This is a genomic window from Paludisphaera sp. (genome assembly GCF_037189885.1).
Lineage (GTDB): Bacteria > Planctomycetota > Planctomycetia > Isosphaerales > Isosphaeraceae > Paludisphaera.
In genome coordinates this window covers 56081-171169 of the sequence record NZ_JBBCIR010000071.1, presented here as the reverse complement: position 1 = coordinate 171169, position 115089 = coordinate 56081, and the positions used below count along the sequence as shown (strand labels likewise).

General features: G+C 71.6%; 94 protein-coding genes and 1 tRNA gene (2 of these 95 only partly in view). 55 read left to right on the top strand and 40 right to left on the bottom strand.

Annotated features, from left to right (window positions below; all coding sequences use genetic code 11):
* The 3 genes from WG209_RS19725 to tilS all read right to left on the bottom strand — a co-directional run.
* Positions 1-3135 carry the 5' portion of an AsmA-like C-terminal region-containing protein gene (locus tag WG209_RS19725; RefSeq protein ID WP_337176802.1) on the bottom strand. It extends 105 nt beyond the left edge of the window, so 3135 of the gene's 3240 nt are visible here — the first part of the coding sequence; it begins with the start codon at positions 3133-3135; its stop codon lies off the left edge, out of view.
* A 19-nt stretch (positions 3136-3154) separates the two neighbouring features.
* Positions 3155-4438 (bottom strand): glycosyltransferase family 39 protein, encoded by a 1284-nt coding sequence (locus WG209_RS19720; protein ID WP_337176801.1) that lies wholly within the window; start codon positions 4436-4438, stop codon positions 3155-3157.
* Positions 4439-4799: 361 nt separating this feature from the next.
* Entirely contained in the window at positions 4800-6251 is a 1452-nt protein-coding gene (tilS, locus tag WG209_RS19715; RefSeq protein WP_337176800.1) for a tRNA lysidine(34) synthetase TilS, read from the bottom strand.
* Positions 6252-6271: 20 nt separating this feature from the next.
* Between tilS and WG209_RS19710 the strand changes: the two genes are divergently transcribed.
* The 3 genes from WG209_RS19710 to WG209_RS19700 are packed head-to-tail and all read left to right on the top strand — an operon-like array spanning position 6272 to position 8057.
* Positions 6272-7225, top strand: a complete 954-nt coding sequence (locus WG209_RS19710; protein WP_337176799.1) for a methyltransferase domain-containing protein — start codon at positions 6272-6274, stop codon at positions 7223-7225.
* A 60-nt stretch (positions 7226-7285) separates the two neighbouring features.
* On the top strand, positions 7286-7774 hold the full coding sequence (locus tag WG209_RS19705) for a hypothetical protein (RefSeq protein WP_337176798.1): 489 nt from the start codon (positions 7286-7288) through the stop codon (positions 7772-7774).
* The gene (locus WG209_RS19700) at positions 7761-8057 is read left to right on the top strand and encodes a hypothetical protein (RefSeq protein WP_337176797.1); all 297 of its coding nucleotides are present in this window, start codon (positions 7761-7763) and stop codon (positions 8055-8057) included. Before WG209_RS19705 ends, WG209_RS19700 begins: the two co-directional genes overlap by 14 nt.
* A gap of 65 nt (positions 8058-8122) precedes the next feature.
* Here the strand turns inward: WG209_RS19700 and WG209_RS19695 are convergent, their stop codons facing one another.
* From WG209_RS19695 to WG209_RS19685, 3 genes are read right to left on the bottom strand one after another with little or no spacing between them, the layout of a single operon-like run.
* A complete protein-coding gene (locus tag WG209_RS19695; RefSeq protein ID WP_337176796.1) occupies positions 8123-8467 on the bottom strand; it encodes a hypothetical protein in 345 nt (114 codons plus the stop codon).
* A 24-nt stretch (positions 8468-8491) separates the two neighbouring features.
* Positions 8492-9412, bottom strand: a complete 921-nt coding sequence (locus WG209_RS19690) for an SMP-30/gluconolactonase/LRE family protein (protein ID WP_337176795.1) — start codon at positions 9410-9412, stop codon at positions 8492-8494.
* A gap of 42 nt (positions 9413-9454) precedes the next feature.
* The gene (locus WG209_RS19685) at positions 9455-10912 is read right to left on the bottom strand and encodes a DUF1501 domain-containing protein (protein WP_337176794.1); all 1458 of its coding nucleotides are present in this window, start codon (positions 10910-10912) and stop codon (positions 9455-9457) included.
* A 228-nt stretch (positions 10913-11140) separates the two neighbouring features.
* On the opposite strand from WG209_RS19685, the gene WG209_RS19680 reads away from it, so the two are divergent.
* Genes WG209_RS19680 through WG209_RS19670 form a run of 3 tightly spaced genes read left to right on the top strand, consistent with a single transcriptional unit; the run spans position 11141 to position 14995 of the window.
* Positions 11141-12247, top strand: a complete 1107-nt coding sequence (locus tag WG209_RS19680) for a glycosyltransferase family 4 protein (protein WP_337176793.1) — start codon at positions 11141-11143, stop codon at positions 12245-12247.
* A gap of 52 nt (positions 12248-12299) precedes the next feature.
* Entirely contained in the window at positions 12300-14027 is a 1728-nt protein-coding gene (locus WG209_RS19675) for a lipopolysaccharide kinase InaA family protein (RefSeq protein WP_337176792.1), read from the top strand.
* 23 nt (positions 14028-14050) lie between these two features.
* Positions 14051-14995, top strand: a complete 945-nt coding sequence (locus WG209_RS19670; protein WP_337176791.1) for a hypothetical protein — start codon at positions 14051-14053, stop codon at positions 14993-14995.
* Between the two features lie 179 nt (positions 14996-15174).
* Here the strand turns inward: WG209_RS19670 and WG209_RS19665 are convergent, their stop codons facing one another.
* The 4 genes from WG209_RS19665 to sulP all read right to left on the bottom strand — a co-directional run bounded on the left by WG209_RS19665 (position 15175) and on the right by sulP (position 19689).
* Positions 15175-15543, bottom strand: a complete 369-nt coding sequence (locus tag WG209_RS19665; protein WP_337176790.1) for a 4a-hydroxytetrahydrobiopterin dehydratase — start codon at positions 15541-15543, stop codon at positions 15175-15177.
* Between the two features lie 77 nt (positions 15544-15620).
* Entirely contained in the window at positions 15621-16421 is an 801-nt protein-coding gene (gene panB / locus WG209_RS19660; protein WP_337176789.1) for a 3-methyl-2-oxobutanoate hydroxymethyltransferase, read from the bottom strand.
* Positions 16411-17919, bottom strand: a complete 1509-nt coding sequence (locus WG209_RS19655) for a glycosyltransferase family 39 protein (protein WP_337176788.1) — start codon at positions 17917-17919, stop codon at positions 16411-16413. Before WG209_RS19655 ends, panB begins: the two co-directional genes overlap by 11 nt.
* A 93-nt stretch (positions 17920-18012) precedes the next feature.
* The gene (gene sulP, locus WG209_RS19650) at positions 18013-19689 is read right to left on the bottom strand and encodes a sulfate permease (protein ID WP_337176787.1); all 1677 of its coding nucleotides are present in this window, start codon (positions 19687-19689) and stop codon (positions 18013-18015) included.
* A 286-nt stretch (positions 19690-19975) separates the two neighbouring features.
* Between sulP and WG209_RS19645 the strand changes: the two genes are divergently transcribed.
* Positions 19976-20410: a CBS domain-containing protein gene (locus WG209_RS19645; protein ID WP_337176786.1), complete on the top strand. Its 435-nt coding sequence runs from the start codon at positions 19976-19978 to the stop codon at positions 20408-20410.
* Positions 20411-20421: 11 nt separating this feature from the next.
* Here the strand turns inward: WG209_RS19645 and malQ are convergent, their stop codons facing one another.
* Positions 20422-22059, bottom strand: a complete 1638-nt coding sequence (gene malQ, locus WG209_RS19640; protein ID WP_337176785.1) for a 4-alpha-glucanotransferase — start codon at positions 22057-22059, stop codon at positions 20422-20424.
* A 75-nt stretch (positions 22060-22134) separates the two neighbouring features.
* Positions 22135-22941 carry an alpha/beta hydrolase gene (locus tag WG209_RS19635; RefSeq protein WP_337176784.1) on the bottom strand — a complete coding sequence of 269 codons (807 nt, stop codon included), beginning with the start codon at positions 22939-22941 and terminating at the stop codon, positions 22135-22137.
* A 189-nt stretch (positions 22942-23130) separates the two neighbouring features.
* Between WG209_RS19635 and WG209_RS19630 the strand changes: the two genes are divergently transcribed.
* From WG209_RS19630 to WG209_RS19620, 3 genes are all read left to right on the top strand, one after another.
* Complete coding sequence (locus WG209_RS19630; protein ID WP_337176783.1) at positions 23131-23991, top strand: Uma2 family endonuclease; 861 nt, start codon at positions 23131-23133, stop codon at positions 23989-23991.
* 120 nt (positions 23992-24111) lie between these two features.
* Positions 24112-26304, top strand: a complete 2193-nt coding sequence (locus tag WG209_RS19625; protein ID WP_337176782.1) for an arylsulfatase — start codon at positions 24112-24114, stop codon at positions 26302-26304.
* A gap of 89 nt (positions 26305-26393) precedes the next feature.
* Entirely contained in the window at positions 26394-27119 is a 726-nt protein-coding gene (locus WG209_RS19620) for a hypothetical protein (protein WP_337176781.1), read from the top strand.
* A 235-nt stretch (positions 27120-27354) separates the two neighbouring features.
* Here WG209_RS19620 and WG209_RS19615 read toward each other — a convergent pair whose 3' ends face one another.
* The 4 genes from WG209_RS19615 to WG209_RS19600 form a co-directional block, all read right to left on the bottom strand.
* Positions 27355-28440 carry a TlpA disulfide reductase family protein gene (locus WG209_RS19615; protein WP_337176780.1) on the bottom strand — a complete coding sequence of 362 codons (1086 nt, stop codon included), beginning with the start codon at positions 28438-28440 and terminating at the stop codon, positions 27355-27357.
* The gene (locus tag WG209_RS19610) at positions 28437-28802 is read right to left on the bottom strand and encodes a hypothetical protein (RefSeq protein WP_337176779.1); all 366 of its coding nucleotides are present in this window, start codon (positions 28800-28802) and stop codon (positions 28437-28439) included. The genes WG209_RS19615 and WG209_RS19610 overlap by 4 nt, the downstream gene beginning before the upstream one ends.
* A 531-nt stretch (positions 28803-29333) precedes the next feature.
* Positions 29334-29726, bottom strand: a complete 393-nt coding sequence (locus WG209_RS19605; protein ID WP_337176778.1) for a hypothetical protein — start codon at positions 29724-29726, stop codon at positions 29334-29336.
* Positions 29727-29822: 96 nt separating this feature from the next.
* Positions 29823-30056: a hypothetical protein gene (locus WG209_RS19600; protein WP_337176777.1), complete on the bottom strand. Its 234-nt coding sequence runs from the start codon at positions 30054-30056 to the stop codon at positions 29823-29825.
* A 634-nt stretch (positions 30057-30690) separates the two neighbouring features.
* Between WG209_RS19600 and WG209_RS19595 the strand changes: the two genes are divergently transcribed.
* A complete protein-coding gene (locus WG209_RS19595) occupies positions 30691-31776 on the top strand; it encodes an HAF repeat-containing protein (protein WP_337176776.1) in 1086 nt (361 codons plus the stop codon).
* Here WG209_RS19595 and WG209_RS19590 read toward each other — a convergent pair.
* Positions 31763-32185 (bottom strand): secondary thiamine-phosphate synthase enzyme YjbQ, encoded by a 423-nt coding sequence (locus WG209_RS19590; protein WP_337176775.1) that lies wholly within the window; start codon positions 32183-32185, stop codon positions 31763-31765. The genes WG209_RS19595 and WG209_RS19590 overlap by 14 nt on opposite strands.
* 512 nt (positions 32186-32697) lie before the next feature.
* Between WG209_RS19590 and WG209_RS19585 the strand changes: the two genes are divergently transcribed.
* From WG209_RS19585 to WG209_RS19560, 6 genes are all read left to right on the top strand, one after another.
* Positions 32698-32770 (top strand) — tRNA-Glu (locus tag WG209_RS19585).
* A gap of 94 nt (positions 32771-32864) precedes the next feature.
* Positions 32865-34403, top strand: coding sequence for a hypothetical protein (locus tag WG209_RS19580; RefSeq protein WP_337176774.1), 1539 nt, complete (start codon positions 32865-32867; stop codon positions 34401-34403).
* Between the two features lie 83 nt (positions 34404-34486).
* On the top strand, positions 34487-36601 hold the full coding sequence (locus tag WG209_RS19575) for an alpha-L-rhamnosidase C-terminal domain-containing protein (protein ID WP_337176773.1): 2115 nt from the start codon (positions 34487-34489) through the stop codon (positions 36599-36601).
* Positions 36602-36698: 97 nt separating this feature from the next.
* Positions 36699-38117, top strand: a complete 1419-nt coding sequence (locus tag WG209_RS19570) for an ethanolamine ammonia-lyase subunit EutB (protein WP_337176772.1) — start codon at positions 36699-36701, stop codon at positions 38115-38117.
* The gene (eutC, locus tag WG209_RS19565) at positions 38114-38935 is read left to right on the top strand and encodes an ethanolamine ammonia-lyase subunit EutC (protein WP_337176771.1); all 822 of its coding nucleotides are present in this window, start codon (positions 38114-38116) and stop codon (positions 38933-38935) included. The genes WG209_RS19570 and eutC overlap by 4 nt, the downstream gene beginning before the upstream one ends.
* A gap of 104 nt (positions 38936-39039) precedes the next feature.
* Positions 39040-39564, top strand: coding sequence for a hypothetical protein (locus tag WG209_RS19560; RefSeq protein ID WP_337176770.1), 525 nt, complete (start codon positions 39040-39042; stop codon positions 39562-39564).
* A 102-nt stretch (positions 39565-39666) separates the two neighbouring features.
* Here WG209_RS19560 and WG209_RS19555 read toward each other — a convergent pair whose 3' ends face one another.
* Together WG209_RS19555 and WG209_RS19550 are read right to left on the bottom strand one after the other, a co-directional pair.
* Complete coding sequence (locus WG209_RS19555; protein WP_337176769.1) at positions 39667-40782, bottom strand: ATP-grasp domain-containing protein; 1116 nt, start codon at positions 40780-40782, stop codon at positions 39667-39669.
* A 77-nt stretch (positions 40783-40859) separates the two neighbouring features.
* Positions 40860-41213, bottom strand: coding sequence for a DUF6370 family protein (locus WG209_RS19550; RefSeq protein ID WP_337176768.1), 354 nt, complete (start codon positions 41211-41213; stop codon positions 40860-40862).
* A 240-nt stretch (positions 41214-41453) separates the two neighbouring features.
* Between WG209_RS19550 and fae the strand changes: the two genes are divergently transcribed.
* Together fae and WG209_RS19540 are read left to right on the top strand one after the other, a co-directional pair.
* Positions 41454-41960 (top strand): formaldehyde-activating enzyme, encoded by a 507-nt coding sequence (gene fae, locus WG209_RS19545; RefSeq protein WP_337176767.1) that lies wholly within the window; start codon positions 41454-41456, stop codon positions 41958-41960.
* Positions 41961-42069: 109 nt separating this feature from the next.
* Entirely contained in the window at positions 42070-42948 is an 879-nt protein-coding gene (locus WG209_RS19540) for a methylene-tetrahydromethanopterin dehydrogenase N-terminal domain-containing protein (protein WP_337176766.1), read from the top strand.
* Positions 42949-43485: 537 nt separating this feature from the next.
* Here WG209_RS19540 and WG209_RS19535 read toward each other — a convergent pair.
* The 5 genes from WG209_RS19535 to WG209_RS19515 all read right to left on the bottom strand — a co-directional run bounded on the left by WG209_RS19535 (position 43486) and on the right by WG209_RS19515 (position 50465).
* On the bottom strand, positions 43486-44946 hold the full coding sequence (locus WG209_RS19535; protein ID WP_337176765.1) for a DUF1501 domain-containing protein: 1461 nt from the start codon (positions 44944-44946) through the stop codon (positions 43486-43488).
* Positions 44947-44954: 8 nt separating this feature from the next.
* Positions 44955-47117 carry a DUF1553 domain-containing protein gene (locus WG209_RS19530; protein WP_337176764.1) on the bottom strand — a complete coding sequence of 721 codons (2163 nt, stop codon included), beginning with the start codon at positions 47115-47117 and terminating at the stop codon, positions 44955-44957.
* A 90-nt stretch (positions 47118-47207) separates the two neighbouring features.
* Positions 47208-48890, bottom strand: a complete 1683-nt coding sequence (locus WG209_RS19525; RefSeq protein ID WP_337176763.1) for an NnrS family protein — start codon at positions 48888-48890, stop codon at positions 47208-47210.
* Positions 48891-48952: 62 nt separating this feature from the next.
* Complete coding sequence (locus tag WG209_RS19520; protein ID WP_337176762.1) at positions 48953-49423, bottom strand: carboxymuconolactone decarboxylase family protein; 471 nt, start codon at positions 49421-49423, stop codon at positions 48953-48955.
* 103 nt (positions 49424-49526) lie between these two features.
* Positions 49527-50465: a TIM barrel protein gene (locus tag WG209_RS19515; protein WP_337176761.1), complete on the bottom strand. Its 939-nt coding sequence runs from the start codon at positions 50463-50465 to the stop codon at positions 49527-49529.
* A gap of 211 nt (positions 50466-50676) precedes the next feature.
* Between WG209_RS19515 and WG209_RS19510 the strand changes: the two genes are divergently transcribed.
* From WG209_RS19510 to WG209_RS19495, 4 genes are all read left to right on the top strand, one after another.
* On the top strand, positions 50677-51714 hold the full coding sequence (locus WG209_RS19510; protein ID WP_337176760.1) for a nucleoside hydrolase: 1038 nt from the start codon (positions 50677-50679) through the stop codon (positions 51712-51714).
* Positions 51711-52682, top strand: coding sequence for a sugar ABC transporter substrate-binding protein (locus WG209_RS19505; RefSeq protein ID WP_337176759.1), 972 nt, complete (start codon positions 51711-51713; stop codon positions 52680-52682). The genes WG209_RS19510 and WG209_RS19505 overlap by 4 nt, the downstream gene beginning before the upstream one ends.
* Before the next feature lie 216 nt (positions 52683-52898).
* The gene (locus WG209_RS19500; RefSeq protein WP_337176758.1) at positions 52899-54434 is read left to right on the top strand and encodes a sugar ABC transporter ATP-binding protein; all 1536 of its coding nucleotides are present in this window, start codon (positions 52899-52901) and stop codon (positions 54432-54434) included.
* A 1-nt stretch (position 54435) separates the two neighbouring features.
* Complete coding sequence (locus WG209_RS19495) at positions 54436-55446, top strand: ABC transporter permease (RefSeq protein ID WP_337176757.1); 1011 nt, start codon at positions 54436-54438, stop codon at positions 55444-55446.
* A 235-nt stretch (positions 55447-55681) separates the two neighbouring features.
* On the opposite strand, the gene WG209_RS19490 is transcribed toward WG209_RS19495, so the two are convergent.
* Positions 55682-56881: an MFS transporter gene (locus WG209_RS19490; RefSeq protein ID WP_337176756.1), complete on the bottom strand. Its 1200-nt coding sequence runs from the start codon at positions 56879-56881 to the stop codon at positions 55682-55684.
* Positions 56882-57001: 120 nt separating this feature from the next.
* Complete coding sequence (locus WG209_RS19485; RefSeq protein WP_337176755.1) at positions 57002-57193, bottom strand: hypothetical protein; 192 nt, start codon at positions 57191-57193, stop codon at positions 57002-57004.
* Between the two features lie 204 nt (positions 57194-57397).
* Here WG209_RS19485 and WG209_RS19480 point away from each other — a divergent pair, with 204 nt between their 5' ends.
* The 3 genes from WG209_RS19480 to WG209_RS19470 all read left to right on the top strand — a co-directional run bounded on the left by WG209_RS19480 (position 57398) and on the right by WG209_RS19470 (position 61175).
* Positions 57398-58528, top strand: coding sequence for a sialidase family protein (locus WG209_RS19480; RefSeq protein WP_337176754.1), 1131 nt, complete (start codon positions 57398-57400; stop codon positions 58526-58528).
* Between the two features lie 18 nt (positions 58529-58546).
* The gene (locus WG209_RS19475) at positions 58547-59290 is read left to right on the top strand and encodes a carbohydrate-binding family 9-like protein (RefSeq protein WP_337176753.1); all 744 of its coding nucleotides are present in this window, start codon (positions 58547-58549) and stop codon (positions 59288-59290) included.
* A gap of 163 nt (positions 59291-59453) precedes the next feature.
* Positions 59454-61175, top strand: coding sequence for a DEAD/DEAH box helicase (locus WG209_RS19470; RefSeq protein ID WP_337176752.1), 1722 nt, complete (start codon positions 59454-59456; stop codon positions 61173-61175).
* A gap of 18 nt (positions 61176-61193) precedes the next feature.
* Here the strand turns inward: WG209_RS19470 and WG209_RS19465 are convergent, their stop codons facing one another.
* The gene (locus WG209_RS19465; RefSeq protein WP_337176751.1) at positions 61194-61652 is read right to left on the bottom strand and encodes a hypothetical protein; all 459 of its coding nucleotides are present in this window, start codon (positions 61650-61652) and stop codon (positions 61194-61196) included.
* A gap of 303 nt (positions 61653-61955) precedes the next feature.
* Between WG209_RS19465 and WG209_RS19460 the strand changes: the two genes are divergently transcribed.
* Positions 61956-62861 carry a sugar phosphate isomerase/epimerase family protein gene (locus WG209_RS19460; RefSeq protein WP_337176750.1) on the top strand — a complete coding sequence of 302 codons (906 nt, stop codon included), beginning with the start codon at positions 61956-61958 and terminating at the stop codon, positions 62859-62861.
* Positions 62862-63180: 319 nt separating this feature from the next.
* Here the strand turns inward: WG209_RS19460 and WG209_RS19455 are convergent, their stop codons facing one another.
* The 5 genes from WG209_RS19455 to WG209_RS19435 all read right to left on the bottom strand — a co-directional run bounded on the left by WG209_RS19455 (position 63181) and on the right by WG209_RS19435 (position 69942).
* Positions 63181-64995: a cytochrome c peroxidase gene (locus WG209_RS19455; protein WP_337176749.1), complete on the bottom strand. Its 1815-nt coding sequence runs from the start codon at positions 64993-64995 to the stop codon at positions 63181-63183.
* Between the two features lie 247 nt (positions 64996-65242).
* On the bottom strand, positions 65243-66961 hold the full coding sequence (argS, locus tag WG209_RS19450; protein ID WP_337176748.1) for an arginine--tRNA ligase: 1719 nt from the start codon (positions 66959-66961) through the stop codon (positions 65243-65245).
* A gap of 50 nt (positions 66962-67011) precedes the next feature.
* Positions 67012-67599 carry a ribosome silencing factor gene (gene rsfS, locus WG209_RS19445; protein WP_337176747.1) on the bottom strand — a complete coding sequence of 196 codons (588 nt, stop codon included), beginning with the start codon at positions 67597-67599 and terminating at the stop codon, positions 67012-67014.
* 651 nt (positions 67600-68250) lie between these two features.
* Positions 68251-69300, bottom strand: a complete 1050-nt coding sequence (locus WG209_RS19440) for an SMP-30/gluconolactonase/LRE family protein (RefSeq protein WP_337176746.1) — start codon at positions 69298-69300, stop codon at positions 68251-68253.
* Positions 69301-69636: 336 nt separating this feature from the next.
* Positions 69637-69942, bottom strand: a complete 306-nt coding sequence (locus WG209_RS19435; protein ID WP_337176745.1) for a hypothetical protein — start codon at positions 69940-69942, stop codon at positions 69637-69639.
* A gap of 124 nt (positions 69943-70066) precedes the next feature.
* On the opposite strand from WG209_RS19435, the gene WG209_RS19430 reads away from it, so the two are divergent.
* The 4 genes from WG209_RS19430 to der all read left to right on the top strand — a co-directional run bounded on the left by WG209_RS19430 (position 70067) and on the right by der (position 75448).
* Positions 70067-70468 (top strand): GatB/YqeY domain-containing protein, encoded by a 402-nt coding sequence (locus WG209_RS19430; RefSeq protein ID WP_337176744.1) that lies wholly within the window; start codon positions 70067-70069, stop codon positions 70466-70468.
* A gap of 352 nt (positions 70469-70820) precedes the next feature.
* Positions 70821-72302: a DUF4912 domain-containing protein gene (locus WG209_RS19425; protein ID WP_337176743.1), complete on the top strand. Its 1482-nt coding sequence runs from the start codon at positions 70821-70823 to the stop codon at positions 72300-72302.
* A gap of 35 nt (positions 72303-72337) precedes the next feature.
* On the top strand, positions 72338-73693 hold the full coding sequence (locus tag WG209_RS19420; RefSeq protein ID WP_337176742.1) for a hypothetical protein: 1356 nt from the start codon (positions 72338-72340) through the stop codon (positions 73691-73693).
* 255 nt (positions 73694-73948) lie between these two features.
* Positions 73949-75448, top strand: a complete 1500-nt coding sequence (der, locus tag WG209_RS19415) for a ribosome biogenesis GTPase Der (RefSeq protein ID WP_337176741.1) — start codon at positions 73949-73951, stop codon at positions 75446-75448.
* 21 nt (positions 75449-75469) lie between these two features.
* On the opposite strand, the gene WG209_RS19410 is transcribed toward der, so the two are convergent.
* Positions 75470-76942, bottom strand: coding sequence for a DUF4832 domain-containing protein (locus WG209_RS19410; protein ID WP_337176740.1), 1473 nt, complete (start codon positions 76940-76942; stop codon positions 75470-75472).
* Between the two features lie 362 nt (positions 76943-77304).
* On the opposite strand from WG209_RS19410, the gene WG209_RS19405 reads away from it, so the two are divergent.
* Complete coding sequence (locus WG209_RS19405) at positions 77305-77700, top strand: hypothetical protein (protein WP_337176739.1); 396 nt, start codon at positions 77305-77307, stop codon at positions 77698-77700.
* Between the two features lie 156 nt (positions 77701-77856).
* The gene (locus tag WG209_RS19400; RefSeq protein ID WP_337176738.1) at positions 77857-78621 is read left to right on the top strand and encodes a DUF4058 family protein; all 765 of its coding nucleotides are present in this window, start codon (positions 77857-77859) and stop codon (positions 78619-78621) included.
* Between the two features lie 66 nt (positions 78622-78687).
* On the opposite strand, the gene WG209_RS19395 is transcribed toward WG209_RS19400, so the two are convergent.
* On the bottom strand, positions 78688-80157 hold the full coding sequence (locus WG209_RS19395) for a hypothetical protein (protein WP_337176737.1): 1470 nt from the start codon (positions 80155-80157) through the stop codon (positions 78688-78690).
* Between the two features lie 381 nt (positions 80158-80538).
* Here WG209_RS19395 and WG209_RS19390 point away from each other — a divergent pair, with 381 nt between their 5' ends.
* The 10 genes from WG209_RS19390 to WG209_RS19345 all read left to right on the top strand — a co-directional run bounded on the left by WG209_RS19390 (position 80539) and on the right by WG209_RS19345 (position 91041).
* Positions 80539-81177 carry a tyrosine protein phosphatase gene (locus WG209_RS19390; RefSeq protein WP_337176736.1) on the top strand — a complete coding sequence of 213 codons (639 nt, stop codon included), beginning with the start codon at positions 80539-80541 and terminating at the stop codon, positions 81175-81177.
* Positions 81178-81387: 210 nt separating this feature from the next.
* Complete coding sequence (locus WG209_RS19385) at positions 81388-81897, top strand: N-acetyltransferase (protein ID WP_337176735.1); 510 nt, start codon at positions 81388-81390, stop codon at positions 81895-81897.
* A gap of 255 nt (positions 81898-82152) precedes the next feature.
* On the top strand, positions 82153-83880 hold the full coding sequence (locus WG209_RS19380) for a glycosyltransferase family 39 protein (RefSeq protein ID WP_337176734.1): 1728 nt from the start codon (positions 82153-82155) through the stop codon (positions 83878-83880).
* A complete protein-coding gene (gene miaA, locus WG209_RS19375) occupies positions 83877-84821 on the top strand; it encodes a tRNA (adenosine(37)-N6)-dimethylallyltransferase MiaA (protein ID WP_337176733.1) in 945 nt (314 codons plus the stop codon). Before WG209_RS19380 ends, miaA begins: the two co-directional genes overlap by 4 nt.
* Before the next feature lie 172 nt (positions 84822-84993).
* On the top strand, positions 84994-86877 hold the full coding sequence (locus WG209_RS19370) for a hypothetical protein (RefSeq protein ID WP_337176732.1): 1884 nt from the start codon (positions 84994-84996) through the stop codon (positions 86875-86877).
* Between the two features lie 102 nt (positions 86878-86979).
* Entirely contained in the window at positions 86980-87894 is a 915-nt protein-coding gene (truB, locus tag WG209_RS19365; protein ID WP_337176731.1) for a tRNA pseudouridine(55) synthase TruB, read from the top strand.
* A gap of 354 nt (positions 87895-88248) precedes the next feature.
* Positions 88249-89313, top strand: coding sequence for a DUF1559 domain-containing protein (locus WG209_RS19360; protein WP_337176730.1), 1065 nt, complete (start codon positions 88249-88251; stop codon positions 89311-89313).
* Positions 89314-89362: 49 nt separating this feature from the next.
* Positions 89363-89602 (top strand): hypothetical protein, encoded by a 240-nt coding sequence (locus WG209_RS19355; RefSeq protein ID WP_337176729.1) that lies wholly within the window; start codon positions 89363-89365, stop codon positions 89600-89602.
* Positions 89603-89664: 62 nt separating this feature from the next.
* Positions 89665-90723 (top strand): DUF1559 domain-containing protein, encoded by a 1059-nt coding sequence (locus tag WG209_RS19350; RefSeq protein WP_337176728.1) that lies wholly within the window; start codon positions 89665-89667, stop codon positions 90721-90723.
* 87 nt (positions 90724-90810) lie between these two features.
* Positions 90811-91041: a hypothetical protein gene (locus tag WG209_RS19345; RefSeq protein WP_337176727.1), complete on the top strand. Its 231-nt coding sequence runs from the start codon at positions 90811-90813 to the stop codon at positions 91039-91041.
* A gap of 1099 nt (positions 91042-92140) precedes the next feature.
* Here WG209_RS19345 and WG209_RS19340 read toward each other — a convergent pair.
* Positions 92141-94015: a hypothetical protein gene (locus WG209_RS19340; RefSeq protein WP_337176726.1), complete on the bottom strand. Its 1875-nt coding sequence runs from the start codon at positions 94013-94015 to the stop codon at positions 92141-92143.
* A gap of 244 nt (positions 94016-94259) precedes the next feature.
* On the opposite strand from WG209_RS19340, the gene topA reads away from it, so the two are divergent.
* The 3 genes from topA (at position 94260) to WG209_RS19325 (ending at position 99116) form a co-directional block, all read left to right on the top strand.
* Positions 94260-96980 carry a type I DNA topoisomerase gene (gene topA, locus WG209_RS19335; protein WP_337176725.1) on the top strand — a complete coding sequence of 907 codons (2721 nt, stop codon included), beginning with the start codon at positions 94260-94262 and terminating at the stop codon, positions 96978-96980.
* A 198-nt stretch (positions 96981-97178) separates the two neighbouring features.
* Positions 97179-97922, top strand: a complete 744-nt coding sequence (locus WG209_RS19330; RefSeq protein ID WP_337176724.1) for a helix-turn-helix domain-containing protein — start codon at positions 97179-97181, stop codon at positions 97920-97922.
* A 378-nt stretch (positions 97923-98300) separates the two neighbouring features.
* Positions 98301-99116 (top strand): hypothetical protein, encoded by an 816-nt coding sequence (locus tag WG209_RS19325; RefSeq protein ID WP_337176723.1) that lies wholly within the window; start codon positions 98301-98303, stop codon positions 99114-99116.
* A gap of 64 nt (positions 99117-99180) precedes the next feature.
* Here the strand turns inward: WG209_RS19325 and acpS are convergent, their stop codons facing one another.
* Positions 99181-99609 carry a holo-ACP synthase gene (acpS, locus tag WG209_RS19320; RefSeq protein WP_337176722.1) on the bottom strand — a complete coding sequence of 143 codons (429 nt, stop codon included), beginning with the start codon at positions 99607-99609 and terminating at the stop codon, positions 99181-99183.
* Positions 99610-99783: 174 nt separating this feature from the next.
* Between acpS and WG209_RS19315 the strand changes: the two genes are divergently transcribed.
* The 9 genes from WG209_RS19315 (at position 99784) to WG209_RS19275 (ending at position 109726) form a co-directional block, all read left to right on the top strand.
* On the top strand, positions 99784-102093 hold the full coding sequence (locus tag WG209_RS19315; protein WP_337176721.1) for a UvrD-helicase domain-containing protein: 2310 nt from the start codon (positions 99784-99786) through the stop codon (positions 102091-102093).
* Between the two features lie 28 nt (positions 102094-102121).
* The gene (locus WG209_RS19310) at positions 102122-102883 is read left to right on the top strand and encodes a pyridoxine 5'-phosphate synthase (RefSeq protein WP_337176720.1); all 762 of its coding nucleotides are present in this window, start codon (positions 102122-102124) and stop codon (positions 102881-102883) included.
* Positions 102884-103079: 196 nt separating this feature from the next.
* On the top strand, positions 103080-103973 hold the full coding sequence (gene dapA / locus WG209_RS19305) for a 4-hydroxy-tetrahydrodipicolinate synthase (RefSeq protein WP_337176719.1): 894 nt from the start codon (positions 103080-103082) through the stop codon (positions 103971-103973).
* A gap of 325 nt (positions 103974-104298) precedes the next feature.
* Complete coding sequence (locus WG209_RS19300) at positions 104299-104721, top strand: metalloregulator ArsR/SmtB family transcription factor (RefSeq protein WP_337176718.1); 423 nt, start codon at positions 104299-104301, stop codon at positions 104719-104721.
* Between the two features lie 182 nt (positions 104722-104903).
* On the top strand, positions 104904-105656 hold the full coding sequence (locus tag WG209_RS19295) for an OmpH family outer membrane protein (RefSeq protein ID WP_337176717.1): 753 nt from the start codon (positions 104904-104906) through the stop codon (positions 105654-105656).
* Between the two features lie 194 nt (positions 105657-105850).
* On the top strand, positions 105851-107197 hold the full coding sequence (fabZ, locus tag WG209_RS19290) for a 3-hydroxyacyl-ACP dehydratase FabZ (protein ID WP_337176716.1): 1347 nt from the start codon (positions 105851-105853) through the stop codon (positions 107195-107197).
* A 65-nt stretch (positions 107198-107262) separates the two neighbouring features.
* A complete protein-coding gene (gene lpxA, locus WG209_RS19285) occupies positions 107263-108078 on the top strand; it encodes an acyl-ACP--UDP-N-acetylglucosamine O-acyltransferase (protein ID WP_337176715.1) in 816 nt (271 codons plus the stop codon).
* Positions 108079-108152: 74 nt separating this feature from the next.
* The gene (locus tag WG209_RS19280; protein ID WP_337176714.1) at positions 108153-109268 is read left to right on the top strand and encodes a Gfo/Idh/MocA family oxidoreductase; all 1116 of its coding nucleotides are present in this window, start codon (positions 108153-108155) and stop codon (positions 109266-109268) included.
* A 179-nt stretch (positions 109269-109447) separates the two neighbouring features.
* Complete coding sequence (locus WG209_RS19275) at positions 109448-109726, top strand: hypothetical protein (RefSeq protein ID WP_337176713.1); 279 nt, start codon at positions 109448-109450, stop codon at positions 109724-109726.
* A gap of 216 nt (positions 109727-109942) precedes the next feature.
* Here the strand turns inward: WG209_RS19275 and hflX are convergent, their stop codons facing one another.
* The 4 genes from hflX to WG209_RS19255 all read right to left on the bottom strand — a co-directional run.
* Positions 109943-111250 (bottom strand): GTPase HflX, encoded by a 1308-nt coding sequence (gene hflX / locus WG209_RS19270; RefSeq protein ID WP_337176712.1) that lies wholly within the window; start codon positions 111248-111250, stop codon positions 109943-109945.
* A gap of 463 nt (positions 111251-111713) precedes the next feature.
* Positions 111714-113003 carry a 6-phosphofructokinase gene (locus WG209_RS19265; protein ID WP_337176711.1) on the bottom strand — a complete coding sequence of 430 codons (1290 nt, stop codon included), beginning with the start codon at positions 113001-113003 and terminating at the stop codon, positions 111714-111716.
* 678 nt (positions 113004-113681) lie between these two features.
* Entirely contained in the window at positions 113682-114338 is a 657-nt protein-coding gene (locus WG209_RS19260; RefSeq protein WP_337176710.1) for a hypothetical protein, read from the bottom strand.
* Positions 114335-115089, bottom strand: the 3' portion of a protein-coding gene (locus WG209_RS19255) for an alpha-L-fucosidase (RefSeq protein ID WP_337176709.1). 640 nt of this gene lie beyond the right edge of the window; the window shows 755 of its 1395 coding nt (coding positions 641-1395); the start codon falls outside the window, past its right edge; it ends in the stop codon at positions 114335-114337. Before WG209_RS19255 ends, WG209_RS19260 begins: the two co-directional genes overlap by 4 nt.

Here is a 115089-nt window from a genome sequence, read left to right as displayed (position 1 = left end):
GCGCATCAGGGCGGAGATCACCGGCACCTTGCGCTCGTTGCGGCCGTAGGCGACGTCGAAGCTCAGGTCGATCTTGTCGAAGGGGTCGCGGGTGTTCTTGCGGCCCCTGTCGCTGAGGTTCAGGCTGACGGCGTCGCCGGTGAGCTTGAAGCGCTCGAAGAAGGTGGTGCCGTTGACGATCTTGAAGGCGACGTCGGCGGAGTCGAATAGGGCCTTGCCCCGGCCGCGGGTGACGTTGGGCGCCAGGATCTTGTTGAGGCCCTTGACCAGCGTGAGGACGAAGGGCAGCTCGCCGATGTCGCCGTCGACGACGCGGGCGGCGCCCGCGCCCTGGATCTGGCGGGCGTCATTCCCCTGGCCGTTGAACTCGATCCTGGCGTCGACCAGCCCCCGGAACGACTGGCGGCCCGGGAGCGTCGCGGCGTACTTCTGGAGGTCCGCCCCGGAGATCCTCGCCGACCCGGCGTAGCGGGGGGACTCGCTCAGGGTGATCCAGCCCTCGCCCCGCGCCTCCCCCCCCAGCACCTTCCCCGTCAGCCCCGGCAGCGCGGCCTGGCCGTCCTTGATGACCAGGGGGCCCTGGAGATCCGCCAGGGGGATGCCGGAGATCTTGACGCTGGCGACGTCCAGCGTGCCGTGGACCTCCAGCGACCGGCCGTCCGACCGGCCGTGGACGTCCTTGAACTTGCCGTTGACGTGCTCCAGCGGCACGCCCGCCATGAGCTTGTTGTCCAGGAAGAAGACCTGGGTCTTCTCCCAGGCGCACCAGGCGGGGGAGTTCGGGTCGCCGTCCCAGCCGATCTCCAGGTCCCCCCAGGCGGTGAACGGCTTGCCGTCGTCCAGCCGCAGGGCGAACTGGGCCATCAGCGGCGGCATCACCCGGCGCAGGCCGGCGTTGAGCAGGAGGTCGCGGATCCGCAGGTCGACGACCTTCAGCGCGAACTTGCCGCTGTCCTCGACGCGGACGGCGCCCTCGCGGAACTCGACCGGCGCGCCGTGGAACGTGAACTTCACGTCGCGCATGCCGACCGTGCCGTCGACGAACCGGAACGCCCCCAGCACGTCCTGCATGCGCAGCTCGGTCGTGGCGTCGGCCTCGACGCCCGGCCCCGGCGCGCGGGGGACCACCAGCCGCACCTGCGATCCGGGGAGCGGGGCGATGGCGACCACGACGTGGTCGGGCTTGTGGGCCTCGACCTCGATGGCGGCGTCGACGTCGCAAGAGCCGTCGGGGTTGATGACCTCCCAGGACTTCCGCCAGGCCGGCTGGAGGGCGTCGCGCAGCTCGGGGCTGAAGGGGAGGTTGCGGGCGGCGATGCCCAGGACGATCCTCAGCGGCGGGTCGCCGTTGGGGAGGTCGGGCCCGGCCAGCAGGTCGACCCTCCCCGACCCGGTGATGAGCGCCTGGCCGTTGCGTCCGACCATGTTCTTGAAGATCCAGTGGTCGGGGTGCAGCTCCAGCCGGCCGCCGAGGCGACGGATGGGGAACGGCATCCCCTCCCAGGTGATCTCGCAGCGCTCCGGGTCGAGGTCGGCCGTGGAGTGGACGGCCAGCAGGCCCTCGGGCTTGAGGTGGCCCGTCTTCCAGCCCGGCGGGGGGGGAGGCCCGGCCAGCGGCCGGCGGAGGATCCGGGCGTGGGCCTCGGCCGCTCCCGCCGGCTTGAACATGTCGACCCAGCGGCGGACGTCGTCCGGCAGGGCGTCGAGGAACGCGGCGTCGATCGGCAGCGACTCGGCGTCGGCCGTCAGGTCAACCACCGCGTCGTGCCCCGGCTCGTCGACCGTCCCGTGCAGCCGCGCCGGGCGGTCGCCGATCGGCCCCCGGACGTCGACCGTCATCCGGCTCCCCTCCAGCGTCAGCGTCCCGGTGAGGTTCTTCAGCGGGTACTTGAAGTGCCGATAGAGGGCCGACACGTCCTTGAGCCGGGCCGTCGCCGACGCCGCGATCGGCCCGCCGGCCTCGCGGGCGAGGTCGGCCTTCAGGTCGACGCGACCCTTCGGCCTGAAGACGTCCCACAGCTCCAGGAACTCCTCGGGCGTCCTGGCCTTCAGCCGGTCGTCCAGGTCGAGGTCGTCGGCCTCGACGTGGATCGCCAGCGGGGCCGAGGCCGGGTCCCCCGCCTCGACGCGCCCCGAGACGCGTATGCGGGTCGCGCCGTTGGAGCCCTCGGCCTGCTCGATCGTCAGCGTCCGGCCGTCGAAGCCGACGCGGGCGGACAGGTCGTCGAGCGGGAACGGGAGGAGCGTCGAGCGGCAGGAGCCGTCGCGGAGCTGCAACTTCAGGTCGTAGGCGAGCTGGGCCTCCGGAGGGGCGTTCGGGCGGAGGGCCAGCGACGCCAGCTCGACGTCGACGTCGCCCGACTTGAGCGCCAGGGCGTCGAACGCCTCGCCGGCCTCGCCGGGGAGCCGACGGCGGAGGGTGTCGGAGATCGTCAGGTCGACGAGCCTGCCGCGGAGGTCGACGTCGCCGGTGTCCGGGTCGACGCTCCCGCTCAGCTCGACGCGCCCGAACAGGTCGCCCCGCGCCGTCCCTTCGAAGCCCAGGCGGTTCCCCTCGGCCGGCCGGATCTTCAGCGAGACGTCCCGGAGGATGGCCGCGACGCCCGGCCCGACGGCCCCGGCGGCGGCGGGCGGGGGGGCGGCCTCGGGGTCGACGACCAGCTCGACCGTGCCGTTGACGATGTCCACCGGCGGCGGGTTCTCGATCGGCGTCCGGGGCCACGGGCTGGCCGGGAGGTCGACCAGGTTCCACGCGCCGTCCTTCTTGCGGACCAGCCGCAGCGTCGGCCGGCTGACCACCACCTCGCTGACCTCGCGCTTCCCCTCCAGGAGCTTCCACGGGTCGAAGCGCAGCCCCAGCCACGCGATCGAGATCGAGGGGAACGGCTCGCCGTCGACCGACTGCGTCGCGACGAGGTTCTTGAGCGTGGCGCGGCCCCGCAGCGGCTGGAAGTCGACCCGGCCGAACTCGAACTCGGCCCTCGGGAAGAACTCGCGCAGCTTGGCCTGGAGCATGCGCGCCACGGTGTCGCCGTCGGTGACGAACGAGTAGGCGAACCAGGCCGCGCCGGCGGCCAGGATCAGGCCGAACGTCGCGGACCAGAACAGGAATCTCGCCACCCGCCGCCACCGCATGCGACCGCCTCCTCGCCGTTCAGCCCGACCCCGGGGACGGGCGCCGGATCGCCCGCGATAGCCCGACCGCCGCCAGCGCCGTCGCCGGGACCTCGCCGGGGGTCCGATACCGCATCGAGCTGGCGAACGCCATGTGGAGCGCGCCGAAGTAGAGGATCGGGCCGGCCAGCAACGCCCACGCCCGGACGTCGCGCCGCAGCGCCCACAGGCCGATGGCCATCAGGACGAGCGGGGGCGTCATCGCCAGCGCCGCGGCGCCCGTCAGCCACGGCGACCGCGCGGCCTCGGCGTTCGGCCAGGGGCTCCAGTAGCGGCCGAGCTTCACCAGGGCCAGCCTCGCCGCGCGGCCCGGGTTCTCGCGGGCGAAGGCGAGCGCGCCGGCCTTCAGCCGCTCGTCCTGGTCGCGCTCGTCCAGCGGCCAGACGTCGGGGTCGGCCATGAACCGCATGTCGCTGGCACCGGTCGCGTCGGGGTTGAGGCCGTCGTAGAGGCTGGCGCCCGCCCACAGCGCCGTCGGCACGAAGTCCCCGTGGACCCGCGCGTTGCGGACCCACCAGGGGGCCATCACCGCCGAGAACGCCGCCGCCGTCGCCAGCGCCGCCACGACCACCGGCCGAGCCGCGCGGCGCGTCGCCAGCATGTAAACTCCCCACGCCGCGAGGGCCGCCGGGAAGTACATCACGCACGACGGCCGGACCAGCACCGCCGCCCCCGCCGCGGCCCCCGCCGCCAGCGCCGGCGCGAGCACTCCACGCGCGTCGTCGCGATCCCACAGGACGGCCGCCGCCCACAGGAAGGCCAGCAGCAGCGGGACGAACAGGGCCTCGGAGAGCAGGAGAGCCGACATCACGATGAAGTACGGATGGACCGCCGTGATCGCCGCGGCGACCAACGCCAGCCGCCGCCGATCCTCGCCGAGCGTCGCCAGGGCCAGCCGATAGACCAGCCAGACGCACGCCGCGCCGAGCGCCGCCTGGACCAGCCGGGCGCCCAGGGGGTTGTCCCCCAGTACCGCCCGACAGCCCGCCAGGAACAGCGGGTAGCCCGGCGTGCGGAGGGCGAAGTGGGGGATGTCGCCCCATTCGACGATCTGGAAGACCTCGCCGTCGCGGATCGTCTGGGCGAGCTTCCAATAGTATTCCGCGTCGGGCAGCAGGCAGACGCGGCCGTCGCCGGCGCGATCGACCCGCCACTGCACGAGGTCGGCGGCGATCACGCGGAGCAGGAAGCCCCCCTCCACGGCCAGGGCCAGCGGCCGTCGCCACGCCGGCCCGCGCGACAGGGCATACGGCGATCCCGGCATGTCCGGCCTCCCTGGCGACGTGGCCCGACCCCATCCCCCGGCGGGACCGGCCGACTGCGGCGCGAATCCTAGGCCAAACCGCGCCAGCCGTCAACTTCAGCCGGGCCCCCGGAGCGTCGAACCCAACGGCCTTCCCCCCTGGATGGGGAAGGTGGCCCGAAGGGCCGGATGAGGGGGGGACGAGCGACACGACCTCCGGACTTCAAAGGGGCCCTCCCCGGCCAATGACCTGGCCCAAGGTTCCGAATTCCGAAGCGCCTTGGGCAAGCCCCCCCTCATCTGACCGCTTCGCGGTCTGTCTTCCCCCTCCAGGGGGGAAGGCCGTGAAAGTCCAGGCCTTCCGAGAGGCCGTTACGTATCGCTAAGGCGGGTCGGGCCGCCAGCGCAGGCCCAGGCGACGCGTCGTGCCGGCCGTCGTCCTCGCGCGGTCGGCGATCCGGAGGCCGACCGCCCAGACGATCCCCTCGCGATCGGCCGCGACGAGGGCGAGGCCCCGGCGCTCGGGGGGGACGCCGCGGAGCCGGAGGAAGTCCACCACGCGCTGACGCCCGCCCCCCATCCCCAGCGGGTCGAACCGCTCGCCCGGCGTCGGCGTCCGCAACACCAACGGGAACGTCACGCGGTCGCGGTCGACCACCTCGTCGAACTCGGACGCCGAGGCGTCGGGATCCTCGACGGCCTCGAACGTCCCGCGCGCCCATGGGACGCGGACGGAGCCCGGGCCTGCCAGCGTCGTCGGCTCGATCGGCGTCCGTTGAACCGGCTCGACCGATCGCGCCCGCTCCAGAACGAGGGCGTCGGCCGTCGCGCGCAGCGTCGCCCCTTCGCCCAGGTGCCCGGCGTCCTCCCCCGCGATCAGCGCCGCCGCCAGCCTTCGCCATCGCCGCGAGGTCATCGGGCGCTCGGGCCAGCCCGCCTCGCGCCAGGCGCGACGGATGATCTCGACCACCACGTCCGGGCGCGAGGATGAGGCCGCGCGACGGTCCAGGATGATCCGATATGGCCCGATCGAGCGGACCGCCCCGGCCACAATCGGCGCGAGCAGCGTTTCGAGCAGCCGCCGCTCGGCCGCCGCCACTTCCCCCAGGCGGACGATCGCCGCGACGGCCTCCGGGTTGTAGTCGGCCTTCAGCCTGGGGATCAGGTCGTGACGGATGCGCGATCGGGTGTAGCGGAGGTCGCGATTGCTGGCGTCGTCGCGGAAGGCCCGCCCCGCCCTGGCCAGCTCGTCGACGATCTCCTCGCGGGAGACGTCCAGCAGCGGCCGGACCAGGTCCACGCCCGGCGCGAGCGGCCGGCGAGCGGGGATGCCGGCCAGCCCGCGCGGGCCGGTGCCGCGGACGATCCGATGGAGGATCGTCTCCGCCTGATCGTCGCGCGTGTGGCCGAGCGCCACGGCCGATGCCCCCCTCCCCTTCGCGACCTCCGCCAGCCACTCCAGCCGCGCCGCGCGGGCGTCGGCCTCGAAGTGGCCGGCGCGGGTCGGGCGCCATGAGCCCAGGTCGAACGGCAGGCCGAGCGCGTCGGCCAGCTCGGCGACGAACCGGGCGTCCTCGCGCGCGGCCTCGCCCCGGAGGTTGTGGTCCAGGTGGGCGACGCTCAGGCGCAGGCCGAAGTCCTCGCGTAGCGCGTGGAGCGCGTGGAGCAGCCCCACGCTGTCGCCGCCGCCGGAGACGGCGACGACCCAGCCGGGGCCGACGCCGTCGGCGAGCCAGCCGGCGACCCGGCGGCGGACGATTCCCAGCCACGCGGCGGGGCCGGTATGATCGGGTCTCGGATCGCTCCCCATCCCTCGCAGGATACCCGAACCCATCCCGCCTCGCCGAGACGACGATGTCCGAACCCGCCCCGAACCCCGAGTTGATCGCGCTGTTGCGGTCCCCCCGCTCGAAGTCGCCGCTGCGCGTCGATGGGGACGCGGTGGTGTCCGGCGACGGCGCCGAGCGGTACCCGATCGTCGGCGGCGTGCCGCGGCTGGCGGGCGAGGCCTACGTCGGCAGCTTCGGCCGCCAGTGGAACCGCTACGACGTCGCGAGGACCGAGGAGGACGAGGCGACCTTCGAGGCCAAGACGGGCGTCGCCCCCCGCGACCTCGCCGGCAAGCTCGTCCTCGACGCCGGCTGCGGCGGCGGCCGTTACGCCCGCGTCCTGGGCGACGCCGGCGCGAAGGTGCTGGGCGTCGACCTCAGCAGCGCCGTGGACAAGGCGTCCGAACTCTGCCGCGACCTACCCAACGTCCAGATCGTCCAGGGCGACCTGCTCGACCCTCCCGTCGCGGAGGGGGCCTTCGACATGGTCTTCTCGATCGGCGTGCTGCACCACTCGCCCGACCCACGGCGGGCCTTCGCGGAGATCGCGAAGCGGGTGAAGCCCGGCGGCCGGCTGGCGGTTTGGCTCTACCGCAGGAACACCGCGCCTCAGGAGTGGATCAACTCCGGCGCGAGGCTCATCACCACCCGACTCCCCGCCCGCGTGCTGGAGCCTATGTGCGTCGCGATGGGGGCGCTGGGGAGCGTCCCGGTGGTGAATCGCACATTCAACAAGGTGTTCAACTTCTCCGCCCACCCCGACTGGACCCTGCGCGTCTGCGACAACTTCGACTGGTGGGCGCCCGAGTACCAGTCGCACCACACCTTGCCGGAGCTCCTCCGCTGGTTCGACGAGGAGGGCTTCGGCGACCTCCGCGAACTCCGCCCCATGAAGTCCGGCCGCCTGTACGAATGGGCCTACGACCGCGACCTGATCATCGGCTCCGGCGTGAACGTCCAGGGCCGCAAGCGGGGCTGAGGCGGGACGACTTCCCCGCCGCGCCTGGGCAATATAGAATTCCGGTTGGGAGGGATGACCATGAACCAGGCGGGGCCGTTCATCAAATATGCCTTCGCGGAGCGGGACGCCGAGCGCCTCCGCGATGACGTGGCGACGTGGGCCGAGCCGCCGGCGGCGGCCTCAACCGACCGCTGGGCGCGGGAACGGCTCGTCGCGGACGCCTGCCGTCTTTTCGACCTCCTCCGCCAGATCGACGATGAGGCGCGCCGGGCCTCTCGCTACGGCGCGATGTCCGCCGGTGACTTCGCGAGGGCCGACGAAGCGGTGACGGCCCTGCTCACCGAATGGCTGACCACCTCCCGGAAGCTCGCGGCGATCCTTCCCGCCAACGGCCCTACCCTCGCCGACGCGGGTCGATTCATCGGTCACATTCGCGAGGCCTCATGGATGATCGGCGAGGCCGACCGCGTCCTCGACGATCCCCGGATGATCGACCTGCGCGACGAGGCCGTCGATGCCTCCCGACGGGGCGACGTCGAGCCGGTTTTCGAAGATGTCCGCCCGTAACCGCAACGTCCGGACGCGGGACTTCCGGGCGATGTACGAGCGCCTCCCACGGTCGATCCGGCGGGAGGCGGTCGAAGCTTATCGCCTCTTCCTACGCGACCCTTCGCATCCGTCGCTTCGGCTCCACCACCTGGACGACCGCGGTCGCGGGCGCCATCGAAGCGACTCGTACTCCGTCTCCGTCACACGATCTTACCGCGCGATTTACGTGGTCGACGGCGACGTCAACGTCTGGTACTGGATCGGCGGCCACGCGGATTACGACGCCTTCACCACGGGCTGACGACCGAGCCCTCGCGAGCGGCCACTCCTCTCGGGACACGAGGTCCAGTCGCGAGGCGGCGACCGTCACGACGGGAGGACGGCGGCCAGTCGGACAAGATAGGACAGGATCAGCATCGTGTTCGCGACCTGGATGAACGTCAACATATTGAGCATCATCGGCGAGTAGTGGAGTAATCGCAGGCGCCAGGCCAGGGCGATCGCCACGGCGGTCGAGGACACTTCAGGCACGAGCAACAGGAGCGCGAAATAGGCCAGGGGGTTCCGGGGAACGGGGAGCGTCCCCGGTTCTCCGCCATGGGCACCGGTCATGGCAATCGGCAGCCCGACCGCCAGCATCGTCAAGGCGGAAGCGATCGCGACGGCGGCCCAGCGGGCGGCTCGTCCCAGGGCTAAGATCACTTCCGCCATGCGAAGCCTCTCCGAGGCTGGCCGTCATTCCTCCGCGACACGATAACCGGTCATGTTGGTGTTGATGCGATACAGGCCCTTGCCGGCCATGATGTAGAGGAGCCGGGAGTCGTCGCCGCCGAACTCGACGTTGGCGGCGGGCTCGGGGGTGGGGATCAGGGCCAGGCGCTTGCCGTCGGGGGCGAAGACGACGACGCCCTTCGACGTGGCGGCGACGATCCGGCCGTCAATGGTCACGGTCATGCCGTCGATGCCCCCCTCCTTGCCGAGGTCGACGAGGACGCGAGGGTTGGAGGCGTTGCCGTCGTCGTCCAGGTCCACGGCCAGCAAGGCGCGCCGCTCGCGGCCGTTGTCGGCGACGTAAAGGGTCCGGCCGTCGGGGCTGACGACGAGGCCGTTGGGCTTCGTCGCCGTGGTCTCCAGGCGCGAGACGCGGCCGTCGGGGTCGACGCGGAAGACGCCCTCGAAGTCCAGCTCGCGAGGCTCGTCGCCGACGTAGCGGGGGTCGGAGAAATAGACGCGGCCCTTGCCGTCGACGGCCACGTCATTCGGGCTATTGAAGCGCTTCCCATCGAACCTGTCGGCCAGGGTGTGGAGCTTGCCGTCGTGGTCGGTGACGGAGATCCGCCGGCCGCCGCCGGTGTTCGCCCCCTCGGCGACGATCAGCCGCCCCTTGCCGTCGAAGATCATGCCGTTGGCCCGATGGCTGGGCTCGCGGAAGACGGTCGTCTCGCCGGTGCTCGGGTTGAACCGCATGACGCGGTCGCCGATGTCGGAGAAGAGGATCGAGCCGTCGGCCGCCGTCGCGCCCCCCTCGGTGAACGTCCCCTCGCCCCAGAGCTTCTCCACGGCCTCCAGCGGGTCGACGACCCGGCTCGGATCGTCCCCCCCACGCAAGCCCCCGAGGGAGGTCAGCAGGACGAGCAGCATCGCGGGCGCGGGCATGGGAGGGGGCTCCGCCTTGGGGTCGATTCGGGTCGGGTCGGGTCAGGCCAGGATCTCGCGGATGACGTGGCCGTGGACGTCGGTGAGCCGGCGCTGGGCGCCGTTGTTGTAGTACGTGAGGCGCTCGTGATCCAGGCCCATCAGGTGGAGGATGGTGGCGTGGAAGTCGTGGACGTCGGTCACGTCCTCGACCGCCTCGTAGCCGAACGGGTCGGTGGCGCCGTGGCTGTATCCCTTCTTGACTCCCGCGCCGGCGAGCCAGGCGGTGAACCCCTTGGGGTTGTGGTCGCGGCCCTCAGTCCCCTTCTGGAACGTCGGCATGCGGCCGAACTCGGTCGACCAGACGACCAGCGTGTCGTCGAGCAGGCCCCGGTCCTTCAGGTCGCGCAGCAGCGCCGCGGCGGGCTTGTCGAGGATCGGCCCGTGGCGGTCGTAGTCCGACTTGATCCGGCGGTGGCCGTCCCAGTTCAGCGCCCCCTCGCCCATGGCGAAGGCCCCGTTGAACAGCGTGACGAACCGCACCCCGCGCTCGACCAGACGCCGGGCCAGCAGGCAATTGCGGCCGAAGCCGGCGAGGATCGGGTTCGGGTCGTCCAGCCCGTAGAGGGCGCGTGTCGCCGGGCTCTCCCGCGAGAGGTCGCCCACCTCCGGCGCGGAGAGCTGCATCCGGGCGGCCAGCTCGTACGCGGCGATCCGGGCGGAAAGTTCCTCGTCGCCGGGGTTGCGCTCCAGGTGCTCGTCATTCAGGACGCGGATCAGGTCGCGCGCGGCGCGGTCGTCCTCGGCCGAGATCGAACCGGGCCGCGCGAGGTGGCGGATCGGCCGCTCGGCGTTGAACGCGGTCCCCTGGTAGACGGCCGGGAGGAAGCCGTTGGTCCAGTTCGCCGGCCCCTGCTGCGGGTCGCCGCGAGGGTCCGGGATGGCGACGTAGGCCGGCAGGTCCTGGTCCTCGGTCCCCAGCGCGTAGCTGGCCCACGCGCCGATGCTGGGGAAGCCCTCCAGCGTGAACCCGGTCGACATGAACATCTCGCCGGGGCCGTGGGTGTTCGTCTTCGAGGTCAGCGAGTGGACGAACGCCATGTCGTCGACCCGCTCGGCCAGGTGGGGGAGCAGGTCGGAGACGTACTTGCCGGTCTCGCCGCGAGGGCGGAACTCCCACGGGCTCTTCGCCAGCTCGCCGTTCTCCCCCTGGAACGTCAGCAGCTTCTCCGCGCCGGGCATGGGCTGGCCGTGGCGCTTGATCAGCTCGGGCTTGTAGTCCCACGTATCCAGGTGGCTGACGGCGCCCGTGCAATAGATGTGGATGACCCGCCTCGCCTTGGGCGCGAAGTGGGGCGGCTTCGGCGCCAGCGGTCCGGCCTTGGGCTCGGCGGCCAGAAGCCCTTTCTCGGCCAGGATCGAACTCAGCGCGATCCCCCCGACGCCCGTCGCCATGTGCGACAGGAAACCCCGGCGGTCGAGCAGGTGTCGTCCCAGCGGCGCGTCGTGTTGGTGGCTCATGGTTACTCATCTTGATCGAACCGTCGCGACCATGCCAGGGGGTTCACCGCGGGGCGCGGAAGCCGGCCGATCCTCGGCCCGGACCCGAGAATCGCCGCGCGACGGAAGACAACCTCGGTTCGGGCTTGGTTTCTTTCGCGGGACCGTCTAAGATCGCCCCGTTCCGGCGGCGGCCGTCAGGATGAGCCGCACCCCGGAAAGGCCGGCGCAACCGTCACGGAGGACGGGATGAGATTGCTCGCCCTGGTCGACTCCCCCGACCACGTCTGCTGCCGTTATCGCATCCGGGCGTTCGAGCCCGCGTTGCGCGAAGCCGGCTGGTCGCTGGCGTGCGAGCCCCTGGCGCGGGGGGCCCTGCCCCGGCTGCGCCAGCTTCGAGGCGCCTCGCGGTTCGACGCCGTGCTCCTCCAGCGCAAGCTCTTGCCGGGGTGGCAGTTCGCCATCCTGCGCCGCAACGCCCGCCGCCTGGCGTTCGACCTCGACGACGCCGTCTTCCTGCGCGACTCCTACTCCCCTCGCGGCGTGGCGTCGCGCCGACGCATGGGCCGGTTCGCCCGGACGGTCCGCGGGGCCGACGTCGTGCTGGCCGGCAACGACTTCCTCGCGGACGCCGCTCTCCGCGCGGGGGCCTCGCCGGAACGGACGCTGACCGTGCCGACGTGCGTCGACCCGTCCGGCTATCCGATCAGGGAGGCGTCGCGACGCGGGGGGCCGCCGGAACTGGTCTGGATCGGCTCGTCCAGCACGCTGCGGGGGATCGAGGCCCGCGGGCCGCTGTGGAAGCGGCTGGGCCGCGAGTTCCCCGGGCTCCGGCTCCGCGTGATCTGCGACCGCTTCCCCCGGTTCGAGGGGGTCGAGGTCGTCCCCGTCCCCTGGTCCGAGGCGACCGAGGCCGAGGATCTGGCGGAGGGGGACGTGGGGATCGGCATGATCCCCGACGACGACTGGAGCCGGGGCAAGTGCGGCCTGAAGATCCTCCAGTACCAGGCGGCCGGGCTGCCGACGATCGCCAACCCGGTCGGCTCTCACGTCGAGATGATCGAGCCCGGCGCGACGGGGTTCCTCCCGGACGACGACGACGGGTGGGCCGCCGCGATCCGGGGCCTGTCCGACCCCGACGCCCGCGCCCGGATGGGACGCGAGGCGCGCCGGCGGCTGGAATCGGGATATTCGACGACGGCATGGGCGGCGGCGTTCGTCGCGGCGGCGACCGGGATCGACGACCGTCGGCCGGCCGTCGCCCCCGCGCCCAACTTCACCAGGGAAAGGCCGCGGGCGTCCGCCGGCCACCGCGCGGCGATCGCGTCGCGGCGGGATCGACAGGGATCGGAATAGGCCCATGACCGTCATGACCCCCGGAGTTCGGGCGAGATCGGCGGAGGGCCGCATGTTTAAGCCCCCCGAATGGACCTTCGTCCAGGCCGGCGACGTCGGCTGGTGGCTGCAAGGCGGCTGGCGCGACGTCCTGGTCGACGCCGACGGCCTCCGCCTCGACCAGTGGCGCGCCGAGGGCCGCGTGGAGACGATCAAGTCGGGCCCGCACCGGGTCGTCTACCGGGTCCAGCTCCCGTCCGGGGCGATCTACGTCAAGCACTTCCTGATCCCGAACCTCCGCGCGAAGTATCGCCAGTGGTTCCGCCGCGGCAAGGGCCGCAACGAGGGGAAGCGGTCGCGCTCCCTGGCGTCGATCGGCGTGCCGACCATCACGCCGATCGCCCTGGGCGAGCGCCGGCGCCGCGGGTTCCTGTACGACAACTTCCTCGTCACCCGCGAGATCCCCGACGCGGTCCCGCTCGACGCCTTCATCGAGGAGGAGTTGCCGAGCCTCGACGGCCCCCGGCGGTCGCGGCTGCGCCGGCGGCTGGCCGAGCGGCTCGGCGAGCTGACGGCCCGGCTGCACAACGCGGGGCTCCAGCACATCGACTTCCACCCCGGCAACATCCTCGTCCGCTTCGGCCCCGACGACGAGCCGTCGCTGACGATGATCGACCTGGACGCCCTGCGCTCCGTCCGCCGGTTCACCTGGGCCAAGGCCCGCGACAACCTGGCGCTGCTGGACCATTACTTCTGGATCCGCACCGGCCGCGTCGACCGCCGCCGCTTCCTCAAGGCGTACCTGGCCGCCCGCGACGGCGCGCCCCCATCGGCGCGGGACTTCGCCCTGGGGGTCGAGGCGGCCACGCGCCGCTGGGCCGAACGCCTCTGGCGGCGATGGGGCCGGCGATGTCGGTCGACCAACAAGTATTTCCAGGTCTTCAAGTCGCCCAACGCCCTGTGCATCGCCTCGCGCGACCTGGACCCGGCCGAGGTCGCGCCGCTCCTGGTCGACCCCGACGCGGCCTTCAACGCCCCCGGCGTCCGCGTCATCAAGGACTCGCGCACGACCCGGCTGATCGAGACGACGATGGTCGTCGACGGCCGGCCGACCCCCGTGGTCTTCAAGCGGTTCAACCGCAAGAAGTGGATCGACCCGGTCCTGGCGATCTTCCGCCCGTCGCGCGCCTGGCGGTCGTGGCAGGCGGGCCAGCACCTCTCCGTCCGCGGGCTGCCGACGCCGAGGAATCTGGCCTTCATCGCCCGGCGGCATAAGCTCTGGTTCTCCCCATTCCCGGGCGTGCTCCCCTACGAGACGTACCTCGTCACCGTGAAGGAGGAGGGCGCCATCACGCTGTCCGAGTACGTCCTCCGGGAGCTGCCGAAGCTGGGCCCCGACGCGCTGCGGGCGGAGGTCGACCGGCTGACGACGGCGCTGGCGGGGCTCGTGCGGATGATGCACGACCGCTCGCTGTCGCACCGCGACGTCAAGGCGTCCAACATCCTCGTCCGGCGCGAGGCGGCCCCGGGCGAGCCGTTGCTGACGCTGATCGACCTGGTCGGCGTGCGGCTGAACCACCCCCTGCCGATGCACCGCCGCATCCAGAACCTGGCGCGGCTGAGCGTCAGCCTGGACGGCGCCCCCGGCCGCACCCGCACGGCCACGCTCCGCTTCCTCAGGGCCTACCTCCCCCATCGCCTCAATCGCAAGGACGAGTGGAAGGCCCTCTGGCGGGCGATCGACGCGGCCACCCACGTCAAGCGGGCCCGCAACGAGCGCATGGGACGGCCGCTTTCCTGAACGACACCGTGGAGGGACCGGAAGTGAACACCCCTCGCATCATCGCCCGAACGGTCCCGCGTTTGCTGGCCCTGGCCGCGCTCGCCGCGTCCCTCGGCTGCTCCACCCTGGCCCGCAGGGGCCCCGCGCTCCTGCCGACCGCCCACCAGGTCAGGACGGGCCCGTTCGTCGTCTACTCCAACGAGCCCATCAAGGCCGACGCCCCCCCCGTCAAGGCGCTGGAGCGGCTGCGGGGCGACCTCGCCACGCGGCTCGACCCGGCCGTCGACTCCGACCCCGGGCCCATCGAGGTCTACGTCCTGGACGATCGCGACGCCTTCGTCCACCTGCTGCGGTTCTACTTCCCCGAACTCCCCCCGCGCCGCGCCTTCTTCATGGCGCAGGACGACCAGCGGATCGTCTACACCTTCCACGGCCCGATGCTGGACGAGGACCTGCGGCACGAGGCGGCCCACGCCCTGCTCCGGGGCCGCTTCGGCGACATCCCGCTGTGGCTCGACGAGGGCCTGGCCGAGTACTTCGAGGCCGGCCCCGACGACCTCCAGGATCGCGACGACCGCCTCGCCCGCCTCGCCGCCGACGCCAAGTCCGGCTGGAAGCCCGACCTCAGACGCCTGGAGACCCTGGGGGAGATCCACCAGATGGCCCCGCGCGACTACCGCGAATCGTGGGCCTGGGTCGACCTGCTCCTGGCCGACCCCGCCCGCGGCAAGCCCCTGCTGCTGGACCACCTCCGCGCGCGCGACGCCCGCTCCGCGCTCACCACGACCCTGGCCGACCGTGGGACCGACGGCGACACGCTGCTCGCCCACCTCGGCGGGACTCCGGCGCGCGTGATCGCCCAGAAGCCGACGCCGGCCGACGCCCGCTCGGCCCGCGTGATCCGCCTGCAAGACCGCCCCGCCGCCGATCCCCTCCCCTCGCGCCCCGGCCTCCTCCGCCGCGTCGGCTCGTTCCTGGGGCTCTGAGCGGGACGCCATCCGCCGCCGTCGCCGGCGGCGTAATGACCCCTTCCCCCCTCGCGGGGGAAGGTGGCCCGAAGGGCCGGATGAGGGGGAAGACAAGCGAGACCGCCGTCGAGATTCGCGACGGGCGGGCGGGCCTTCGATCACTCCAACGGCCATCGCGCTTGTCGTCCCCCCGCGCCTCAGGCCTTCTTCTTCGTCTCGATCGGCAGGGCGTCGATCTTGGCGGCGAGGATGAAGTCGTTCTCGGTGAGGCCGCCGACGGCGTGGGTGAACAGCTCGACGGCGACGTGGCGGTAGCCGGTAAGGTGCAGGTCGGGGTGGTGCCCCTCGGACTCCGCGACCTCGCCCACCTTCTCGAAGAAGCGGAGCCCGGCCATGAAGTTCTTGACGGTCCACTCGCGGCGGATCCGCGCGCCGTCGCCGGAGAGCGACCACTCCGGCACGGCCTTCAGCATGTCGTCGATCTCCTCGCGCGACAGCGGCGGGATGCCCCCCTCGCACGGGACGCATTTCCTGGAGGTCAACTCGGCGGCGCTCGCGGTGCTCATGGTCTCGCTCCTGGCACGAGGATGGGGAAGCGACCGGGATCTCCTCGCATGCGAACCCCGCGCCGGCGGCGGGACGCTCAACGAAAGCTCTCGGATTCCGCGGGGAAGTCGCCGGAGCGGACGTCGGCGTTGAACCGGGCGGCGGCGTCGCGGACGGCGTCGCCCAGCTCGGCGTAGCGGCGGGCGAAGCGGGGGCGGAAGTCGTCCAGGAGGCCGAGCATGTCGTGCAGCACCAGCACCTGGCCGTCGCACCCCGCGCCGGCGCCGATGCCGATGGTCGGGATGGGGATCTCGGCGGTGATCGTCGCGGCGAGTTCGGCCGGCACGCACTCCAGCACCACCGCGAACGCCCCGGCCTCCGCGACCGCCCGCGCGTCGGCGCGGATGGCCTCGGCCTGGCGCTGGACCTTGAACCCGCCGAACCGGCGGACGGATTGCGGCGTCAGGCCGACGTGGGCCATCACCGGGATCTGGGCGTCCACCACGGCCCGGATGGTCGCGGCCATGCGGACGCCCCCCTCCACCTTCACGGCCTTGGAGCCGGTCTCCTTCAGGATCCGGCCGGCGCTGCGGATCGCCTGGGGACGCGACGCCTGGTACGAGAGGAACGGCAGGTCGCAGACGACGAACGCCCGCCGCGCCGCGCGGGCGACCATCTCGGCGTGGTAGATCATCTGGTCGAGCGTGACGCCGAGCGTCGTGTCGCGCCCCTGCACGGCCGTCCCGAGCGAGTCGCCGACGAGCAGGCAGTCGACCCCGGCGGCGTCGAGCGCGCGGGCGGTGGGGTAGTCGTAGGCGGTCAGGCTGGTGATCTTGCGGCCTTGCCCCTTCCAGGCTTCGAAGTCGAGGACGGAGACGGGTCGCGCGTCAGTGGGCATGGCCGGGCTCGCTGGGGTGCAGGTCGGCCAGCATGACGTCGGGCCGGTCGATCACGACTTTGTAACGCCTCCGGATCTGGTCGTGCAAGTCGACCCGGAGCCTGTCCTCGTGGCCGGCGCCGACGTCGGCGAACCACCGCGCGCCTTTCTCCTTGTAGAACCCGACGAGGTCGATCGGCGTCAGCAGGCCGGATTGGGGATCCCATTCCGACGCGGCCCGGGTCGCCGCGCCCACGGTCAATTCCAGCCGGCATCCCCGGCGGTCGGCCTGGTACAGCAGCGCCTCGGGCGCGACGACGAGGTCGCTCGGGTCGGTCTCCTCGGCGACGGCCCGGCCGGCCTCGGCCAGCCCGGACCACTCGTCGGGCGAACGCCAGGTGGAGTCGGAGAGCTGCAACGCCAGGGCGGCGAACGCCAGGGCCGACACGAAGGCCATCCTCGGCCGCCGGGCGTCCAGCCGGCCCCAGGCCGCGCCCAGGCCGGCCGCGGCGACGGGCGCCAGGCAGAGCCAGTAATACTCGTGGTGGAGCTTCGCCGCCATCGCGGCCATCGTCGCGGTCGCCAGCCCCGCCCAGATCCACCAGAGGCGGACGCCCGAGGCCGCCCCCCCCAGGCCCCAGATCGCCCCCAGGAATCCCAGCGGCGTGAACGCGCGGACGACCAGGAATCTGGCGATGTAGCCCCAGGTCTCGGCCGACCCCAACGCCCCCAGGCCCAGCAGCCCCAGCCAGATGTCGCGGTTCGCGGCCGGGGCGAGCGACGCCGACTCCCCCGTCAGCCGCGCCGACCAGGCGTACCACGCGCCGACCGGCAGCAGAGTGGAGGCGCACAGGGCGAACGCCTTCCAGTCGCGACGGGGCAGGATCGCCAGGAACGCGACCGCCAGGAGGTAGGCGGCGGTCACCTTGGCCGCCAGGCCGACCGCCAGCAACGCCCAGCCGGCCGCCAGCCAGCCCGGCGCCCTCCCCTTGGCCGCGGCGCGGTCCCAGCAGGCCAGGCCCGCCGCGCAGGCGCCGATCATCAGGGCGTCGGGCTGGAACGCCCGGCCGTACCGGATGACGATCGGCAGCATCGAGAACGCGACCGCCGACGCCAGCGCGGGCCCCTCCCCCCATCGCCGCCTCGCCATTATGTAGACGCCCCAGGCCCCGAGCGTCGCCGCCAGCGCCGAGGTCAGCCGCCCGCGCGCGTCCAGCGGCAGCCCCGTGGCCCGCGCCAGCCCGACCACGAGCGCCTGATAGACCGGCGGCTCGACCGGGAAGTAGTTCGGGAACGGCCCGACGTCGAGCTGGGGCCGCAGGAAGCCCGACCCTCGCTCCAGGTTCCGCGCCACCATCGCGGTGGGGACCTGCCGGCCGACGTAGTTCTCGGCGATCGGCTGGCCCGGGTGGAGGGACCGCAGCAGCAGTCCGGCCAGCAGCGCCAGCGCCAGTCGCGCCGCCTCGGCCGCGCGGCGGCCCCTCGGCGGGGCTTCGTCCAGGCTCGTCGGGTTCGTCATGGCGATGGCCGCGAGGCTCCTCGTGGGGACGGATACATGGCGGGCCGCGGGGAACGCCGCGAGGCCCGCCTGACTTTCGAGACGCCCGCCCTCTCAGGCTCCGGCTCCGCCGTCCGCCCGGCCGACGGCCGGCTTCTCGCGGACGGCCTCGGCCCGCTCCAGCGCCGCCGTGATGTTCGGGCAGATATTCTCACGCCCGATGTGACGCTCGAAATCGGCCTGTCGCATGAACCTGGCGGGCTGGGACCTCGCCCCGCACAGGATCAGGCGACGGCCCGTGGCAAGGAGCCTGTCGGCGAAGTCCTCCAGGGCGAGCAGGCCGGTGGCGTCGATGGCCGTCATGTTCCGCAGCCGCAGGATGACTACCGGCGCCAGGGCCTCGACGTTGTCGGTGACGGCCGCCAGCTTCTCCGTCGCGCCGAACAGGAACGGCCCGTGGATGCGGACGACGCTGACGTATTCGGGGATGGGCTTGTCCTGCAGGACGTGCGGCCGACCGGCCTCGACGTACTCCTTCGTCACCTCCTCGACGGTCGTGGTCTTCGCCACCTTGCGGATGAACAGCAGGGCGGCCAGCACCATGCCGACCTGCACGGCCACCGTCAGGTCGGCGAACACCGTCAGGGCGAAGGTGACCGACCAGACGGCGATGGTGGCCCCCGACATCTTAAGGAGCTTCGGGATTTCTCGCCACTCGCCCATGTTGTAGGCGACGACCATCAGGATCGCCGCCAGGACGGCGAGCGGGATGTGGGCGGCCAGCGGGGCGGCGAAGAGCAGCACGGCCAGCAGGGTCAGCGCGTGGATGATCCCCGCGACCGGCGTCCTCCCCCCGGACCGGATGTTCGTGGCCGTGCGGGCGATCGCCCCGGTCGCGGGGATGCCGCCGAGGAACGGGGCGGCGATGTTGGCCACGCCCTGGGCCACCAGCTCCATGTTCGGGTCGTGCCTGTCGCCCGTCATCCGATCGGCGACCACGGCCGACATCAACGACTCGATCGCCCCCAGCAGCGCGACCGTCAGCGCCGGGGAGAAAAGGGCCAGGATCATCTCCGGGCGGAATTCCGGCGCGACGACCGCCGGCGGGCCCGCGGGGATGCCGCCGAACCGCGAGCCGATGGTCTCCACCGGGACGCCGAAGGCCGCGACGACGGCCGTCCCCAGCACCATCGCGGCGATGGAACCGGGGACCTTCCTGAAGAACGTCATGCACGCGACCACCACCGCCAGCGCCCCGACCGACAGCAGGGTCGTCGTCGGGTCGACGGTGTGGACGTGGGCCGCGATGGCCCGCATCCGGCCCGCGAAGTCGCCCGGCATCTCCCCGATCCGCAGCCCGAGGAAGTCCTTGATCTGCGTGCTGGCGATCAGCACGGCGATGCCGTTGGTGAAGCCGACGATGACCGGGCGTGGGATGAACCGGACCGCGAGCCCCAGGCCGGTCGCCCCCAGGACGACGAGCATGACGCCCGCCATGATCGTGCAGACGTACAGGCCGTTCAGCCCGTGCTCGGCGACGATCCCGAAGATGATGACCACGAACGCCCCGGTCGGCCCGCCGATCTGCGTCCTGGATCCGCCGAGCGCCGAGATGAGGAACCCGGCGACGACCGCCGTGTAGATCCCCGCCTGCGGCGGCACGCCGGACGAGATGGCGAAGGCCATCGCCAGCGGCAGCGCGACGAGGCCCACCGTGATCCCGGCGATCAGGTCGCCCCGGAACGTCGCGAGATCGTAGCCCCGCGACGACTCGACCAGCTTCGGCCTCATTCTCCGCTTCACCTTCCGGCCCCCCGCCCGATCTCGCCGGCCATCCCCCGCCTCCGGGGTCGTCTCGCCGCCTCGGGCGGGCGGGAGGGCGCGGGAGCGGTCGCGCCTCCGTCGGCGCCCCCCCCCCCGCGGGGCTCGCGCCCCCGGATATATTATCGGCCGGATTTCGCTTGGCGTCGCACGCGTCGACGTGTCACGATGCGACGGATTTCACCTCGCGTCTCCGGCCCGGCCGGCGGATCGCACCCCCGCGCGGGCCCGTCTCTCCACACGTCAGGAGGTCGCCATGATGCTCGTGGGCGAAGTGCTCGACATGAAGGGCCGTCGGGTGGTGACGATCGAGTCGGGGGCCACCGTGGACGAGGCGGTGGCGAAGCTGGTGGGGAACAACGTGGGATCGCTGCCGGTGGTGGAGGAGGGCCGCCTGGTCGGCGTCATCTCCGAGCGCGACGTCCTCCGCCTGATGCACCACCGGGGCGAGGGCTTCGGCCGGCTCCGCGTCGCCGAAGTCATGACGTGCCACCCGGTCACCTGCCGCGCCGCCGACGCCGTCGACGACGTCATGGGGCTGATGACCGAGCGGCGGGTTGCCAAGGTCCCCGTCGTCGAGGGGGACGACCTGGTCGGCGTGGTCTCCGTCGGCGACGTGGTCAAGCTGCTGTACGAGAAGGTCTCCTCGGAGAACCGCCATCTGCTCTCCTACATCCAGGGGGGCGCCTGACTCGCGGCCGTTCACGCCCCCGCCCCCGCCCCCGGCTCCGGCTCCGCGTCGACGTCGCCCGACGCGGACTCGGGGGTCAGCTCCGGCGGCAGCGGGGGCCCTCCCGTCTTGCGGTGGAGGTCGTGCCCCTCGGGGAGTTCGCCGTTCCAGCGCCCGTACAGGGCGGTCAGGTCGGCGAGCCGGTCGGCCTCCGCGGGGGTGGGTCGGGCCGGGAGCATCCGCCAGCCCCAGTTCCCCTCGCCCCGGCCGGGGACGTTCATCCGCGCCTTGCTGTCCAGCCCCAGGACGTCCTGCATGGGGGCGATCGCGACCCCCGCCACCGACCCCCACGCCTGGCGGATCAGGTCCCAGCCGAACTCGCGGCCGTCGGTCCCCACGAACCGCAGGGCGAACCGCCGCTCCTCCTCGATCTCCTCCAGCGACTGCGTCGTCTCGACGTCCGGGTTGGAGATCCAGCCGTAGCTGGTGTCGTTGTCGTGCGTGCCGGTGTAGGCGATGGAGTTGACCACGTGCCGATACGGCAGGTGCTTCTCGGCCTCCGGGTCGGGCGAGAAGCCGAACTGGAGCACGCGCATCCCGGGCAGGTCGAACTCGTCCCGGAGCGCCTCCACGGGGGGGGTGATGACGCCCAGATCCTCGGCGATGAACGGCAGCTCGGGGAAGTGCTCCCGCAGCGCGTGGAAGAGCGCCGGGCCGGGGCCGGGCACCCAGCGGCCGTTGACGGCGGTCTCGGCCCCGCCGGGGACCTCCCAGTACGCCTCGAAGCCGCGGAAGTGGTCGATGCGGATCAGGTCCACCTGCTTCAGCAGGGCGCCGACCCGGCGGATCCACCAGGCGTAGCCCTCGGCGGCGTGCGCCTCCCAGTTGTAGAGCGGGTTCCCCCAGAGCTGGCCGGTCTCGCTGAAGTAGTCCGGCGGCACCCCGGCCACGAACGTCGGCCGGCCGTCGCCGCCGAGGAAGAACAGCTCCGGGTTCGCCCAGACGTCCGCGCTGTCGTGGGCGACGAAGATCGGGATGTCGCCGATGAGCTTCACGTCGCGCCGCGCGCAGGCCCTCCGCAGGGCCTCCCACTGCTGGTAAAAGACGTACTGGACGAACTCGTGAAACCGCGCCGCCTCGGCCGACTCCCGCGCGAAGTTCTCCAGCGCCTCGGGGCGTCGCGAGACCAGCTCGGGCTCCCACTGGAACCACGCGGAGCCGCCGCGAGACTCCTTGATCGCCATGAACAGCGCGTAGTCCTGGAGCCAGTGCTTCTCGCGGATCACGAAGCGGTGGAACTCGGCGTCCGCGGCCGAGAACCGCGCGAACGCCTTGGCCAGCAGGGCGTTCTTGACCCGGATCACCTCCATGAAGTCGACCTGGTCGGTCGCCGGGACGGGCTCGGGGAGATCGGCCTCGTCCAGCCATCCGCGCTCGACCATCGCCTCGGGGCTGATGAGCAGCGGGTTGCCCGCGAACGACGAATGCGACTGGTACGGCGAGTTGCCGGCGCCCGTCGGGCCCAGCGGCAGCGTCTGCCACCAGCGCTGGCCGGAATCGGCCAGGAACTCGACGAACTTGTGGGCCGAGGGCCCGATGTCGCCGACGCCGAACCGCCCCGGCAGCGAGGTCGGGTGCATGAGGATGCCGCTGGACCTGGGGTATCGCATTCTCGCCTCTCGAACCTTCGCCAACATTACCTTCTCGCCCGCCCGGACCGCCCGCGTCGCCGTCCCGCCGGGGGCTCAGCCGTGCGTCTGCAGGAACCGTTCCACCGCGTCTCGGAAATCGACCCGGCCCTCGATGTGCGGCATGTGCCCCACCCCCGGCAGGACCTCCAGCCGCGCGCCGGGGATCTCCTCGGCCAGCTCTCGGGCCGTCGCCGGCGGGTTGACCAGGTCGTCCTCCCCCACCAGCACCAGGCACGGCGCGGCGATCGCCCCCAGCCGGCCGCGCGCCTCGTGCCCCGCCGCGGCGCGGGCCTGGCGCGTGAACGCCGCCACGTCCTGCGGCCAGGCGTTGCGCTCGGCGAACCGGACCAGGCCCTGGACCTGCTCCGCGTGCTCATAATACGCCCGGCCGACCAGCATCGGCAGCGTCCCCTCGGCGAACCTCCCCGCGTCGTCGCCCGTCAGCTCGCGGAGCCGGATCCACGACTCGATCACGGCCTTGCGCCACGGGCTCGCCCCGGCGTGCGCCGAGGTCAGCACCAGCGACCGGACCGCCCCCGGATGCCGCAGCGCGACCTCCTGCGCCACCAGCCCCCCGAGCGAATGCCCGACGACATGGGCCCGGTCGATCCCCAGCGCCCGCAGCCAGGCGGCGACGTCGTCGGCCATCTCGGCCGTCGAGTACGCCGCGTCGGCCCGCCAGCTCCGGCCGGCGTCGCGCGCGTCGAACGCCAGCGTCCGGTACTCCCGCGCGAAGTGGCGCTGGGCCAGGCTGAACGCCCGGTGGTCCCCCCCCAGCCCGCTCAGGAAGACGAGGACGTCGGGGCCCTCGCCGAGCTCCTCGTAGTAGAATTCGCGATCGTCCAGGGCGATGGTCGGCATTCGGCGTCCCGCCTTTGCGTCGACGCCCCGCGGACCGTCCCGGGGGCTTTGCGGATAGGGTATGCCGGACCCGCCCTTAAAGGAAGCCGTCACGCCCGAGATCCCGGCGGAACCGGCTGGCGTCCCCCCGCCGATCGTGCTACAGAAGGTGAACGTCCGCACCCAAGCGACGCCGAAGGGAGCCCCCCAATGAGCACCGCGCGCCCCGGCCGCCGCGCCTCCACGAGGTACCTCGACCCCCACGAGCCGGAATACCCCTCCAGCGACGGCAGGCCGATGGCCGAGAGCACCACCCAGTTCCGCTGGATCGTGACGATCAAGGAAGGGCTCGACGCGCTGTTCGCCGACCGGCCCGACGTCTTCGTCGCCGGCGACCTCCTCTGGTACGCCACCAAGGGGGACAAGTCGGACGTGATGGCCCCCGACGCCATGGTCGTCTTCGGCCGCCCCAAGGGAGACCGGCGATCCTATCGCGAGTGGGTCGAGGACGGGGTCGTCCCTCAGGTCGTCTTCGAGGTCGCCTCGCATACGAACACGCCGAACGAGATGGCCGAGAAGCGGCGTCGCTACGACGCCCGCGGCGTCGAGGAATATTACTTCTACGACCCGGAGAGCGGGAAGCTGGAGGGCTGGCTTCGACGTCCCGACGGCCTGCGCGCGATCCGGGCCGACGGCTGGACCTCCCCACTCCTCGGCGTGACGTTCGACGCCCCACGTCGCAAGGAAGCCCTGGTCATCGTGCGCCCGGACGGCCGCCCATTCCGCACGTTCGGCGAGTTGGCGAAGGACGAGGAGACCGCGCGCCGGATCGCCCGCGCGGAACGCCGTCGCCGCCGCCGCGCCGAGCGCCTGGCGCTAACGGAGGGCGAGCGGGCCGAGTCGGAACGCCTCTCGCGCGAGCACGCCGAACGCCAGGTCGAGGCCGAGCGCCTCTCGCGCCAGGACGCCGAGCGCCGCGCCGAGGAGGCCGAGCGCCAGGCCCAGGCCGCGATCCGGCGGGTCGAACTCCTGGAGGAGCAACTGCGGGCGATGAGGGCCAAGCCCGAGTGATCCGCCACGCCCCCTTTTGCATTGCGAGCAATCTCGATAGGATTTGTCGACAACCTCCATGAGGTTGAATTGGTCGTGCCTCGTGGATCGAGCTTCGACGGACGTGGTGGGGAGGTCGGGATGCGAGCATGGGTCTGGGCGGCGGCGTTGCTGGCGACGGCGGGATGGACGGCCTTCGCGGACGCGGGGGAGGGCGAGGCGAAGGCGAAGCGGCCGAACATCGTGATCGTGCTGAGCGACGACATGGGGTTTTCGGACCTGGGCTGCTACGGCGGGGAGCTGACGACGCCCAACCTGGACGGCCTGGCGTCGGGGGGCGTGCGGTTCACGCAGTTCTACAACACGGCGCGTTGCTGCCCGACGCGGGCCTCGCTGCTGACGGGCCTCTACCCCCACCAGGCCGGCGTCGGCCACATGATGGCAGACCGCGGCCACGACGGCTATCGCGGCGTGCTCAATCGGGACTCGGCCACGATCGCGGAGGTCCTGCGGCCGGCCGGCTACCGGGCGTACATGGTCGGCAAGTGGCACGTCTCGCGGTTCGTCGGCCCCAACGGCGACCGCGCCACCTGGCCGCTGGGCCGGGGCTTCGAGAAGTTCTACGGCACCATCACCGGGGCCGGCAGCTACTTCGACCCCAGCAACCTCTGCCGCCAGGAAACCCTGATCACGCCCGAGAACGACCCCGAGTACAGGCCCGAGTCGTACTACTACACCGACGCGCTGGCCGATAACGCCGCGAAGTACATCCGCGAGCATCAGGCGGAATCCCCCGACCGGCCCTTCTTCCTCTACGTCGCCTTCACCGCCGCCCACTGGCCGATGCACGCCCCCGACGCCGACGTCGCCCGGTACGAGGGCAAGTACGACTCCGGCTACGCCCCGGTCCGAGAGGCCCGCGTCGCGAGGATGAAGGAGCTGGGCCTGATCCCGCCCGACGCCGAGGCCGCCCCCCCCTCCGACGACTGGGACGACGTCGAGGACAAGGCTCGCGAGGCCCGCGGCAAGGAAGTCTACGCGGCGATGGTCGAGAAGATGGACGCGGGCGTCGGCCGGATCGTGGCCCAGCTCAAGGACTCCGGCGCGCTGGACGACACCCTGATCCTCTACCTCCAAGACAACGGCGCCTGCGCCGAGGAGACGGGCCGCCAGGCCCCCCAGGACCCGGCCGAGGGCCTGGAGCCGATGGGCCCGGACGACCTGCAACTCCGCGGTTCCCCGCCGATGCAAACCCGCGACGGCCGCCAGGTGCGCACCGGTCCCGGCGTGATGCCCGGGCCCGCCGACACCTTCGTCGCCTACGGCCGCGGCTGGGCGAACGTCAGCAACACCCCGTTCCGCGAGTACAAGCACTGGACCCACGAAGGGGGCATCTCCACCCCGCTGATCGCCCACTGGCCCGCCGGCATCAAGGCGGAGCGCGAGGGCAAGCTGGAGCCCCAGCCGGGCCACCTGATCGACCTGATGGCGACCTGCGTCGACCTCGCGGGCGCCGAATACCCCGCCGAGGTCGACGGCCGCCCGATCAAGCCCCGCGAGGGGGTCAGCCTGCGACCGGCCTTCGACGGCCTGCCCCTGGATCGCCCCTCCCCCATCTTCTGGGAGCACGAGGGCAACCGCGCCGTCCGCGAGGGGGACTGGAAGCTCGTGGCGAAGGAAGGCGGGCCGTGGGAGCTGTATAACATCGCCGCCGATCGCGCCGAGTTGCATGACCTCGCCGCCGAGCACCCCGACCGCGCGAAGACCATGGCCGCCGCCTGGGACGCCTACGCCGCGCGGGCGGACGTCCTGCCGCTGGGCGGCTGGCGCGCGCGGCCGGCCGCAACCGCGGTCGCGGCGAGCGACGGGCGCCGGTTCGAGCTGAACGCCGACGCCGACCTGCGCGGCGCCGACGCGCCGGCGATCGCCGGCCGCCCGATCGCCATCACGGCGAAGATCACCACCCGCGCCCGGAAGCCCGACGGCGTGATCGTCGCCCAGGGGGGGACGGCCGCCGGCTTCACGCTGTTCATCGACGACTCCCGGCCGACGTTCCTGGTCCGTTCCGGCGCGGGCCAGGCCAACGCCGCGCGGGTCGTCGGCCCGGTCCTGGAGCCGGGCGAGCACGTCATCGTCGCGCGGATCGACGCCGCCGGCGCGCTGACGCTGGAGGTCGACGGCGTCGCCTCCGAGCCCACGCCGGGCAAGCTCATCCAGCGCCAGCCCCTCGACGGCCTGCAAGTCGGCCGCGACGCCGCCGGGACGGTGGGGCCCTACGCCTCGCCGAACCGCCTCAAGGCGACGGTCGATTCGGTCGTCGTCGAGGTCGATTGAGCCGGGCGGTCGCTTCCCAGCGGGTCGCGGCCTCTCATAGAATGAGGGTCGCGACGCCCTCCATCTCACCGATTCGAGCGACCGAAACCATGAGAATCCGCCACCTCGCCCCCGCCGTCGCCCTCGGGCTGGCCGTGCTCGCCGCGCCTCCGTCCGCACGCGCCCAGGGGTGGGGCTGGGGCTGGGGGGGCGGCATCGCGATGCCCTGGGTGCCGTCGCCGACGAACACGGTGAACGCCTTCGCCCTTCAGAACGCCGCGCGGGCGGGGGCGCCGCGCTCGAACAACGTCTACGCCCACAACCCCAACTCGTACATGTACAACCTGCGCGACAACGGCCTGGTCCAGCAGCAGAGCGCGCGCGGGCCCGCCGCCGGTAGCCGCGCCGCCGCCTCCCTGGCCAGGCGCTCCGCGGGCGACGCGCCGGCGCCGTCCCCCGGGGCGATCAGGCCCGAGCCCAGGGCCGCCGACGCCCAGCCCGCCAGGACGGCCCCCGCGCCCCTGGCGAGCTTCTTCGACGCCGCCGGCGCGCTGATCTGGCCCGCGGACTCCCCCTATGAGGGCGAGCTGAAGGAGAGGCGCGACACGTCCGACCGGGCCGTCGCCGCCGTCCGCTCCGAGGTCGACGCCCGCGGCGTCGCCCCGATCCCCCTGGCCGCCGAGGCCCGCCAGAAGCTGCTGGACTACGGCCGCCCGGCCCTCCAGGAGATCCGCTCCACCTCCACCCCGCGCGTCTCCGAGACGTTCCACGAATTCCTGCTCGGCCTCTACGACTCCATCGCCGCCGCCACCATCCCCCCGGCGCCGTCGGAGTGACCCGGCGTTGGACTGCGGTCAGCCTGAAAAGCGCGTCCCCTCTCCCGCCGGGAGAGGGTGGCCCGAAGGGCCGGGTGAGGGTCGTCGGACTGTAGAGATAGCGACGGTCAGGAATTGGAGCGACCGCCGGTCCTCCCGCGCCGCGGCGACCCTCACCCGCCGCTGGCGCGGCCGCCCTCTCCCGAGGGGAGAGGGGACGGGATCGGGCTGGGTCCCACCCTGCGGCCGCCTCGCTTCAGCGTCCCAGCAGCTTGGAGACGGTGGGCAGCAGGTTCATCCGGACGAGGTCCAGGCCCACGACCTTGCCATCCTGATCGATGAGTGCGTTGGCGGGGATGTGGTCGACGCCGTAGACGGCGGCGAAGTCGGCCGCCTCGGGGCCGTTCAGCAGGTTCGGCCATCGCAGGTTGTAGTCCAGGGCGAACCGGCGGACGGCGGGCAGGAAGGTCTGAGGGCTGGCCGTGTCGTCCTGCATCGGGTCCAGGTTCACGCCGACGATCTCGAACCCCTGGGCATGAGCGGCGTCGTAAGCCTCCTGGAGCCAGGCGACTTCCGCGGCGCTGGGGAGCGACCAGGTGGCCCAGAAGACCACCAGCACCACCTTACCGCGGTACGCCGACAGGTCGAACGGCCGGCCGTCCAGGTCCTTGCCGACGATCGCCGGCGCGGGCTGGCCGACGAGCTTCAGCCGGCCCAGCCGGGCCGACAGGTACTCGCGGATCTCCGGGGCCTCGGCCTTCTCCAGGACCAGCCGGAACGCCTTCTCGGCCACGTCGTAGCGGCCGGCGTGGACGAGCCGCTGGTAGTACGACTCGGCGACCCCCAGCAGCTCCGGCGTCTGGAGGACGGGCCCGTCGACCGCGTCGCGCTGGGAGGCCAGGAGCCCCTGGAGGTCCCTCAGCGAGCCTTCGAAATCGCCCCGATCGCTCTCGCCGATCAGCTTGACCAGGCTGGCGAGGACGCGGCACGACGCCGAGGGGAGGTTCGCCATCAGCGCGGCGTCCGCGGCGGGCTCGGCTTCGACGAAGAGGTCCGCCGCGACGGCCGACCGGAATAGCTGCTCGTAGACCGCGGCGGCCTCCGCGGGGGGGAGGGTCTCGGCGAGCGCCCGCAGCCGGTTCAGCCGATCGATGTCCAGCGCCTTGAGCTTCTCGGCGTACTCCCGGTCTATGGCGAGGATCGACTCGGCCGTCCCCTTGTCCGGGCGGCTGAGGTTGGCCGCCTCTTGCGCCGCGGGGGCGGTCGGCTGCTGGGCCGTGGCCGAAAGCGTCGGTGCCAGGCCGAGCGCGGCGGCGAGCGTGATGGAGGCGAGTCGGGTCATCCTCGGGGCTCCTGGTCGGTCGGGGTCGATGGGCGAAGGGCGATGGCGGGCGGCGCGACGGACGTGGCGGCGGCCCTCGGCGCCTTCGCCGAGGCGCGCGGCCGGGCGCGACGCGGTGGCTTCGGGTTCGGTCGGTTGATCAGACGCCAGAGCGCCGCGGCGAACAACAACGCCGCGACGATCGCGATGGCCCAGAGCGCGGCCTTCACCAGGCCGGAGAGGGGCGCGGCCGGGGTCTCGCGCAGCACCTCCGCGAAGGGTCGGGACGGCCCCTTGGGGGCCTGCTCCTCGACGAACAGCTCGTGCCCGCGGCGACGGATCGACACCTCTTGCTCGGCCTGGTCGCGCCGCTCTCCGGACATGCCGCCGCTCCCCCCATCCCGAGGCCGAGGCCACCGCCATCGGGGCCCGTCGCCCCTCCAGCCTAGTCCCGCCGCCCCGCCCGCACAAGGGTCCCCCCGCCCCCCGCCCCGCGGACGCTCGGGCGTCCCCGTTTATCCCCCCTCCCCGGCGCAAAGGTCAGCGCGCCAGCGGATAACATCGCCGGGGAGATTTTCCCCATCCGGCGGGCAGGCCCGTCCGAGGCCGAAATCTCGGCCGCCGCGGATAGGCCGCCGCGGCTCGCGGCCCGATGCTCATGCACCCTCGGCAAACGCGGTGCAAGGGAGGCCTACATTGCCCTGTATAAGACCGGGCGACTGATTTACGACCAACATCCCTCCTCGCCTCGTGGGAGAAGGTGGCCGAAGGCCGGACGGGGGGGACCCCCGGGCTATCGGCCGCGCCCCCTCGTCCGCCCCTCCGGCTCCTGCCCCATGGATTGCATTGTGTTTCGGCGGCAGCCCCTGGGACACGCGGGCCGCGCCCACGCCGACCAGAACCGCGAGCCAACGTCAGGCCCGGTCCTTGGCCCATGCGTCGTAAGCCCGCATGATTGAATCTCGCTCAAGATCCGACCCAACTTCATTTAAAAAATCTATCAGCACACCAATTCCTTTATCGAAGGCGTCGACACTCTCACGGCCTCCCGCGTAAATTGATTTCATCGTGTCATGATCCACGCCAGGACAGGACTTGAATATCAACAAGCTGTCCCATGTGAGATTGCCGCCGAATCCGACCGACAACACGAGCCACTCCCGGAGCGCCAGGATCGCTCGCCCATTAGACGCCGTGTCAATGCCGTTTATGTAGTCAACCAGACTGGTGAACTTATTGGACGTAAGATGCATAAACGGCCGTTTTCTTACGCTGTCCAGAGTATCCCTAAGCTCATCCGACGTCATGAAAAATCCCTTCGAGTGGTTGTGCGTAACTCAGATGGAGTTTAAGGCACCTCCTCCCACGACTGCACTTTCCGAGACTTCATGCACTCGGCGAGATCATGCGTCAGTCATCGGGGGCAAGCGGCGCCTCGCTTCCTGGTGGAACCAGGTCTCCACTTCGAGCGGGACGTCATCCCGATATCGCTCGAACTCGAATGAGCCGTCGGCATCCGAGTAGGACGCCCAGAGCGCCAACTCCCGAGGCGGGTTCCGCTCCCACAACTCCAGAAACATCCCGTCGCGATGGACGTCGCTGCCCATGACGGTCTCGTATCGCTCGTCGATTTGCATCGCCCCCTCCGCCGAGCGGTCATTGAGTGGACGGGGGCCGGCCCGACCGGGACGACGGCGGTCGCCACCCGGGAGCGTCCCCCTGGACGCGCCAGCCCCTGACGACATCTTCCCACCCTCTCCCCATCCAATGCCAGCGGCCCGCGTGGCTCGGCGGCCGTCATCTCCTCGCCACGTGATCCGCGTCCCCCGAGAAAAAACCTGATCGCCGCAACCACCGTCCTTAAAAGGAATTACCGCGATCCCGAGGACGCTCGCCGGGCGAAAATAGCCGCCTCGCGTTCCCTGACCGCGTTTTGTGTACATTGTCCAATATGGAGGACTCCGCTTCTCGCGTCCTCGGCGGCTCGATCCGTGCCTACGACCGAGGCGGGAGGAGCCGGGCCGACACACGATTCCGAGAGGCTTGCTAGACCAGATCAGCCGGGCTGGGGATCGAGGGACGAAGCACAGAAAACACCATCGACAACGACGAACGAAGCCAACGTAACATCGACACAGACCACTTGCCATTAAACAACTTGCGTCATCCGACGACGACCACTCCCCTTACGAACGAAGCCAACTCGCGCCGGGCGTCGACCGGCCGTCCGCTCGTCGACCCCGCCATCCCGCCCACCCCGAGGAGCGCCGCATGATCTCGATCCGAATCGCCGCCGCCTGCGTCCTGGTCGGGGTCGCCGCGGCCGAGGAGCCGCCGGCCCCGGGCGCGAGAAAATACACCGTGGTCGCGCCGATGGCCGGGGGGATGACCGCCGCGGCGATCAACGGCAAGGGGGACGTCGTCGGCTTCCACTGGGAGCCCGAGAACGGCGATCCGAACGTGCTGTACGAGGCGCCGTTCCTCGCCCGCGGCGGCGAGATCGTCCGCCTCCCCCTCCTGGAGACGTACACGGCCACGTTCCCGGCCGGGGTGAGCGACGACGACGTCGTGGTCGGCCGCTCCAGCAAGCCCGCGCCGCCGAACGTCGCCGTCTACCTCCGCAACCAGGCGTTCGTCTGGACGGAGAAGGACGGCATCCGCGGCCTGGGCGCGCCCGAGCCCGACGTCGCGTCGTTCGCCAGCGGGATCAGCCGCGACGGCCGTCGGATCTCCGGGTTCGGCGTCGGCGACCGGAGCCAGCGCGCCCTGATCTGGGACCGCGACGGCGACGCCTGGAAGCCCGTCGTCATCCCCGAGGGGGACCGCCTCGGCTCGAACGTCGTGGCCATCAGCCCCGACGGCAAGCGGCTCGCGGCCACGCGCGGGGTCGACCCCACGCTCTGGACCGAGACCGCCCCCGGCGAGTGGAAGTCCGAATCGCTCGACGGTGGGAAGGACCACTTCATCCCCCGCGCCGTCAACGACGCCGGCACGGTCGTCGGCTTCCGCAACGACCACGACGGGACCTACCGGGCGGTCGTCTGGACCCCGGGCCAGGGCGTGACGGTGCTGAGCCCTCCCCCCGGCTTCGTCCACGCGCAGGCCACCGCGATCAACAACGCGGGCGTCGTCGTCGGCCAGGTCGACGGCCCCCACGGCGGCCTCCCCGGCCCTCGCGGCTTCGTTTACGAGGACGGCAAGCTCCGCGTCCTGGACGAAGCGGGCCCGGACTTCACCTGGGCCACCGCCATCAACGACGCCGGCCAGGTCGCGGGCGTCATCGAGATGGAGGAAGAGCACCCCGACGAGCACGAGGAGCGGCCGGCGGCGGCCGACGCCCCGGTCACTCCCCGATGACCTTCACAAGCACCCGCTTGGGCCGACGGCCGTCGAACTCGCCGTAGAAGATCTGCTCCCAGGGGCCGAAGTCGAGCCTGCCGTCGGTGATGGCGACGACGACCTCGCGCCCCATGATTTGCCGCTTCATGTGGGCGTCGGCGTTGTCCTCGCCGGTCCGATTATGTCGGTAGCGCGCGGGGGAGGCGTCGAACGGGGCGAGCCCCTCCAGCCACTGCTTGTAATCCTCGTGCAGCCCGGGTTCGTCGTCGTTGATGAAGACCGACGCCGTGATGTGCATGGCGTTCACCAGCACCAACCCTTCCTTCACGCCGCTCTCGCGGACAAGGGACTCGACGTCGCGGGTGATGTTCACGAACCCCATGCGGGCCGGGACGTTGAACGTGAGGTGGCGAGTCAGCGACTTCATCGACGCCGGCGCTCCGGGGATTCGGGGCGAGTTGAACGTGACCGTGACGAACCGAGGCGAGGACGGGGACGACTTCCATGTCGTCCACCGGCGGGTCCAAATCCATGAGGGCACGCCGATCCCCCTTCCCTGAAGGACGGACTGGCCGCGTTCAGGGACGGAGGGCCGTACTCTGGTACGCTTCGAGAGCGCGGAAGGCCCGGCGTCTCCGCGACGCCCGGCGATCGTCGAGATTCGGCTGTCTGGATCGTAAGGACGACGAGACCCGAGGATGACCATCCCCGACCCCGACGTCAAGGATCCATCGAACGAACGTCGGCGGGCGGCGGGTCCCGCCCCCGGATTGGACGTCCGTGGAGCGTTCGGGGCGAGCGTTTTACGGCCCCATCGACCCCCGGACCGTTCGATGAACCCCGGCGACCGCCCGGGCCGCGGGGAGGTCTCGCGGCGGGTATTTCCACCGCCCCCTTGACCTTCGGCCCGCGTCCGGTATGATTGGTTTCACGTTCGACGCCCCCATCGTCTAGCGGCCTAGGATACTTGGTTCTCAGCCAAGGGACCGGGGTTCGAGTCCCCGTGGGGGTACTTCAAGAGGGAACGACGCTCGTTGGGCGTCGTTCCCTCTTCTCATTTAACCTGCCCCCATCCAAACCCGCCTCCATTGACGGACGGTCATCCCATGGTCGACGGAGACCAGCCGCCCATAGCCGACGGCCTGCCGCACGCGTTGAAGGCCCTGGCGACCCGGCTCGTGGACCTGGCGGCGCGCGACGACGGCCTCCGCGACGACCTGCGCGCGCTGGCGATCGCGGTCCTGACGGCCACGGAGCGTCCCGAGGCGGTCGCCGCGCCCGCCGCTGAGGAGGCCGCCGCGGACGACCGCGAGCCCGAGCCCGCCCCGCCCCCCTCGCCGCGACCTCCGCTCCCGGAGCTGACCCTGGGGCGCGCGCCGGCGCCCGCCCCACCTCCGCCGCCGGCGGAGATCCGGGCCGAGCGCGAGACGGCCGACGACGACCTGCCGGGGATCGAGGCCCGCTGCCGGCTCAAGGCCGAGGGGCTCCGCTGGGCCGCCAGGCGCCGCGGCATGGGCGACGAGGGGGCGGACTACGCCTTCGAGATCGCCCCCCGGGATCGCGACATCCTCGACCGCGCCCGCGCCGCCAATTGCTACCTCTGGATGAACACGCCCGACTTCGCGGTCCCGTCCGACCCCTCGCCGCTGGAGGACGCCGCCGGCTGCTTCGAGGCGGTCGCCGACGCCGTGGGCCTCGTCCGCGGCCTGCTGCCGGACATCGAGCGCGACCGCCGCTTCTTCGAACCGGCCCTGGACCTCCTGGCCGAGGCCCAATCCGCCCTGCGGGTGGCCGTCGAGCGCCTGGGCGTGGCCAAGGATCGCGAGCAATACGCCGCCTACGACTGGCTCCGCGGCATCGCGGCGAGGGAACAGATCTACATCCGTCGGTACATGCGGATCGACGACCCCGCCCCCCCCTCGGGCCACCCCGGCATCCAGGCCCGGATCGAGCGGCTCGACGCCGGCTTCCAGGAGACGCTCCGCCAGGGGAAGGCCCGCAAGTCCCTTCTCAGCAAGGCCCGCTACCACGCCCGACGGGTCGCCGGCGACGCGGGGGACGCCCACGACTGGGCCAAGATCGCCGAGAGCGTCGACGCCCTGATCGCCGGCGGCGAGCCCCCCAGCAGCGTCGAGATCCGCGAGATCCTCCTGCCGATCCTCGAACGCATGCCCGACCTGGGGGAGCCCCCGCGCAACCTGCGGCTGGTCCTCCGCGAGATCGACCGCTACCTCGCCGCCCGCCGCCCCGCCGCCGAGGCCGCCCCCGCCCCCGAGCCCCCGACCCCCGAGGTCGTCGAGGCCGCCCGGCTGCTCCGCGGCAAGTCCGTCGTCCTCATCGGCGGCGCCCGGCGGCCCGAGTCGCACGAGGCGATCGCCCGCGCGTTCGATCTCAAGGAGCTGAACTGGATCGAGACCCGCGAGCACGAGTCGATCGCCCACTTCGAGCACTCCGTCGCCCGCCCGGACGTCGCCCTGGTGATCCTGGCGATCCGCTGGTCCAGCCACTCCTTCGGCGACGTCAAGGAATTCTGCGACCGCCACGGCAAGCCCCTGCTCCGCCTCCCCCGCGGCTACAGCCCCAACCAGGTCGCCCACGAAGTCCTCGGCCAGTGCAGCGAACGCCTCGCACCGTCCTCGGGCTGAGCCGGGCCGCCCCTGGCGAAGGGCCTCGGCGGCGGGATAACATCGGTCCCCTCCCCCGACCCCCTCCCGCCGGAGCCGGAACCATGAAGCTCTCCCCGATGGCCCTGACTTGCATCGCGCTGGCCGCGACGGCCGCGTCCGCCGAGCCGCCGAGGCCGGCCCCCGAGGGCCTGATGTGCGAGCTGCTCGCCCATCCCGAGCGCGTCGAGATCGCCGATCCCCGGCCCGACTTCTCGTGGGTCGTCCGCTCGGCCGATCCCGACGACATCCAGTCGGCCTACCAGATCCGCGTCGCGGCCACGCCCGAGGCCCTCGCGCGCGGCGATGCCCCGCTCTGGGACTCTGGCCGCGTCGCCTCCGATCGCAGCACGGCCGTCGAGTACGCCGGGCCGGCGCTGGAGCCCTGGCGGTCGTACGCCTGGCGGGTCCGGACGTGGGGCCGGGGCGAGTCCCCGAGCGAATGGTCGGCCCCGCGGGTCTTCCGCGCCGGCGCCCTGGACGGCCACGCCACGCCGCGTTATCGGCTCGCCCAGGCCGAGGTCGCGCCGGCCTCGATCGGGGCGGCCGCCGACGGCGGCGCCTTCCTCGATTTCGGGCGGGCCGCCTTCGCCGGCCTCCGGCTCTCGCTCGAAGGGCCCGAGAGCGGCGGGGACGTCGTCGTCCACCTGGGCGAGGCGCTCGAGGCCCCCGGGAAAATCCTCCGCAAGCCCCCCGGCTCGGTCCGATATCACCGGGCCGTGGTCTCGCTCCTGCCGGGCCGGCACGACTACAACGTCCCCCTCCCCGATCGCGACACCCGGATGATGCCCGCGGAGGTCGGCGCGGTCATGCCTTTCCGGTACGTCGAGATCGAGGGGGCCACGGCCCCGATCGGCCCCGACGCCGCCCGGCAAGTCGTCGCCTTCTACCCGTTCGACGACCAGGCCGCGCGGTTCGCGTCGTCCGACCCGAAGCTCGACGCCGTGTGGGAGATGTGCAAGTACTCGATGAAGGCCACGAGCTTCTGCGGGCTGTTCGTCGACGGCGACCGCGAGCGGCTCCCCTACGAGGCCGACGCTTACATCAACCAACTCGGCTGGTACGCCTGCGACCGCGAGTTCACCCTGCCGCGGCTCACCCACGAATACCTGATGGACAACCCGACCTGGCCGCCGGAGTGGAAGCACCACTCCGTCCTGATGGCCTGGTGCGACTACCTCTACACCGGCGACGCCGACTCCCTCTCCGCCTGCTATGACCGCCTCAAGTCCGAAAAGCTCCTGGCCCATCGCGCCCGCGCCGACGGCCTGCTCGACACAACGGGTCTGCGCGACCTCGTCGACTGGCCCGTTGGCGAGCGCGACGGCTTCGATTTCAAGCCCGTGAACACCGTGTATAACGCCTTCTATCAGAGATCGCTGGCGCTGATGGCGGAGATCGCCGAGGCGCTGGAGAAGGCCGAGGACGCCGCGAGCTTCCGCGCCGAGGCCGCCCGCGTCGCCGCGGCGATCGAGGCGAAGCTGGTTGACGCGGCGACCGGCCTGTACGTCGACGGCGAGGGCTCGGCCCATTCGTCGCTCCACGCCAACATGATGCCCCTGGCATTCGGCCTCGTCCCCGAGGGCAGGCGCGAGCGGGTCGTGGAGTTCGTCAAGTCGCGCGGGATGGCGTGCGGCGTCTACGCCGCGCAGTACCTGATGGACGCCCTGTTCGACGCCGACGAGGCCGACCACGCCTACTCCCTGATGCTCGCCCCGGGCGACCGGAGCTGGCGGCACATGGTCGAGGGCGTCGGCACGACGATCGCCCTCGAGGCCTGGGACCAGAAGTACAAGCCGAACCAGGACTGGAACCACGCCTGGGGCGCGGCGCCGGCGAACCTCATCCCGCGCAAGCTGATGGGGGTGGAGCCGATCGAGCCGGGCTTCCGGACCGTCCGGATCCGGCCCCGGCCCGGCCCGCTGGAATCCGCCTCGCTCGACCTGCCGACGATCCGCGGGACCATCCGCGTCGACTTCCGGGCGTCGCCCGAAACGTTCGCGATGGGCGTGGAGATCCCGGCCAACGTCCGGGCCCAGGTCCACGTCCCGGCCGGCGCCCGCGGCGACGACGTCGTCCAGGTCGACGGTGCCCCCCGGGCCACCCGCCGCGAGGGGGACGCCCTGGTCGTCGAGCCGATCGGCTCCGGGACGCATCGAATCGTCCGCGAGCTGCGCTGACCGCCGCGCCCGCGGCGGCGACGTGTTGCCTAACGGATCGGGTCGCCCCAAAATGGGCCGTCCCGATCCCAATCCTCCCCCCCGCGGGGCGCCTACCATGAACCTGACGACCACCCTGCGCGGCGAGTGCTTCCGGTTCGGCTCGCTGGCCGAGGTTTTGGCGAAGGCCAACGAGGAGAAGTCGGGCGACCAGCTCGCCGGGATCGCCGCGAGGACCGAGCGCGAGCGCGTCGCGGCCAAGATCGTGCTCGCGGGGCTGACGCTGGGCGAGGTGGTCGACAACCCGGTGATCGATCCCGACGCCGACGAGGTCAGCCGGCTGACCCTCGACCGGCTGGACGCCGACGCCTTCGCCCCCTTCCGCGGCATGACGCTGGGCGAGTTCCGCGAGTGGCTCCTCGACGACGCCACCACGCCCGAGGCCATCGCCGCGGCGCGGGGCGCGATCACCCCGGAGGTCGCCGCGGGGGTCGCCAAGCTGATGGGCAACAAGGATCTGGCCGTCGCCGCGGCCCGGATCCGCGTCGTCACCCGATGCCGCAACACGATGGGGGAGGCCGGCGTCCTGGGCATCCGCGTCCAGCCCAACCACCCGAGCGACGACCTGGGGGGCATCCTCCTCTCCGCCGTCGACGGCCTGGCCCACGGCTGCGGCGACGCCCTCATCGGCGTCAATCCGGCCACCGAGTCCGTCGACGCCGTCGCCGGCATCCTCCGCGCCCTGGGGAGGCTCATCGACGCCCTCGGCATCCCGACGCAGGCGTGCTGCCTGGCCCACGTCACGACCCAACTGGCCTGCATCGACCGCGGCGCCCCGGTCGACCTGCTGTTCCAGTCGGTCGCCGGCACGCAGGCCGCCAACCGCGGCTTCGGGATCGACCTCGCCCTGCTCCGGGAGGGCCGCGAGCGCGTGCTGGAGCACCACGCCGCGCGCGACGTCGCCTGGGTCGGCGAGCAGGCCATGTACTTCGAGACCGGCCAGGGGAGCGCGCTCTCGGCCGGGGCGCACCACGGCGTCGACCAGCTCACGCTGGAGGCCCGCGCCCAGGCCGTCGCGAGGGCGTTCGACCCGTTCCTGGTCAACAGCGTCGTCGGCTTCATCGGGCCGGAGTACCTGTTCGACGAGCGCCAGATCGTCCGCGCCGGGCTGGAGGACCACTTCGTCGGCAAGCTGCAAGGGCTGCCGATGGGGGTCGACGTCTGCTACACGAACCACGCCGCGGCCGACCAGAATTCGGCCGACAACCTGCTGCTCCTGCTGACGGCGGCCGGCTGCAACTTCTTCATGGGAGTCCCCTGCTCCGACGACGTCATGCTCAACTATCAGTCGACCAGCCACCACGACGCCATGGCCGTCCGCGACCTCTTCCGCCTCCGCCCCGCCCCCGAGTTCGAAGCCTGGCTCGTCGGCCGAGGGCTGGGCCGGGGGGCCTCGCCCATCGACCAAGACCGGGCCCGAAACTCGACGCTCGGGGCCCTCGAATCGGTCCTCTCGGAGGCCGGGACGCGATCATGAACGATCAGCTCCCCGATCGCGACGGCCCCGATCCGGCGTTCCTCGCCCGCGTCCGCGCCCAGACTCCGGCGCGGCTGCTGACCGGCCGCGCCGGCGGCTCCTACCGCACGTCCACCTGGCTGGAGCTTCGCGCCGACCACGCCGCGGCGCGCGACGCCGTCCGCGACGCGATCGACCTCGACCGCGACCTCGGCCGCGCCTTCCTCGACCGCTGGGACGTCTTCGAAGTCGCCACCCTCGCCGGATCGAAGGATGAATACCTCCTCCGCCCCGACCTGGGACGATCGCTGGCCGCCGAGGCCCGGGAAGCCCTCGCCGCGCGTCGGATGAAGGGGGTCGACGCGCAGCTCGTGTTGGGAGACGGCCTCTCCGCCGCGGCGCTGGTCGCGCAGGCACCGAAGCTGGTCCCCGCGCTGGCCGACGAACTGGCCGCGAACGGCCTGGGCGTGGGCCTCCCGTTCTTCGTCCGCAACTGCCGCGTCGGCGTGATGAACGACGTGGGCGACGTCCTCGCCCCGGCGGTCGTGATCCTGCTCATCGGCGAGCGCCCCGGCCTCGCCACCGCCGAAAGCCTCTCGGTTTACCTCGCCTATCGGCCGAAGCCCGGCGACGACGACTCCCGCCGCAACCTCATCTCCAACATCCACGCCCGAGGCGTCCCGATCGACCAGGCCGCCGCCCGCGTCGTCCACCTCGCCCGCCGGATGATCGCCGACCAAACTAGCGGCGTCGCCATCAAGGAGACGTGGACCCCCGCGCTGGCCGCGTCAAAATGTCTCGGGGAAGATCACCAACGCGCGCCAGGCCAGGGCCCCTGATCAAGCCGACCGGCCGCTCGGCCGGGCCGTTGTCAGCGAAACCGAGGATGGCCCGGCCGAAACCTCGGCGGGCCGAGGACGCCCACGAGGCCCCGGATCGACCGATGGACGCCTGGAAGAAGCTCCGGTCCCTGTTCGACACGGACGACGGCTCCCTCCCCGAAATCCGCCTCGCCGGGCTGAGCCGCGACGGGGTGGCGCGCGTCTTCGACCTCATTCGGTCTCGAGCCACGCTGGATTCCGACGCGGTTTTCTGGCACCGCGCCCTCGACCGGGAGGAGTTGCTCGGCGCCCATCGCGACCCGGCCGGCATGGTGGCTTCGGGCGAGGCGGAGCCGTTCCACTTCGTGGCCTCCGGGATCTCGGCCGGAGGGACGATCCTGCCCGATCTGGGCGTGTTCGTCTTCTCGGACGAGGTCGCCCTCGACTACCGAATGGGTCCCGAGTGGGGCGAGGCGGAGCTTGGGGCCCTGTTCGAACTCCTCCGGATCCTGACGGCCGCCGCCCCGGAAGCCCGCGTCGAACTGGACGATCATGGATTGCCCGAGGTGGAGCGACTTTTCCTGGACGAGTGGGCGGCCTATTGTCGGGCCGCGACCCATTCCTCGCCGGATAACGACCCGAGGTGAACGGGCACGCGGGCGACGCCCCGCCTCAAGGAAGCGACCCCTTGCAGCACCTATGGGTCATCTCGCGTCGACATCGGGGACATCTGGAACGATGAGATCGAATCAACGGCACACGAGCATTTCTCCCCAAGCCGCCTCGCGCCGGTCCAGTTCCGCGAGGCACCCCTCGGGGCTCCTCCCGCGCGCGAAGACGGTCAGGATCGGCTCGCCCGGCTCGATGACGGTGCCGGGGCGCGGCACGTCGGCGAAGGGGGGCTCGCGGAAATGCCCGGCGAACGGCGGCGGGGCGATCGCCGGGAACGTCAGACGACTTCGCGCGTACAGGATTTGCTTGCCGACGCAATCGCCGCCGACGTCCGCCTCCTCCCCGATCTCGCGATCGAGGCACGCGCGGATATGATCTCGCATGAGCGATCGTCCCGACGCGTATTCGAACAACTCGGAGGACGCCGTGTAGCGCGGGTTGACCTCCAGCACCCACGGACGACCGTCGGCCAGGACGAAGTCGACGCCGAACAGGCCGACCGGCTCGAAGCGGCGGGCGAGGGTCGCCCCGATCCGCCTCAATTCGTCTTCCGCCGACGCCGCGACGGGCCATGGCGCGACCCCGCCGCGATACAGGAACGTCGCGCCGGGGACGCCCGGGAACTGCCGGGCCACGCCGACCAGCCGGGAACGGCCGTCGGCGGCGACGAACAGGGCGGAGAACGTCGGCCCGTCGATGAACTCCTGGAAGTGGGTCGGCGGGACTTCTCCGGGGGCGTCGGCCCATCGCGCGCCGAGGCCGCCGGCCGTCGCGGTCGACTTGGCGAGCCATCGGCCGGCGGCCGGGGCGGTCGCGGCGAGGCGGGGGGTCGCCAGGCCCTCGGCGCGCAGGGCCTCGGCGATAGCCCAGGGGTCGCGGATGCGTCGCAGGACGTCGGCACTGCTACCGAGCAGCGGGGCGACGCGCGAAAGCCGCTCGACGAGGTCGGGGCGAGCCTCCATCGAGCCGGTGTAGAGCCAGGCATCGCATGGGGAGGCGGCGGCCAGCCGCTCCAGGCCGTCGGCGTCGCGATCGGGGTCGAAGCGATCGACGGGGGCGAGCGCGACGAGGTCGGCGTCGGCGAACAGGTCCAGGCAGCGCGGGGAGAGCCCTGCGCGGGCGGCCGAGGAGGCCGCGGCCCGCGTGCTGGCGCCGACGATCAGGACGGTCGCGACGGGGGGGGTGGGGGTCATGGGCGCGGGCGCAAGCGCAAGCGGCCCCGCGCCGAGGTTCTCGGGGCGGGGCCGCGGGATGGCGACTTCACTTCGGGTCAGTCGTCGGCCTTGGTGAGCTTCTCGGTCGGGGTCAGGACGAGCTTGCCGTCCTTCTCCTCGCAGGTGCCGACGACCTTCACCTTGACCGGCTTGTCCTTCTTGGCGGTGCAGATGCCCAGGCCGCTGTGGGCGTCCTTGAAGAACTCGTTCTTCTTGAGGTAGTAGGTCTTCTTCTCGCCGTCCTTCTCGACCATGACGACGTTCTCGCAGGCCTCGGTCTCCTGGAGGGCGCACTTGCCGCAGACGGCGTCGCCCTTGATCGTGACCTTCTTGCCGTCGTCGGCCCGGGAGACGCCCAGGGCCAGGGTGAGCGCGCCGCAGACCGCCAGGGCCAGGAGCTTGTGCATCATTCTCTCCATCGTTGGGGTTGTCGCAGCGGGCCCGGGGCTCGCGCCCTCCCGCTCGATGGGTATTCAAACACCTCGCGCGCCGCGAAACAACGATTTTCCGCCCGGACGCCACATTCTTCCGGGGGGTTGCCCGCCGCGAGGGGGCCGTCTATCATGCGGGTCTCGATCGCGCCGGCCCTCCGCGGCGCGCTTCCGCGCGAACGAAACGAATCGAACCAGGGAATCAGGGAGAACCACCCGATGGCCGGCGAAATCCTCATGAATATCGGCGAGGCCCTCGTGGGCGAAGGCAACGAGATCGCCCACATCGACCTGCTGATCGGCAAGAAGGACGGGCCGGTGGGCGTCGCCTTCGCCAACGCGCTGGCCAACCAGTCGCACGGCCACACGAACCTGCTGGCCGTCCTCACCCCCAACCTGATCTGCAAGCCGGCCACGGTGATGGTCACCAAGGTCACGATCAAGGGGATGAAGCAGGCCGTGCAGATGTTCGGCCCGGCGCAGGCCGCGGTCGCCAAGGCCGTCGCCGACAGCGTCGCCGACGGGGTCATCCCCGCCGACGCGGCCGATGACCTGGTCATCGTCTGCGGCGTCTTCATCCACCCCGAGGCCGAGGACGACGCCAAGATCCTCAAGTTCAACTACGAGGCCACCAAGCTCGCCATCGCCAGCGCGATGAAGAGCGAGCCCAAGATCGCCGACATCACCGCCAAGAAGGACTCGGTCAAGCACCCCTTCGCCGGCTGATCGGGCCGGATCGACGGCAACCCACAACCTCCCCTCGCCCCTCCCATCGCGGAGGCGGCGGGGGAGAGGCGCGTCCCCCCCGATTCCCCCGCGCCGAGGTCGTCATGTCATGGCCGATGACAAGGCAACGATCCTGATCCAGCTGGACGTCGACCCCCAGCCCAGCGTGTTCGACGCGGTGGTGGCCGTCGACGCCGGGGTGGCCCACCTGTTCCGCCACGGCGGCGTCTCGCCCCAGGACGTCCGGGATCTCGTCCACGGCGCCCTCTTCACGCGCGGGCCTTCCGACCTCCACCGCACGGCGCTCTTCATCGGCGGCTCGGACGTGGCGAAGGCCGAGGAGCTGCTGCAAAAGGTGAAGTCGACCTTCTTCGGCCCCTTCCGCGTCTCCGCCCTCATCGACCCCAACGGGTCCAACACAACGGCCGCCGCGGCCGTGCTGGCGGCCTCCTCCAGCCTGGGCGGCTCGCTCGCCGGCGTGAAGGCGGCCGTGCTGGCGGCGACCGGCCCCGTCGGCCAGCGCGTGGCGCGGCTGCTCGGACGCCAGGGCGCGACCGTCGCCGTCGGCTCGCGCGACCTGGAACGCGCCGGCAAGCTGGCGGAGGGCCTCCGCGCGACCACCGGCGCGACCTACGAGCCCTTCAGCAACGCCGACCCGGACACCGCCCGCGCCGCGATGGCGGGCGCGTCCCTGATCGTCTCCGCGGGGGCCGGCGGCGTCCAGCTCTTGCCGGCCGCGTCCTGGCGGGGGCTCAAGGATCTCCGCGCCCTCGTCGACCTGAACGCCGTCCCCCCGCTGGGCGTCGAGGGGATCGAGGCCGGCGACAGGGGCGTCGACCGCGACGGCGTGAAGGCCTGGGGCGCCCTCGGCGTCGGCGGCCTCAAGATGAAGATCCACAGGCGCGCCGTCCAGGCCCTCTTCGAAGCCAACGACCGCGTCCTCGACGCCGAGGAAGTCCTCGAAATCGGCCGCGACCTCGTCGGCTGAGACTTCGGGGTTTTTATTTTCGGATTCCTGAAATCTCGCCCCCGCGACGCGGATCATTCCGGGAGAAGGGGCCGTGCGTCCCCGCCCCGGCTCCTTGACAATCCGCATGTTCGCGACGCGGAGCGGCCGGAGCGGGCCGCAAGGCTCCGTCGAAAGAATCGGGGTTCGAGCGAGCGTATCTCCCCTTCTCCCCTCGTGGGAGAAGGTGCCCCGTAGGGGCGGATGAGGGGGCGCGAGCGAAGGCCGGCGGGGGTCCCCTCATCCGGCCTTCGGCCACCTTCTCCCACCAGGGGAGAAGGGATGCTTATCCCGACCTTCCTTCTCGCTCTTTGGACGAGCAACCGATCATCAGCCCTCCGTCTGCTCTCCCTGGAGAAGGCGACGACGGCCGCGTTCGACCACATCGATTTCGACGAACGAAGCCAACTTCGGGCGACGAAACCCGCGACGTAAAACGATGCGTCGCGGCCCCTTATAACGCCAACCTCGTGTCAAGCCGCGAAACCGCGGCTGACGAACGAAGCCAGATCGAAGCCGTCAGATGAGCTGGTGGATCGGCTCGGCGCCCTCGACGCCGACGAGCTTCTGGTCGAGGCCGCCGTGGAAGTAGGAGAGGGCGTCGGGGTCGAAGCCGAGGCGGTCGAGGATCGTGGCGTGGAGGTTCTTGACGTGGAAGCGGTCGTCGACGGCGCGGGCGCCGATCTCGTCGGTCGTGCCGACGCTCACGCCCCCCTTGATGCCGCCGCCGGCCATCCAGACCGTGAAGCCGTAGGAGTTGTGGTCGCGGCCGGTCCCCTCGGCGTACTCGGCCGTCGGCTGGCGGCCGAACTCGCCGCCCCAGACCACCAGGGTCTCGTCCAGCAGCCCCCGGCGCTTCAGGTCCTTCAGCAGCCCGGCGATCGGCAGGTCGGTCCGGCCGGCGTGCTTGGTGTGGTTGGAGACGATGTCGCCGTGGGCGTCCCAGTTGTCGTCGTTGTGGGCGCCGCCGGAGTACACCTGGATGAACCGCACCCCGCGCTCCACCAGACGGCGGGCCAGCAGGCACTTGCGGCCGAAGTCGGCCGTCTCGGCCCGGTCGATCCCATACAGCGACAGCGTCTCGGCCGACTCCTGCCCGTAGTCGACGGCCTCCGGGGCGTGCCGCTGCATCCGGAAGGCCAGCTCATAGCTGGCGATCCGCGCGGCCAGCTCGGAGTTCTCGGCGCGGGTCGCGCGGTGCTCCTCGTTCTTCTCGCGCAGGCGGTCGAGCAGCCGGCGCTGGAGCGGTCGGTCGACCCCCTTCGGCGGGGCGAGGTCGTGGATCGGCACGCCGTCGGCCCGGATGACGGTCCCCTGGTAGACGGCCGGCATGTAGCCGCTGGACCAGTTCTTGGGCCCGCTGATCGGCCCGCCGGTCTGGTCGAGCATGACCACGAATCCCGGCAGGTCCTGGTTCTCGCTCCCCAGGCCGTAGGTGACCCACGAGCCCAGGCAGGGATGGCCGCTGAGGATCCGGCCCGAGTTCATCATCAGCATGGCCGAGCCGTGAATGGGCGAATCGGCGTACATGGAGTGGACGAAGGCCATGTCGTCGACGCAGCTCCCCAGGTTCGGGAACAGGTCGGAGACCATCTTGCCGCACTCGCCGTAGGGCCGGAACGCCCACTTGGGGCCGACCACCCGCCCCTCGTTCTTCTTCCCGCCCCGGCCGAAGGTCTTCACCTCGATCGTCTTGCCGTCCAGCGGGTAGAGGTCGGGCTTGTAGTCGAACGTGTCGACGTGGCTCGGCCCGCCGTACATGAACAGGAAGATGACGCTCTTGGCCTTCGCGGGCCTCGGCGACGCCTTGGGGGCGAGCGGGTTGACGAACGGCGTCAGGCCGTCGGCCGCGCGGGCCTGCCTGGCGAGGAAGCCGTCGGCCGACAGCATCCCCGCCAGCGCCGCCGCCGTGAAGCCGCCGCCGGTCTCCCAGAGGAACTCGCGGCGGGTGCGCCCGCAGAATTGATCCTGGTGACTCATGAGGGGCCTCAATCAATATAGAGGAAGGCGTTGGCGTTGAGCGTCAGCAGGGCGTACTGCACGAGCGCGGCCCGCTCCGAGAGCCCGGCCTCCTCGCGGAGCGACCGGAGGAACGCCACGTCCCGCGCCCGCTCGTCGGCGCTCGGCTCGCGGCCGGTGGTCAGGAGGACGGCCAGCCGCGCCTGGGCGGCCAGGTCCCCCGCGCCGGCCTCGGCCTCCAGGCGATCGGCGAAGGTCGCGGCCTGCTCGTTGGAGAACGAGCCGTTCAGCAGGCCGAGCGCCTGCGTGGGCACGGTGGTGGTGTGGCGGACAGGGCAGCTCGCGTCGACGTCGGCCGCGTCGTGGGTCGCCAGGATCGGCAGGGCCAGCGAACGCTTCACGTGGACGTAGACGCTCCGACGCGCCGACTCGTCCGGCGGCGAGACCGTCCACCCCTGCCCCGGCACCGACTGCCCCGCCAGCACCTCGTCCGGGATCGGCGGGCAGACCCAAGGCCCCCCCGCCTTGTCGTTCAGGGCCCCGCTCGCCGCCAGGATGGAATCCCGGACCTCCTCGGCCGTCAGGCGACGCATCGGGAACCGCTGGAACTTCCGGTTCTGCGGGTCGGCCGCGAGCGCCTCGGGCGAGGGCCGCGACGACATCCGATAGGCGCTCGAAAGCATGATCAGGCGATGCATCCGCTTGACCTTCCAGCCCCCGTCCACCAGCTCCGACGCCAGCCAGTCCAGCAGCTCCGGGTGGGTGTTGGGCTCGCCCAGGGTGCCGAAGTCGTTCGGCGAGGGGACCAGGCCCCGGTTGAAGTGGTACTGCCAGAGGCGGTTGGCGAAGACCCTCGCGGTCATCGGGTTGCGGCGGTCGGTCAGCCACTCGGCCAGCGCCCGCCGCTTGCCGCGACCGGCCTCGAACGTCGGCGCCTCCCCGAGCGCGATCGGCACGCCGGGCTCGACCTTCGGCCCCACCAGCGCGGGATTGCCGCGGAGCAGGACGTGGGCCTGGTCGCGCCCCTTCGAGACCGCGGCCATCACCTCCACCCGCTCCGGCCCCACCTTCCGCGTCTCCAGCCCGGTCTGCCGCCCCATGTCGATGAAGAAGGCGAGCAGGCGGTAGTAGTCGGACTGCGGGATCGGGTCCTTCTTGTGGTCGTGGCAGCGGGCGCAGTTGATCGTCATGCCGAGGAAGACCTGGCCGACGTTGGCGACGATGCCGTCGAGCGCCTCATACCGGGCGAGGGGCCTGTCGGCCGGCTCGTCGTCCCAGAGGCCGACGCGGTAGAAGCCGGTGGCGACCTGGGCCTCGACCGAGTCGGGGGCGACCTCGTCGCCGGCGAGTTGCTCGAGGGCGAAGCGGTCGAACGGCTTGTCCCGGTTGAAGGCGTCGACGACGTAGTCGCGATACCGCCAGATGAACGGCTTGGCGGCGTCGCGCTCGAAGCTGTTCGTCTCCGCGTAGCCGACCAGGTCCAGCCAGTGCCGGCCCCAGGCCTCGCCGTAGCGCGGGGAGGCGAGCAGGCGGTCGACCAGGCGCTCGAAGGCGTCGGGAGCCGGGTCGGACTCGAACGCCTCCACCTCGGCCGGCGTCGGGGGGAGGCCGGTCAGGTCGTAGGTGGCGCGACGGATCAGCGTCCGGCGATCGGCCTCGGGCGCGGGGGCCAGGCCGTCGGGCTCCAGCCCGGCGAGGATGAAGGCGTCGATCGGGTTCCGGCCCCATCCGGCGTCCTCCACCGCGGGGACCGCCGGCCGCTCGACCTGGGCGTAGGGCCAGGCCGCCGGCTCCTCCTCGTCGTGGGCATCCGCCCCGGCGACCTCCTCCGAGCCCTCGCCGCCGGGCCACGGCGCGCCGGCGGCGACCCATTCGGCCAGGGCCTGGATCTCGTCGTCCGGCAGCCGCCCCGAGGGGGGCATCTCCAGCCCTTCCTCGTAACGGATCGCCTGGAGCAGCAGGCTCTCGTCGGGCTCGTCGGCGTCGATGGCCGGGCCTAGGTCCCCCCCTTTCGCCAGGGAGTCGCGGCCGGCGACGCTCAGGCCGCCGCGGGTCTTCTCGCCGCCGTGGCACTTCAGGCAGCGCGTCGACAGGATCTCGCGGGCCTTCGCGAAGTCCTCCGCCAGGCCCCGGATCGGGGACGACGCGGCGAGGAACGCCAGACCGAGCGCGAAGAAACGACGGATGAGCATGCGATTCCGCCTCGAAGCCGCTGTGGGGGGGAGGATTTGGGGCGGGTGGGTCCAATGCACGTTAAACAACCGGGGCGGAGTCGGTCAACCCTATCCGGGGGACGTCGGCCGCCCGGCGATGAGGGCGTTGACGCGGGCGACGAGGGCCTCGGGCTCCATCCGCTCGCCCACGGCGAGGGAGTGGAGGGTCAGCTCGTTGGGCACCGAGCGCGCCCGCCCGATGTATCGGACTCCATCGGCGATCAGGGGGTCCTCGATCCAGGGATGCTCGGCCAGCAGGGTCGCGACCCGGGTCATCGGCGTCGCCCGGCCGGTACGGAGCAGCGGGTCCCGCCCCGGCCAGAGGGTCCGGGCGATGTTCGCCACGAACAGACCCAGCGCCGCGACTTCGAAGGCCGCCGAGATCGGCATGACGCGGAAGGCGACCGGCCACGCCATCGTCGCGAGTTCCGCCACGACCCGAAGCGCGTTGCCGACGGCGACGCACGCGAAGATCGGGACGACCAGGCCCGGCCAGGCCAGCAGGTCGTGGCCCAGGATCGGCGCCAACCGCTGTCCGACGCCCAGGATGAGCGTGGTCAGGAAGCCCACCGTCAGCGCGTGCCGCGTCGCCCCCAGGTAGGCCGGCGGAAGCTCGAAGCCGCCGACCGCCGCGGCGATCCGACCGCCCGCCAGCAGCGCCGTCCCGGCCAGCAGCCAGAAGAAGGCGAGCTGGACGTAACGGGCGAGGAAGGCCGGGCCGGTCTCGGGCCGCGGCGCCGATCGGCGGCCGTCGCGGAATCCACGGAGCCCGACCGCCCAGGCCACCGCCCCCCCGGCGATCGCCGTCGCCCCGAGCGCCGCGAACACCACGGGCCACGCGACCGAGGACGCCGCCAGCGCCATCGCGCCGAGGTTGTGCAGGACGAAGGTGGCCTCGATCGCCCCGGCTCGGGGCGACCCCGCGCTCAGGAGCCCCGGCAGGAGCTTCTGGCCGAAGCCATAGACCGAGTTCATCGCGAAGCCGAGGACCGCCAGGTCCACAAGCAGCCGTCGGCCCGATTCCGAGTAGTCCCCCGGCCCCGCCGCCCCGGCGCGAGCCCGCAGCGCGAGGTCGACGACCGCCCAGGCGACCATCCACGCGGCCGACGCCAGGATGAACCGCGCCCACGTGGCCCGCGCCTTGCCCGCGAGCTGCCAGACGATAAGCCCGAGATATCCCAGGGCGGCGACCAGCAGCGCCAGCCCGCTCGCCGTCCCCAGCCGTGGGAGGCGACGAGGGGCGAGCGACCAGACGAACCCGCCGACCACCCCCGCCACCAGCGCCCCCAGTAGCAGCGAGAGGAAGGCTCGCGAGGGGCGCGGGCGCGCGGCCGTCCTGGGGAGGAAGGAGGCCGCGATCCCGACGATGAACAGGGCGAGGAACCCCCAGAGCTGGGCCTCGCCGTGGGCCACGACCCGTGCGGCGGGGGCGGCCGCCAGCGAGCCGCCGCGACCGATCTCGATCAGCAGCAGCAGTCCCCAGCCCGCGCCGAGGGTGAGCGTCACCGCCATCGCGGCGGCCAGGAACGGCCGATGGGCCGGCGCTTCGGCGGGATCGTCGCGGCCGATCTCGACCCCCGCGGCACTGGACAGCTCGGCCAGCAGCGCGTCCAGGGGGACGCCTTGCCGCCGGGCGAAGCGGCCGAGGGGTTCCAGGTGGCCGAACTTCGCGGAGTCACGGTCGGGCTCGCCGTGACGGCGGAAGACGGCGACGCAGGCGGGGTAGTCCGTCGCCACCTGACGGACCATCATCGAGGGGTGGATCGGACCCCGCCTCCCCCCCGGCCGAGGCCCGCCGATCGCCCCGGCCTCGCTCACGCCTGGGGCTTTTTCGAGGGGGGCTCATAGGTCCCCACAGGGGCGCGGAAGGCGACGGCCAGCCGGTTCCAGCCGTTGATGGCGACGATCGCGAACGTCAGGTCGACCAGCTCCTTCTCCTCGAAGTGCTGGCGGGCCTGCTCGTACGCCTCGTCCGGGACGTGGCCGTCGGCCACCAGGGTCACGGCCTCGGTCCACGCGAGCGCGGCGCGCTCGCGGTCGGTGTAGAACGGGGTCTCGCGCCAGGCGTTCAGCCCGTAGAGTCGCTGCTCGGTCTCGCCGTGGGCGCGGGCGTCCTTGGTGTGCATGTCGATGCAGAACGCGCAGCCGTTGATCTGCGACGCCCGCGTCTTGACCAGCTCCAGCAGCGACGACTCCAGGCCGGACTTTCGGGCGTAGCCCTCCAGGCCGAGCATCGCCTTCAGGCCATCGGGCGCGACCTTCCCATACGCGATCCTCTCGTTCATGGCGGACCTCCCGAGACGAAGAAGGGTGGGGCCGACGAAAGCCCCGGCGGGATCCAGACGAGGGGCCGCCGGGGGGGGTTCGCGAAAAGCGGGCGCGATCAGATCAGACGTCGCAGAGGACGACGGCTTCCTTCAGCCCTTCCAGCGGGTCGCGGGTGGGGATGAACTCGTGGCCGACGTAGCCGTCGTAGCCGATGTCGATGAGCGCCTGCATGAGCGGCGGGAAGTAGATCTCCTGCTTGGCGTCCAGCTCGGCCCGTCCGGGGTTGCCGGCGGTGTGGATGTGGCCGATGACGTCCTTGAGCTGGTGGACGCGGCGGATCAGGTCGCCGTCCATGATCTGGACGTGGTAGAAGTCGAACAGGAGCTTCAGGTTGGGCGAGCCGACCTTGCGGATGATGTCGACGCAGTAGTCGACGTGGTTCCCCTGGTAGCCGGGGTGGCCCTTCATCGGGTGGTCGTCGGCGCGGGTGTTGAGCATCTCCAGGCAGAGGGTGACGCCCTTCTCGGCCGCGTAGGGGACGATCTTGTTCAGCCCCTCGACGCAGTTGGCGGCGCCCTGCTCCGCGGAGATCCCCTCGTCATACCCGGTGAAGCAGATGACGTTCTTGTAGCCGTACTCGGCGCACTCGTCGATCGACTTCCGGGTCGCGGCGATGACGCGGTCCCAGTTGGCGGGGTTGTTGAAGCCCTTGGTGAACGGCGGGTCGGGGCTGATGTCGATCTGGGCGATGGCGTTGGTGAGGCCGGCGGCCTTCAGGTGGGGGTACATGGCCGGCGGGGCCAGCTCGACGCTCGCGCAGCCGAGGTCCTTCGTCACCTTGATGAAGGCGTCGTAGTCCTTCCAGTAGGGCTCGTAGCACCAGTGGACGAGCGACTGCTTGATCCGGCCGTTCTTGATGAGGGACATGGTCGAGGCCCTGGTGGTGGACTGGCCCGCGCCCGCGATCCCGAGCGCGGCCGCGCCGGCGGCGGCCCGGAGGACGTCGCGCCGGCTGGCCCCGACGGGACGATCGTCGCGGGGGCTGTCGGGGGTGGTCATGGGGAGGCTCCGATTGGCGGCGCCGCCCGTCGTCCGGGCGGACCGCGCCACGATACGCCAGCCGTCGCCCGTTTGCGAGGCTCGACCGGAAATCGCCCCGGCCACGTCGGGCGGTTGCCCGGCCCCCGCGGCTCCGTTAGAGTAGCCCACGACCGTCCACCAGTCCCGTGCAAGCGGCCCCGACGCGGGCCGACGACCCGAGGGTGAATCGATGCGAGGCGTCTACTTGGTCCTGATCGCGGGGGCGTCGCTGCTCCTCGCGCGGGGCGTCCCCGCGGCGAGGGCCGCCGACCCCGTCGGCGTCATCTTCGACACCGACATCTGCGGCGACGTCGACGACGTCCTGGCGCTGGGGATGATCCACGCGATGGAGTCCCGCGGCGACTGCAGGCTGCTGGCCGTCACCGTCAGCGTCGACAACCCCAGGACCGCCCCGTTCGTCGACATGGTCAACACCTTCTACGGCCGCGGCGCCGTCCCCGTCGGCGGCGTCGGCGAGGGGGGCGTGAAGCTGGAGGGCAAGTACCTGTCGATGGTCGACGCGGTGGACGACGGCAAGTCCCGCTACCCCCACGACCTCAAGGATGCCCCCCCCGCCACCGACGTCCTCCGCAAGGCGCTGGCCTCCCAGCCCGACGGGTCCGTCGCGATCGTGCAGGTCGGCTTCTCGACGAACCTCGCCCGCCTGCTCGACACCCCGGCCGACGCCGTCTCCCCTCTGACCGGCGCCGAGCTGGTCAAGGCGAAGGTGAAGTTCCTCTCGATCATGGCCGGCTCGTTCGAGCCCATCCACGGCAACGCCCGCTACATCGAGTACAACGTCGTCCAGGACATCCCGAGCTGCGCCAAGCTCGTGGCGAACTGGCCGACCGAGATCATCTTCAGCGGCTTCGAGATCGGCATCGCCGCCCCCTATCCGGCGACGAGCATCGAGCGCGACTACAAGTACGTGGCGCATCACCCGCTGGCCGAGGCCTACTACCTTTACGAGCCGCCGCCGCACAACCGGCCGACGTGGGACCTCACCAGCGTCCTGTACGCCGTCCACCCCGATCGCGGCTACTTCGACCTCTCCGAGCCCGGCGACGTGGTGGTCGAGCAGGACGGCTTCACGAAGTACGCGGCGAACCCGGAAGGCCGGAGCCGCTACCTGATCCTCCCGGACGCCGCCCGCACGGCCCGCGTGGTGGAGGCCCTGGTGCAGCTCTCCAGCCAGCCCCCCGACCGTCGCGAAGGAGACCGGCCGTGAGCCGTCGAACCCCGATCGCCGCCCTGGCGCTGCTCCTCCTGGCCGGCTGCGGCGGCGGCGAGTCCGCCCCCGGCGCGGCCCCCGGCTCGGCGTCGTCCCCCGCGCCGGCGACCCCGGGCAAGCCCCGGATCGCGCTGGTGATGAAGTCGCTGGCCAACGAGTTCTTCTCGGTGATGGCCGAGGGGGCGAGGAAGTATCAGTCCGAGCACGCCGACGAGTTCGACCTGCTCGTCAACGGCATCAAGGACGAGCGCGACATCGCCCGCCAGGTCGCCCTGATGGAGGACATGATCGGCCAGAAGGTCGACGCGATCGTGATCGCCCCGGCCGACTCCAAGGCGCTGGTCTCCGTCTGCCGACGGGCGCAAGAGGCCGGGATCGCCGTCGTGAACATCGACAACAAGCTGGACGACGCCGTGCTCGCCGAGCAGGGTGTCAAGATCCCGTTCGTCGGCCCGGACAACCGCGCCGGGGCGAAGTTGGTGGGGGATTACGTCGCCGGCAAGCTCCAGCCGGGCGACCCCGTGGCGATCGTCGAGGGCCTCAAGACCGCGTTCAACGGCCAGCAGCGGCTGCTGGGCTTCCAGGACTCGGCGAAGGCGGCCGACCTGAAGGTGGTGGACTCGCAGAGCGCCCAGTGGGAGATCGCCCAGGCGAACCGCGTGGCCTCGGCCATGCTGAGCGAGCACCCGGAGATCAAGGCGCTGCTGTGCTGCAACGACAGCATGGCGCTGGGGGCGCTCGCCGCGGTGAAGTCGGCCGGGCGATCGGGCCAGGTCCACATCGTCGGCTACGACGGCATCGCCGCCGTGCGCCAGGCGATCCAGGACGGCACCATCCTCGCCACCGTCGACCAGCACGCCGACCAGCTCGCCGTCTTCGGCCTCCAGTACGCCCTGGACCTCGTCGCCAGGAAGGAAACCCCCGCCGACCGCACCACCCCGGTCGACCTGGTGGTGAAGGAGTGAGGAGGGCCGAGTTTCCCCGCCTATCACAACGGGGCGAAGGCTAGTCCTCCCTCCTCCCCTCGTGGGAGAAGGTGCCCCGGAGGGGCGGATGAGGGGGGCGCGACCGGGTGATATCGCCACGCCCCCCTCATCTGGCCTTTGGCCACCTTCTCCCACGTGGGGAGAAGGGACGTTCATCAAACATGCTGACATGTCCCGCATAGGCGCCCCCCGACCTTGACCGCCCCCCTGCTGTCGATCCGAGGGCTGAGCAAGAGCTACGCCGCCCCCGTGCTGCGCGCCGTGGACCTGGACCTGAACCCGGGAGAGGTCCTGGCGCTGATGGGGGCGAACGGGGCGGGGAAGAGCACGTTGGCGCGGATCGTCGCCGGGCTGGGGCCGCCGGACGCGGGGGCGATGACGCTGGAGGGCGCGGCGTACCGGCCGGCTTCCAAGCACGCGGCCGAGGCGCTCGGCGCGCAGATCGTCCAGCAGGAGCTGACGCTCCTGCCGACGCTCACCGTGGCCGAGAACCTGTTCCTCGACCGCCTGCCGACGCGCCTGGGGCTCGTCCGCTTCGGCGAGCTGCGCCGTCTCGCCGTAGAGGCGCTGGCGCGGGTCGGGCTGGGGTCGATCGATCCCGAGACGCCGACGTCGCGGCTGGGCGTCGGGGAGCGGCAACTCGTGGAGATCGCCCGGAGCCTGGCGCGGCCATGCCGGGTGCTGATCCTCGACGAGCCGACCGCCGCGCTCACCTCCCCGCAGGTCGACCGCCTGTTCGCCGAGATCGCCCGATTGAAGTCCGAGGGGGCGGCGATCGTCTACGTCAGCCACCGGCTGGACGAGGTCCGGCGGATCGCCGATCGGATTAGCGTCCTCCGCGACGGCAAGCTCGTGGCGACGCGGCCCGCGGCCGAGATGGATCTGGACGAGGCGGTGCGGCTGATGGTCGGCTCCAACCCCTCGCGCGACGAGGTCCGCCACGCCCGCGCCCCGGGGGACGTGGCGCTGAGCGTCCGCAACCTCTCGCGCGGCGACCGCGTCCGCGACGTGAGCCTGGACGTCCGCGCCGGCGAGGTCGTCGGCGTCTCCGGGCTGGTCGGCTCGGGGCGGACGGAGCTCCTGCGCGCGATCTTCGGGGCCGACGTCGCCGAGTCCGGCGGGGTCTCCGTGGCCGGGGCGCCGCCGCGGCGGTTCCGCTCGCCGCGCGAGGCCGTCCGCGCCGGGCTGGGGATGGTCCCCGAGGACCGCAAGGCCGACGGGCTCCTGCTGCCGCGATCGATCCGCCTCAACGCGACGCTCGGCAGGATGGGGCCGTTCACGGGGCCGCTCGGGTTCCTGAGGGCGAGGAAGGAGCGGGCGGAGGTCGCCGCGATGGGGGAGCGGGTCCAGCTCGCCTACGCCTCGACGGAGCAGCCGGCGGGGCAGCTCAGCGGCGGGAACCAGCAGAAGGTGCTCGTCGGCCGCTGGCTCATGCGCGGCCCGCGCGTCATGCTGTTCGACGAGCCGACGCGCGGCGTGGACGTCGCGGCCAAGTTCGCGGTCTATCGGCTGATCGACGAGATCGCGGCGAACGGCGCCGGCGTGGTCGTCGTCTCCAGCGAGGTCGAGGAACTGATGCTCATATGCGACCGCATCGCGGTGATCTCGGACGGCCGGCTGGTCGAGACCTTCGCGCGCGGCGAGTGGACCGAGGAGAAGCTCCTGGCGGCGGCGTTCCGGGGCTACGCGGGGGCGGCGACGAAGGCGACGGAATCGGGGGCGGGCGGCTGACATGGGCGACGCGAGACGGCCGAGGTTCGACTGGCGGGGCGTGGGCGACGTGCTGGGGATGCTCGTCGTGCTGGCGGCGCTCGCCGTGCTGTTCGGCCGGTTCAGCGACCACTTCTGGTCGTTGCGCACGGTCCAGACGATCGTCAACCAGTCGGCCGACCTGACCGCCGTGGCGGTCGGCATGACGCTGGTGCTGGTGATCGGCGGCATCGACCTCTCCGTCGGCTCGGTGATGGCCCTGTGCGGCGCCGTGCTGGGGATCGCCATCGTCGACTGGGGCCAGCCGTTCCCCGTCGCCCTGCTCCTCTGCCTGGCGGCCGGGGCGGCGTGCGGATTCATCAACGGGTTCGTGACCGTGCACTGGTCGATCCCGTCGTTCATCGTGACGCTGGGCATGCTGGAGTCGGCGCGTGGGGCGACGTACCTGATCACGCGGTCGGAGACGAAGTACGTCGGCGCGCGGGTGGAGTGGCTGTCGCGGCCGATCGAGGGCCTGGGGGCGTCGGCGAGCTTCCTGATCGCGCTGGGGTTGGTGGCCGCCGGTCACGTCCTGCTGACGCGGACGGTGCTGGGCCGGTACATGACGGCGATCGGCACGAACGAGGAGGCGGTTCGGCTCTCGGGCGTGGATCCGCGGCCGACGAAGCTGCTGACGTTCGTCCTCTCCGGCCTGTGCGCGGCGATCGCGGCCGTGTTCCAGGTGTCGCGGGTGTCGTCGGCCGACCCCAACGGCGGCGTCGGCCTGGAGCTGGGGGCGATCGCCGCGGTGGTGATCGGCGGGACGAGCCTGATGGGGGGCCGAGGGTCCGTCCTGCGGAGCTTCCTCGGCGTGCTCATCATCGCCGTGCTGCAGACCGGGCTGGACCACGTCGGCGCCAGCGAGCCCTCCAAGCGGCTCATCAGCGGCGCGGTGATCGTGCTGGCCGTCGTGGCCGACGTCCACCGCGGGAGCTGGGGCGCCTCGGCGCGCAAGCTGGCCGGGAAGGTCAGGCCGGGAAGTCGGACGTCGTGACGGGCAAACAAGTGCTCACGGGCGTATTCGCAGGCTGATGGAACGACCGACGTCTTCCCCCCTCGCGGGGGAGGACAGACCGCGGAGCGGTCAGGAGAGGGGGACGAGGAGCGCGGGCGCCGTCGGGATTCGAAGCCCCGCCCCAGCGGCCGTTGCAAATTCCGGCGGCCGTCTCGCTTGGCTTCCCCCTCATCCGGCCCTGCGGGCCACCTTCCCCCGCGAGGGGGGAAGGACGTCATGAGGATGGATTCGCCGTCTCGGCCGCGCGGATGAAGGTGGGCCCCTCGCGGCGGGTGGCGATGAACACGCCGATCGCCGCCAGCGCGAAGCCCGCGCCGACGCCGCAGGCGCCGGGCCAGCCGAACCGCGGCCAGACCGCCGCGCCGGCCGCCGAGCCGAGCGAGCCCCCCACGAAGAAGGCGACCATGTACACCGTGGTCAGCCGGCTCCGGGCCTCGGGCATCAGGCCGTAGATGCGCGCCTGGTTGGAGATGTGCGTCCCCTGCACCCCCAGGTCCAGCAGCAGCACGCCCGCCACCAGCCCGATCAGCGTCCACCCGAACGCCGCCAGGACCGCGTAGGCCGCCAGGATCACGACCAACCCCAGGCCGATCGTCAGCCGCGGCCCGCGTCGATCCGCCACCGCGCCGGTCAACGGCGCGGCGGCCGCGCCGGCGGCTCCCACCAGGCCGAACAGGCCCGCGACGTCGCTCCCGTAACCGAACGGCGGCGTCGCCAGGTGGAACGCCAGGACCGTCCAGAAGACGCTGAACGAGCCGAACGCCAGCCCCCCGAACAGGGCCGAGGTCCGCAACGTCGGCACGTCGCGGGCCAGGACGAAGACCGATCGCATCAGCGCCCCGTAGGACGTCCCGGCGAGCGTCGGCGACGACCGCGGCAGCGCCCGGGCCATCACGGCCGCCAGCGCCACCATCAGCCCGGACGCCAGCCAGAAGACCCCCCGCCACCCCACGTACACCGCCAGGAACCCGCTGGCCGTCCGCGCCAGCAGGATGCCGATCAGGAGCCCGCTCATCACCGTCCCCACGACCTTCCCGCGCTCGTGGGGCGCGGCGATCGTCGCGGCGAACGGCACGATGATCTGGGGCGTGACGGTCGCCGCCCCCAGCAGCAGGTGCGCCGTCGCCAGCCAGGCGAACCCGGGCGAGACCGCCACCACCGCCAGCGCGAGGGCCGTCGCCAGCATGGTCGCCACGATCAACCCCCGGCGCTCCAGCAGGTCGCCCAGCGGGGCGAGCAGCAGCATCCCCGCCGCGTACCCCACCTGCGCGGCCGTCGCCACGATCCCCATCCTCGCGGCCGACGCGCCGAACTCCGCCCCGATCCGTTCCAGCAGCGGCTGGCTGTAGTAGAGGTTGGCGACCGAGAGGCCGCACCCGATCGCCATGATCCATACCGTCCGTCGCGCGATCATGGGCCGCCTTGCTCAAGAGGGCCCCGCGTCGGGCGGGGCTGAATGTCATGCGTCCATTCTAAATCCCGTCCGGGCGCGTCAAGTCCTGCGGGCTCCGGCGCGAGGCGACACACGACGGCGTCAGCCCCTCCGGACCCGGTGCCAGGTCCAGGCCGACCACGCGATCAGCAGGACCAGCGGCAAGAGGGCCAGGGGGATCCCGACGGATCTCGGGAGCCGCTGGGCGAGCGGGAAGGCGACCGCCCCCAGCAGGCCGACGCCGACCACGCCGGCCAGGAACTCGGCGTCGTGATGGGGGTAAGGAAATCCCACGCCGTCCGTCCTCGAACGATCAGGGGGGACGATCCGCCGACTCGGGTCGCCATCGTACCACGACGGTCGGGCGCCGCGTCGCCGCCCCGGCTCGGGTAAAATCGGCGGACGCCCTCGCGCCTGGTCCGCGAAAGCCGGCCGATTGAGGATCCAAGGCACTCCCCGACCAGGGGCCGACAGGCCCCGCCCCGGAGCCATGCTCAGATGCCATCGCCGCTCCGCTCCCTCGCGTCCCTGGCCGTCGCCGCCCTCGCGACGACCGCCGCCGCCCAGACGGCCCCCGCGCCGATCGTCCATCTGGACCTGGCCGACCAACCCCAGCGTCGGGTGGTCGTCGACCGCGAGCCGGGGCGGTACCTCGGCCACCCGACGACCGTCCTGCTGGAGGACGGGAAGACGATGCTGATCGTCTACCCCAAGGGGCACGGCAAGGGGCCGATCGTCCTGAGACGCAGCGACGACGCCGGCCTCTCCTGGTCGGAGCCGCTGCCGGTCCCGGATAACTGGGCCACCTCGGAGGAGACCCCGACCATCCACCGCGTCGTCGGCCCCTCGGGCGAGAAGCGGCTGATCCTCTTCTCCGGCATGACCCCGATCCGCATGGCCCACAGCGAGGACGACGGCAAGACCTGGACCCCGCTGGCGCCCATCGGGGAGTACGGCGGCATCGTCGCCATGGCCAGCGTCGAGCGCCTGAAGGACGGGTCGTACATGGCCCTGTTCCACGACGACGGCAACGTCACCCGCGGCAAGGCCAGGAACCCCGTCCATTTCCGCGTGCTCAAGACGATCTCGAAGGACGGCGGCCTCACCTGGGGCGCGCCGGCCGTGATCGCCGAGGACCCGACCCTCCACCTCTGCGAGCCCGGCCTCGTCCGCTCGCCCGACGGCAAGCAAATGGCCGTCCTCCTGCGCGAGAACAGCCGGAAGCGGAACTCGCACGTCGTCTTCTCGGACGACGAGGGGGAGACGTGGACGAAGCCGCGGGAGCTTCCCCTGTCGCTGACCGGCGACCGCCACGTGGCGAAGTACGCGCCCGACGGCCGCCTGTTCATCTCGTTCCGAGACACCGCCAAGGACAGCCCCACGCAGGGGGATTGGGTCGCGTGGGTCGGGACGTATGACGACATCGTCAACGGCCGCGACGGCCAGTACAGGGTCCGGCTGATGGACAACCATCACCGCTGGGATTGCGCCTATCCCGGCGTGGAAGCCCTCCCGGACGGCACCATCGTGACGACGACCTACGGCCACTGGGACGAGGGGGAGAGCCCCTACATCGTCTCCGTCCGCCTGAAGCTCGACGAGCTGGACGCCATGGCCGAGGCCCGCTGAACCGAACGGAGGACGCCGATGCGTATCGCGATCGCCGCCGCCCTGCTCGCCTGCGCGAGCCTCCCCGCCCCCGCCCTGGCCGAGCCGCCGACCACCAGGACGGCCGACTGCCGCCGCGCCGTCCAGCCGCCGAAGATCGACGGCAAGCTCGACGACCCGTGCTGGAAGGACGCGAGGCCCATCACCGATTTCGCCGCCCTGTGGGTCGGCGAGTCCCGGCCCGGCACCCGGGCCATGCTCGCCTGGGACGACGAGGCCCTCTACTACGCCGCCGAGATGGACGACGCCGAGCTGCGGTCGGCCGGCCGCCAGCGCAACGACCACCTGTGGGAGGGGGACGTCTTCGAGCTGTTCTTCAAGCCCTCGGACGCCCCGGCCTACTACGAGTTCCAGGCCAACCCCCTGGCCGTGGTGTTCGAGGTCGCCTTCCCGGAGCGCGGCCCGCTGGGACACCCCTTCCGCGAGGAGCCCGAGCTGGGCCACGAGGCGGCCGTCGCCCTGCGCGGGACGCTCGACCGCCCCGGCGACGTCGACGAGGGCTGGGCCGTCGAGGGCCGAATCCCCTGGACCGCCTTCGCCCCCACCGGCGGCCGCCCCAAGCCCGGCGACACCTGGCGCTTCGCCCTCTGCCGCTTCGATCACGGCCCCGAGGGGACCAGGCCCGTCCTCATGAGCAGCGCCCCGCTCACGAAGCCCAACTTCCACCGATATGAGGACTACGGCGCGCTCCGCTTCGACGGCGGCCCAGGAGCGGCCCGCTGACGCCGCGCCGGGGGCGGGAGGGCCCTTCGTCCGTCGGTCGACGTCGGGATCGAGGGTCGCCCCCCGCCCTTTCGCCATGGACGGCCGATCGGGAATTCCTTACGATCTTGGTTTGTTTCCACGACGGGGGCGGCTCGGGGCGAGCGAAGGGAAGGTTCCGCGGATGGGCGAGAAGGGTACGAAGAAGGCGGTCGAGTCGGGTTTCGCGACGTTGGGGCTCGACCCGCGGCTCCTGGAGGCCCTGACGGCCCTGGGCTACGAGGAGCCTTCGCCCATCCAGCGCGAGGCGATCCCGATGCTCATGACGGGCGAGGATCTGGTGGGCCAGGCGGCCACCGGGACCGGCAAGACCGCCGCGTTCGCCCTCCCGCTGCTCCACCGGCTGTCGCTGGAAGACAAGAAGCGGCCCCGCCCCTACGCGCTGGTCCTGGTGCCGACGCGCGAGCTGGCCATGCAGGTGGCCGAGGCCGTCCACAAGTACGGCAAGCCGATCGGCGCCACCGTCCTGCCCGTCTACGGCGGCCAGGCCTACGGCCCCCAGATCCGGGCCCTGGAGCGCGGAGTCGACGTCGTCATCGCCACCCCCGGCCGGGCCCTCGACCTCATCAAGCGCAAGACGCTGCGGCTGGAGTCGGTGCGGATCGTCGTGCTGGACGAGGCCGACGAGATGCTGGACATGGGCTTCGCCGAGGACATCGAGGCGATCCTGTCCGACACCCCGGCGGAGCGCCAGACCGTCCTGTTCTCGGCCACGCTCCCCCCGCGGATCGCGGCGATCTCGCGCAAGCACCTGAAGGATCCCAAGAAGGTCCAGATCAAGCCGGAGCCGTCGGCCGCCGGGACCGTGCCGCTGGTCAAGCAGACCGCGTACATCGTCCCCCGCAACCACAAGCTGGCGACCCTGGGCCGGGTGCTCGACATCGAGAACCCATCGTCGGCCATCATCTTCTGCCGCCGCCGCAACGACGTCGACGAGCTGGTGGAGACGCTCGGCGCCCGCGGCTGCCGGGTCGAGGGCCTGCACGGCGGGATGACCCAGGAGCAGCGCAACCGGGTCATGAAGAAGTTCCGGGGCGAGACGACCGACCTGCTCGTCGCCACCGACGTCGCGGCGCGCGGGCTGGACATCCAGCACCTGTCGCACGTCATCAACTTCGACGTGCCGGTCGAGGCCGAGTCGTACGTCCACCGCATCGGCCGCGTCGGCCGCGCCGGCCGCGAGGGGGTGGCGATCACCCTGGCCGAGCCCCGCGAGCATCGCCAGCTCCGGATGATCGAGCACGCCACCGGCCGGAAGATCGTCATCGAGAAGATCCCGACCGTGGCCGACCTGCGGGCCCGCCGGCTGGAGCTGACCCGCGCCTCGATCCGCGAGGCGGTCGTCGACGGCGACCTGGAGCACTACCGCGTGATCGTCGAGTCGCTGGCCGGCGAGTTCGACGTGATGGACGTGGCGATGGCCGCCGCCAAGCTCCTGCACCAGTCGATCGGCTCGGACGACGGCGGCGAGGAGGAGATCCCGGACGTCGAGCCCTACCGCGACCGCCCGTTCCGCGACTCCCGCAACGGCAGGCCCGGCCCCGGCCCGCGCGGCGGCCACCCCCGCGAGCGACGCCCGCGCGACGGCGGCGAACGCGGCGCGAACATGACGCGGCTGTACGTCGGAGCCGGCCGCGCCGCCGGGGTGCGCCCGCAGGACTTGGTGGGCGCGATCACCGGCGAGGCCGGCCTCACCGGCCGCCAGGTCGGCGACATCGACATCTCCGACCGCTTCTCGCTCGTCGAGGTCCCCAGCGACCTGGCCGACGTCGTCATCGACGCCCTCCGCGGCAGCCGCATCAAGGGCCGCGCCGTCACCGTCCGCCGCGAGCGCGGCGAGGATTGACGGCGGGTCCCCCCGCCCTCAATCGACGTTGATGATCGAGCCGGCGGCGGAGGCGACGACGCGGTACAACTGGCCGTCCGCCGTCATCTCGACCTCGTAGGTCGTCCTCGAGCGACGACCTCGGGTCGTGACGACCTTCTCCACCGACTCGATGGCGAGAGGAGCGGGGAAGCCCTCGTCGAGCGCGGCGGCGACCGACTCCGGCAGGTCCTCGGGCCGGACTTCCGCCCGCTCCTCGCGGATCGTCCCGTCGGCCGCGACCTCCAGGCGGACCCGGCCCTCCGCCTCGCGGATCTCGATTTGATACGCCGGCTTCGCCCGATGCCGGGCCTTCTTGACCTCGCGGATCTCGGCGTCCGGGTGGGTCGTCGTCACGACCTCGCGCACCGCGCCCGGGGCGTCGCCCCACTCCACGGCGAAGGCCGGCCCCCCCGCCGCCAGCATCGCGACCAGAAAATGCAGGGCCATGGTCGGCATGGCTCCCCTCCCTCGATATCGATCGGGCCGGGGAAGCGGACGGTCGCCCGCCGCAATGCTCGTCGCCCCGGTCCCATGCCCTATTTTGCGGGCCGAACCTTAAGGGGCCGTGAGACGACGATGAATTCATTTTAATGATCTCGCCGGGGGTACCGAGGCGGCCCCCTCGCGGGCCGCGCGGGAATCCGGCCCGCCCGTGGCGACGGCGGGTCGGCGCGGCTAAATTCGGGGGATCGCGCCCGCGCGACGGACGAGCAGGCTGCCGTCGGGATCGTCGCGGGCGCCCCGCCTGGAGGCTCGACGATGTCCCGTGGAAGCCGACGTGGATTCCTGACCCGCTCGCTGCTGGCCGCCGCCGCCGTCCCCGCCGTGACGCGAACGCCCGCCGCGCTCGCGATCCCGCCCATCCACCGCCCGCGCCCCGGCCGCATGAAGCTGAGCGTCGCGGCGTACTCCTACCGCCAGATGTTGACGGCCAAGCCGCCTCGGATGGACATGTTCGGGTTCGTCGACCTGGCGGCCGACCTGGGCTTCGACGCCGTGGAGCCGACCTCGTACTACTTCCCGGCCGAGGCCGACGACGCCTACTTCGCCCGCTGGAAGCGCCATGCGTTCCTCCAGGGGATGGACGTCTCCGGCACCGCGATCGGCAACAACTTCTGCCTCCCCGCCGGGCCGAAGCGCGACGAGCAGATCGCCCTGACGAAGAAGTGGATCGACATCGCCGCGTCCATCGGCGCGCCGGTGATCCGCACCTTCGCCGGCAACGTCCCCAAGGACGCCACCGAGGACGCCGCGCTCGGCTGGGTCGTCGAGTGCTACAACGAGGTGCTCCCCCACGCCGAGGCCAGGGGGGTCGTGCTGGCCGTGGAGAACCACGGCGGCATCACCGCCACGCCGGAGCAGCTCCTCCGCATCGTCGAGGCGATCGACCACAAGAACTTCGGCGTCAACCTCGACACGGCCAACTTCCGCACCGAGGACCCCTACGCCTCCCTGGCGATGCTGGCCCCCTACGCAGTGAACGTCCAGGTGAAGACCGAGATCCACCCCCAGGGCCGCCCCACCGAGGAGGCCGACCTCGCCCGCCTCGTCGACATCCTCCGCGGGGCCCTCTACTCCGGCTACGTCGTCATCGAGTACGAGGCCAAGGAAGACGTCATCTCCGCGATGCCGCGCTACGCCCGGAAGCTCCGCCAGCTGCTCTGAGCCGGGCCACGATGAAGAGGGCCCTCGGCCCGGATTCGTCCCCTCTCCCGCCGGGGGAGGGTAGCCGCGCCAGCGGCGGGCGAGGGTCGGCGGAGTTCGGAATATCCGTCGGGCTCGGAAGTCCTGAACCGCCGCTATTTCCAGGAGTCCGACGACCCTCGCCCGGTCCCGAGGGCCGCCCTCTCCCGGGGGGAGAGGGGGCGCGCGACCGAAGGCCGGCGGGGTCCCCCCCTCATCCGGCCTTCGGCCACCTTCTCCCACGAGGGGAGAAGGGATGCCTGGCTTTAGCCTCTCGCGTCGCGTCGTGGAAATCCTCGAATCAAAGCGACTTCAAGTAGGCCACCAGATCCGCGATCTCCGCCTCGCCGAGCCCCTCGCCGCCGACCATCTCGGGGGCGTGGGGGCCGGCGAGCATCTCGCGGAGGGTGGCGGCGCGGGCGTCGTGGAGGTAGGGGTACTTGTCGTGGACGCCCCGCAGCGAGGGGGGGTTGTAGCCCTCGTAGGCGTCGTCGGGCTCTTCCAGGCCGACGAGGTGGATCTTACCGTCGGTGAACTCGGGGCCCTTGTGGCAGGTGGCGCAGGCCGCCTGGGCGGAGCGGAAGACGGCCCGGCCGCGCTCGGCCTCGGGCGAGAGCGAGCCGTCGGGCCGGCGGTACGGGTTGCGGGGAAAGTCCAGGGTGTCCATGAACGCCACGAGGGCGCGGGTCTCCTCGTCGGTCGGCTTGGGGCCCTGCATGCTCGTGGTGAACGAGACCACCACGGCCTGCTCCAGGCTCTCCTGCCAGCCGTGCCAGGTCCAGGGGGCGGTCTGGGTCACGCGCCGGAGCGTCGGGGTCTTCTTCCGGCTGCGGTCGTTGAACTGGCCGGCACCCTGGCGACCGTCGTTGAGCGTGTCCCAGGTCAGGCCGTTCGTGTGGCCGTCGTTGTGGCAGGTATTGCAGCTGTACCACTGGTTGAACGACCGCGTCGCGTCGTGGAACAGGACCTCCCCCCGGCGAGCCAGCGAGAGCGTCTCGGGCGCGCCCAGCGGGATCGTGTCGAGCAGCCGGGCGGACTCCACGTCGACGACCTGGACCGAGTCGCCGAGGTAGTTCGCGACGTACAGAGTCCGGGAGTCGGGGGCGAACGCCAGCTCGGTCGGCCGTCCCCCCACTTCGAGCCGTCGCATGCGGCCGGACCTGTCGTTGATCAGGGCGGGGGGCATGAGGTCTCGCGAGCCGGCCACGCGCCAGGGGAGCCGTTCCGGGGCGGTCCGGAAGATCATGAGTTCATGAGTCCCGCCCAGGGAGACGACGATGTATTCGCCGTCGCGGCCGATCGCGACGCCGTGCGCGTCGCCCGCCGCGCGGCCGCGGGGGTCGAGCGAGATCGTCGCGTAGGGGTCGGTCTCCTTCAGGTCGATCCGCGTGAGGCGCTGGCCCAGCACCCAGCCCAGGTCGATGTTGTTGCGCGTGGTGGCGAATCCGCGGGCGTACATGTTGGCGAGGTACGCGTGCCGGCCGTCGGCCGACACCGCGAGCTGCCGCAGGTTCTCGCCGTCGACCGGGACGTCCTTCGTCACGCGGAACTCGGCGAGGTCGATCACGGACACCCCGCGCGAGCGGGCGTTGCCCACGACCATCGCGGCGCCGTCGGGCGAGAGGGCCAGCGAACGCGGCTCGCGGCCGACGGACAGCCGGCCCGTCACCTTCCGCTCGTCCAAGTCGACCCGCGCCACCTCGTCGGCCACGCCGACGGCGACGTAGGCCGTCTTGCCGTCGGGGCCGATCACCACCCCGCGCGGCTCGGGGCCGACCTCGACCCGGCCGGCCACGGCGAGCTTGTCGTCCACCACGTCCAGGACGACGACGTCATAGCCGTACCAGTTGGCGACGACCGCGCGACGGCCGTCGGGCGAGAACGCCACCCCGGCGGGCTTGTCCCCCACCGTCACCTCGTCGAGCACCTTCCGCGCCTCGGCGTCGATCAGGCTGACCGTGCTCGCGGTCTGGTTCGCCGTGAGCAGCCGCTTGCCGTCGGCCGAGAGCGCCAGGGCGATCGGCGAGCGATGCGGCACCGCCTCCTCGCCCGCGCCGAGGCGCGGCAAGGCGACGATCGCGAGCGTGACCAGCATCCAGCGGCCGATGTTCGTCATGGTGGGGCTCCGGTGAAGCGTTTTCAAGGGCCGTGCCAGGGCCGATGGAGTTTACGCCGGGCGAGTTCTTGACCCCCTTCTCCCCTCGTGGGAGAAGGTGCCCCGGAGGGGCGGATGAGGGGGCGCGCGACCGGTGGCTTGCGGATCCCCCCCTCATCCGGCCTTCGGCCACCTTCTCCCACGAGGGGAGAAGGGTTGTCCAGCGCGATCCTGTTCGACCGGCCTCGTCCGACTTCCCCCGCCCCGATTACATCCGGTCGACGACGTCGATGCCCAGCAGGTCCAGGCCGAACTTGAGCGTCCGCGCCGTCAGGTCGCAGAGGGCCAGGCGGCTGTCGCGGCGCTCGTCGGATTCGGCCTTAAGGACGGGGCATTCCACGTAGAACGTGCTGTAGGCGTTGGCCAGGTCGAACAGGTAATCCGTCAGGACGTTGGGCTTGAGCTCGGCGGCGGCCTGCTCCAGCACCTCGGGGAGCCGCGGGACGCGCACGGCCAGCGCGCGCTCCGCCGGGTGGGAGAGGAGGATGGCCGGAGCGCGGTCGCGGATCGCCTCGGGGGTGATCTCGCCCTTGCGGAAGATGTTCTGGATGCGGGCGTAGGCGTACTGGAGGTACGTCGCCGTGTTGCCGTTCATCGCCATCATCTTCGACCAGTCGAAGACGTAGTCGGAGATGCGGTTCTGGGAGAGGTCGGCGTACTTCACCGCGCCCAGGCCGACGATCTCGGCGACGCGGGCGCGGTCCTCGGGGTCGATGTCCGGGCTGTTGGCGTCGACGACCTTGCGGGCCTCGGCGACGGCCTCGTCGAGCAGCGACTCCAGGCCGACCACGTCGCCGTCGCGAGTCTTGTACGGGCGGCGGTCGGGGCCCATGATCGTGCCGAACGCGACGTGCTGGAGGTCGACCTTGTCGTATCCCCAGCGTCGGGCGACGGCGAAAAGCTGCTTGAAATGGTCGCCCTGCCGGGCGTCCACGACGTACAGGGCCTGGTCGGGATCCCAGGTCTCCTCGCGGTATCGGATCGTCGCCAGGTCGGTCGTGCCGTAGTTGAAGGCGCCGTCGCGCTTGCGGACGATGAACGGGGCCTTCATCCCCTCGACGAAGACGACGAGGGCCCCCTCGCTCTCCTCGGCGATCCCCTTCGACTCCAGGTCGGAGACGACGCCGGCGAGCATCGGGTCGTAGAAGCTCTCCCCCAGCTCGACGTCGAACCGCACGCCAAGGCGGTCGTACATCCCGCGCAGGGCCCCGAGGCAGTGGGGCATGAACTGCTTCCACAGCTCGCGATTCTCGGGATCGCCGGAGTGGAGCCTGGCCGTCTCGGCGCGCGCGGCGGCCTCGACCTCCTTGTCGCCTTCCTTGATCCGGGACGACGCCAGGCGGTACAGGCGGGCCAGCTCGGCCACCGGGTCGGCGTCGTAGGCGGCCTGGTCGCGGTGGTTCTTCCAGCCCCAGAGGATCATGCCGAACTGGGCGCCCCAGTCCCCCAGGTGGTTGTCCCGGACGACCTTGTGCCCCAGGGCCTCGAAGATCCGGGCCAGGCTGTCGCCGATGACGGTCGACCGCAGGTGGCCGACGTGCATGGGCTTGGCGACGTTGGGCGAGGAGAAGTCGACCACGACCGTCTTCCGCGCCTCGGGCGCGGGCAGGCCGCGCGAGGAGTCGCGGAGGAGTCCGGCGAGCAGGGCGGAGAGCCATTCGTCGTGGAGGCGGACGTTGAGGAAGCCGGGCCCGGCCACCTCGGGCTTGCCGGCCAGCGGCTGCAGGTCGACGGCCTCGGCGACGGCGGCGGCCACCTCGCGCGGGTTCTTCTTCAGGGCCTTGGCGATGGCCATGCAGCCGTTGGCCTGGTAGTCGCCGAACTTCGGGTCGCCGGCGGGGCGGACGGCCGCGGCGAACGCCGACGGGTCGCCCCCCTCGGGCGTGGCGGCGGCGAAGGAGGCGCGCAGGCGATTCAGGACATTCATGAGGGCGGGGTCCGGGGCGATGCGTGTCGTTGGCGGTGTGGTGGCGGGCGTCAGGCCGACGGCTCGGCGGCCGGGGCCTCGTCGCTCGGGGCGTCATCGGCCGGGGCCTCGTCGGCCGGGGCCTCCGCGGCCGCGACGGGGGTCGACTCGTCGCGCCAGGGGATCTGGGGGGCGTCGCCCCAGATCTCTTCGAGGGCGTAGTAGCTCCGGCCCTCGCCCGAGAAGACGTGGACGACGAAGTCGCCGTAGTCGATGAGGATCCAGCGCCCTTCCTCGACGCCTTCCATCCCGAGCTTATGCTCGCCGCGCTTCTTCATCTCGGCGTCGACGTCGCTGGCGATGGCGTTGGCCTGCCGGCGCGAGCCCGCGGTGGCGATGACGAAGTAGTCCAGCAGCGGGGTGACCTTGCGCAGGTCCAGCAGCAGGATGTCCTTCGCGCGGTTCTCGTCGGCGATCCGGGCGACGAGCCTGGCGTGCTCCAGGGCCTTCCCCAACCGCTCCGGGTTCCGGCGCTCGCCGGCCTCCGAGACGACCTCGTCCTGGGCCTCGCGGATCGACCGCGCCTTGATGGCTCGGGTGCGGGCCGTCGGGGTCGAGGGCTCGGGCGGCGGGACGGTGGTCGTGTCGTTATCGGGCATTCCGGCTTCCTGATGACTGGAGAGGGCTTCGATCCCGGCCGCGGAATCGCTAGAGACGGACGCGCGGGGCCGCCCCGGGTTCGCGACGCCCCGCGATATCGCGCCTATAAGATTATACGAAACCGGCGCCTCCCGGCCACCGTGGCTGCCCGAAGGGTCATCCCTTTCCGACCCGGCGAACGCCGACCCGAGAGAATCCCGAGATTCCTGAAATCCCGCCGCCCCCGATGCTGACCATGCGGGTGTTCGATGAGGAGGCTCTTTGGCAACCCGGAAGCAGTCAGCATCGCGAGATGACGCGGCCCCGAGGCTCCCGCGGCACCGGGCTAATTCGTCCCCTCTCCCCCCGGGAGAGGGCAGCCGCGCCAGCGGCGGGTGAGGGCCATCGCGCTTCGTGAATCGCGCCGGCCGCGCCGGCCGCGAACCGTGGCTATCTCCGCGCTCCGACGACCCCCGCCCGGCCCTTCGGGCTACCCTCTCCCGGCGGGAGAGGGGACGCGCGTTTCACGCTCGCCGGGCGAAAAATCGCTTCGAACACGACGAACGAAGCCAAGCTGTTTTCGACGCAAGCCGCTTTCATGCGGCGGCTTGCGTCGAACCACCGCGAAGACTCGGCGCGCGAACGAAGCCAACTTTCGCGGCCTCGGCCGATCAGGGATTCGCCCGCCCCGGGATGGGGCCGAGGGTCTTGGTCTGGATGCGGCCGATGTACATGTCGGAGGCGATGTACAGGACGGTGCCGTCCTCGCCCCAGGCGCAGTTGCCGCAGGCCTCGCCGGTGGCGAGCGTCCCCAGGTGCTTGCCCTCGGGGGAGAAGATCAGCACGCCGCCGGGGCCGGTGGCGAAGACGTTCCCCTTGTCGTCCACCTTCAGGCCGTCGGGGAGGCCCTTGACCTTGCCGACCGCCGCCGTGGCGTCGGCGAAGACCTTGCCGGATCCGAGCGTCCCGTCGTCGGCGACCGGGAAGGCCATCCAGATGGCGCGCCCGGGGTCGGAGCTGGCGACGTACAGCGTCTTCTCGTCGGGCGAGAAGGCCAGGCCGTTGGGGTAGCTGACCTCGCGGGTCAGCAGCGTGACCTTGCCGTCGGCCGAGCGCCGGAAGACGCCGTTGAAGTCGAGTTCCTTCCCCTCGTCGCGGTTCTCGCCCAGCAGGCCGTAGGGGGGGTCGGTGAAGTAGATGTCGCCGTTGGACTTGACCACGACGTCATTCGGGCTGTTGAACCGCTTGCCCTCGTAACGATCGGCCAGCGTTTCGAACGAGCCGTCGGCCTTCAGCCGGGCGACGCGGCGGTCGCCGTGCTGGGCCAGGATCAGCGAGCCGTCGTGGTCGAACGTCAGGCCGTTGGACCCCGGCTCGCCGCCGCGCCGGACGGTCCCGGTGTAGCCGCTGGGCTTGAGGAAGACCGATGCCCCCCCCGCCTTCGACCACTGGTGGACCACGTTCTCCGGGACGTCGGAGAAGAGGAGCCGATCCCCGGCGCGATCCCACACCGTCCCCTCGGACCAGTCGAAGCCCTCGGCGACCCGCTCGACGCGGGCGTCGGGGGCGATCAGCGCGTCGAGCGCCGGGTCGAGCCGCTCGATCGTCCCCAGCGTCGGCGGAGCCTGGGCCGAAACCTTCGCGGCCCCGACCGCGAGCAGCAGCGCCGCGCCGGCGAGGAGGGGGAGGGTCCGGGTCGTGGATCGTCGGGGCCTGGTCATCGTTCGGGGTCTCCCGGGCTTCGGTTCGTCAGGGCATGCCGTCGGCCCCGAGGCTATCCGATGCCCGCCCCCCCCGCAACGATCCGCCCCGCGCGTGGAAACGGCCCCGATCCCGGTCAACGGTCTTCCCCCCTGGTGGGGGAAGACAGACTCCGAAGGAGTCAGATGAGGGGGAGCTTGCCCGCCGAGCTTCGGACTTCGAAACCTGGGGCCAGGCCGACGGCCGTGGGGAGCAGCCGTGATCTCCAATGGTCGTCCCGCTCGTCCCCCCCTCATCCGGCCCTTCGGGCCACCTTCCCCCACCGGGGGGGAAGGGCGTCATGATGGTCGCATGGCTCAGGCGACGGCCTTCTCGTCGTCCTCGCCCTCCGACTCATCCTGGTAGATGAGCAGGTTGGCCCGGTGGAACTCCTCGTGGGTGACGTCGAAGGGAGTGCCGGCCACGGCCCACATCCCCTCGATGACCTCCTCGATCTCCCCCTCGGGCTCGTCCCAGGTGGCGACCATCGTGTCCTCGCCGCGAACCATCACCTCCAGGCCCCGGTCCGTCAGGTAGCCCTCGATCGCGGCGCGGTGGGCCGGGTCGATGGTGAAGGTCCAGCGGATCATCTCGATCGACAGCGTCGTTTCCTCGGCGCTCATCCTCGGCCCTCCGTGGATAGGATTGATCCGACGTCCCTTTTCACCATCGGCCCCCCGGTCGCGCGGCTTGACCCGAACCGTCGGCCGCCCCCCGGGGACGAGGAGCGCCAGGAGTCGAACCGCCATGACGATCGTCCAGAAGATGCGGGCCCAGCTCGGGCCGGCGATGAAGTCCCGCGACGCCGCGCGCACGGGGTACCTGCGCTACTGGATCGCCCAGCTCACCCTGGGGTCCGGCGAAGAGATGCCCGACGCCGACGCCGTGAAGAAGATGCGGGCCGTATTGAAGGAGGCGAAGTCCGCCGCGACCACCTTCACGGCCGAGGAGCTGGACTTCCTCCGCGAGTGGGTCCCGGCCAGCCTCTCCCCCGAGCAGATCCGCGACGCCCTCGCCCCGGCCGCCGACGCCATCCGCGCCGCCCCCAAGGAGGGCATGGCCCTGGGCGTCGCCATGAAGGCCCTCGCCGGCCAGGTCGTGGAGACCGAGGACGTCAAGGCGGCCGTCGCGGCGATCCGGGGGAGCTGATCCATCGAGGCCCTTCCCCCCTCGCGGGGGAAGGTGGCCCGAAGGGCCGGATGAGGGGGAAGACAAGCAAATAGGCCGCCGGGATTCGTGGAAGCCGGACGGGCTTTCGGTGACTCCAACAGCCCCCCTGCTGGCCGTCCCCCTCACCTAACCGCTACGCGGTCTGTCCTCCCCCGCGAGGGGGAAAGACGACGCAGCCCTCATAATCCTCGGGACCGGACGGCCCGGCCCCTTCACGACGATCCTCCTCCTGGGGACAGCTTCGCCAGCCCCCCGCGCGTGCTATAGTCTTCAGGTCGACGGCGACGCCATGGGCCGATGAAGTGAAGCACCGCGAGGGGGATGGCCGCCGATGAGGATCGCGCTGCTGGGATGGGACCTGGATCGCGAGGCGGTCGGCGCGGTCGCGCGGCTGGGGGCGGACGTGGTCGCCTTCACGCGCTGGTTCCCCGACGAGCCGGAGCGCGAGGCCCATCCCGGCTGGCTGGAGGTCCGCTGCCCGCACGAGATCGGCGGCGGCCCCGGCGAGGAGGCCGTCGCGTTCGGCGTCGGGGCCGTCCGCGCCGCGAGCAACTCCGGCCTGGGGTTCGATTTCGACGTCGTCCACGCGATGGACTGGCGGACCCGCCCCGCCGCCGTCGAGCTGGCCTCGCGCGGCGACGGCCGGGTGCTCGTGATCGCCTCCGACCGCGCCGAGGACGAGGAGGCCGACGACCTCGCCGAAGCCCCGTTCGCGCCCGACGCCTGGTTCTGCGACCACCCCTGGGGCGCCGAACGTCGCCGCGCCCGGATCGGCGACGGCGGGGCGCGGGTCGCCTCCATCCCCACGCAGGCCGGCCTGGGCTTCTGGACCGACCGCCGCGACCCGCGCGACGCCCCCGACGAGGGCCCCCGCGTCGTCGTGAGCCTCGGCCGCGGCGCCCGCGTCTCCCCCCGCGCGATCGCCGAGGGCCTGAAGCGGGCGCGGGGCCGGGCGCCGGGGCTGATCGCCGCGGCGTTCGGTGTCGGCCCGGCGGCCGCCCGGCTCCGACGGCTCCTGAAGGCCGAGGGCCTCCTCTCCGCGCGTTGGGGGGAGACCATCGAGCCGACCACCGGCCGCTGGAACGGGGCGGTGTCCGAGGCGGCGACGCTCGCCACGGGGGCCGACGCCCTCGTCGACGACCCCTTCGCCCGCGCCGCCTGGCTGCTGGGGACCCCCGCCGTCTCCGTCGCCGGCCGCGCCCCGGACGCCATCGCCGGGGCGATCCTCGCCGGCCTCTTCGACCGCGAGCGCCGGGAGGTCGACGTCCGGCTCGGCGTGGCGCTGGAGACCCGTCGGGTGGAGCCCGACGGCGTGGCCGCCGCGTGGCTGAGGGCCTATCGCCGGCTCCTGGGCCGTCGCCCGGCGGAGCCTCCCCCCCCTCCCCCCGCGCCGGTCCCCTTCCCCGAGCTGCGGTCGCGGCTGTCGCTGACGCCGATCTCCCCGCGCGAGGCGATGGCGTCCTGGTCGGTCCGGCCGGACGACTGGCGGGTCGCGATGGAGTGGCTGGGGCCGGAGGCCGTCCGCGCCGTGCTCACCATCCGGCTGTTCGACGTGACCGACGTGGCGTTCGACGGCCTCAACGCCCACGGCGCGTCCGACGTGGACGTGGGCCCCGGCGAGACCCATCGGACGATCGCCCTGCCGTTCGACGGCCGGTCGCTGGCCGCCTGCCTGGGCGTACGGTCGCGGTGGGGGTACTTCCACCCGCTGACCCACTGCCGCATCTGCCACCTGCCGCGCGAGGGCCTGGCCCCCGCGCCGACGCCCCCGGCCCGTCGGCTGCGCGTCGCCCCGCGCCGGCCCGGCCCCTGACCCCCGCCCGCCCGACCCGAGGGAAGCGAGCCGCCATGCCGACCCTGGCCCTTGTCCTGGAACTCCACCACCCGCTCCCCGCCCCCGGCCGGGGCGCGGGGCCGGAATGGGCGCGCTCGGCCGCCGAGGTCTTCTGGCCCCTGCTCCGCGCCCTGGACGACTTCGCCGGCCGCGCCGGCGACGCCTCGATCACCCTGGCCGTCAGCCCGAGCTGGTCGGCCCTGGCCGCCGACCCGGCCGCCCGCCGCCTCGTCCGTCGCGAGTTGCAGGCGGAGGCCCGCCGCCGCGAAGGGGGCCGCCCCCTGCTCCGCTTCGTCGCCGAATCCGGCGGCGACGCCCTGGCCCTGATCCGGCGCTGGCACGCCTCCGGGGCGATCGAGGCGATCCCGACCGCCGCCGCCCACGCCTGGCTCCCCAGCGTCGCCGCCGACCCGACGGTCGCCGGGGCGCAGATCGGCCTGGCCGCCGCCGACCACGCCTCGCGGTTCGACGCCCGGCCGTCGGGGATCTGGCTCCCCTTCCTCTCGTACGCGCCCGGCCTGGAGGCGACGATGGCCGCCCACGGCCTGCGATACTTCGGCGTCTCGGCCGACGCGTTCCTCCGCGGGACGGTCCTCCCCCCCGCCGGGACGCTCGCGCCGATGGCGACCCCCGCGGGCGTGGCCGCCTACGCCGTCTCGCCCCCCCCCGGCCCGGCGGTCGACCCGCGCCAGGGCTACGGCCTGGATCCGCGCTACGCCGACCCGAAGCAGGCCCCCCGCGCGGCGCTCGACCACGCCCAGCACTTCCTCGACCGCTGGGCCGAGGAGGCGTCGACCCCGCCCCCCGACGCCGACGCCGACGCGCCGGCCGAGCCGGTCTCGGTCGTGGCGCTCTCGGCCCACGACCTGGCGCGGGCCTGGCCCCACGGCGGCGTGGACGCGTGGCTGGCTCGGCTGCTGGAGCGGCTGTCCGGGGACGGTACCGTCCGCGCCTCGTCGCTGGGCCGCCACCTGGCGCGCAACCCCGTCGGCGTCATGGGCCGCCCCGCCGCCGCCGCCGGCGGCCCGCTCGCCGCCCGCCCCGCCGGCTCCGACCTGTACGACCGCTGCCGCGCCGCGGCCGACCTGCTGACGTTCGCCCTGGAACGCCGACGGACCCTCGGCCCCGAGGGCCGCGAGGCCCTCGCCGGCATGCTCCGCTCCCTGCTCCGGGCCCAGCAGATCGACTGGTCCCACCCCGTCCACGGCGGCGTCGACCCCGACGAGGGCCTCCGTCGCGCCTCGGCCCACCTGGCCCGCTTCCACGAATGCGCCGCCGCGCTCCTCTCCGGCCGCCCCGGCCTCCTCCCCCGCGAGCCCGGCCCCGCCTTCCTCCCGAACCTCGACCCGGACGACGCCGCGCCGGGATGATCCGCGGGCGCGGCGCGGACGCCATCAAAAGATGCCCCGGCTCGCCTTCCTTCATTTGCCGGGACCGCGTCAACTTCCGTATAATGGCGACGCTGTCCCGTCCGGCTCGGGCGGGATCGGGCTTCGTGACGTGAAGCGGGCGATTCGGACGGCGCGAGCGTCCGGGGGGGGTCGTGATCCCCGCCCGGTCTCCCCGCAACGGTTCAGCGCGCCGGCCGTCGTCGGTTTCGGGTCAAGAGCGGGGAGTTTCGCGCCATGGCGCTGCCCAAGGTCGTCATCGTGGGCCGGCCGAACGTCGGCAAGTCGTCGCTGTTCAACTGGCTGGCCGGGCGGAAGATCGCCATCGTGGACGACGTGGCCGGCGTCACGCGCGACCGCGTCGGCGCGCTGGTCCAGGTCGGGGACGACGACGACCCCCGATTCTTCGAGCTGATGGACACCGGCGGCGTCGGCATCGTCGACCGCGACGACCTCGACCAGGACGTCGAGCGCCAGATCGACACCGCGATGAACGAGGCCGACCTGATCCTCTTCGTCGTCGACATCCGCGAGGAGCTGATGCCGCTGGACGAGGTGGTCGCCCAGCGGCTGCGCTACCTCAAGACGCCCGTCATCCTGGTGATGAACAAGGCCGACGACCCGAAGATGGACGACCGCGGCGGCGAGTTCTACAAGCTCGGCCGGGGCAAGCCGATCGCCGTCTCCGCCCACCAGGACCGCAACAAGTCGCGGCTGCTGGGGATGATCGAGAAGACCCTCCCCTGGGAGGCCTCCGAGAAGCCGGCCGACGCGGTGATGAAGATCGCCGTCGTGGGGCGCCCCAACACCGGCAAGTCCACCTTCATCAACACGCTCGCCCAGGCCGAGCGGATGATCGTCTCGGAGCGCGCCGGCACCACCCGCGACTCGGTCGACGTCCACTTCGAGCTGGACGGCCTCCCCTTCACCGCCATCGACACCGCCGGCGTGAGGCGCAAGGCCAAGATCCGCGACGACCTCGACTTCTACTCCCTCCACCGCGCCGAGCGGTCGATCCGGCGGGCCGACGTCGTCTACCTGTTCCTCGACGCCACCCAGGGCATCACCCGCCTGGACAAGCAGCTGGCCGACTACATCGCCAAGGAATACAAGCCCTGCGTGTTCGTCGTGAACAAGTGGGATCTGATGCTCGCCGCCGAGGCCGACGAGGCCATCGACGGCCGCGCCGGCATGACCCGGTTCGCGCACGCCGTGCAGCACTCCTTCCGGAACATGAGCTACATGCCCCTGGCGTTCATCACGGCCAAGACCGGCAAGAACGTCAAGGCGCTGCTGAACCTCTCGCAGGCGCTGTTCAAGCAGGCCAACCGCCGCGTCGGCACCGGGACGCTCAACCGCGTCCTCCGCGAGGCCGTCGCCGCGCACCCGCCGTCGTTCCGCGAGAACCGCGCGCCGAAGATCTACTACGCCACCCAGGTCGGCTCCGCCCCCCCGACCGTCGTCCTGTTCGTCAACAGCCCCCGGCTGTTCGACGCCACCTATCTCCGCTACCTGCTGAACGTCTTCCGCGAGAAGCTCCCCTTCCGCGACGTCCCCATCAAGCTCTACATGCGGGCGCGCAAGCAGGCCGAGCCCGGCGAGCGCAAGACCCCCGCGGAGGTCGTCGAGGGCTGGGAGGACCTGGACGACGAACTCCCGCGCGAGGCCCCCGAGCCGGAGGAGGTCCGCTTCCTCAACCGCGAGGTCAACGAACTCCTCTCCGACCTCGACTCCTGACCGGCCGGCCCCCCCGGCGCGTCACCTCGACGCGCCGGTCAGCTTGATCCGGCCCAGCTTGTAGCGCCTCGCGCCGTCGTCGTCCGGGAGCGGCAGCGCCAGCGTCGGCGCGCCGTCGCGACGGCCGACGGAGACGAACAGGTCGTATTCGCCCGGCCTCGTCGCGACCGTGAAGAACCCCGCCGGGTCGCGGTGGGGCATGGCCACCGTCGCCTCGGATCGGACCGACCGAACGGGGGCGGCGTCCGGTGGGCCGACCTCCAGGGAACGGACGTCGAACGCCTCGTCGACGTTGACCGAGACGATCCCCCCCTTGTCGTCCTTCAGCGTGAGCGCGACGAACCCGCCGGGATGGCAGGGGGCGACCCCCGCGTTGGCCCAGGTCGCCTCGAAGGCGAACGGCGCCCCGAGCGTCGCCTCGCGCGGCCAGGACGCCTCGCGCAGTTGCAGCCGATACCCCAGGCGGCGGTTGATCCGATCGATGGCCTCGCGGTTCTCCTCCAGCAACTCGCGCGGCCACCAGTGGATCGACATGTAGCTCGCGTGATAATCCTCCACCGCCTTCAGGAGCAGGTCGCCGCTCCACGCCTTGCGGATCTTGGAGGGGCCGTAGTGCTCGTGCTCCAGCACGACGGGGAATTTGGGCCAGAAGGCCTGGGCCATCTCGGCGTGATACCAGGAGTCCGGCGGCGGCTGGACCAGGATGCTGTCGTCGCGGAGCGTCACCCCCTTGGAGAGCGCGTAATCCGTGGCCGGCTGGCTCGCGCCGGGGCGGGTGGGGCCGGCCACGTCGTCGCTGATCGCCAGCAGGGTCTCCTTGAAGTGCTTGACGTGCAGGTCGACGTGGACCTTGACGGCCGCCAGGGTCGCCTCGTCGTCGAGCTGGGCGCCGAAGCCGGTATGCCCCTCCCCCCACATGCCGAACGAGCCGACGTCGATGAACGCGACGTCCGGGTTGCCGTCGTAGCGCGTGGCCATCGCGGCGAGGAAGGCGTCGAGCTTGGCGAGGAACACCGGATCCAGGTAGTCCGGCTCCCACAGCGGGCCGTCGGCCGCCGGGCCCTCGCCGAACTTGAAGTTGACCCCCTTCGCCCCGGCCTCCTGGACCCATCGCGGCGTCGCGTGGCGCAGCCAGCTCTCGGTCGAGGTCACCCGGATGGCGATCTTGTGCCCCTTCGCCCCGAACCGCCGCGCGGGGGTGTCGAACAGCGACCAGTTGAACCGGCCTTCCTCCGGCTCCAGGAACGACCAGGGGACGCGCAGGTAGATCGTGGAAAGCCCCGGGAAGTCGTCGAGCGTGTCCGACGCCTCCAGCTTGGAGCCGTAGTTGGCGATGATGTTCGAGTAGTAGTGGAGCGTCCAGCCCATGTCCGGGTTGACCAGGGCGCGGCCGTCGTCCGCCGGGCGGACCACGACCCGGCCGGGATCGTCCGCGAGGGCCGTCGACGCGAGGGCCAGGGTGGCCGCGATGGCGAGCGTCAGGGGGCGCGTCATGGGGAGGGCCTCGGGGAGGGTTCGGGCGGGGGGCGAGGCCCCATCATAGCCGGCGCGATCGCGCCGGTCCAAACCCTCGCGGGGAGGCCTGCGACGCCGGCGGCGCAAGGACGCCGGGGGATGGGGAATCGAATCCGATTGACGGATCTGCGAATTATGCCGGGTTCAACGCGGGCCCGGGGGACTTTTCCGGGAACGGGGAGCTGGAGGGTTGGCATCCGGCGATTCATCATGTACCCTACGTCTCAGACACCCCTGAGTCCCCACCGAAGTCCACGCTCGGAGGCCTCGCCACCGGGCTGGACTGATTGACTCGATAGCCCTCCGACAACACCCCTTGTGAATCCCTGGAGAACTGCAAGATGAAGCGGCACCTGCTGGGCCTCGCCCTCGGCGCTCTGGTTTCCTTCGCTTTCGCCGGCAACGCCGAGGCGTGTCACGGCAAGAAGAAGGCCTGCGCGACCCCGACCCCGACCTGCGCCCCGGCCCCGGTCGTGTGCGAGCCCGCCCCGGTCGTCTGCGAGCCGGCCCCGGTCGTCGAGACCTGCGCCCCGGCCCCCAAGAAGCATTGCTTCAGCGGCGTCAAGCTGCCCAAGTTCCACATGCCCAAGTTCAAGCTGCACGGCCACAAGTCGGCCCCGGTCTGCGCCGAGACGGTCGCCTACCAGGCCGCCCCGGTCGTCTACGCCGCCCCGCAGGCCAGCCCCCAGGCCTCGCCGCAGGTCTACGCCGCCCCGCAGGCCTCCGCCCAGAACTGAGCGACGAGCGATCGCCTGATCGCCCGGACGCACGCCGGCCGGTCGCGGAACCCCGCGGCCGGCCGAGTTCATTTCGAAAGCCGCCCGGCCCCCGTTCATGCTATCCTCAAGTTCCAAGCCGGCCGTCCCGCCGCGCCCCTGGGAGGATGGATCGCCATGCCCTCGCCGTTCCCCGGCATGAACCCCTGGCTGGAACATCCCGAAGTCTGGCACGACTTCCACTCGGCCTATCTGCCGCTGCTGCGCCGGCAACTCGCCCGGCAGGTCTCTCCGCGGTACGTCGTCAAGATCGACGAGAACGTCTACATCCACGACGAGGAGGCCGACGTCCAGGGTCGGTTCCGGCCCGACCTGGGGATCATCCACCGGGGAACCGTGGCGAGCGTCCGCCCGGCGGCCGGGCCGATCGCCGCGCCGGTCCAGCTTCGGCTCCCCGTCGAGGACGTTGAACGTCTCCCGTACCTGGAGATCGTGGACGCTCGGGGCGGGGAATTGATCACGGTCATCGAGCTGCTCAGCCCGACGAACAAGCGACGGGGCGACAACCGCGCGAGCTACCTGGCCAAGCGGCGGGCGATCCTCGCGGGCGACGTCAACCTCGTCGAGATCGACCTGCTCCGCGCCCACCCCCCGATGCCGCCGGCGGACCGGCCTCCCTGCGCCTACTCGGCGTTGGTCGTCCGCCGGGGGCGCGGCTCGGTCGCCGAGTTCTGGCCCATCGGCCTCCGCGATCCCCTGCCCATCATCCCGGTCCCCCTGAACGAGCCCGACGGGGACGCGACGCTGGACCTGAAGGCCGCGCTCGACGAGGCCCACGACGACGCGGCCTATCAATACCGCATCTACGACGAAACGCCGACGCCGCCCCTCTCGCCCGAGGAGGAGGCGTGGGCGCGGACGTTCCCGCCGCCGGCGAATTGAATCGTTGCAGCGACGGGTAAGGTCCCGATCCCTCGATCGGCCCGAGGGGGCGGCGTGGGCCGGGGCTCAGAATTCCCAGACGCGGCGGCCCTTGAGGAACATGGTGACGTAGCCGTCCTCGCTGATCTTGAGGACGGGGCCGAACTGGGAGGCGGCCAGGGCGGCGAGGGTGCGGGCGCCCTGGAGGGAGCGGCCGAGGTCCAGGACCTCGGGGTTGATGCGGAGGATGGCGCCGAAGGTCAACAGCCGGCCGTCGGGGGCGGCGACGACGGCGCCGTCGAGGCTGGCGATGGCCTCCAGGACGGTCGGCTCGAGCTGGTCCACCCGCATGCCCCGGACGGCGTGGTGCAGGGCGCGCTTGGCCAGGCGGGGGGAGAGGTTTTCGGGGTCCTGGGGGTCGTCGGCGGCGACCTCCTCGGTCATGCGGTCGATCGGGGCGATGAGCTGGGGGATCGCCCGCTCGGGGTCGCGGGCGACGACCAGCAGCGCGCCGACGCGGGCCTCGCTGAGGTTCAGCGCGGCCTGGAAGAAGTGGCGCGCGAGGTCGCCGTCGCCGTCGCGGCGGACGGCCTCGCTCCAGGCGGCGAACTTGGTGGAGGCGTCCAGCAGCCGCCAGCGGCCGTCGCTGAAGTTGAAGGCCAGCTCGCCGCGCGCGAAGACCTTGATCTCGCGCGAGGGGGTCAGCGCCAGGCAGACGTGGCCGCCGGACATGGTGGCGCGGGCGTGGGCCTCGAATCGGCGCGGGCAGAACTGGGCCTCGAGCCCCTTCGGCTGGGTGCGATCTGCCCAGTCGGAGATGTCCGCGATCCGGACGAGTTCCCCCTGGGGGTCGACGACGAAGACGGTGCGGAGGCCGTCGCTGAGGCGGTGGAAGCCCTTGATGGCGGTGAGCCGGGCGTTGAACTGGGGGGCCCCCTGGAGGTTCTCTCGCCCGGGGGTGGTCGGGTCGTGGGGCGTCCCCAGCAGGAGCGCCCCGGTGGTCACTCGCTTGTTCTCGTAGGTGGAAAGCGCCGCGACCCGCATCGCCTCCAGCGCCGCGGCGATCCGGAAGGAGCCGTCCGGGTCCAGGAAGTCCGCGACGATGAGGTCCTCGATCAGGTAATTGAAGCGTTCGAAGCGATCGGCGAGGTCCTGGTCGAACAGCGACCGGAATCGCTGGTCGAGGATGGAGACGATGACGCCGATCATCCTCCGCTCGGCCGGGAAGAGGGGGATGGGGCTGCCCGGCCGGAAGGTCAGACGGGTGCCCCGCCATTCGACGTCGAGCCCCAGGCGGTCGGGGTCGTCGAGGAGGCGGTAGGGGGACTCCCCCATCACCACGTCCCAGTCGATGATGCTGCGGTCCCCCTGGATCTCCAGCAGGGAATCCGGGAAGAAGTGCTCGAGCGTGCGCCGCATCACCGATTGGTACAGGCCGACGACCTTGGAGACGGGGGCGGGTTGTCGGTCGGGTCGGGCCACCAAGCTATGCTCCGCCAGGGTCGCGGTCGAGGGGGCGTCGAACCGGACTAGCTTGTCAATCGCCTGTTCCGCCATGCCGAGCGTCCCTCCCGCCATCGTCCCGACGCCCTTGACTTCATCGTAGAGGACGCCCGGAAGAATACCAAGGCCGACCGATTCGGCGATCGCGAAATCCGGGGCGGCTCGCGCGGGCCGAGCGTCCTTCCGCCGGGCGAGGGGCCGGGATCGGGGCCCGGGCCACCATCCACGCGGGCCCCCCGCGGCCGGTTTTCCTCAACTCGCCCGCCGGCGCGGGCCGATGCGCATGGGGCCGGCGTCCGCCTTGTCGGGGGGGGCGACCCCTGCTAGGATTCGCGACCACGTCCCCGCGGAGGGCGTCGGCGAGCCGCCCCAGGGAACGGGGACATGTCCGGGCGGGATGGAACCGCCGGCCGGCCGACACGGAGCAATCGTCCGATGACCAATCGTCGCAAGTTCCTGCGCGCCTCCCTGGGCGTCGGCCTGACCGGGCTCGCCTGTCACCAGCTCTGGCGGCACGGCCACGACTACGTCTTCGCGCACAACTTCGCGGAGATCGTCCCGGGCAAGATCTATCGCGGGGCGTGGCAGAAGGAGTGGCCGATGCGCCGCATCGCCCGCGACTACCAGCTCAAGTCGATCCTCGCCCTCGCCCATCCCTACGACGCCGCCATCTCCGTCAAGGAGCGGGAGCTGGCCAAGGAGCTGGGGATCACCTGGTTCCACAAGCCGATCATCGACCAGCGCGGCGCGGCGGAGCCGAAGACGATCTTCGAGATCCTCGACGAGGCGGCCGCCGTCCTGAACGACCCGGCGAACCACCCGATCTTCTTCCACTGCCACCACGGCCTGAACCGGGTGTCGATGGTCCAGATCGCCTATCGGACCAAGTATTGCGGCTGGACGCTGGAGCAGGCGGCCGAGGAAGTGGCGTCGAAGTTCGGCCTGGTGAAGGCGAATCAGGGGCCCGACTACCGCACCATGGTCCAGTATTACGCCGAGAACGTCCTGCCGTACCGCGAGGCCCAGGCCGTCGCCGCCGGGGGCGACGCCGGCGCCGATTCCAGGGTCCGCTGACCCCCGCCCGCCGGCCCGCGACGGAACCACGCTTGATTCCCCGGCCGGTACGTCTAGAATCAATGTTCACGCGGATCCTCCGAGGGAAGAAGGGGGATCCGCGCGCTCGCGCGCCGCGCGAGGCCACGCCAGGTTCGCGATCACCTAGGTTCCCGTCCATCCGGAGCCCCGAGCCAAACGGCCGTCAGGCCGAAAAGGGAGGTCCCTCGATTGAACATCCGCCCCGCCCGCGTCGGCGACGTCACCGCCATCTACGAGTTGATTCGAGAGTTCGCGGATCGCAAGGTCATGATCCGCAGGTCGATGGGCGAGCTGTACGAGTCGATCCGAGAGTTCCTCGTCGCGGTGGACGCGGACGGTAGGGTGGTCGGGTGCGCGGCGCTGCACGTGTTCTGGGAGGACCTCGCGGAGCTGAAGTGCCTCGCCGTGGCCGAGGGGGCGCAGGGGACCGGGATCGGCCGCAAGCTGGTCGACGCCTGCTGGGACCAGGCGACCGAGCTGGAGATCGACTCCGTCTTCGCGCTGACCTACGCCGTCGGCTTCTTCGAGCGTTGCGGCTACGTCCAGATCGACAAGGCCGAGCTGCCGCACAAGATCTGGAACGAGTGCGTCCGCTGCCCCCTGTTCCCCAACTGCAAGGAGACCGCCCTGATCCGCTCCCACAAGCCGATCAAGGCGGCCGAGACCGCGGTCGAGGGGCTGGAGCTGATCGGCGTCTGACGCGGAGCGCCGGGCGGCGCGGGCGAGCGGGGCGGACGGGCTGACGACGACCATCCTTCTCCCCTCGTGGGAGAAGGTGGCCGAAGGCCGGATGAGGGGGATCTCACGGCTGCCGGTCGCGCGCCCCCTCATCCGCCCCTGCGGGGCACCGTCTCCCACGAGGGGAGAAGGGGGATTCAGGCTGGCCCTCCGATATCGACCGGCGCCGCGGGCGTCATCTCAACGCGATCCCTGGTCCGACATCGGAGCGGCCTCTTGAGCGGGCTCGAATCGCAATCCGTCGGCCCGGACGCCCTGACGGGAGACGTCGCGGCGGCGTCCGGCCCTTCGCGCGGGCGGCTTGCGTTGGCGTCGGCCCTGGTCGGTGTCGCCACGCTGATCCTGATGCTGGCGACCGAGCCGATGCTGGCGATCGTCTGGGACGAGGGCTACACCCTGGGCCGCGAGGCCAGGCTGCGGGCCTGGTTCGGGGCCCTGCGCGACCCGGCCGGGTCCGCCGCGACCTGGGCGCCCCCGGCGATCGAGCTGGTGCAACAGCAAGGCGCGCCCTTGCCCCCCCCCGATCGCCGCGACACCCTCGGCGAACTGCTGTTCGACCCCGAGGTCCTGGCGTGGTTCTGGCCGTTCGCCCGCGAGGAGCCCCACGGCCACCCGCCCTTCTACGCGCTGCTGGGGCTGACCGGCGACGTGCTGACCCCCGGCCGTTCCGACCTCCAGCGCGGCCGGCTGGGGCCGATCCTGCTGTTCTCGATCACGGCGGGTCTGCTGTTCCGCTCCGTGGCCCGGCGATGGGGGTGGTGGGCCGCGGCGGCCTCGGCCGGGGCGTGGGCGCTGCACCCGCACCTATTCGCGCACGGCCATTACGCCTCCTATGACGGCCCGCTGACGTGCCTCTGGCTCCTGACGATCCTCGCGTTCGTCGCCGGCCGCGAATCGGGGCGGCTCGCCTGGGCCGGCGCGTTCGGCGTCGCGCTGGGCTGCGCGATGGCCGACAAGCTCACCGGCTGGTTCATCCCGATCCCCTTCCTCGCCTGGGCGGCCGTGTATCGCGACCGCCGCGCGCTGCGGTTCCTGGTCGTCGGCGGGCTGGTCGGGCTGGCGACGACGTACCTGCTCCAGCCGCCGTGGTGGACCGAGCCGATCGCCGGGCCGTACCGCTTCTTCCGGTCCAACCTCTCCCGCGGCGAGACCATCCCGATCCCGGTGCAATTCCTGGGGACGATCTACAACACGCCGAGGGAATCGCTGCCGCCGTACAACACGATCGTCCTGACCGTCTTCTGCACCCCCGTCGTCTTCCTGGCGCTGGGGCTGGCGGGTGCCTGGCGGGCCGTCCGACGCTGGAAGGTCGAGCCGATCCTGCTCCTGTTCCTGGCCCACTGGGCGTTCCTGCTGCTGCTGCGGGCGATGCCCAGGACCCCCGGCCATGACGGCGTCCGTCTGTTCCTGCCCGCCTTCGGCGTCCTGGCGCTCCTGGCGGGGCCGGGCGCGGAGCAGCTGCGCGCCTGGATCGGCGGGGCGTCGCGATGGGTTGTCGGCCTGGGCCTGGCGGAGGGGGCGGTGGCGGTGGCCGTGATGATGCCCGTGCCGCTCTCGTATTACAGCCCGATCGTCGGCGGCCTGCCGGGGGCGACGCGCCTGGGCATGGAGCCGACGTTCTACTGGGACGCCCTCGACGACGGCGCGAGGGCGTTCCTCCGCGAGAACACCCCCCCCGGCCGGACGATCCGATTCGCCACGTTCCCGCACTCGTGGATCTACCTCCGCGATACCGGCGAGCTTCCCCGCGCGATCGCCCCGATCGACCCCGGCGTCCCGCTCTGGTACGTCGTCCAGAATCGGCCCGGGGCGCTGTCGGCGTGGGACCGCGCGCTGCTCGGGCGGGAGAGGACGGCGTACGCGGTCTCCAAGCTGGGCGTCCCGCTCGTCTGGGTCTTCCGGCACGAGGACCTGGAGCGGGCCATCCGCGAGGCCGCCCGATGAGCCTCGCCCCGGAGCATCGGGCCGTCTACCTGACGGGCGCGACGGCCTCGGGCAAGTCGGCCGTCGGGGTCCACCTGGCCCGGCTGATCGACGCCGAGATCCTGTCGCTGGACTCCATGTCGCTCTATCGCGGCATGGACGTCGGCACCGCCAAGCCGACCCTCGCGGAGCGCGGCGGCGTCCCCCACCACCTCATCGACGTGCTGGACCCGTGGGAGTCGGCGAGCGTGGCCCTGTACCGCGAATGGGCGCTGGCGGCGATCCGCGACGTCGAGTCGCGCGGGCGTCGGGCGCTGTTCGTCGGCGGCACGGCGCTCTACCTGAAGGCCATGCTCCGCGGCCTGTTCGACGGCCCCGGCGCCGACCCGGAGGTCCGCGCGCGGCTCGAGGCCGAGGCCCAGGCCGTCGGCGACGCCGCGCTCCACGCGCGCCTGGCGACGCTCGACCCGGCCACCGCCGCGCGGCTGCACCCCAACGACCGCCGCCGCGTCGTCCGCGCGCTCGAGGTGATGGAGCTGACCGGCACCCCCTTCAGCGCCCAGCAGCGCGAGCACGACCGCCCCGCGCCGGCCGCGACGAGGGTCTTCGCCCTGGACTGGCCCCGCGACATCCTCCACGAGCGGATCGACGCCCGCGTCGTGGCGATGTTCGAGGCCGGGCTCGTCGAGGAGGTCCGCCGGCTCCAGTCGGCCCCCCGGCCGATGAGCTGGGTGGCGTCGCAGGGCGTCGGCTATCGCGAGGTGATCGAACACCTCTCGGGCGCGGTCGACCTGCCCACGACCATCGCCCGGGTCCAGGCCCGGACTCGCCAGTTCGCCAAGCGCCAGGGGACCTGGTTCCGCGGGCTTTCGGAGGTCCGCCGCGTCGAGGTCGCCCCCGGCGACGACCCCGAAACCCTGGCGCGCCGGCTCGCCGCCGAGATCGGGAACGCCGCGGATTGACCTTCCGGGGTCGCGGCGCTTGTGCTAAGACTCCGGCGGCGGATCGGTCGGGCGCGCGGCGATTGCGCGCACCGAGGCCCCGACCTCGCCGCACCGCACCGCACCGGATCGCGTTCAGTCCTTCCCCGTCGCGTCGCTCGCGGGGAGGGCGTCCCAGGGAGGGGATGACCATATGGGCCGGCGACTCGTCTTGTGGCTTGGCATGGCGCTGGTGGTCGCGTGCGGCCCGACTCGCGCCCTCGGCTTCCAGGCCGACCCCTTCGGGGATCCGGTCGAGGCCCAGGAACCGGCCCCGTTCACCCCGGGCGAGTTCTCGGCGGTCGACGAGGACGAGCCGGGCGACCTCCCCCCCGCGCGGGCGTCGGCGCCGGACATGGAAGCCGCCCCGCCCCCCGTCGCGCCGTCGCCGCGGTTCGCCCGCCCCGCGCCGACCGAGGACGACGCCGTCGAGCGCGTCCAGGCCCCCGCGCCGGCCCCGGCGCCGGCCGCCGCGCCCGCCGCCGCCCCTCCGACCGACGCCGACGGCGGATTCATCACCTCCGCCGAACGCCTCCCCCTGGGGCGGCACGAGGCCGTCGTCAACGTCGAGGTCCAGGCCCCGGCCGAGATGAACCTGAACAAGACGGCGACCGCCGTCATCGTCGTCGCCAACACCGGCTCCTCGGACGTCTTCGACGTCATCGTCCGCGACGAGCTGCCGCCGGGGCTGAAGTTCGTCTCCAGCTCCGTCCCCCCCGACCCGGCCACCGCCGAGCAAGGGCTGTTGATCTGGCGGCTGGGGACCCTCGCCGCCGGCGCCAGCAAGAAGATCCCGATGCAGGTGACCCCCACGCAGGTCGTCCACATGGACCACGCGGCGACCGTCACCTTCCGCGCCGGGAGCAAGGCCCGCAGCCTCGTCCGCGAGCCCAAGCTCAAGGTCGAGGTCATCCAGGCGCCCAGCGTCGCCAGGCAGCTCAAGGGCAAGACGGTCGAATACCGGATCTCCGTCACCAACACCGGCGACGGCCCGGCGCGCGACATCATGGTCCTCGCCAAGCTCGGCCCCGGCCTGCGCCACGAGAGCCTCGCCCGGAGCGAGGACAACAGCCTGGAGCACCCCATCGACGTCCTGGGCCCCGGCGACCGCTACGACCTGCCCCCCCTCGTCGTCGACGCCGCCGCCGGGGGCAAGCAGACCTGCGTCGTGAAGGCCACCAGCGCCGACGTCGTCTTCAACGCCGCCGACGCCGAGGTCGAGCGCTCCATCGACGTCATCGAGCCCATGATCAAGATCGAGCTGGCCGCCCCGGAGAAGCGCTACACCGACACCGTCGGCCAGTACAGCGTCACCGTCGAGAACCCCGGCACCGCCCCGGCCAGGAACGTCCGGGTCTCCGTCGCGCTCCCCGTCGGCGGCCGGACCGGGAAGCTGGTGAAGGTCCCGGAGGACGCCGTCTACGACAACAAGGCCCAGCGCCTGATCTGGAGCATCCCCGAACTCCTCCCGACCAACGACCCGGCCAACCCGACGAGCAAGCCCCTGGTCCTGCCGTTCGAGGTCCGCCTCGGCAGCGTCGGCTACTACGAGGTCACCGCGGAGGCCAAGGCCGACGGCGTCGCCGTCGAGCGCCAGAAGCGATCGACCGACGTCCAGGGCATGGCCGACCTCGACCTCCTGGTCCACGAGGCCAAGCGCGTCGTCGACGTCAACAACACGACCATGTTCCTCATCAAGCTGAAGAATTACGGCACCAAGGAGGCGTCGGCCGTCCAGGTGGAGTTCTTCCTCTCGCCCAACCTCCAGCCCCTGGAGACCTCCGGCGGCCCCGAGGGCCATATCACCAAGACGGAGGACAAGCGGGGCCTCTGCTTCCCCGTGATCCCCCAGATCGCCCCCGGCGCCACGGTGGTCCTCGGCATCAAGGTCAACGCCGAGAAGGCCGATGAGGGCATCGGCACCTGCGAGGTCAACGTCAAGCAGGCCGACACCGCCGCCGTCCTCAAGGGGATGGCCAACGTCAAGATCACCGAGGGCCGCCGCACCGCCGGCGCCGCCGAGCCCGACGTGAAATGAGACGGCCGCCCCGCCGCGATCTAGGGTGTCCAATGAGGGATGAAATGGCGTAATCTCTCCGGCGAGGGCGAGGCGCGACGGCGTCCCGCCCACGGATCCCCCATGCGCACCCGAAGGACGATCGACGTGATCCTGGACATGGATGGCCCTCCCCCCTCGGAGGGCGTGCTGAATCTCGACAAGCCGCCGGGCCTGACCTCGCGCGACGTCGTCAACCGCGTCGCCCGCCTCCTGCCCCGGAAGGTCAAGGCGGGACACGCCGGCACGCTCGATCCCCTGGCCACGGGGGTCCTGGTAATCTGCGTCGGCCCGGCCACGCGCCTCATCGAATACATCCAGCGCATGGGGAAGACTTACCGCTCCACGTTCCGCCTCGGCGCGCGCAGCGACACCCACGACGTCGACGGCGTCGTCGTCCCCGCCGACGACCCCCGCGTCCCCGACCTCGCCGAGATCGAGGCCGCCCTGGCGTCCCAGGTGGGGGTGGTGGAGCAGCTCCCCCCCGCTTACTCGGCCCTGAAGATCGAGGGCAGGCGCGCCTACGACCTGGCCCGCGCCGGCGAGGCCGTCGTCCTGGCCCCCCGCCCCGTCCGCATCGACGAGATCCGCGTGCTGGGCTACGAGTGGCCCCGGATCGACGTCGAAATCACCTGCGGCGGCGGCACTTACATCCGATCCATCGCCCGCGACCTGGGCGAGGCCCTGGGCTGCGGCGCGATCATGGAGGCCCTGGCCCGCACGCGCATCGGCGTCTTCTCCCAGGAGGAGGCCGTGGCCGTGGACGACCTGGACCGGGACACCCTCGGCCAGTTCCTCCGGCCGTCCCTCGACGCCGTCGCCGGACTCCCCCGCGTGACGCTCGACGACGCCGCCCTGGCCGACGTCCGCCTCGGCCGCAAGGTCCCCGGCGACGCCGAGGCGGGCGCGGAGGTCGCGCTGGTCGACGCCGAGGGCCGCCTCGTCGCCCTCGGCGAGGCCGACGGCCGCCTCGTCCAGCCGCGCAAGGTCCTGGCCTAAAATCCCGGGGCCACCCCCCAAGGAATTAGGTCTGGAGAAAATACGCAAGGGGCCTTGATTTCTCTTGCGTCAAGGCTATTTTTGCAGATGATTGCTTTGGTGGGATGACGCGGGCGGTCACCCGCGGCCGACCTGGTCGCGAGAGCCCTCTCCACCGCCCCGCGGGCCCCTTCCACCTTCGACTCCCCGGAAGACCGGCCGACGCCGTCTGTCGACGGGAACTCCCCTCCCAACGTCGGCCGTCCTCCTCGCCCGGGCCCATGCCCTCCCGACCGGGCCACGCCATGCATGACCCGGCCCCTGGGCCGGGCCACCGCGTCCTCCTTCCATCACGACCGCCCCGTGAGGACTACCATGTCGACAACCTCGGACCCACGTCGCGGCTTCACGCTGATCGAGCTGCTGGTCGTCATCGCCATCATCGCCGTCCTGATCGCCCTGCTCCTCCCCGCCGTCCAGGCCGCCCGCGAGGCCGCCCGCCGGTCGCAATGCACGAACAACCTCAAGCAGATCGGCCTGGCGCTGGCCAATTACGAGAGCGCCACGGGCTCGTTCCCGATCGGGGCGACGGCCTACGGCGACAGGGCCACGCTGGATTGCACCGGGAGGCGGCAGCACACGTTCTTCTCGCTGATCCTGCCGAACATGGAGCAGGCGGCGATCTACAACTCGATCAACTTCAGCCTGCGGGCCATCTCCAACGGCGGCCCCTTCGGCCGGGCCGTGGACAGCGGGGCGGCGAACAAGACGGCCCTGCATTCGACCATCGCGTCGCTGATCTGCCCGTCCGACACCGTCGTCTCGCCCGACCCGGCGTCCGTCCGAGGGCGCGGACAGTCCTCCTATTCCGGCGTGGTTGGCCACAAAGACATCCGCCATTTCTGGTATGGCTGCCCCCCGGACGGCGACCAGCCGGCCATCGAGTCCGACGGCGCCTTCGGCGAGGAATACAACTACGGCATCTCCGACATCAGCGACGGCCTGAGCAACACCATGTTCGTCGGCGAGGTCTCCAAGTTCCGCAACGACCCCAACCCGACCCTGGCGAACCAATGGGGCAACTACGCCTACTACACCACGGCCACCGCCGGCGTCACCCGCGTCAGCGCCCTGGCCTACACGCTGGCGAAGCCCAACTCGTCGATGATCGTCCCGGACATCCCGAGCGACGGCTCCTATGGGACCAACTGGGACCGCAACCCGGCGACCCGGTTCCAGGACTTCGGCCAGTGGGGCTTCCGCAGCATGCACCCCGGCGGCGTGAACTTCGTCTTCGGCGACGGAAGCGTCCGGTTTATCAGGGATGGCATCGAGGTGGTCGGCGGCCGGAGCCCCACCAGCGGCTGGGCGACCCCGGGCGTCTATCGCAAGCTCGCCACCCGCAACGGCGCCGAGGTCGTCAGCGCCGACGCCTTCTGACCCGGCCCCGACCGGCACCCACCCTCGCATAGACCCCGGGACCGTTCCGATGATCCATCGCCGCAAGCTCCCCGCCGCCGCCCTCCTGCTCGCCTGCTCGCTCCCGCTCGTCGCCGGCTGCGGCGAATCCGGGGGCGTCTCCGCGGTCCCCGTGAAGGGGGAGGCGTCCGCCGGCGGGTCGTCCACCCAGCCCAAGATGCTCCCCTCGGCCTCCGGCGAATCGGCCGCCCCCGCCGCGGCGGCGAAGGCGGGGGGGAAGCAACTCGCCCCGCTCGAGACCGTGGAGTAACCCCCTCTCCTCGCGAATTCCGCCCGTCGACATCATCTCACGTCCATCGAGGCCCCCGCATCATGACACCGACCAAGCCGGGACGCCGCGGCTTCACGCTGATCGAGCTGCTGGTCGTCATCGCCATCATCGCCGTCCTGATCGCCCTGCTCCTCCCCGCCGTCCAGGCCGCCCGCGAGGCCGCCCGGCGCGCCCAGTGCACCAACAACCTGAAGCAGATCGGCCTGGGGCTGGCCAACTACGAGAGCGCCATGGGCGTCTACCCGCTGGGCTCGCTCCGGTACGGCACCGGCCCGAACCAGGATTGCGGCACCCCTCGCCGCTTCACCCTCTTCGCCTTCATCCTCCCCCAGATGGAGCAGACGTCGGTCTACAACTCGATCAACTTCATGGTCTCCTCGTTCGAGGAGGCGGGGCCCTACGGCACGTCGGTCAACAGCGCGGCGATCAATAGCACCGCCATGAACTCGCGCATCGCCGCCTACGTCTGCCCCTCCGACGGCGTCAGCCGGCCGCACCCGGGGAGCGTCCAGGGCCGAGGCCCCTCCTCGTACGGCGGCGTCGCCGGCAACCGCGACGTCGTCCACTGGTGGAACGGCTGCTCCGGCGGCAACAACCCGGGCATCGAGCCCGACGGCATGTTCAGCTCCGACTACTGCTACGGCATCTCCGCCGTCTCCGACGGCCTCAGCAACACCATGTTCGTCGGCGAGACGTCCAAGTACGTCAACGACCCCGACGGCGACTGGTTCTACCAGTGGACCCAGGACGCCTGGTACGGCTCGTGGATCGCCGACGGCGTGAGCCGGATCTTCGCGTTCGGCCTCACCGTCGCCCCCCCCAACACCCCCCCCGTCGTCCCCGACGTCCCGTCCGACGGCACGTTCGACGTCAACTGGCAGAAGAACCCCAGCAACGCCGTGCTGAAGATGGGCCAGTGGGGCTTCCGCAGCATGCACCCCGGCGGCGTGAACTTCCTGTTCGGCGACGGCAGCGTCCGCTACGTCAAGAACTCGATCCAGGTCGCCGGCCCCGTCGTCAACGGCGAGACGACCAACGGCGTCTATCGCAGCCTGGCCACCCGCAACGGCGGCGAGGTCATCAGCGCCGACTCCTACTGACCCGCGGATCGCGGACGGGCCCGGGGCCGCCCCGCCCCGGCCCTTCCCATCCCCCGCCGCCACGCCTCGACGAGGAGCCATCGGAACATGAAGCGTCTCGCGTCCTTCTCGCTGGTCGGGCTCGTCCTGGCGATCACCGGCTGCACCGGCTCGGGCGGTCCCGAAGCCTTCGCGGCGAACTCCTACGACTCGCCGACGATCCCCGGCGTCGAAGTCCCCCCCCCGCCGGGCGCGGACGGCAAGCCGATCAAGACCAAGGCGTCCACCCGCGTCGGCCTCCAGCAGAACCGCGGCCCCCTCCCCCCGCCTTCCCAGTAACGGCCCCGGCCCCGACCCCACGACCATCCCCGCGAGCCCGGACGCACCCCGTCCGGGCTCGTCGCGTTTCACCGGCGGCTCGCCGACGGATGACCGATCGCCCGCCCCGCCCTCCTGGCACCTTGTCGAGGCCACGCCCAGGAGAAGCCCCCCTTCTCACCTCGTGGTGCTCCCTCGAAAACAGCGTCGAGGGCCCGTCCATCCCCCCTTCTCCCCTCGTGGGAGAAGGTGGCCGAAGGCCGGATGAGGGGGCGACCGGCCTCGCGTCCCTCGGCTCGCGAGGCCCCCTCCGCCGACGCCTCCCGGTCGCGCGCCCCCTCATCCGCCCCTCCGGGGCACCTTCTCCCACGAGGGGAGAAGGGATGCTTGTCGTTGCCCCCCCGGGTTATCGACGGAGCACACTCGTGGGAGACGGGCCCTCATCCGACGTCTTCCCCCCTCGCGGGGGAGGACAGACCGCGAAGCGGTCAGGTGAGGGGGACGACGAGCAGAGGCACCGACGGACTTCGGGAGCCCGTCCGACCGTATGGGGAGCCCGCCGGCCTACCCGATTGGGTTCCCCGCGGTCCGGCCCTTCGGGCCACCTTCCCCCGCCAGGAGGCAGGGCTCGATGGCCATGGCGCGATGGCGTCGACGGCCCCGGGTCGGGCCCCGCGGCCTGTCTGAGATTACTTGCCGGATTCATGAAATCCCACCTCCACGCCCGCGGAGCTTGGATGATGCGGGATTTCATGGCTCCTTGACAATTCGCTGGCGGTGAAGGGGCCAGAGACGCGATGGCCCCGGGGAAAAAGGACGGCACGCGCCGGGCTCGGGCGTCGCGACCCCGCGGCGATCCGTCGCGGCGATGGGTCTCCCGTCGACCGGCACGCCCAGGCCGGGCAATCGACGCGGTGCATTCGAAAACGACGAACGAAGCCAAGCCTCGCGCCCCGTATCTCGGCAACCTGATTAGATTTGGGCCGAAAACCGGGAAGTTCGCGCGCGACGAACGAAGCCAAGTTTCGCGGGGCGTCCGACGGTCGCTGGGCGTGCGACGATCCCCGCCTTGGGGGGCGGGGATCGGCGGAGGTTCGGTCGACGTGGGTCGGCGGCGGGGTCAGCCCCGCGCGTCGTCCTTGTCGAGTTCGTCGGGGGGGGCCCAGTCGGCGGCGAGGCCGGCCTGGCGGCGGAGGCGGTCCATCCAGGCCTGGTCCTGGCGGACGGCGGTCTCCTGGCGGGCCAGCGAGCGGAACCGCATCTCCTCGCCGATGGGGCCGTAGAACTGGCCGAAGTCGACGGGCTCGCGGCGGTCCAGGGCGATGACGTAATAGGTCGTCCGCGGCAGGTTCGGGGCGACGGCGGTCTCCCCCTCCTGGATGCCGAAGTAGGCGTCGCGGAATTCCTTCCCGGCGCGGGGGACGTCGGCGATGGGGGTCTCGACCTGCGGGGCGGGCTCGAACGGGTTGCCGGAGATGCCGCTCTGGCGGCGGGCGACCGGCGGCGGGGTCAGGACCTGGTGGCCGTCGACCTCGTCCTCGTCGACCTTCCCCTGCTTCTCCGACTTGATCCTGGCGGCGAGTTCCCTGGCCGCCTTCTCGGCGAGCGGGCGGGCCTTGTCCAGCTTCCAGGCGTGGACGACCTCGGCGCGGACGTCATCCAGCGGCGGGACCTTGGGGGCCTCGTCCTTGAGCTTGCGGACGAGGTAACGGCCGCCGACGATGTCGGTCAGCTCGACCGGCTCGTAGACGCCGAGCTTGGCGTCGAAGATCTCGTCGACGAACGGGCGGCCGTTGCTGAAGCGCTCCGAGCCCACCTGGGCGCCGGCGATCATGCCGTACTTGGCGGCCTGCTCGCGGGTGAGCATCGGCGAGATCTCGTAGGCGATCCCTTCCTTGGCGGCGATGGCCTTGAGGTCGACCGGCGTGGGCTCCTCGACCTTGGCCTTGGGGTCCTCGGCCCGGTCGTCGAGCATGGTGAGGTAGGCGTCGGCGTAGGGGATCAGGGCCTCGTCGCGGATCTTGGCGAAGAGTTCGTTGATCTCGGCCTGGGCCTTCTCGTCGGCGAGCCGGTCGGCCAGCAGGGCGCGGACGTCGGCGAACGGCTGGACGATCGGCGGGGTGAGGTCGGGGGCGTCGGCGAAGAGGGCCTCGGGCAGCTCGGAGGGGACCTTCAGCTCGGCCTTGTGGTTCTCGTAATAGGTGTGCAGCTCGGCGTCGGAGAGCTTGTCCCGGATCTCGCGGGCGCGGGCGGCGGCGTCGACGGTGACGAACTCGACCTGGGCGCGGCGGGGGATCTTGAAGCCGGGGGTCGGCGAGTCCGGGTCGGGGAGGACGTCCTTGTACTCGTCGTAGAGGGCCTGGACGTCGGCCGAGGAGGGCTCGCCGACCTTGTCGAGGAAGTCCTCGACGGGGATCTCGACGAGCTTGGCGGCGACCCGCTCGTTCTGGCCGCGGTAGGCGCGATAGACGTCGTAGGGGGTGACCAGGGGCTCGCCGCCGAGCATGCGGACCTTGGCGAGCCGGACCTGGTTGGCGATGTCGGCGAGGAGTTGCTCCTGGGTGACGTCGCCGCTGAAGGGGGCGTAGAGCTGCTCGAAGGTCTCGCGGTTGATCCGGTTGTTGGTGACGGCGCGGAGCCAGTCGCGGCCGGTGGCCGTGTCGGCCGGCATCCCCAGGCGGTCGGCCTCCTTCTCCAGGATGAGGGCGTCGATCAGGTCGCGCTGCTTGAGGCCGCCGAAGAAGTCCCGCGTGAACATGGTCAGGCCGAGCATGGAGGCGACCTGGTTGGCGCGGGAGCGCTGGCGGGCCATCTGGTTCAGGTCGCTCAGGTGGATCGACCGGCCGAAGATCCGGGCGACCTCGACGTCCTGGGTGGCGTAGTCGGGGGTCAGCAGCCGGGGGAGGCTGTCGGCCAGGACGAAGCTGAACATGGCCAGGATGGCGAGGGCGGCCAGACCCTTGCGGCGGTGTCGTCGGAAGACCTCGAAAGACATGGAATCCTCGGGTGCTGGCGAGAGGCTTCGGGGGGGCCTCCTGGACCTCCCCCCCTTGACAGGCCCCGTTACCCTAGCTATGCCGCTAGTGTGAAGGATGCGGGGTCGCGGTCGATCGATCCAGAAGCCCCCATCGTAGCAACTCCATCGCCCGGGGCAACACCGGAGTCTCCGCGGGCGGACCCCGGCGGGAATCCGACGGATCGACGCATCCGGATTCTAGGAAAGATCATAGGACAACATCGTGCCGTCAAAGCCATCCCCCAAGTCCGCATCCAAGACCGGCGACGCCAAGGAGCCCAAGGCCAAGAAGCCGAAGGCCGCGGCCGGCGCCGCCAAGAAGGCGGCCCCCAAGAAGGCCGCCGCCAAGGGCACGCGGTCGAAGGCCGGGGCGGCCGACCTCGGCCCCGCCGGCGGGGGGCCGTCGCTGGTGATCGTCGAGAGCCCCAAGAAGGCCAAGTCGATCAACAAGTTCCTCGGCTCGAAGTACATCGTGAAGGCCAGCATGGGCCACGTCCGGGACCTCCCCAAGCGCAAGCTGGGGCTGGACGTCGCCAACGGCTACGAGCCCTCGTACGAGATCGTCCCGACCAAGAAGGACACCATCGGCGACCTGAAGCGGGACGCCCACCGGGCCGACATCGTCTACCTGGCGACCGACCCCGACCGCGAGGGGGAGGCGATCGCCTGGCACCTCCAGCACGCGCTGGAGCTGCCCGACGAGCGGGTCCGCCGGGTGACGTTCCACGAGATCACCGAGCGGGCCGTGCGCGACGCGTTCGGCAAGGTCGGCCCGATCAACATGGACATGGTCAACGCCCAGCAGGCGCGGCGGTTCCTCGACCGCTTCGTGGGCTACCAGCTCTCCCCCCTGCTCTGGAAGAAGGTCGCCCGCAACCTCTCCGCCGGCCGCGTCCAGTCGGTCGCCACCCGGCTGATCGTCGACCGCGAGCGCGAGATCCGCGCCTTCGTCCAGGAGGAGTTCTGGCGGATCACCGCCGTCGTCGCCCCGGCCGGCTCCGCCGCCGAGGGGGAGGGCTTCGAGGCCGCGCTGGCCGAATATGAGGGGAAGAAGTTCGAGGCCAAGACCGAGGCCGACGCCCAGAAGATCCGCGACGTGCTGGCCTCGGAGAGCTACGTCGTCACGAAGGTCGAGGAGGCCGAGAAGCTCGACCGGGCCGACGCCCCGTTCAAGACCAGCACGCTCCAGCAACAGGCCGCCATCCGGCTCCGCTTCTCGGGCAAGAAGACGATGAAGGTCGCCCAGGAGTTGTACGAGGGGATCGACGTCGACGGCAGCGGCCCCGTCGGCCTGATCACCTACATGCGAACCGACAGCCTCCGCGTCTCCAACGAGGCGCTCGACGCGGTCCGCGACCGGATCAAGGACCAGTACGGCGACAGGTACCTGCCGGCCAAGCCGAACCGCTACGCCGCCGGGAAGAACGCCCAGGAGGCCCACGAGGCGATCCGGCCGACCGACCTGGCCCTCTCGCCGGAGCGGATCCGCGACCGCCTGAACCACGACCAGTTCCGGCTGTACGACATGATCTACCGCCGGTTCGTCGCCAGCCAGATGACCCCGGCCGTCTTCACCGTCACCGACGTCGGCGTCACGGCCGGCCCGGGGCTGTTCAAGGCCCAGGGGAAGATCCTCCGGTTCGACGGCCATCGCCGGGTCTGGGCCGCGGCCGGCAAGCAGGAGGACGCCCTCCTACCGCCGATCAAGGTGGACGACCCGCTGGACCTGCGCGACCTCGCCGCCACCCAGCACTTCACCCAGCCCCCCCCGCGCTACAGCGAGGCCACGCTGATCAAGGCGCTGGAGAAGGAGAACATCGGCCGGCCGTCGACCTACGCGCCGATCATCCAGACGATCCAGGACCGCAAGTACGTCGAGCACAAGGACCGGCGGTTCTTCGCGACCGAGCTGGGCATGGTCGTGACCGACGTCCTGGTCAAGCACTTCCCCAAGATCCTCGACCTGAAGTTCACCGGCCGGATGGAGGACGAGCTCGACGAGATCGCCACGGCCAAGGAGGACATGGTCAAGGTCCTCGACGAGTTCTACCATCCGTTCCAGGAGGCGCTGAAGGCCGCCGAGACGGGGATGGAGCGCGTCCAGATCATGACCGACGAGGTGTGCCACGCCTGCGGCGCGCCGATGGTCATGAAGTTCGGCCGCACGGGGGAGTTCCTGGGCTGCTCCAAGTACCCCGACTGCAAGGCCACCCGCCCCGTCGGCGGCGCCCCCCGGGCCGAGGCCGTCGAGAGCGGCCACGCCTGCCCCAAGTGCGCCAAGCCGCTGATGATCCGCGAGAACAAGAAGGGGGAGAAGTTCCTCTCCTGCGCCGGCTACCCGGAGTGCAAGGAATCGTTCGACATCGACGCGGCCGGGAACCCGGTCCCCAAGATGCGCGAGACCGAGCACGTCTGCGAGAAGTGCGGCAAGCCGATGGCCCTGCGCGACGGCCGCCGGGGTCCGTTCCTGGGCTGCACCGGCTACCCCAAGTGCCGCAACATCGTGGCCGTCGACGCCGAGGGGAACCCCCTGCCGACGGTCAAGATCGACATCAACTGCGAGAAGTGCGGCAAGCCGCTGGCGGTGCGCCAGGGCAAGCGCGGGGCGTTCCTGGGCTGCACCGGCTACCCCAAGTGCCGCAACGCCGTCCCGGTCCCGGACGAGCTGAAGGACGAGGTCGCCAAGATGGCCCCGCCCCCGGCCGCCGCCGCCAAGGGACCGGACCTCAAGTCGATCGAGATCGACGAGGTCTGCGACGAGTGCGGCGGCCCCATGACCCCCCGCAAGGGCCGCCGGGGCTACTTCCTCGGCTGCGCCAAGTACCCCAAGTGCAAGGGGACCAAGGAGCCCAGCGCGGGCACCCTGGAGAAGATCAACAACGCCGTCGCCTCGTTCGAGGCCGCCTCCGCCGCCGAGTCGGCCGAGGTCGCCGCGACGGAGTGACGAGGACCGGCCTGTCGCGAATCGCCCCCCCTCCCCCGCCGGGTGGGGGGGCCGTCCGAAAGGCCGGCGGAAGTCGCCGGCCCGGGAGGGCTTGACGCTTATCTGGTGATCGAAGTGAGGAACAACGAATCCAGGAATGACTTGCCCTGGGGAGTCGCGCCGATCCCCTCCATCCCGGCCTTTCCAAGCGACTCGGCGTTGGGCGATGTTCTCGACCGGCTCGACCGCTGGCATGGGGAACTCGCCCACTGGCTGCACATCTGGCGAAGGCGAAACCCCGCGTTTTTTCGGCGATTGCCCGCGATCATCGAGCAGATCCGCCTCTTGCTGAGGCACGCGGGGGATCGCCTCCCCGAAGGGATTCACGCGGGGCATGGTTTCGAGAAACGGGCCCTCCTGGCGGAGTATCACGCGCTACTGGCGCGGGCCCTGGGCGAAACGCGCGGGTGGGAAGAGGTCGGCGAGGCCGACAGGGAATTCAAGCGGGCCATGTCGCTGGCGCCAGAGGTCGCCGACTACTGGTACGAATATGTCCGACACCTGATCCTGGGAGGGCGGATCGGGGAAGCGTTGGACGAGATCAACGCGGTGGAGCCGCGTCTCATCCAGACGGAGCGGGAATCGATTGCCCAGCACATCATCAATTGGGCTTTGACCTACCCGGAACTCGGATTCGGCATCCGCGCCGACATCATCAAGCATTGCATCTCGCTGATAAGCCGGGAGGGGACCGGCCTCCTGGTCCGGGGCTGTCCTCTCCCGCGCCCCCCGGGCATGAAATGGCAGCGATCCGAGATACTCCGCGTTCTGTGGGCCGGGATGCAGTGCGGCATGCCCGTGGACGAACTCTGTAAGCGCGAGGGGATCGACGAGGCCACCTATTATCGGTGGCGGAAGCGATACCTGCCCCCGGAATGGGGTGGAGAGCCGGCCCTGGTGTAAATCGCGCCCCTTGATGCCCCCGGTTCTCGTCCCGGCCGGGCGATCGCCGTGGCGTGGGCTTGGCAGTGGGCGCCATGGTGACCAGTACGTCGCGCCCCCCGCGGCGACGGATCACATCTTTCCCCGGGCCGCCTCCGCCGCCGAGTCGGCCGAGGTCGCCGCGACGGAGTGACCGCCTGGCGCGCCACGCCGGGCCCCGTCCGGGGGCCCGGCGTCGCCCCGAGGGATCAACGCCGCGACCCGCGTCGACGATACGCATCGCGGCGTTGAAGATTCCCATCGCGACGTAATATCGGCCGCCGAGTCTGCTAGGTTCGTCCTCGATCCGTGGATGAGATTGTTCATCCTGCAATCTGGACGCTTTCCTGGAGAATCGACGTGCTGAAGCCCTCCCGCTTCCTCCACCGATTTGGCGCCATCGCCGCCGCGCTGCTGGTCGGCCTGTCGGCCCAGGTCTCGGCCGATACGGTCGTCTACTCCAACAACGGCCCGCCGGGCGACCTGGAGACCGGCGCGTTCGTCTCCTTCGGCGGCACCCCCTGGTCGTCCGGCAACACGCGAAGCGGCGGCGAGATCGGGATCCGGACGAACTTCGCCCAGTCCGGCAACGGCTCGATGTATCTGCGCACGAGCAGCGCCAGCGGCGCCGCCGAGGCGATGTACTGGACCGGGGATTCGCTAGGCGCCCTCGATAACCTGATCGGCCTCTCGTACGACTGGTACCGGTCGTCGGCCAGCAGCGCCGCCGTCTCCGCCATCGCGGCGCCCGCGCTGGGCATCTATGTCTCCGACGAGGCGGGCAGCTCGGGCTGGATCAACTACGAGCCCTACTACAACCGGACGGAATCCCCGTGGTCGGCCCCCGTCGACGCGTGGACGACCGCCGACGCCCACGACGATGGCGAAGCCCTGTTCTGGTCCCGGATCACGGGGACGTGGAAGTCGCAGTCCCTCTCGGCCTGGCAGGACGAGCTCGCCGGATACCAGGTCTACGCCGTCGCCGGATTCATCGGCTCGGGCGCCAGCGGTGATTACATCGCCGCCATCGACAACATCAGCTGGCAGTTCGACGGTTCCGACGCCGTCACCTACAACTTCGAGGTCGTGCCCGAGCCTTCGAGCGTCCTCATGGGCGTCATCGCCGGCGGCCTGGGGCTCGCCGCCGCGGCCCGTCGCCGCTTCAACCGCGCCTGAGCCGGCCCCGCCTCCACGGAAAAGCCCGATCGACGCCCCCGACCTCCCGGGGGCGTTCGCGTTTTCACGCCCCGGACGGCCGGGCGATCGCCGTGGCGTGGGCCGTGGCGTAGGTGCGGCAGTGGGCCATCGAGACCAGCACGTCGCCCACCTTGCGGGAGCGGATCACGTCCTTCGCCGGGCCGCCGACCATGACCACCGGCCGCCCCCGGGGGCCGACCCGGATCTCGACGTCGGACCACGAGACCCCCTCCACCCGGCCGGTCGCCAGCGCCTTCATCACCGCCTCCTTCGCCGCCCAGTGCGCGGCGAACTGCTCGATGGCCCGGCGGCGGGAATGGCAGTAGCGGATCTCGCGCTCGGTGTACACGCGCTGCAGGAACAGCTCGCCGTGGCGCTCGATCATCGCCCCGATCCGCAGGCACTCGACGATCCCCGACCCCACCCCGACGATCTCCATCTCGCCCCCCTTCGCCGCCCGATCGGAAATCACCGCACCAGCTTAACGCGCGCCCCGGCCGGGCGGGTAGGATGCCACGGTCGCGACGGCCGCCCCGCGCGGGGCGGGGGGAAATCGGATCGCCCGGTCGCGACCCCGCCGCTATACTTCTGGAGACTAGACCCCCGGACCCGGAACCCGGGCGACCCGCCCAGAGCAAGGACCGCGATGGACCTCCTCGCCGACCTGACGCCCCCCCAGCGCGAAGCCGTCCAGCACGTCGACGGCCCCCTCCTCGTCCTGGCCGGAGCCGGGTCGGGGAAGACCCGCGTCATCACCCGCCGCGTCGCCTACCTGCTGCGCCGGGGGATCCCCGCGCACAGCATCCTCGCCCTCACGTTCACGAACAAGGCGGCCGGCGAGATGCGCGAGCGCATCGAAACCGTGGTCCCCGGCGCGAAGATCTGGGTCGGCACCTTCCACGGCTTCTGCGCCCGCCTCCTCCGCTCCTACGGCTCGCTCGTGGGGCTCGACGCCTCGTACACCATCTACGACCAGGCCGACCGCCTCCGCACCGTCCGCGCCGTGCTCGACGCCCTCGGCGTGGAGGAGTCGCCGATCACGCCGGAGAAGATCGAGTCGGCCATCAGCCGGGCCAAGAACGACCTCGCCAGCCCCAAGGCCCTCGCCCACCGCGCCCGCGACGACCGCGACCGCCTCGTCGCCAAGGTCTACGCCGCGTACGAGGAGCGCCTGAAGGCCGCCTCCGCCGTCGACTTCGACGACCTGCTCGTCCACGTCGTCAAGATCCTCAAGGAGCATCGCGACGTCCGGGCCGAGCTGGACGCCCGCTACCGCTACGTCCTGGTCGACGAATACCAGGACACGAACATGGCCCAGTACGCCATCGTCAAGGCCCTGTCCGTCGACCACCCCAACCTCTGCGTCACCGGCGACCCCGACCAGTCCATCTACGGCTGGCGCGGCGCCAACCTCTCGAACATCCTGGAGTTCGAGAAGGACTACGCCTCCGTCAAGGTGGTCAAGCTCGAGCACAACTACCGCAGCACCAAGAACATCCTGGCCGTCGCGGATCACCTGATCCACTACAACGTCAACCGCAAGGCCAAGAACCTCATCACCGAGAACCCCGACGGCGAGCTGGTGAACATCACCACCTACGCCCGCGAGACCGAGGAGGCCGAGGGGGTCGCCGGCCGGATCGCCAGCCTCGTCCGCGAAGGGTCGTACAACTACTCGGACGTCGCCGTCTTCTGCCGGATCACCGCCCTGACGCGGACCTTCGAGCAGGCGTTCCGATCGGCCCGGATCCCCTACCAGATCGTCGGCGGGGTGTCGTTCTACGAGCGGCAGGAGGTCAAGGACGTCGTCTCGTACCTGAACCTCATCAACAACCCCAAGGACGATTTGGCGTTCAGCCGCGTGGTGAACGTCCCGCCGCGGGGCCTGGGGAAGACGTCGTTCGACCACCTGATCGCGTTCGCCCGCGACCGCGAGCTGCCCCTGCTCGACGCCGCCCGCCGCGCCCGCGAGGTGCCGGGGCTGAAGGAGAAGGCGATCCGGGCGTTCCTCGACTTCACCGCCCTGTTCGACGAGTTGGCCACGCTGCGCGACCACCCGGCGGAGGTCGTCATCCTCCAGACGATGGAGAAGTCCGGCTACCGCCAGCACCTCAAGGCCGACTCCAAGGGGGACGGCGAGGACCGGCTCGCGAACCTGGAGGAGCTGATCACCGCCGCGCGCGAGTTCGACCTGGAACACCCCGGCTCCACGATCCAGGACTTCCTGGCCGACATCACCCTGGCGTCGCCCGTCGACCGCTGGGACCAGGAGACCGGCGCCGTCACGCTGATGACCCTCCACGCCGCGAAGGGGCTGGAATTCCCGGTCGTCTTCATCATCGGCCTGGAGGAAGGGCTCCTCCCCCACAGCCGGGCGTTCGAGAACCCGACCGAGCTGGAGGAGGAGCGCCGGCTGTTCTTCGTCGGGATCACCCGGGCGCGGAAGGAGCTGTACGTCAGCCGCTGCCGCATCCGGACCTTCCGCGGCCAGCAGCAGGCGACGGCGCAGTCGCGGTTCCTGATGGAGCTGCCCGAGGACTTCCTGACGTTCGACGACCGCTCGGGCGTGTCGACCGTCGAGACCCGCTGGGGGTCGCCGTCGAGCGGCTACACCAGCTACGCCCCGCGGAGGCCGCAACTGCCGCAAGCTCAGTCGCGCACGGACCGCGCCGCGACGCCCGCCCCGAGCGGCTTCCGGCTGACGACCGCGGCGCAGCTCGGCGGCGGCGGGGGCGCCGCGCCGGTCGCCCCGCCGAAGCCCGGCGAGCTGGACTCCTTCCGGCCCGGGGCGTCCGTGCTGCACCCGCAGTACGGCCTGGGGCGGATCGTGGCGATCGAGGGGGCGGGCCCCAACCGCAAGGGCCGCGTGGCGTTCACCCTGGCCGGCGAGCGGACGTTCGTCCTGGCCAAGTCCCCCTTGAAGCTGGTGGGCAAGGCGGGCGCGGGCCCGCGCTGACGCACCCCTTCGGACCGAGACCGCAGCCATGACCGCGAACGCGAACGCCAGGCCCCCGCATCGGGGCCCCGCCCGCCTGGGCGTGAACATCGACCACGTCGCCACCATCCGCCAGGCGCGCCGGGGGGTCGAGCCCGACCCGATCTGGGCCGCCGCCGCGGCCGAGCTGGGGGGGGCCGACGGGATCACCATCCACCTCCGCGAGGATCGCCGGCACATCCAGGACCGCGACCTCCGGCTGCTCCGCGAGACCGTCCAGGTCGACCTGAACCTGGAGCTGTCGATCGAGCCCGAGATGGTGGCGATCGCCGTCGCGACCCGCCCCGACCAGGTGACGATCGTCCCCGAGCGCCGGGAGGAGGTCACGACCGAGGGGGGCCTGGCCATCACCCCCCGCCGCCAGGCGGTCGCCGAGGCCGTGAACCGCCTGCGCGACGCCGGGATCCGCGTCGCGGCGTTCCTGGACCCGGATCCGGCGGAGATCGACGCGGCCGTCGCGCTGGGGGTCGAGGCGATCGAGCTGCACACCGGCCGCTACGCCGACGCCCGCGAGGGCCGCGACCGCGACGCCGTGCTGGGGTCGCTCCGGGACGCCGGCGCGCGGATCGTCGCCGCCGGCGTCGGCCTGCACGCCGGCCACGGGCTGGACTATCGCAACGTGGCGGACGTCGCCCTGATCCCCGGGATGGCCGAGCTGAACATCGGCCACGCGATCGTCTGCCGGGCCGTCTTCGTCGGCCTGGAGGCGGCCGTCCGCGAGATGAAGGGCAGGATCGAGGCCGCGCGCTGAAGGGGCGAGGCCGCTCGTTTCGAAACATGATCGCGGACGGGCCTCCCTTCCCCGGCCCGCCGCGAGGCCCTAAGATATCGGATCATGGGCGCGGCCCGGCACGCCCCCCGCGGGGTCGCGACCCCGCGAGGAGCCGCCGGGATTCCAGATGTGATCGCGCCCGAACGCGACGACGCAGACGTTGGGTGCTTCTTCCATGGCGAGCAAGGGACGGATTTTCGCCGGCTGCACGGTGGCGCTGGCGACCCCATTTCGGGACGGCGAGGTCGACGAGGCCGCGCTGCGGGCCTCGGTCGAATGGCAGGTCGAGCAGGGGACGCCCATCCTCAGCCCGGTCGGGACCACCGGCGAGGCGCCGACTCTCTCGCACGTCGAGCACGAGCGCGTGATCGCGATCGTGGTCGAGACGGCGGCCGGCAGGGCGAAGGTCGTGCCCGGGACCGGCTCGAACTCCACGGCCGAGGCGATCCGGCTGACGAAATTCGCCGCCCGCGCCGGCGCCGACGGGGCCCTGATGGTCTCGCCGTACTACAACCGGCCCGCCCAGGAGGGGCTGTACCGCCACTTCGCCGCCGTGGCCGAGGCGGTCGACCTGCCGATCGTGCTGTACAACATCCCGGCGCGGACCGGGCGGAACATGGAGCCCGAGACGATCGAGCGGCTGGCCGCGATCCCCTCGATCGTGGCGATCAAGGAGGCCGCCGGCTCGCTCGACCAGGTCAGCGACATCCTCAGCCGGACCGACCTGACCGTCCTCTCGGGGGACGACAGCCTGACGCTGCCGATGCTGGCCGTCGGCGCCGAGGGGGTCGTCTCCGTCGCCGCCAACCTCGTCCCCCGCGACGTCCGCGGGCTGATCGACGCCTTCCAGCGGGGCGACGCCGTCGCGGCGCGCGAGGCCCACGCCCGGCTCTTCCCCCTCTGCCGCGACCTGCTGGGCCTGGCTCCCAACCCGGTCCCGCTGAAGGCCGCGATCGCCCTGCTCGGCCGGGGCCGCGACGAGGTCCGCCTCCCGCTCTGCGCGCTGGACGAGGCGTCCGTCGCGAAACTCTCCCGCGCTCTCGCCCGATATGGCCTCCTGAAAGCCTGAAAATCTCGCGAGCCGCCAGGATTCGCGTGCCACGACCTTGACAATCGGCTATCATTAAGATGTCGGCATACCGGGACCGGGTCTCGACGACCCGGACCGGCCGGACCGCTCGTCCGACGAACCTCCTCCGTCCCCGCGGGCCCCGCGCGTCGCCGCGACGGCCCGACCCAAGAACCTTCATACCCTCCGAGATCATCCAAGCCCCGGCCCGCGGCGTCGCGCCAAGGGGGGGCGTCCCCGGCGTGTCACGGACCCCATCTCCTAATTCCTTCGTCCGAATCCCGGGCGATCTCGAACCCCCAACCCGAACCCGAGGATCCCCGCGATGGCCCGAAAGGCGACCACTTCGAACGGCAACGGCGGCGCGAAGACCGAGGCCGAGGCGACGACGACGCCCGAGGTGTCGGACCAGTCGATCCGCGAGCTGGCCCAGGTCTTCAAGCTGCTGAGCGACGAGACCCGCCTGCGCATCCTGTTCCACCTGGCCCTCTCCGAGGAGGGGGAGCTGCACGTCACGGATCTGTGCAACCGCCTGGGGCAGAGCCAGCCGGCGGTGAGCCACCACCTGGCGCTCCTGCGGGTCTCCAGCCTGATCGAGTCCCGTCGCGAGGGGAAGCACAACTACTACAGCGTGCGGACCGAGCACTTCGGCGACCTGCTCCTGAGCCTCTTCGCCGCCGCCGGCGAGACGCCCAAGAACAAGAAGTACCGCTTCCACGACTTCGTGCTGAACTACACCGGCGCCTGAGGCCGAAGTTGATCGGTTCGCCTTGACCCCCCGGGGGCGTCGCGGCAGAATGCCGGCGTCTGCCCCCCGGGGCGCGCGGACCTCGCGGGAGCGCGGGGGACGGGCCGCCCGGATGGACCTCGGGCGGGCGCGGTCTGGGCGTCGGGTCGCCGTCGCGGCGGCGGGGAAAAGGAGTTTCACCGATGGTTCTCTCGTCTCGTCTCATCGTCGCGGCCGGCCTGGGCGTCGTGGGCGCCGGCCTGCTCTCCGCCCCGATCCAGGGCCAGCAGGACGGCGCCGTCCGCAAGACCAGCGCCGGGGCCTCCCAGTGGACCCCCGGCACCGCCCCGGTCCTCGGGACGATCGACCTCGACGCCGTCTTCCAGAGCTACGAGAAGGTCAAGTACGCCAACGAGGAGTTCAAGGCGGCCATGGTCGCCAAGCGTGGCGAGCTGGCGAAGCTCCAGAACGACATGGCCCAGGAGGCCGAGGTCCTCCAGCGCTACGCCCCGGGCCAGGAAGAGTACAAGAAGCAGGAATTCAAGCTCACGGAGATGAAGGCCCGCCTGGAGGCCACCCGCGAGCAGGCCGAGCGCGAGTTCCAGGACCGCGAGGCCCAGGCGATGGCCAACCTGTACAACGAGGTGACCGAGGTCGCCAAGCGGATCGCCAAGGCGCGGAAGATGACCTACGTCATGAAGGTCACGAACCAGACGCCCAACGGCACCAACCCGCAGACGGTCATGGCCGCGATGGCCAACCCGATGATCTACTTCGACACGGCCAACGACATCACGCAGGACGTGATCCACAACCTCAACCGGACCTACAAGGAGTCCGGCGGCCAGATCGTCAAGGAGGCCCCCGCCGCGGGCGCGGCCGGCGCCCTCCCGGCGGGCGGGGCTCCCCCGACCCCGGCCGCCGCCGCCGGCGCCGCCAAGGCGGCCGTCCGCTGAGTCGAGCCCGGCCCGGCCGAGGGGACGATCGATCGATCGTCGTCCCCGGCCCGGCCGCCCACCTCCCCGGCGCGGGCCGAGGCCCGCCCCCGGGGCGACGTCCCGATCATGGACCGAACGGGACCACCACCAGCCCCGGCTTCACGTCAGGCGCCGCGACGGCCGCCGAGCCGGGCGAAAGGACCAGGGAAGGCATGCTCGTCTCCAAGCGCCCCCAGCGCACGCTCGCCCGCGACGCCGAGATCGCCGGCGTCGGCTTCTTCCTCGGCGCCGACGTCCGGATGCGGTTCCTCCCCGCCGAGCCCGACTCGGGCGTCCGCTTCGTCCGCGTCGACCTGCCGGGGCGGCCCTCCGTCCTCGCCAGGATCGACCACGTCGTCCCCGCCCAGCGCAGGACCGCCGTGCAGGACGGCCCCGCCCGGGTCGAGATGATCGAGCACGTCATGGCGGCGCTCGCCGGCATGCGGGTCGACAACTGCGTGATCGAGATCGACGCGGCCGAATGCCCCGGCCTCGACGGCTCCAGCCGGGCCTACGTCGAGATGATCGAGGCCGTCGGCGTCGTCGACCAGGACCGCCCCCGCCAGGCCCTCGTCCTGGAGCGGTCGTTCGTCGTCCGCGAGGGGGACGCCGTCCTCGCCGCCAACCCGGGCAACGCCGAGGGCCTGACCCTCTCGTACCACCTGGACTACGGCCCCTCGTCCCCCATCGGCGGCCAGAGCTTCCTCCTGGAGCTCACCCCGGAGGGCTTCCGCGACCAGATCTCCCCCAGCCGCACCTTCCTGCTGGAGCAGGAGGCCAAGGCCCTCCGCGCCATGGGGATCGGCCTCCGGGCCACCGAGGCCGACGTCCTGCTGTTCGGCCCCGACGGCGTCGTCGGCAACAGCCTCCGGTTCGCCGACGAGTGCGCCCGCCACAAGGTCCTGGACATGGTGGGCGACCTGGCGCTCCTGGGGATGGACCTGCACGGGTTCGTCGTGGCCCACCGCTCCGGGCACCACGCCAACGCGGCGCTGACGCGGAAGCTGGCCCAGTCGGTCCAGAAGGAGGCCGGCCGCGACGACCGCCCGAAGCCCCAGCTCCCCGTCCGGGCCGACGGCACGATCGACATCCACGGCATCCTCGACATCCTCCCCCACCGCTACCCGATGCTCCTGCTCGACCGCGTGCTGGAGCTGGATCCGGCGAGGCGCGTGGTGGGGATCAAGAACGTGACCTTCAACGAGCCGTTCTTTCAAGGCCACTGGCCCGGCCGGCCGATCATGCCGGGGGTGCTCATCATCGAGGCGATGGCCCAGGCCGCCGGGGTCCTGATCGCCTCGGGTGTGAACCGCGCGGGCAAGGCCGCCGTGATCGCGTCGATCGACGACGTGAAGCTGCGCCGGCCGGTGGTCCCGGGCGACCAGCTCCGGATCGAGGTCGACGCGCTGAAGATCAAGCCGACCTCGGCCAGCGTGGCCGCCGTGGCCCGGGTGGACGACGCCCTGGCCGCGCAGGCCCGGATCCGATTCGTGCTCGTCGACGCCGCCCCGGCCCCCTGACCGCCCCGGCGCGGGCCGACGCGGACACTCCCCCAACCCGGACGATCGGCTGTAGGAACCCACTCATGGCCACCATGATCGCTGACACCGCCCATATCGACCCCCGCGCCGAGATCGCGGACGACGTCGAGATCGGCCCATATTGCGTGATCGGCCCCGAGGCGCGGATCGGCCGCGGCTGCCGGCTGATCGCCCACGTCTGCATCCTGGGCCACGTCTCCCTGGGCGACAACAACGTCGTCCACCCCAACTCGGTCCTCGGCGGCGAGCCCCAGGACTTCACCTACAAGGGGGAGCCGACCCGGCTGGAGATCGGCGACGACAACACCTTCCGCGAAGGCGTCACCATCCACCGCGGCACCACCAAGGAAGAGGGCGTCACCCGCGTCGGCTCGCGCAACTACTTCATGGCCAACGTCCACGTCGGCCACGACTGCCTGCTGGGCGACAACATCCTGATCGCCAACAACACCATGCTGGCCGGGCACATCCACATGGATTCCCACGCCACGGTCTCCGCCGGCGTCGGCCTCCATCAGTTCGTCCGCGTCGGCGCGTACAGCTACATCGGCGCCCTGACCCGCGTCTACCACGACGTCCCCCCGTTCATGCTCGTCGAGGGGAACCCCTCCAAGGTGCGCTGCATCAACATCGTCGGCCTCAAGCGGCACGGGATCGCCCCGGAGGCGATCACCGCCCTGCACGAGGCCCACCGCCTGATCTACCGCGCCCGGATGGCCGTCAAGCAGGCCCAGGAAGTCCTCTCGGCCCACGGCCAGATCTTCCCCGAGGTCCGCCGCCTCCTCGACTTCATCGACTTCCAGCAGCAGGGCCGCCACGGCCGCGGGCGCGACCGCCCCCGGGTCGCCGCGTCCGCCTGACCGGCCCCGCCTCGCCCCTCCCCGCGCCGGATCGCGCGGGGACGCACGCAGCAGAGACACGGAGAGTCCCACCGATGAACCCCACGCGCGTCGCCGTCGTCGGCGTCGGCCACCTGGGCCGCCACCACGCCCGGATCCTGGGCTCCATGCCGGGCGTCGAGCTGGTCGCCGTGGCCGATTCCCGCCCCGAGCAGGCCCGCGCGGTCGCCGAGGGGCTGGGGGTCCGCGCGGTCGTCGACTACCGCGAGCTGATCGGCCAGGTCGACGCCGTCTCGATCGCCGTGCCGACCGTCCTGCACCGCGAGGTCGCCGGGGCGTTCCTGGAGGCGGGCATCCCCGCGATGGTCGAGAAGCCGCTCGCCGGCACGGTCGCCGAGGCCGAGGAGCTGGTCGAGCTGGCCCGCGCCGCCGGGGCGACGCTCCAGGTCGGCCACGTCGAGCGGTTCAACCCGGCGCTCGACGCCCTGCGCGAGTCCCCGCTGCGGCCGAAGTTCCTCAGCGGCGAGCGGATGGCCGTCTACACCTTCCGCTCCACCGACGTCGGCGTCGTCTTCGACCTGATGATCCACGACATCGACCTGGTCCTCAGCCTGGTCGATTCGCCGGTGAAGTCGGTCTCGGCCGTCGGCGTCGCGCTCTTCGGCGACCACGAGGACGTGGCCGACGCCCGGATCGAGTTCGAGAACGGCACGATCGCCACGCTGACCGCCAGCCGCGCCAGCTACGCGACCTCGCGCAAGATGCGGGTCTGGGGCGCCGAGGGCTACGCCTCGCTCGACTTCGGGGCCCGGAAGGCGACCATCGTCCGCCCGTCCGAGGAGTTCCTCGCCGGCGGCGTCGACCTGGAGGGCGTGGACCTGACCAAGCCCGCCGCGATCAAGGACCACCTGTTCGGCAAGGTGCTGCGGGTCGACCAGGTCGAGCCCCCGCCGTGCGACCAGCTCACGATGGAGCTGGCCGACTTCGTCGCCGCCGTCCGCGACGGCTCCCGCCCGCGGGTCACCGGGGAGGCCGGCCTGGCCGCCGTCCGCCTGGCCGACCGGATCGTCGCCGCGCTGGAGGCCCACCGCTGGGAGGCCGACGCCGACGCCCCGGCCCCGTCGACCCCGTCGCACCCGGCCTCGACCCTCCGCGGCCCCCACGCCTGGCGCAAGGCCCCCGCCGACCGCCGGCCCTCCGTCGCCGGCTGACCGCCCCCCCCCGACGGCGCTTGCCAGCCGCGGGGTGTATCGATTAAACTGTCCCCGTCGAGGCCTGCGCCCGGAGTCCGGCCGTTTCGTCCGGCCGACCCGCGCGGGATGTCCCGCGACCGCCCCGCGGCGGTCCTTTTCTTTTCCCCTACCGCGCGAAGCGACGCAGGATTCGTTCGATGGCCAAAGACGCCAAGAAGTCCAAGGACGCCGCCGAGGCCGCCGACAAGCCGGCCGAGGCCCCCCGCCAGCCGGCCGACCCGCGCCTCAAGTACGTCAAGAAGTTCCACGGCCGCTTCCTCCCCCGCGGCCCCCTGCGCGACCGCCACACCGCCCTCTTCGCCCGCTGGAACAGCGGCGAGGACCACGGCGGCGTGACCGTCGAGGAACTCCGGTCCCTCTACGAGGACTGGCGCGCCTCCCGCCAGAAGGGCCCCAAGAAGCCCGCCACCGCCTGAGCCACAAGCCCACTCGCGCGAGTTATTATCCCCCCCTTCTCCCCTCGTGGGAGAAGGTGCCCCGCGGGGGCGGATGAGGGGGCGCGCGAACGAAGGCCGGCGGGGTTCCCCCTCATCCGGCCTTCGGCCACCTTCTCCCACCAGGGGAGAAGGGATGCGAATTATCGGACCTCCAGGCGGCTCGCTCATGAGCCGCCCCGAGGCACCCCTCGCCGCTCAGGCGTACACCCGGGTCTCCCGCTCGCGGACCACCGCGCCGTGCTCGTTCAGGAAATCGAGGCAGCGACGGGGGATGCGGCACTGGAGGACGACGCGGTCGCGGTCCTCGTCGTAGGTCCGGTCGTGGATCTGGGCATGCTGGGCCAGGTAGGCCAGCACGCGGCCGTCGGCGACGCTCGTCTCGATCTCGGCGTCCATGGCCGAGTCCAGCAGGGCCAGCCGGACGGCGTGCTCCAGGGAGTCCAGCCCCTCTCGCTTCGCGGCGCTGATGCAGACCGAGTCGCGATGGTTGGCGCGGAGGACGTCCAGGTAGGAACGGTCGGGGACCTTGTCCGCCTTGTTCAGGACGAGCAGGGTCGGGTGGTCCTTCAGGCCGAGTTCCTCCAGGACCTCGGCGACGGCCTGGACCTGCATCTCCGCGTCCGGGCTGGACGCGTCGACGACGTGCAGCAGCAGGTCGGCCTGGCGCGCCTCCTCCAGCGTCGCCTTGAACGAGGCGACCAGGGAGTGAGGCAGATCTCGGATGAACCCGACCGTGTCCGACAACAGCGCCGCGCCGCCCCCGCGGAACCGCCACTTGCGCGTGCGGGTGTCCAGCGTGGCGAACAGCTTGTCCTCGACCAGCACGCCGGCGTCGGTCAGGGCGTTCATGAGGGTGCTCTTGCCGGCGTTGGTGTAGCCGACGAGCGAGACCGTGGGGAAATCCCCGCGGCCGGCGACCTCGCGCTCCTTCCGCGCCTGGATCTTGCCGAGCTTCCCCTTCAGCTCCTGGATGCGGTGGACGACCAGCCGCTTGTCCTCTTCGAGCTGCTTCTCGCCCGGCCCGCGGACGCCGACGCCCCCCTTGTAGCGCGACAGGTGGGTCCACATCCGCTTCAGCCGCGGCATGGCGTATTCGAGCTGCGCCAGCTCCACCTGGAGGTGGGCCTCGTGGCTGCTGGCGTGGACGGCGAAGATGTCGAGGATGACCTCGGTGCGGTCGACGACCTTGACGCCCAGCGCCTTCTCCAGGTTCCGGGTCTGCCCCGGGCCCAGGTCGGAGTCGAACACCACGACGTCGGCCTCGTACGCCTCGACCAGGCCCTTCAGCTCCTCGACCTTGCCCGATCCGATAAACGTCGCGACGTCCACCTGCTGACGCTTCTGGAGCATCGTGCCGACCGTCTCCAGGCCGGCCGTCTTCACCAGGCCGCGGATCTCGTCCAGGGGATCATCGGTGTTGTACGTCGCCCCCGGCAGGATGACCCCGACCAGGATCGCGCGCTCGCGATTCCCCATACGCTCGTTCCGGCTCGTATCGATCAAGTGGGCTGATTCCTCGCTCTTTGCGTAAAGGTCCGCGACGGGGCCGCGCCCCGACGGCGCGGTCGGATTTTAAGGAGGCCGTCGCGATGCGTCAACGACGACCGACGGACTCCCCCGCGACCAGTATACGTCTAGACGCATGTCGGAGGCCGATGGTTCGCCATCTCGCCGCGATTCCCGGGGGGGCGGGACGGCGCGCGGGACGGCCCAATTCCGTCCCCTCTCCCGCCGGGAGAGGGCAGCCGCGCCAGCGGCGGGTGAGGGTCGCCGGATTTCGGGGACGCCGCCGGTCGCGCCGACCGTGAACCGTCGCTACTCTCGAACTCCGACGACCCTCACCCGGCCCTTCGGGCCACCCTCTCCCGGGGGGAGAGGGGACGCGCGTTTCACGCTCGCCGGGGGAGGCGCGGCCGTCGCTATCCTCGAATAGCGACGGCCCGCGACCGATCCGATGCCGCCCCGCTCAGTTGTTCTGCGAGGCTTCCAGCAGGCGGGCGAGCTGCTGGAAGTCGGAGCCCAGCTGGATGAAGCGGACGACCGTGACGAGGGTATGGGGGTCGATCAGGGTGTCGAAGGGGACGAAGGTCAGGTCGAGCTGGCCGGCGGTCGAGATCATCACGCCGTCGTACTGGTGCTCGACCAGGGCCCGCATGGCGCCGACGCCGAGCTGGCTGCCCAGCATCACGTCGAAGGCGACCGGCGGGGCGCAGCGGGCCTCGTAGCCGAGCTGGACCGGGGTGATCCGCCGCTCCTTGCCGGTCCTCTCCTTGTAGGCCTTGGAGACCAGGTTGTTGACCAGCCGCGCCATGTTCGTGGCGCCCAGCCGCAGGTGGCCGTGCTCGTCGAACTGGGCGCCCTCGAGGTGGGCGCTGGGGAGGAACGAGGCGAGCCCCTCGGCCAGGACGACGACGCCGTGCTCCTTGCCCAGCTTCTCGCGGCTCAGCATGAGGTCGACGATCTTGCCGACGAAGGCGTCCATGCTCATGATCTTGCGGACCGTGGAGACGCCCGTCTTCGGGTCGGTGACGGTCTCCTCGGTCATCAGGTCGCCGACCATGTCCTCGACGCTCATCACGAGGCTGGCCTCGCTGGCGATGGCGGCCCCGTAGGCGAGCCAGCCGGCGGAGCGGCCCATGCACTCGGCGATGAAGTAGCCCTGCGTGGCCTCGCCGTCGGCGATGAGGTTGCGGATCTCCTCGGCCAGCGTCTCCACGGCGGTGAAGTAGCCGAACGTGAAGTCGATGCCGCGATAGTCGTTGTCGATCGTCTTGGGGACGTGGACGACCGAGATCCGCTTGGAGTCGGCCGGCAGCGCCTCCTGGAACAGCCGGAACTTGTTGGCCGTCTTCAGCGTGTCGTCGCCGCCGATGGAGACCAGCGCGTCGACCCCCAGCGAGCAGAGCGCCTCGTACACCGTGCGCAGCGGGGCGGTGCGCCTGGCGTCCTTGAGGTGCTCGGGCGCGGAGACGTCCTTGCCCGGGTTGGTGCGGGCGGTGCCGATCATGATCCCGCGGGTGTTGCGGGTGCGGCGGAGCTTCTTGTCGGTGAGCAGGACGTAGTCGCGCCCCTCCTGCATCGGGCGGTCCGGGGCGAACTGGACGAGGTTCGAGTAGCCGTGGAGCACGCCGACGACCTCGACCCCCTTGCTGAGGAACGACGCGGCGCAGGTGGAGATGACCGCGTTGGCGGCCGGGGCCGGCCCGCCGGCGAAGAGGATCGCGACGCGCTTGACCGTGCGTCCCGTGGCCTTCACGGCGGGGCTCGAAGAGGCGGACATAGAGTCTCCGTCCAGTTCCCTGGATCTTGGAAGATGCGTTCGGTGGGGGTGGGAAGAACCCGGGGATGCCCGGGGCGTCCCCCTCGCGGCGAGCCGTCGCGCTCGCGGGCCGGTCCCGTCGATCGGGGCCGCGCCGCCGTCCCCCGGAGGAGCGAGGGACCTTCCCTTCCAAGTTACCCCCGCCGCCCCACGCCGACAATATTGCAGTCCGAGCGCGAGCCCCCCGCCCCCGGCCGGCGCATCCGGGAATAATCCCGAGATTCCTGAAATCCCGCCGACCCCGCCGCGGACCATGCCGGTGTTCGATGACGGCGTTCTTTGAAATCCCGGAAGCAGTCAGCGGGCGACGATGACCCATCCCGTCCCCTCTCCCCCCGGGAGACGGTAGCCGCGGCAGCGGCGGGTGAGGGCCATCGCGCCTCGAGAATCGCGTGGGCCGCGCGGGCCGTGAACTGGGGCTATCTCCGCGCTCCGACGACCCTCACCCGGCGGGAGAGGGGACGCGCGTTCCACGCTCGGCGGGCGAGAAAATCACTTCGAAGACGACGAACGAAGCCAACGCCGATTAACGGCAAACATCTTATGCCTAGAGCCTTACGGCAAAACCAGGGAAACCCGCGGCGCGCGAACGAAGCCAACATGCGAGGCCCCGCGTCATCCCGACGGTTGGGCGAGCCTCCCCCCGTCCGGGGGCGGCCCCGCCAGGACCACGCGGAATCGGGCCTCGACGGCGGGGGCCAGGGCGTCGAGCCAGTCGGAGGCCATCTTCGTCAGGCGGTCGATGGTCTCCTTCCCCGAGCCGCGCGCGACGGCGGCCACGCGGCCCTGGTGGTCGATCAGGAAGTGCCACGGGTCGCCCGACGCCTCCACGCCGAGCGAGCGGGGGACGTCGGCCCCGGCCAGGTACAGCGGTAGCTTCCCCCGATACGACTCCAGCGCCGCGCCGGCGTGCTCGACGCCCAGGGGGTCGGTCGCAGCGACGGCCATGCCGAAGCGGTCGTCGTCCTTCAGGAGGTCCCACGCCGAGACCAGTTCGGGGAGGACGGGGGCCGCCTCGTCGGGCTCGGCGGGGAGGATGACCAGCCAGAGGATCCGCCCCTCCATCCCCAGCAGCAGCCGCGGGCCGGCGTCGTGCAGGCCGGAGAGCCGGGTGGGGGGCATCGGCTCGCCCATCACGGACGCCGCCCGCCCCGGCCCGAACCGCAGCCACGCCGCGCCCGCCAGCAACGCCAGCGCCGAGAGGGCCAGCACGAGGTGGAAGCGGTCGAGGCCGCGAGGTTCGTCGTCCCAGTCCGCCGGTTCGCTCGTCATGGAGAACCCCCAGGGCCGAGACCCGGCGCGTCGGGTTCCTCGGGCATCGGGACGGGTACGTCGACCGCGATGATCGTATCGTAGGGGGTCCGGACGTCGTCGGGAATGGTCAATCTGACGCCGTCGGGGGTGATCTCCTTCTCCAGCGGGGTCATCCCGCCGAGCGGCAGGGCGACGGTCTGCTCCAGCGCTTCGGGGAGGACGACCGCCTTGACGTCCGGCTTCAGGACGTGGACGTAGATCGTCGGGGCCCGCTCATCCGACGCCTCGCGAGACGTGGTGACGCCCCAGGGTTGGGGCGGGATCGGACCCTTGCGCGTGCCGCGTATGGACTTGCCGTTCGCTTCCAGCCAGCGGCCCAGGTCGAGCAGGCGCTCGGCGGCCTCCGGGGGGATCGTGCCGTCGGGCCTGGGGCCGACGTTCAACAACAGGTTCGCCCCCCTCCCCGCCGCGCCGACGAGGGCGTGGACGAGCTGCTCCGTCGACTTGAAGTCGCGGTCGCCCGAGTCGTAGCCCCACGACCGGCCGATGGTCAGGCAGGTCTCCAGCGGCAGGGCGGCCGTCGTCTCCGCCTTGTTGAAGCCGGCCTTGTTCTCGCCGGGGAGGTCCTGCTCGAAGACCTGGAAGTCCTCGCCCGGGAACGGGGCGACGTGGTGGTTGTTCCCCACCAGCGCGCCGGGCTGGAGTTCGTGGATCAGCCGGTAGGTCCCTTCGAGATCCCACGCGGCGTCGGGGGCGTCCCACCAGCCGT

Excerpts from the sequence above, each read along its gene's own strand:
- WG209_RS19720 (WP_337176801.1), bottom strand. The coding sequence starts at position 4,438 with ATGCCGGGATCGCCGTATGCCCTGTCGCGCGGGCCGGCGTGGCGACGG.
- tilS (WP_337176800.1), bottom strand. The coding sequence starts at position 6,251 with ATGGGTTCGGGTATCCTGCGAGGGATGGGGAGCGATCCGAGACCCGAT.
- WG209_RS19710 (WP_337176799.1), top strand. The coding sequence starts at position 6,272 with ATGTCCGAACCCGCCCCGAACCCCGAGTTGATCGCGCTGTTGCGGTCC.
- WG209_RS19705 (WP_337176798.1), top strand. The coding sequence starts at position 7,286 with ATGAACCAGGCGGGGCCGTTCATCAAATATGCCTTCGCGGAGCGGGAC.
- WG209_RS19700 (WP_337176797.1), top strand. The coding sequence starts at position 7,761 with ATGTCCGCCCGTAACCGCAACGTCCGGACGCGGGACTTCCGGGCGATG.
- WG209_RS19695 (WP_337176796.1), bottom strand. The coding sequence starts at position 8,467 with ATGGCGGAAGTGATCTTAGCCCTGGGACGAGCCGCCCGCTGGGCCGCC.
- WG209_RS19690 (WP_337176795.1), bottom strand. The coding sequence starts at position 9,412 with ATGCCCGCGCCCGCGATGCTGCTCGTCCTGCTGACCTCCCTCGGGGGC.
- WG209_RS19685 (WP_337176794.1), bottom strand. The coding sequence starts at position 10,912 with ATGAGCCACCAACACGACGCGCCGCTGGGACGACACCTGCTCGACCGC.
- WG209_RS19680 (WP_337176793.1), top strand. The coding sequence starts at position 11,141 with ATGAGATTGCTCGCCCTGGTCGACTCCCCCGACCACGTCTGCTGCCGT.
- WG209_RS19675 (WP_337176792.1), top strand. The coding sequence starts at position 12,300 with ATGTTTAAGCCCCCCGAATGGACCTTCGTCCAGGCCGGCGACGTCGGC.
- WG209_RS19665 (WP_337176790.1), bottom strand. The coding sequence starts at position 15,543 with ATGAGCACCGCGAGCGCCGCCGAGTTGACCTCCAGGAAATGCGTCCCG.
- panB (WP_337176789.1), bottom strand. The coding sequence starts at position 16,421 with ATGCCCACTGACGCGCGACCCGTCTCCGTCCTCGACTTCGAAGCCTGG.
- WG209_RS19655 (WP_337176788.1), bottom strand. The coding sequence starts at position 17,919 with ATGACGAACCCGACGAGCCTGGACGAAGCCCCGCCGAGGGGCCGCCGC.
- sulP (WP_337176787.1), bottom strand. The coding sequence starts at position 19,689 with ATGAGGCCGAAGCTGGTCGAGTCGTCGCGGGGCTACGATCTCGCGACG.
- WG209_RS19645 (WP_337176786.1), top strand. The coding sequence starts at position 19,976 with ATGATGCTCGTGGGCGAAGTGCTCGACATGAAGGGCCGTCGGGTGGTG.
- malQ (WP_337176785.1), bottom strand. The coding sequence starts at position 22,059 with ATGCGATACCCCAGGTCCAGCGGCATCCTCATGCACCCGACCTCGCTG.
- WG209_RS19635 (WP_337176784.1), bottom strand. The coding sequence starts at position 22,941 with ATGCCGACCATCGCCCTGGACGATCGCGAATTCTACTACGAGGAGCTC.
- WG209_RS19630 (WP_337176783.1), top strand. The coding sequence starts at position 23,131 with ATGAGCACCGCGCGCCCCGGCCGCCGCGCCTCCACGAGGTACCTCGAC.
- WG209_RS19625 (WP_337176782.1), top strand. The coding sequence starts at position 24,112 with ATGCGAGCATGGGTCTGGGCGGCGGCGTTGCTGGCGACGGCGGGATGG.
- WG209_RS19620 (WP_337176781.1), top strand. The coding sequence starts at position 26,394 with ATGAGAATCCGCCACCTCGCCCCCGCCGTCGCCCTCGGGCTGGCCGTG.
- WG209_RS19615 (WP_337176780.1), bottom strand. The coding sequence starts at position 28,440 with ATGACCCGACTCGCCTCCATCACGCTCGCCGCCGCGCTCGGCCTGGCA.
- WG209_RS19610 (WP_337176779.1), bottom strand. The coding sequence starts at position 28,802 with ATGTCCGGAGAGCGGCGCGACCAGGCCGAGCAAGAGGTGTCGATCCGT.
- WG209_RS19605 (WP_337176778.1), bottom strand. The coding sequence starts at position 29,726 with ATGACGTCGGATGAGCTTAGGGATACTCTGGACAGCGTAAGAAAACGG.
- WG209_RS19600 (WP_337176777.1), bottom strand. The coding sequence starts at position 30,056 with ATGCAAATCGACGAGCGATACGAGACCGTCATGGGCAGCGACGTCCAT.
- WG209_RS19595 (WP_337176776.1), top strand. The coding sequence starts at position 30,691 with ATGATCTCGATCCGAATCGCCGCCGCCTGCGTCCTGGTCGGGGTCGCC.
- WG209_RS19590 (WP_337176775.1), bottom strand. The coding sequence starts at position 32,185 with ATGAAGTCGCTGACTCGCCACCTCACGTTCAACGTCCCGGCCCGCATG.
- WG209_RS19580 (WP_337176774.1), top strand. The coding sequence starts at position 32,865 with ATGGTCGACGGAGACCAGCCGCCCATAGCCGACGGCCTGCCGCACGCG.
- WG209_RS19575 (WP_337176773.1), top strand. The coding sequence starts at position 34,487 with ATGAAGCTCTCCCCGATGGCCCTGACTTGCATCGCGCTGGCCGCGACG.
- WG209_RS19570 (WP_337176772.1), top strand. The coding sequence starts at position 36,699 with ATGAACCTGACGACCACCCTGCGCGGCGAGTGCTTCCGGTTCGGCTCG.
- eutC (WP_337176771.1), top strand. The coding sequence starts at position 38,114 with ATGAACGATCAGCTCCCCGATCGCGACGGCCCCGATCCGGCGTTCCTC.
- WG209_RS19560 (WP_337176770.1), top strand. The coding sequence starts at position 39,040 with ATGGACGCCTGGAAGAAGCTCCGGTCCCTGTTCGACACGGACGACGGC.
- WG209_RS19555 (WP_337176769.1), bottom strand. The coding sequence starts at position 40,782 with ATGACCCCCACCCCCCCCGTCGCGACCGTCCTGATCGTCGGCGCCAGC.
- WG209_RS19550 (WP_337176768.1), bottom strand. The coding sequence starts at position 41,213 with ATGATGCACAAGCTCCTGGCCCTGGCGGTCTGCGGCGCGCTCACCCTG.
- fae (WP_337176767.1), top strand. The coding sequence starts at position 41,454 with ATGGCCGGCGAAATCCTCATGAATATCGGCGAGGCCCTCGTGGGCGAA.
- WG209_RS19540 (WP_337176766.1), top strand. The coding sequence starts at position 42,070 with ATGGCCGATGACAAGGCAACGATCCTGATCCAGCTGGACGTCGACCCC.
- WG209_RS19535 (WP_337176765.1), bottom strand. The coding sequence starts at position 44,946 with ATGAGTCACCAGGATCAATTCTGCGGGCGCACCCGCCGCGAGTTCCTC.
- WG209_RS19530 (WP_337176764.1), bottom strand. The coding sequence starts at position 47,117 with ATGCTCATCCGTCGTTTCTTCGCGCTCGGTCTGGCGTTCCTCGCCGCG.
- WG209_RS19525 (WP_337176763.1), bottom strand. The coding sequence starts at position 48,890 with ATGATGGTCCGTCAGGTGGCGACGGACTACCCCGCCTGCGTCGCCGTC.
- WG209_RS19520 (WP_337176762.1), bottom strand. The coding sequence starts at position 49,423 with ATGAACGAGAGGATCGCGTATGGGAAGGTCGCGCCCGATGGCCTGAAG.
- WG209_RS19515 (WP_337176761.1), bottom strand. The coding sequence starts at position 50,465 with ATGACCACCCCCGACAGCCCCCGCGACGATCGTCCCGTCGGGGCCAGC.
- WG209_RS19510 (WP_337176760.1), top strand. The coding sequence starts at position 50,677 with ATGCGAGGCGTCTACTTGGTCCTGATCGCGGGGGCGTCGCTGCTCCTC.
- WG209_RS19495 (WP_337176757.1), top strand. The coding sequence starts at position 54,436 with ATGGGCGACGCGAGACGGCCGAGGTTCGACTGGCGGGGCGTGGGCGAC.
- WG209_RS19490 (WP_337176756.1), bottom strand. The coding sequence starts at position 56,881 with ATGATCGCGCGACGGACGGTATGGATCATGGCGATCGGGTGCGGCCTC.
- WG209_RS19480 (WP_337176754.1), top strand. The coding sequence starts at position 57,398 with ATGCCATCGCCGCTCCGCTCCCTCGCGTCCCTGGCCGTCGCCGCCCTC.
- WG209_RS19475 (WP_337176753.1), top strand. The coding sequence starts at position 58,547 with ATGCGTATCGCGATCGCCGCCGCCCTGCTCGCCTGCGCGAGCCTCCCC.
- WG209_RS19470 (WP_337176752.1), top strand. The coding sequence starts at position 59,454 with ATGGGCGAGAAGGGTACGAAGAAGGCGGTCGAGTCGGGTTTCGCGACG.
- WG209_RS19465 (WP_337176751.1), bottom strand. The coding sequence starts at position 61,652 with ATGCCGACCATGGCCCTGCATTTTCTGGTCGCGATGCTGGCGGCGGGG.
- WG209_RS19460 (WP_337176750.1), top strand. The coding sequence starts at position 61,956 with ATGTCCCGTGGAAGCCGACGTGGATTCCTGACCCGCTCGCTGCTGGCC.
- WG209_RS19455 (WP_337176749.1), bottom strand. The coding sequence starts at position 64,995 with ATGACGAACATCGGCCGCTGGATGCTGGTCACGCTCGCGATCGTCGCC.
- argS (WP_337176748.1), bottom strand. The coding sequence starts at position 66,961 with ATGAATGTCCTGAATCGCCTGCGCGCCTCCTTCGCCGCCGCCACGCCC.
- rsfS (WP_337176747.1), bottom strand. The coding sequence starts at position 67,599 with ATGCCCGATAACGACACGACCACCGTCCCGCCGCCCGAGCCCTCGACC.
- WG209_RS19440 (WP_337176746.1), bottom strand. The coding sequence starts at position 69,300 with ATGACCAGGCCCCGACGATCCACGACCCGGACCCTCCCCCTCCTCGCC.
- WG209_RS19435 (WP_337176745.1), bottom strand. The coding sequence starts at position 69,942 with ATGAGCGCCGAGGAAACGACGCTGTCGATCGAGATGATCCGCTGGACC.
- WG209_RS19430 (WP_337176744.1), top strand. The coding sequence starts at position 70,067 with ATGACGATCGTCCAGAAGATGCGGGCCCAGCTCGGGCCGGCGATGAAG.
- WG209_RS19425 (WP_337176743.1), top strand. The coding sequence starts at position 70,821 with ATGAGGATCGCGCTGCTGGGATGGGACCTGGATCGCGAGGCGGTCGGC.
- WG209_RS19420 (WP_337176742.1), top strand. The coding sequence starts at position 72,338 with ATGCCGACCCTGGCCCTTGTCCTGGAACTCCACCACCCGCTCCCCGCC.
- der (WP_337176741.1), top strand. The coding sequence starts at position 73,949 with ATGGCGCTGCCCAAGGTCGTCATCGTGGGCCGGCCGAACGTCGGCAAG.
- WG209_RS19410 (WP_337176740.1), bottom strand. The coding sequence starts at position 76,942 with ATGACGCGCCCCCTGACGCTCGCCATCGCGGCCACCCTGGCCCTCGCG.
- WG209_RS19405 (WP_337176739.1), top strand. The coding sequence starts at position 77,305 with ATGAAGCGGCACCTGCTGGGCCTCGCCCTCGGCGCTCTGGTTTCCTTC.
- WG209_RS19400 (WP_337176738.1), top strand. The coding sequence starts at position 77,857 with ATGCCCTCGCCGTTCCCCGGCATGAACCCCTGGCTGGAACATCCCGAA.
- WG209_RS19395 (WP_337176737.1), bottom strand. The coding sequence starts at position 80,157 with ATGGCGGAACAGGCGATTGACAAGCTAGTCCGGTTCGACGCCCCCTCG.
- WG209_RS19390 (WP_337176736.1), top strand. The coding sequence starts at position 80,539 with ATGACCAATCGTCGCAAGTTCCTGCGCGCCTCCCTGGGCGTCGGCCTG.
- miaA (WP_337176733.1), top strand. The coding sequence starts at position 83,877 with ATGAGCCTCGCCCCGGAGCATCGGGCCGTCTACCTGACGGGCGCGACG.
- WG209_RS19370 (WP_337176732.1), top strand. The coding sequence starts at position 84,994 with ATGGGCCGGCGACTCGTCTTGTGGCTTGGCATGGCGCTGGTGGTCGCG.
- truB (WP_337176731.1), top strand. The coding sequence starts at position 86,980 with ATGCGCACCCGAAGGACGATCGACGTGATCCTGGACATGGATGGCCCT.
- WG209_RS19360 (WP_337176730.1), top strand. The coding sequence starts at position 88,249 with ATGTCGACAACCTCGGACCCACGTCGCGGCTTCACGCTGATCGAGCTG.
- WG209_RS19355 (WP_337176729.1), top strand. The coding sequence starts at position 89,363 with ATGATCCATCGCCGCAAGCTCCCCGCCGCCGCCCTCCTGCTCGCCTGC.
- WG209_RS19350 (WP_337176728.1), top strand. The coding sequence starts at position 89,665 with ATGACACCGACCAAGCCGGGACGCCGCGGCTTCACGCTGATCGAGCTG.
- WG209_RS19345 (WP_337176727.1), top strand. The coding sequence starts at position 90,811 with ATGAAGCGTCTCGCGTCCTTCTCGCTGGTCGGGCTCGTCCTGGCGATC.
- WG209_RS19340 (WP_337176726.1), bottom strand. The coding sequence starts at position 94,015 with ATGTCTTTCGAGGTCTTCCGACGACACCGCCGCAAGGGTCTGGCCGCC.
- WG209_RS19315 (WP_337176721.1), top strand. The coding sequence starts at position 99,784 with ATGGACCTCCTCGCCGACCTGACGCCCCCCCAGCGCGAAGCCGTCCAG.
- WG209_RS19310 (WP_337176720.1), top strand. The coding sequence starts at position 102,122 with ATGACCGCGAACGCGAACGCCAGGCCCCCGCATCGGGGCCCCGCCCGC.
- dapA (WP_337176719.1), top strand. The coding sequence starts at position 103,080 with ATGGCGAGCAAGGGACGGATTTTCGCCGGCTGCACGGTGGCGCTGGCG.
- WG209_RS19300 (WP_337176718.1), top strand. The coding sequence starts at position 104,299 with ATGGCCCGAAAGGCGACCACTTCGAACGGCAACGGCGGCGCGAAGACC.
- WG209_RS19295 (WP_337176717.1), top strand. The coding sequence starts at position 104,904 with ATGGTTCTCTCGTCTCGTCTCATCGTCGCGGCCGGCCTGGGCGTCGTG.
- fabZ (WP_337176716.1), top strand. The coding sequence starts at position 105,851 with ATGCTCGTCTCCAAGCGCCCCCAGCGCACGCTCGCCCGCGACGCCGAG.
- lpxA (WP_337176715.1), top strand. The coding sequence starts at position 107,263 with ATGGCCACCATGATCGCTGACACCGCCCATATCGACCCCCGCGCCGAG.
- WG209_RS19280 (WP_337176714.1), top strand. The coding sequence starts at position 108,153 with ATGAACCCCACGCGCGTCGCCGTCGTCGGCGTCGGCCACCTGGGCCGC.
- WG209_RS19275 (WP_337176713.1), top strand. The coding sequence starts at position 109,448 with ATGGCCAAAGACGCCAAGAAGTCCAAGGACGCCGCCGAGGCCGCCGAC.
- WG209_RS19260 (WP_337176710.1), bottom strand. The coding sequence starts at position 114,338 with ATGACGAGCGAACCGGCGGACTGGGACGACGAACCTCGCGGCCTCGAC.